Genomic DNA, 115,343 nt, shown 5'->3' on the forward strand with positions numbered 1-115,343 from the left:
TTCCTTGGGTAGGCAGCGTATTTTCCGGGCACAGCCCGCTCGTGTACCTCGGAATCATACTCGTTATTGCATTACAATTTTATTTGTTCAAAAGTGTATCAGGTTTCCGCCTGCGTTCCGTCGGCGAGAATCCCATTGCAGCGCAAAGTATCGGGATTAAAGTGCGCGGTATTCAGTACGGTGCGGTTCTGATGTGCGGTATCCTGTGTGCCCTGGCTGGCGCTCAGTTGTCGCTCGGTCAGGTGACGATGTTTACGGAGGGCATGACCGCAGGTCGCGGCTTCATCGCCTTGGTAGCAACCATGTTGGGTCAAGCGAATCCGCTGGGCGTCATGGGTTCCAGTGTACTGTTCGGCTTCATGGAAGCACTCAGCATTCGCCTGCAGGGCTTCTCCCTGCCGACGCACTTCACCCTGATGCTTCCATATATTGTGACGCTGGTGGCCATGTTCTTTTTCAAAGACCGTACGTATGCACAAGATGCACTGAAAGCGGGCGGAAGCTCGCGCTAATGTAAAAAGAAGGAGGGTTATCATTGCATAACAAGGCTGAACGTCTGAAGAAAACCAAAACTCCTGCGCCCAAAGCGGGTGCTGAGCATGGAGATCGGCTGCCGCCGGGACAGATGCTAACCGAGAAATTCCCGATTTTGCATGAAGGAGAAGTGCCTGAATACGACCTGTCCACATGGGATCTGAAAGTGTTCGGGGAGGTAGAGGAAGAGAAAGTGTTCTCATTTGCCGAGCTTCAGGCCATGCCGCAGGTCAATACGGTGAGCGATATTCACTGTGTGACCCGCTGGTCCAAGTTCGATACCCCATGGGAAGGCATTCGCTTTTCGGATTTCATTAAGCTTTTGGGCGTTAAACCTGAAGCCAGATATGTCATGATCCATGCTGATCACGATTATGAGACTAATGTTCCGCTCGAAGAGTTGATGCATGACGACGTCTTGCTTGCCTTCAAATATAACGGCGAGCCGCTTACACCGAAGCATGGCTATCCGCTGCGCCTGGTGGTGCCGCAGCTGTACTTCTGGAAAAGTGCGAAGTGGATACGCGGTCTGGAGTTTATGACCGAAGATCGCAACGGATTCTGGGAGAGCAACGGGTTTCATCACTTTGCCGATCCGTTCAAGGAACAGCGCTTCTCGGGCGAAGATCTGCCGATCCCCGAAGATGAATGGACGAAAAAGGAGTTTGATTGACGATGTTAATGCCTATTTTGCAGATTCATTCGGAAGATATGCCTGCTTATGCCATTGTCTGCGGCGATCCCGCTCGTGCGGAGAAGATCTCCCGGAAGCTGGAGCAGGCGAGAGAACTGGCGTTCAGCCGGGAATATCGTACATTCGTTGGGCTATATGAAGGGGTGCAGATGGCTGTTGTCAGCCATGGCGTAGGTTCTCCGGGAGCGGCTGTCTGCTTCGAGGAACTGATTCGGGCAGGGGTGACAACCCTGATTCGAGTCGGAACAGCCGGCTCCTATACGGCAGATTATCCTGCGGGCAGCGTCATTGTCAGCACGGCAGCAGTCCGTTCGGACGGATTGACCCGTCAGCTTGTGCCCGATGGTTTCCCTGCAGTAGCAGACATTGGAGTCACCCAGGCACTCATTGAAGCTGCACAAGAAAAGGGTAACGATGCAGATCCGGCAATGAACGCAGGCAAAGTCGGTGTAGGTATTACCGTTACACTGGATGCATTCTTCACAGGGGTGGAGGAGATCCCTCACCGCAAGTATAAACAGGCCGGCGCACTAGCGGCCGAGATGGAAATTGCAGCACTGTACATCGTCAGTACGCTGCGAGGTGCGCGTGCTGGTGCGATTGTGGCCATCGACGGCTTCGCCGACAGCGATCTGGCTGCCGAATATGATCCACATACAGATGCGGTAGCACATGCGGTTGAGCGCGAGATTAACGCTGCTCTGCGTGCACTTGCTGCGCTCGCTCGGCAGGATCAGGCGTAAGCAACGTTCAAAGGAATGTTGAGAATATAACTTTACAAAAAACAATTCAAAAGGACGTCCACTTGGTCATGTAATGTGACTTCGTGGATGTCCTTTTTTGGTTTAGCTGCGCTGTCCAAACAATTGCTGCGCAGTCTCGATGAACAAACGGGAAGCTGGAGAGGCTTCCACCAGAGAAGGGACCGCGAGCTCGATGTGGCGATAAGCCTTCGGTTCGGTAGGGAGTGCCTTCACACCAGGAGGGAGCCAGGACAGAGAGATTGCAGGCAGCATGGCAGTTCCAAGCCCCTGTTCAATCATGTTCAGGCATGTGTTGACGTTATGGACGACAAACCCGAAATGGAGCTCCGTTTCCGCACGTTTGAACAGATCCACGATGGGCACTTCATATCCGCCTTGGCATACAATCATGGGATGCTGATTCAACATCTTCACAGGCAGAATCTCCTGATTGGCAAACGGCTCATCGTCCCGAAACACAGCCAGCATTTCTTCGTTATAGAGCGGCAGTGTTTCATAAGCCTTCTCTACCGGCTCCTGTTCCGTCACAATAATGAGAGCAACATCAATCGCGCGTGAGTTAAGCCATTCCTGAATTTCATGAATGTTTCCCTCATGCAGTTCAAATTCGATGTTAGGGTAGCGATCACGAATGGATCGGATAATCTTGGGCAGCAGATGAGCCGATGACATGGGAAAAGAACCGATGCGTATCGTACCGATTTCGAGCCCCTTTTCTGCCGAAACGACCTGCTGCACCTTATCATATTGCTGTAATATCCGGCGGAAAATGACGAGTATTCGTTGTCCTACATCGGTCAGCACAATGCCGTTCCGCCGGTCCCGTATAATCAGGGTGACGTCCAGTTCATTTTCCAGCGAGGAGATAGCCCGGCTAACCGCGGGCTGTGTCATATTCAGTTCCTGCCCGGCGCGAGTGAAGCTTCCGGTCTCGGCAATTTTTACGAATAATTGTAATTGTGAATTGTTCATAACAAATATGATATGCTCCTTATAATTAACATGCATTTCAATTATTACGCTTGTTATTGTATCATGGAGAAACAGAACGATCAACGGGAGGGCATGGACCCGTTTGACTCTAAATATAGATGGGCTGAGACGATGGCATGAATCAGGTGCCTGATTGTGGATTGGCTCTGAAGCTGTGCCAGATAGGAGAGGTTAATTTATGGCTTTATCACGTGCAAAAGCAGGCTGGGTCCTGGCTTTTCTAGTACTCATGTGGGGAGTAAATTGGCCCCTGACCAAATACGCTTTAAACTATGCACCGCCGCTTTTATTTGCAGGTATGCGCCTGTTGATTGGCGGACTGGTGCTCGGTATCTATGCTTTTCCAAGGTACAAAACGCTGCGGCTTCGGGAAACCTGGCATATCTATGCGATCTCGGCGGTTCTGAATATCATTTTCTTCTATGGATTTCAGACTGTAGGTCTGACGGAAGTACCCGCAGGTTTATTTTCCTCCATCGTATTCCTGCAGCCTGTGCTGCTCGGTATTGGAGCTTGGCTGTGGCTGGGTGAGTCGATGTATGGGATGAAAATCGCCGGACTGGTCCTCGGTTTTGCAGGAGTGGCAACGATCAGTATTGGCGGCATGACTGGCAAAGTATCACCTGAAGGAGTTATGCTCGGACTGTTTAGTGCCGTCAGTTGGGCAATCGGAACCGTATATATGAAGAAAACATCGACGAAGGTGGATGGAATCTGGATGACGGCCATTCCGATTCTGATTGGCGGAGTTGTCCTGACATTGACGGGTACAGCCACAGAGAACTGGGCTGAAGTGCAATGGGTACTTCCATTTATACTGGATATGCTGTTCATTTCGGTCTTTGTCATTGCGTTGGGCTGGCTCGCATTCTTCAAACTGGTCAGCTCGGGAGAAGCGAGTAAAGTGGGATCATTTACATTTCTGATTCCGCTGATTGCACTGTTCTGCAGTGTATTGTTCCTTGGGGAGTCCGTGACGGTTAATTTGATTGCAGGCTTGGTCATGATTATCGCCAGCATTCTGCTCGTAAACATGAAGATGAAGGGCAGCAAAGTGGCCAAAATATAAAACCTTGTGGCGAACCTCTTCGCACCCGGCTGTCATAGCCGGACGAGAGGCTCGTCATTTTTTTGTTTTGCAACAGCGTTAATTGCAATCTATGAAGAGGGAGCGAACGTAGAGTAGCGAATAGTTTCTATTAGATACTTAGCCAATGGATACCTTAGTCAGTGGTGAACTTCGATATGGGGAGGAGATTAAATATGAGTTCAGGTTGGAGTGAATTTCGTGTCATCCCTTTTGAGTACAATGATCAGGTACGGCAGATTGATGAACAGCTGCTTCGGCTGGTCGCACAGAGGAAGCAAATAACAGGAGCGGTTCAGTACCATCCACCTCAGGAAGTAATAGATGAATGGGCAGCGTCTCTGGATTTGAAAGAGGAAGACATCCGTTATGTCCTGCGTAGTGTACAACCAATGCCTCAGAGGCAGTTTTTTCCGCCTGAAGAGCTCTCATTGATAGGTGTTATTCCGATTATGAAGAGAACGATCCAGGATTCCTGCGAGTATCTCATCACGCATTCTATGCAATATGAGACGGAAAGTATTATTCATTTGGAGATTCATTATAAAGGAAATGAAACGGATCGTGTACACGTGGTGCCTCATTTGGCATTAGAAGTGATTAGTGAACAGAACCATATGTCGACGAGACATAGCAGTCGTGGAGGGGGCGGCGAAACACATTTAAGTTTTCGGGTCGTGCCCGCGCTGCCTTCCTCTCTCGAACAGGTTCAATTTTCACTGGTCCCTTCAGTTCCTGAACTGGAACATAAAATGGAAGAAGTTATTTTGGATCAACAGGTGGACTTCGAATAGCCACATGGCGAATGGGAATGAAATAATTGGGTAAGTTATATAAAGGAACATCATTATGATGATGAAATATAAAGGAGGACTCTAAGATGACACAGAATAATCAACCTCAAGACGAGGCGGAAATTCGCAACAAGCTGGACGAAGACGGGGATTCCTTGATGGAGAAAAAGAAAATCATGAACGGTGTGGACATTGAACCACAAGCGGACGATTGGGCAGCTAAGCCATCACCGGTTGCATTTAATGAAAGTAAATCCTCCAAAGAATAAGACGAAACGCATGAGTCGTTTCTGACGAAGCAGATACCACTGTTGGTATCTGCTTTTATTATATTTTGTTGTATAATAATGTAAATTCAAGCAGGAAGGTGTGATTCAAGTGGATTCAATCCAGATTAGAAAGGCAGCGGCCCCCGACTATCCCGGTGTTTCCCTCTTAATGGATGAACTGCATCAAATGCATGCCCAGGCTCGGCCTGATGTGTATCGAGCACTGCAAACCAGAATGGAGAAGCAGGAGTTTGTAACATTGCTAGAGACGGATAAGCGTTATCTGTATGTTGCTGAATCGGTAAGCACGGGGGATATTCTGGGGTATGGTAGTGCGCAGCTCAGTTTGATTCAGGGGGTTGAACTGCTGTTGGATCGCAAGATGCTGTATATTAATGAATTGGTCGTTGGCAGTGATGGGCGGGGTCAAGGAACAGGTAAGAAATTGATGCATGCTCTAATTGAACTGGGCAGGGAGCTTCAGGCAGATAGCGTAGAATTAACAGTATCCACATTTAACACGGGTGCGCAGGCCTTTTATGAACAAATGGGGCTGTCTGTCCGCAGCAGCAGGATGGAATACATACTGTAATGATGACTTGCACAAGGTATAACGTAAAGGTTTTAAAGTGATCTTATGGGTGAAAAAGAAGATATTATTTTTAGGCTTGAATACCCCCATGGGGTATGTTACACTGTGAAAAGAACGAAGAAAAGAGGTGTTCATGATGGATCATCAGAGCCATCCCAAGGAACCCTTGGAACCACCCGTAACGCCGTCCGATGATAATGTACCCGATCAACAAGCAACGGCATGTCATGCTGAAGGCAGTGAAGGGAAGCATGTGCGCAAGAGCCATCACTCGCAGGAGATGAAGAGCAACCTGGTCTCCCGTTTGAACCGAGTAGAAGGCCAGATACGCGGGATCAAGGGATTGATCGAGAAGGACACGTATTGTGATGATGTGCTTACCCAGATTGCAGCTGCACAATCTGCGCTAAATTCCGTGGGCAAGCTGCTGCTTGAAGGCCACATGAAGAGCTGTATCGTCGAACGGATTCAGGCAGGGGAACACGAGGTGGTGGATGAACTGCTGGTTACGGTTAGGAAGTTGATGAAGTAATGATTTGCAGAATGAAATAATCATTTATATATCCCAAGGAGGAATTGGATCATGTCTAACGTTACGCTGAATGTTACTGGAATGTCGTGCAACCACTGTGTCAAATCGGTTGAAGAAGCGGTGAAGAACGTGGGTGCCAAAGGACAGGTTGATCTGGCCGCAGGAACTGTTGCCGTGGAATATGATGAGCAGCAGGTGAATGTAGAGCAAATCAAGGCTGCTATTGAAGATCAGGGGTACGATGTAGTCTAACCTATAATGGCTTAAACGGATTTCTCATTGTCTATGGTCTGAACCAAGGGGCGATAGACATCAGATGCGAGAGATCATCGTTTAAGCCTGATTTTTGGTCTGTTTTATACCCTCTAGGGGTATGTGCATGAATAGTTCATATGAAAGGAGAACCCATCATGGATAAATCATCATCAACGGAACATACACCTGCCGCCGGAACACAGCCAGATGGAGCGCAGACAACGCTGCAGATTACGGGCATGACCTGTGCAGCCTGTTCCACGAGGATCGAGAAGGGATTATCGCGTATGGAAGGTGTTCAGCAGGCCAGTGTCAATCTCGCCATAGAACAAGCAAGCGTTACGTATGACCCCAAGGCTGTAAGTGTCAACGCATTGCGGGATAAGGTGGAGGCGCTCGGCTACGGTACAGTGACGGAATCCATTGATCTGGACATCACAGGCATGACCTGTGCTGCGTGTTCCGCCCGGATTGAGAAGGGCCTTTCCCGCCTGCCGGGTGTATCGCGAGCGAATGTAAACCTGGCACTGGAGACGGGACACGTTGAATTTGCAGCAGGAGCACTGAAACCTTCCGATATTACAGCCAAAATCAAACAGCTGGGATATGGTGCCGAATTGCAGCAGACACAGGAAGAAACCTCATCCGTTCGCGAACGTGAGCTGCAGCGCAAAAAATGGAAATGGATGATCTCCGCCTTATTATCCATACCGCTGCTGTGGGCCATGGTAGGCCACTTCTCATTTACATCATGGATTTGGGTGCCGGATCTGTTCATGAATCCATGGTTCCAGCTGGTACTAGCAGCACCGGTGCAGTTCGTTATTGGGTGGCAATTCTATGTCGGGGCTTACAAGGCGCTGCGTAACGGCAGTGCCAATATGGACGTACTGGTCGCTCTGGGTACAAGCGCGGCATTCTTCTACAGTCTGTATCTGACACTCACGAGTGGAATGATACCTTCAACAGCACCGATGGATCATGGCGGGATGGACACGAGTGCGGGTGCCGCTATGCCTTCGGTTGAGCTGTATTACGAGACTAGTGCGATTCTGATTACGTTGATTTTGCTTGGAAAATGGTTTGAAGCCGTAGCGAAAGGCCGCTCGTCCCAGGCGATCAAAAGCCTGATCGAACTGGCCCCTCGTGAAGCCCGAGTCATCCGGGACGGCCAGGAAGTGCTTGTGCCTGCAGCGTATGTAGCAGTAGGTGACATCGTGTTGGTGAGACCGGGGGACAGTATCCCGGTGGATGGTGTTGTGGAAGAAGGGCAATCCTCGGTGGATGAATCCATGCTCAGTGGCGAAAGCTTGCCTGTCGATAAAAAGCCGGGGGACGCCGTTACGGGTGCTACACTGAATAAAAACGGTGCACTGAGGCTGCGAGCGACACGAGTCGGCTCGGACACCGCATTATCTCAGATCATTAAAGTGGTTGAACAGGCACAGGGGTCCAAAGCACCCATTCAGCGGATTGCGGATGTCATTTCCGGCATCTTTGTCCCCATTGTGGTTGGCGTTGCTGCGCTGACATTCTTGATCTGGTATCTGTTTGCCAGTCCCGGTGACTTCGCAGGATCTCTGGAAAAAGCGATTGCCGTACTGGTCATTGCCTGTCCATGTGCCTTGGGTTTGGCAACACCAACCTCTGTCATGGCTGGATCAGGACGGGCGGCTGAATATGGCATCCTGTTCAAAGGCGGAGAACATCTGGAATCGGCACAGCAGATTCAGACGGTTGTTCTGGACAAAACAGGGACAGTCACTCAAGGAAAACCGGTGCTGACGGATGTGATCTCAGCACAAGATTGGACAGAAGCAGAACTGTTGAAATGGGTTGGAGCGGCAGAACAAAGCTCTGAACATCCGCTAGCGGAAGCTATCGTAGCAGGAATCCGGGACAAAGGGATAGTACTGCCCCAATCAAAGCAGTTTGAGAACATACCAGGATATGGCGTTCGGGCCAGAGTACAAGGACAGGAAATTCTGGTTGGAACACGGCGGCTGCTTGCCGATGCTCATGTGGAGGTATCGGAGGCAACCGCTCGCCAGATGAATGAACTCGAGGAGCTCGGCCGCACAGCGATGCTGATAGCAGTCGATGGCCGCTGGGCAGGTATTGTTGCTGTGGCAGATACAATCAAGGATACATCACGCGAAGCCATTCAACGGCTGCAGGCGATGAACATCGATGTCATCATGATTACGGGAGACAATGAGCGTACGGCACGTGCCGTGGCGGAGCAAGCAGGCATCCAACATGTCCTGGCAGAAGTCCTGCCTGAGGGTAAAGCAGCCGAAGTGAAGAAGCTGCAGGATAGCGGGCTGAAAGTGGCAATGGTTGGTGACGGCATCAATGACGCACCTGCCCTGGCTACAGCAGATATCGGTATGGCCATCGGGACTGGAACAGATGTAGCGATGGAAGCGGCAGATATCACGCTGATGCGTGGTGATCTGAACAGTATAGCGGATGCGATCGAGATGAGCCGGCGCACCATGGGCAATATTAAGCAAAACTTGTTCTGGGCGCTTGGCTATAACGTCATTGGTATTCCAATCGCTGCAGTGGGTTTCCTGGCTCCTTGGCTGGCTGGTGCGGCCATGGCATTCAGTTCCGTATCGGTTGTATTGAATTCGCTGCGTTTGCAACGGTTGAAGCTGGAACGTAAGCCAAAGTAGATTGCAGGCGATAGGCATGCTATTACCTTCAGCCTAACGTGAAATGGAGCGCGGTTCGCTGCGGTGAACCGTGCTTTTTCTTGTCTTTTTATGAAAAAGGAAATGGACTTTATGAAACAAGAATGATGTTTCTGAACATTTCAGAAATCAGTTGACAATAATGACATATGCCATTAAAATTTAAACAATTGTTTGATTCAAACGATCGTTTAAATCAAATGTGAACTAATCAATATTGGAGGACCTTATTCTATGCTACAGGCATTACGCATTTTATTGAAAAAACCGCCAGTGATTGTGGGGATCGTAACAGCACTTATGTTCCAAGTGATCTTCAGTGTCATCTGGATGACCGCATACTCCGGCGTGAACGACCGCACGACTGAATTGACAGTAGCCATTGTGAACGAGGATGGCGAGATGTCCCAAGGTATTGCGGATAGTTTGACTAAGACGCTGCCTTTCCATACGGTATCGGATCTCAGTTCCGCTGATGCATTGGATCAGCTGAATCACCACCAAGTTCACATGGTGCTGAATATTCCGGCTGGCTTTAACGAGCTTCTTCAGACTGCAGGTTCTACAGCTGAGATCAAGTACACCATTAACGAAGCTAATCCGGTGACGATCAAAAGCATGATGCAGGGCGTTTCCCAAAGTGTGACGAACACCATCAATAAACAAGCGACTGCACAAGGCGTACAGACTGTACTGACTGCTGCAGGAGCACCTGCGGATCAGGCGGCCGATGCTGCTGCCAATCTGGCTACCCGGGTTGAAGGCACAACAACTTCGATTAATCCGGTGAACGGCATGAATAATCAGATGGTACCGATGATGATGGTACTGGCTTCTTATGTCGGCGCCATGATCATGGGTATGAATCTGCAAACGGCTATGGGAATGCTGTCAGCAACCCACTCCCGCTTGACCCTGTTTGGTGCGAGAATCGTGATTAACATCGCATCCGCTCTGGTTGTATCCCTTCTGGGTTCATCGCTGATTGTTGCGCTCGGAGGACAGATTGCCCAAGGATTCATCGCCTTCTGGTTGTTCCAGGCTCTGTTCCTTTGCACGTTCATGTTCTTCTCGCAGTTCTTCCTGATCTGCTTCGGACCTGCAGGAAGCCTGTTCAACATCATCTCACTGTCCCTGCAATTGGTATCTTCCGGTGCAATGGTACCCCGTGAGCTGCTTAATGGTTTCTACAGCGGCATCGGACAGTATTTGCCTGCAACGTACGCAGTTCAAGGTATTCTGAGCGTTCAACTTGGTGGACCTGGCGTTCAGTCGGCAGCCGGATCTGTTGCGATTGTTCTGGTCATCGCAGTTGCCCTCTCCCTGGTAGTGACCTTGCTCAAAAAACGTCGTATGCCAGCAGGTGCACCAAGCCCGGCTCAAGTGAACAGCTAATATTACAGATGTAAATGATTCTATAGTATTGGAGCAGGCACCCCGGTGGATCTCAACCGGGGTGCCTGCTGTGTATCAAGGACCAGTTAGAGCTCTGACATGATATGGTCATGCCTTGCGCTTTGAAAGTTAAACTTTCATAATAAATAGATGAAACAGCTGGCTGCAGCCCCGAAAGCTGGAGCATGATATGAACGGACAAGAGGAGCGAACGGAATGACTGAACCGGAATTGGATATCAAAACGAGGATTTTGCTCGCAGCCAAAAAACTTTTTGCGCAGCAGGGGTATGACGGGACAAGCGTTCGTCAAATCTGTGATGAGGCGGGTGCCAATGTGTCACTGGTCTCGTACCATTTTGGCGGAAAAGAAAAGGTGTTTGAAGCGATTTTTGAGCACTTCTTTCCTGATCACATGCTGACTGATTTGGCTGCGGAGTCCATGTCCCCTGTGGAGGGTATCAGCAAAATTGTAGGTGAAGTCGTGAAGTTCACGATGACGGACTGGGAGATGAGCGACATTGTACAGCTTGAAATTACACTGAACACTCATCGCACGGCCACCGTATTTCGGTTCCTGGACCCTGTCTGGACCAAAGTGAATGATTTGCTGCAGGAAGGCAAAGACCAGGGTGTATTCCAGATCGATTCCGTATCTTATGCAATGCTTCAGGTCATGGGTGTAGCTCTGGCACACAAACGTGCCAAAAACTCACGGTTTACGTTTAACTATGAGGACATGGATACAGATAAGCTGGCTGAACAGACGATTGAGTTTGTACTACGAGGATTGGGAGTGAACAGACATGAATGAAACGATTGAATTGATGATGAAACACCGCTCCGTGCGGAAATTCAAGCCGGATCCGGTAAGCGAGGAGAAGCTTGCGACTATCGTGGCTGCCGGGCAGATGGCTTCCTCTTCCAGCAGTGTACAGGCATATAGCGTCGTTGCCGTGACGGAACCGGAACTAAAATCGAAGCTCGCTGCACTCGCAGGCAACCAGGCTTATGTGGAAGAATGCCCTGTTTTCCTCGTGTGGTGTGCAGACTTGTATCGACTGAGTGATGCGGCGAAGCGCCACCAGCCGGAGAAGGAGTCTTATGCGGATTCCACAGAGAATTTTATGGTAGCAACGATCGATGTGGCTCTTGCCTCCCAGAATGCCGCTCTGGCCGCTGAGTCGCTCGGTTTCGGGATTGTATATATCGGCGGTCTGCGTAACAAGATTGAAGAAGTGACTGAACTGCTGGGTCTGCCGGAAGGTGTATACCCTGTCTTCGGCATGTGTGTCGGTATAGCTGATCAGGAAACCGGCATACGTCCGCGTCTGCCGCTGAATGCTGTTCTTCATCGTAATCGCTACGATGCCGAAGAGACGCTTCGGGGTGTGGAAAGTTATGACGAAACCACGAAAGCCTATATGGCCGCCCGTACGAATGGCGAACGTACGACGCCGTGGTCTGAGTTGATGGCCAAACGCCTTACCGAGCCGGCGCGTCTGCAAATGAAATCGTATCTCGAAGGCAGAGGGTTTATGAAACGTTAATGAAGGTCAACGAAAAGGGTCAGCCGGGAAATCCAGCTGACCCTTTTGTCGTCCATCTGTGCTATGCATTAGGGTAAACGGTAGAACCGCTTCGTGTTCTGGTAAAAGAGACGCGCTGCCCGCTCGGTTCCCATGCCCGTAATCTCGCTCCATGCCTGAATCACCTGTCTCGTCATGGCGGGTTGTGTCATTCTTCCCTGAAACGGCCCTTCAAAAGGCCAAGGTCCGTCCGTCTCTGCCATGACCTGTTCAGATGGATATTGTCTTGCCAGCTCACGAATCTCCTCTTCATACTGAATGTCTGGCGTGAAGGAGATGAAGTACCCGTTATCCGCCATTCGCCGCACGGTTTGACGGGAACCCTTGAACCAGTGGAAATGGGCGCGTCTAACCTGATATTGTTCCAGCAAGTCGCATGCGATGTCGGCATCCTCATAAACGGCATGAAGCACGATGGGTTTGTTATGCCGCTTGGCGAGTTGAATAAACCGTTCGAGCAGCTCGATATATCCAGTCTGATCAAAAGCAAGTTCTGCCTGTTCTGCTTCCTGGCGATTATAGTAGGGCAGTCCAACTTCCCCGATGGCTACCGCTTGTCCGATATGCTTTTCAATCCAGTCGAAGAACAGGTTCTGATCCTGCGCCGATGGCAGAGGCTGTTCCGGATGAAAGCCAAAAGCCGGATAGATGAATCGGGGGTTCTGTCTCGCCAGCTCCAGATTATCCTGTGCCGAGGTGATATTCATGGAAACGGCGATGACAGCCTCAACCTGTTGATCCGGAAAAGATTGCAGCATATGCTGCTGTTCCTCCACGGTATATTTGTCAAAATGGATATGAGCATCAATCAGTGGTGCAAAAGCTTGGGAATGCATGAAGTGGCCCCTCCTAGTCATCTTTATCTTTTGAAGGTTGATACGCGAATATCATGAATGCGGATCACTGTTTTGGAAAAAATATAACGAAAAACCCGTGCTATGGAGTTAGCCGGGCTTTTTTCTGTTCTTCTTTCATCCACTCCGAAATCTGCCGTTTGCGTTCGAGGAAAGCCTTCTCTTCCGTTATTTCTTCACGTCTTGGACGATCAAAAGGGACATGTACCTCATGCAGCACGGTCGCAGGTCGGTTGGATAATACATAGATTCGATCGGCAAGCAGCAGCGCCTCTTCGATATTGTGGGTAATAAACAGCACGGATCGGCGGTTTTGTTCCCATATATCGAGCAGCCATCGCTGCATGTCACTGCGTGTCAACGCATCGAGGGCGCTGAAGGGCTCATCCAGCAGCATCAGTTCCTGCGGACTGAGCAGGGCACGCAAAAAGGCTGCCCGCTGCTGCATACCGCCTGATAACATGTGCGGATACGCCTGTTCAAACCCGCCCAGACCGACGCTGGAAAGCCACTTCCGTGCTTCCGCAAGCGCTTCAGCCTTGGGTGGCGTATGTGCTGATACTTCACCGGCAAGCAGCACGTTGTCTTCAATGGTACGCCAAGGAAAGAGAGCGGGATGCTGCGGCATATAGCTGATTTTGCCCCGCTGCCCGGTAACATTCTGTCCGTTCATGAGAACCTGGCCTGTTTGGGGTTTCAACAACCCGCCAATGATATGGAACAACGTACTCTTGCCGCATCCGGAAGGCCCAACGATCGCTACGAATTCGCCCTGTTCTACGGTCAGGGATAATCCGTTCAGGACAGACAGCTTGTTCCGCCGTTCCCGGAAGGAAGCATGGACCTCCTGTACTTCCAGTGCAGGCAGGCTCTGATTGCCCGAATCGGAGGTAGCGGTAAAAGCAGTGCGGAGTGATTCTTCTCGAGTTGAAATTCCGGCGCTTCCGCCTGGTGCAGGTGGTGCCTGTTCGTTATATTTGAGTGTCATCTCACATTCACTTCCTAACCTTGTATAGTGCTTCTGCTGCGAATCAGCGCTTCTGTGGTCGCCAGCGAACGAGCAGCTTCTCCAGCAGGGCAATGAACAGGAAGAGCAGCAGGCTGAGTGCGACAATAATCATGATTGCAACGAATAGACGATCTGTTCGGTAAGCGGACTTCTGAAGCATCATGTAATATCCGATACCTTTGTCGGCTCCGATCCATTCGGCAATAATGGCACCCATGACGCTGTAAGTCGCGGCAATCTTGACGCCGGAGAAGATGGAAGGCAGTGCGTGCGGGAGCTCCAGCTTCCAGAAAATTGGGCCGCGTCTTGCTCCCGCCATGCGCATGTAATTCATCATGGCGGCATCCGTACGTGTCAGTCCATCCATGGCAGCGACGGCAACGGGGAAGAAGCAGACCAGGATGATGGTAATCAGTTTGGGCAGCAGTCCGAATCCGAACCAGATCAGCAGGAGCGGAGCGAGCGCAATCGTAGGTATATTTTGACTAAGGATAAGTAAAGGATACAGGGCAGACTTCAGGAATGGAATCAGATGCAGCACCATGGCGACCAGCAGCCCAACCAGCGTGCCAGCCGCGAAGCCAATTAACGTGAGTTGAATGGTCGCCCATGCATGCATGCCCAGACGTTCTGCTTGGGAAGCGGCTTCGTGCGCGATGTCGGAAGGTGCGGGCAGCATCCATTTCTCAATATGAAACAGGGATACGGCGCCCTGCCATATGGCTATAAAGAGAATAACCGCCACAATGGGCGGCCATACACTTTTGAAGTACGTATGCATTAGCGATATTTCTCCGTCAGGGTATCCATGCTGAAGCCGTTCGGGCTGTGGGCGATTTTGATCTGGGAGATGATGCTTGGACTGCCAGCCTCCACGAGCACCTCATGCATTTTACGGACAACTTCCAGCAGTTCCTCCAGCTCACCCTCCATTGTGGTGTCGAGCGGATTGACCTGATATTTCAAGCCAGATTGTTGAATCACTTCGATAGCCCGATCTACATAAGGATACGAATTTTCGCCATTCGGCGTTTTGGGAATTACTTGAATGCTAAGCAGTGTGCTTGCCATGAGAGATCACGGCTCCTTTCGGTTCAACTTTATTGGGGTAAAAAATCGTTCGTATACGCTTGGGATACATCAACCTGCTCATCAAGCAGTTTCTTGCTAAACATCCAGTCCGTGTAGTTCTGCCACACTTCCTGTTTTTGCTCACCCCAACGCGGAGCGTCATCCTTGTATTTTGGGCTCAGCCATTTCTGACTTGCCACCACAAGGTCCTTATCGAGATCAGGTACAGCCTTGATTAAAATGTCCGCAGCTTCTTCGGGATGATCAATCGCATATTGATACCCTTCAGAAGTAGCCTTCATAAATGCCTTCACCAGTTCTGGGTCGTTCTGAATGGTCTGCTCGTTCGTCACGAGTACAGGCGTGTAATAGTCCAGCGCATCGGAATAATCCTTCACATACAGCATGTCGAGGGGTTCTCCCCGCAGTTCGGCCTCAATGCCGGTCCATGCATAGAAAATCCATGCAAAATCAATGTCCCGTTTCACTGCGGTAAAAAAGTCGGCGTCGCCCATATTGATATTTTTTACTTTGGACACATCGGCGCCTTCGCCTTCCATAATGGATTGCATAACCGCTTCTTCAACGGGTGATCCCCAGCCGCCATAGGATTTGCCTTCGAAATCCTTGGGTGATTTGATGTTTCGGTCCACCGGAGCGGCGAATCCAGACGTATTATGCTGAATGACAGCTGCAATGGAGACGAGTGGAACATCCTGTGTACGGGCCTGTGTTACACTCTCCTGATAACTTACCCCAAAAGGAACTTCATTTGAGGCTACCATCGTATCCGCACCGCCGGCACCCGGCTGCACAATCTCGACATTCAAGCCTTCTGCCTGGTAGAATCCTTGATCCACGGCGGCATACAGCCCGGTGTGGTTCGTATTGGGTGTCCAGTCGAGCACGACCTTAACATCCTTCAATGCTGCGCTGTCACCTTCGCTGCTGTTTTCAGTGGTGCTGCTGCCGTTTTGTCCTGCAGGCGCTGCTTCCTTGCTGCCGCATGCAGCGACGGTGACCAGTGTCACACACAAGAGCAGGAGTCCGATCATTTTACGCCATCTCATCTTGTTTTCTCTCCTTCATATGGTCCGGCCAGTGGCGCGGGGTACTCCTTGGCTTCATATCCAAGCATGGTGCATAAATCCTTCGATTTATACCAGCTATGATCCGGATGACGTACTTTTTGTGTCAAAAAGATACCATCAAAAAAAGCGCCCCGTAATCCGGGACGCGTGCAGGCGTTAGAGAGGTGGCTGCAGCACATGGCTGGGCCAATTCGATATACTCCGATTCCTACGCTGGCATGATCCAGATCAGGTCTAAGGGTTAGTATCTTGATGGGATACACTCTCAGCCGGCCAATTCCGACTCCCCTGGGAAACTATGAAGTTACGGGCATTACTAGGTGTAATTATAGGCCAGAGGCCGGAATGTGTCCAGTCAGGAACTGGATGGAATAGCCAAGCGCCATATACTTGTGAGAATGTATCAAATATCAGAAAGGATAAGATAGATCGGAATCGATCTTTGTTTGAAGGCAGACGGGGAAATGTTATTTACTGTACTTTGATTTTGATCACGTAGCTAACGCTGCCTTCGAACCAACTTGCACTGTACAAATATGTATATATTCCAGGAGTATCAGGTGCTGCAACTGTATGATGAGAATTATCTAGTCTGCTCCATCTGTCTAGTTCATTCCCCTGTTCAATAAATGTAATCTCTTTAGGAGTCTGATCGAAGGTTACGACGAGCGTTGAACCGGCAGGTACATTCATAGGGGTGGCTGGCACATCGATTGCCGCATATTCGTTATATTTCGTATTGTGTTTCCAAGTATACTCGAAATATCTGCAGGAATGGGTAGGGTTGTCCCTTGAACCTGGACTGTGGATTGGGGAAGAGGCTTGTTGCTTAAAGTCACAAGTAAATATTCTCCTAATAGAATTGAAATAAATACGGTATAGCATAATGCCCATATGACAGCAATAACGGCGATCATTTGGATCAGTATTTTCATGGCGAACTCCTTGAATATAGGGTGGGAATAATGCGTGACAGATCACATTATCCCCGCTGGTCCCTCGAATTGAATATTCCTTAAGCGGTATAAGGTCTAGCGCTGGAAAAACTCAATCCATTCCTTCTCTGGTCCATAGATGAAGAAATAGCGATAGCCGTTGGGCAACGTAATGATCTCCCCGTCAATAAACTCGGCCTCTGTAGCCTGGATACGCTTATATTCCGCATCAAGGTCTTCCACGTGGATGGCGAAATGGTGCACCGTTCCTTCGGAAGGCAGCTTATCACTGTATCCCTGAATCAACTCAATCTCCGTTTCATCACTACCATTGAAGCCAAGGAAAGCGAGTTGAATGACACCGTTCGTGTGAGTTACCCGATCTTTCAATTCGAGTCCTACAATCTCCGTATAGAAACGCAGTGTTGTCTCCAGATCACGTACAGCAATGCCGATATGGTCAATACGCTTTTGAAAACCCATCATGAAAACCTCCCAAGTTTTAAAAAAAAGTTTCTTACATATTAAGGGATATGATAGATTCCTAATTCCGAGTTGTCAAATAAGATTTAAATTTAAATTCTTAGAATGTTTACTTATGTGGAGATATTCGCGATCTTTATAATTGGCAGAGTAAACAGAGAGCTTCTCATTATTGACCTGCTGAATGTAATTCATTAATTAATGCCACTATTTTATACTCCAGAAATGAAATAACCTACCGCAAACTATTTCCTGGGCAATCAAGTTGTAGACCATTGAACTGCATAAGTTTCAGTCTACAGCGCGATTATTGAAGCAAAAAGGGCTCCAAAACATATGCTTCGGAGCCACTTTACATTATAGCTACATTATAGAATAGCTAAATTGGTGAATTTATAATTTAATACGAACGCAATACGGTAATCAAAGGGAAGCTGCACGTTGTCTGTTCTGCCACTGATAAGCAACCAGGCTGATCACAAGCAGACCTGCAGTAAATAGCGCAAGCATCCATGTGGATTGATTAACGTCCAGATGATCCAGACTCCAACCGGTAAGCAGAGGCAGAATGGCGCCGCCGACTCCGCCAGATGCAATCAGGATACTGGGTGTAGACTCTTCTGTTCCTGGCAGCATTTTGCTGGCAAAAACAAGAGCAATGGAGAAAACTCCAGAAAACGCCAGTCCAAGCAGGAGAATAGTTAGAAAAGCAGACCAGATCTGGTTGGTAAACGGGAAAATGGCCATAAGCAGCACAGCTGCCAGACAGCTGTACAAAATGTACACGCGATACTGAAACTTTTCAGCGATATATCCGGCGAAGAGTCTTCCAACCGACATCGCGATCCAGAAACAGGTAACACTAAGAGCTGCCCCAGCCTCCTTCATGTTCATTTTTTCAATCAGAATGGCAGGCATGAAATTGGCAAGACTCATCTCCGTTCCGACATAGAGAAAGAAAAATACAACGAATAAGATCATCAGAGCCAGATTACGGCCTCGGTAGGTTGAACTGCTTGTGCCACTGTCTGAAGAAGACACAGCATTAGAAGATTCCCCCGCCTGGATGTGTCCAGCAGCGTCATCTGGCTGGCGCCTGCCGAGTGCATGATCCAGCTCCCCGAATGACATTCTGGCCCAGAAGAGGAATGTCAGTGCTGAACAGACCGCAACGACGAGGAAGGACATGCGCCAGTACCCTGCCGAGATCAGACCGCTGGCGATAAGCGGCATGACCATAGCTCCGATACCGAATAATACTTCAAGCCTGCTCATTGCCACTGCGGTATTTTCTTTGATGGCGGCAATGATGATCGTACCGATTACGGCTTCAATCATGCCGAATCCGAAACCTGCTGCGGGTGCAATGACGAACATAAGGCCCCAGGGAGGCAGCAGCATATAGGATAACTCAGCAATGCATAGCAGAGCTGCAGCGATAAGTAATCCGCCGCGTTTGCCAAAACGACGATTTAACGGAGGAGACAACAGTACACCACCCAGGAATCCGGCAAATTGGGCAAAGATCAGTGTTCCTCCCTGACTGTAATCTTTGCCGTAATGTTCTAGTGCGACAGGCAGGATGGAACCGAGGACTACGTGTGCAAGTCCGATAAGAAAATAGGACAGACAGCCAATCCATAACAATTTTTTCATGGAGAACTCCTTCTATACCTATGTACAATTTAAGGTCAGCTACATCAGCTCATACGTCCGAGTGCAAACAAGTCTATCATAACAGCATGTGTAAGGATTTGGTAGGACTTGCAAAGTGGTTCTTGGTTCGTATATACTGAGACACAACAATTACAGATCGGAACCATGCCGTTGAAGAGCATCCAACTCGGAGGCGTTATCGCCAGGGGAGCGAATCCATCCCCAAGTTAACCGGAACCGCCCGTTATCGCGGACCAAGAGGCTGAAACAGGGTATCCTGATTCGGCAAGTTGGGTGGCACCGCGAGCAGAGCGCTCCTCGTCCCAAGGGATGAGGGCGCTCTTTGCATTTTTTTAGCCAAAGGAGACGGTGACCATGTTGGACATGAAGTGGATTCGGGCCCATGCAGATGAAGTGCAGGCGGCGGCAGACGGGAAGAAAATCAACATTAGCATTCGTGCATTACTGGAGCGGGATGAGGAGCGCAGAGCGCTTTTGCAGGAAACAGAAGAAGGACGCAGAATGCGGAACACCTTATCAGCGGATATCGGAAAATTGATGCAATCCGGGGATCGTGAACAGGCCGAAGGATTAAGAACTCAGGTGAAACAGCTGAATGAGAAGCTGGAACAGGTCGAAGCGAAGCTTGCGGACGTGCAGGAGGAAGTGACTCGGTTGCAATGGCTGGTGCCTAATGTCGTATCACCGGATACGCCGATTGGAGCATCGGACGAGGATAATGTGGAGCTGCGACGTGTGGGGGAAACACCGACATTCGCCTATACAGCCAAGGACCATGTGGAGCTCGGGGAGCTTCATGATCTGATTGATATTCCGCGGGGGGTGAAGATCGGAGGGACACGAAGCTATGTGTTAAAAGGAGCAGGGCTGCTTCTGCACCGGGCGGTACAGCAGCTCGCACTTGATCTGCTGATGCGGCAAGGGTTCACCCCTATGGAAGTGCCTCTAATGGTCAGAGAGGATGCACTTGTGAACACGGGATTTTTTCCGACAGGACGCGATCAGGTCTATGAATTGGAAGGTGAGGGCAAGTGGCTGGTCGGCACCTCCGAGGTACCACTCGTATCGTATTATGCCGATGAGATTGTAGATGTACAGAAGCCGATCAAACTGGCTGCCGTATCCACCTGTTTCCGCAGTGAGGTTGGGTCAGGCGGAAGGGATGTACGAGGTTTGTACCGGGTGCATCAGTTTGCAAAAGTCGAACAGGTCATTCTTTGTGCACCGGATGCGGAGGAATCGGAGCGCATGCTCCAGGAAATTACCGGACATGCAGAGGAATTGCTGCAGCTGCTTGAACTGCCTTATCGGGTGGTGGCGGTATGTACAGGTGACATGTCGCAGAAAACGTATAAACAATACGATATTGAGACATGGATGCCGAGCCGGGGCGCATATGGGGAAACCCATTCGTCGTCAAACCTGCATGACTTTCAGGCACGTCGTTCGAATATTCGCTGCCGCAATGCCGAAGGTCAGCTAGCGTACTGCCATACGCTCAACAACACGGCCGTGGCATCGCCACGTATCCTTATTCCACTTTTGGAGAATCACCAACAGGAGGATGGAAGCATTCGCATTCCGGCAGCTCTCCAGCCTTATATGGGTGGGGCTGAATATTTGATTTTGCCAAGTTAGTTATAAAGCAATTAAGTACAGTGTGCACATAGCATTAAAGCAAACGGAACCCTGATAAGGGTTCCGTTTAATCAAACATATTATTTGTTACCCACAGATATTCTTGCTCAAGCCTAGCTGCAAGCTTGTAATCTTCCTTTAAAGCAACTTCTCTCATATAGGAAAAAATTGTCGAATCTCAATTCTTTTGACCATCCTAGCACTATAAAATTCATTATTATGCATTCAATCTCCGATATAATATAATAGAAGTAAAATATTGGATTATGGGAGATGGAAGATTGCAATGAAAAGAGTAAAACGAACATTTCGAGGAATGCTTGCACTGATCATGGTATGTGCTATCTTGGCTCCATCACACATTCTGGCGGCTACGGGTGACGTGACCTCCATTGAAATTACCAACAGCAGCCCGCAGAAGTTAAGTGTGTCACAGACGGCTGCGCTGAAGGTGATGGCAGAAGTTGAAGGGTTTGATAACAAGCAGGATGTGACTGCAGGGGTTACGTGGTCTACGAGTAATGCAGCAGTTGCAACCATTGTGAAAGGTAAAGTAAAGGGAGTAGCAGCGGGTGAGGCAACGATTCATGCTGAAGTCGATGGGGCCAAGGCGCAGCTCGTTGTCCAGGTTTCCGAGAAAATCAAAAGCATCAAGGCTTCGCCCAAATCCTATAGTTTTGTCAAAGGCAGTGAAAGTGCACTGCCCAAAGTCAGCATTGTACGTGCGAGCGGCAAGGAAGAAGATGTAACATCAGAGATCGTGTGGAGCGTTTCGAATGCAGCAGCTGTCGTGGAAAACGGCAAGATCAAAGGCAATACGCCTGGCCGGGTGCTGTTGCAAGGCAAATACGGCTCGGAAACAGTTAAGGTGCCTGTCGCCATTACTGACATTATTACCAAAGTGGAAGTTACTCCTACTGCAATGCAGTTGAACATCAAGAAATCCAAAGCACTGAAGGTCATTGGTACATATGCCAACGGAAAAACAATTAATCTGTCGAAACAGGTGACCTGGACTTCGTCGAATAATGCAGTGGCAACCGTTAAAAATGGGACGGTCAAAACGTTAACCGAAGGAAATGCAACCTTGACAGGAACCTACCAAGATCAGACAATAAAGACAGAAGTTACGGTTGTTCCATTGCTCAAAAAGTTGATTACAGGTCAGAAGAAGCTGGTGTTATCCCCGCAGGGAAGCACAACGCTAACCGTTATGGCGCAGTATGATACAGGCAAGACAACGGTGGTTACCAACAATGCAGTCTGGAGCAGTACGAAACCGAGCGTAGCTACGGTAACCAATGGTAAAGTGGTGGCTGTGGGTAAAGGCAAAACGAGCATAACCGCCAAGTGGAACAACAAGAAAGTGACGATACCGGTAACGGTAAAATAAAGCTTATTTCAAACAAGCGTGTTACCATAGCTTTTTACATCATAGAGACAGACAGCAGAGGGACGTAGAATATACGTCCCTTTTTAGATACAAAAATACGAAGTCACCGCATTAAGAGGCTTACCTGCGCGGGTCCAGAAACCAAAACGAAGAGGACGTGATCCTTGTGAAAGCTGCAATTATAAGTTCAAATGGGGATATGAAAGACTGGGCTTACTTCAGGTATCTTTTTCTTTCGATCATCTCGGTGCTGACGTTTCAGAAGAGCATTAAGGTTGAGGAAATGAAGCAAAGGGCAAGTGAAATGTACAAAACAGGTTACCATCTGAGAACCAATTGCAGATCATAGAATTGCTGTAAAAAAGGCAACTGCAGGTTAGGTCCGATGGATCGTAAGCATTGGAGAAGGTGATGTTGATCAGAGAAAGACGAATTTATGTTATTGCAGTAGTCATTACTATGGCAGCCGGGCTGGCATCCCGTCGCTATGGGGATATGCTGCCTGTTTTCTTACATGACCATGCTGGAGATGCCTTGTGGGCAGGCATGATCTATTTCGGATTTCGTATGGTTTGGATCAGGCGAAGTAAGGCTTGGGCTTTCCTATTGAGCTTCGTGTTTAGCTGGGGAATAGAATTCTCGCAAATGATTCAAATGCCATGGCTCAATGAGGTGCGTTCAACCATGCTGGGTGCCCTGATTTTGGGACACGGTTTTCTTGTCATAGATCTCGTCAGATATACAGCAGGGATTCTGTGCACGTTCGTGATAGACCATTATTTCCTAAGCAATAGGAGGAGTTCGTATGAACATTGAAAAGTTATTCGCGAAATCGCCAGAATTTGAAACGGAACGGCTGCTGCTCAGACGTCTTACATTAGACGATACCGAGGATTATTATGCATTTGCCTCCGACCCAAGAGTCAGCGAGCAGACTCTGTGGAACTGCCATGAGACGGTGGATGACTCCGTTCAATACATCCAACGGGCCTTGGACAATTATGAGACGAAATCGGTGTATCTATGGGGATTTGTTCGCAAAGACACGGGGCACCTGATTGGCCGCGGGGGGATCTTTCATTTCAATGAGCTTATGCAGAGTGCTTCTTTGGGATATGCCATTGCAAGCAAGGAGTGGAATAAAGGGATTGCTGCTGAAGCGATGCAGCCCATCGTTCATTACTGCTTTCAGGAACTGGACTGCAACCGGCTGGAGGGCAGATGCAATGCTGGCAACATCGGTTCGGCACGGGTCATGGAGAAACTGGGCATGTCGTATGAAGGTCTGCTTCGTAAGCAATTGAAGATTAAAGGCGTGTTCACGGATCAAAAATTGTACTCCCGTATCCGGGATGATCTATAATACTTGCAATGATACACAGGATACATAGAAGAAAATGATATGGAGGCGGCGCAATGATCTACAGCATTATTTCTCAATCAGTATGGGAACAGGTATCCAAGGAGAGCGTGTATGCACCGGATAGTTTGGAAACGGATGGATTCATTCATTGCTCTACCAAAGAGCAGATTCCATGGGTAGCTGCGCAATATTACGCAGGGCGTACGGATCTGCTGCTGCTGGGTATTGATGAAAAAGCATTAAAGCCGGAACTTGTATATGAAGACTTATATGAGCTAAATGAACTGTTTCCCCATATTTATGGAGAGCTTAATCTGGATGCAGTGAAGAAAGTAATCCCTTTTCCGCCGAATGAAGAAGGCGTACTGGTATTTCCTGAATAAAGCAAGCCTTGCACTCACTATGGATATAGAAAGGTGTTGGCCAATTGGATATGAATATGAATCAGGCATTTCTGGAGACAGCCGAGAAGCAATTTCTGTATTATAAGCAGCTTGGAGAGAAGGCCATGGGGCAGCTGGAGACCGAGCAATTATTTCAGGCATGGCATGAGGATACCAACAGCATTGCCGTCATTGTGAAGCATCTGTGGGGCAATATGTTATCCCGCTGGACGGATGTGCTCACAAGCGATGGTGAAAAGCCTTGGCGAGCGCGAGACGCGGAATTCGTCAATGACATCTCCACACGAGAAGAACTGCTAGGCAAGTGGGAGGAAGGCTGGAACTGCCTACTGAGTGCCATTCGTTCTTTTGCACCGGAACAGCTCTCACAGATTATATACATTCGCAATGAAGGTCATACCGTCATGGAGGCTATTACACGGCAATTGGCGCATTATCCGTATCATGTGGGACAAATTATTTACGCAGCCAAAATGCTGAAAGAAACACCATGGAACAGCCTCTCCATTCCAAGGAACGGGTCAGCAGTATACAACGGCAGCAAGTTTGCCAAACCAAAAGAACGCAGACATTTTACCGAGGATGAGTTAGACACGGATTGAATGATCAGCGGCATGATTAACACCTACTATAGAACAAAGAGAGGGACACGATGACACAGTTTGCATTAATACGTCACGGAAGCACAGCATGGAATAAAGAGAAACGGTCTCAGGGACAGACGGACAATCCGCTGGATCAGGAAGGGAGAGAACAGGCCGTTTTGCTTGCGGAATGGCTGAGTTCGGAATCGTGGGATGCCATCTATGCCAGTGATTTGGGGCGTGCACATGAGACGGCGAAGATTATCAGTGAACGGCTGGGTATTCGTGAGATTCATCTGGACCCAAGGCTGCGTGAGATGGGCGGCGGTCAGGTGGAAGGAACAACGGAGGCGGAACGTATAGCCAAATGGGGCCCGGACTGGAGCACTCTAGAGCTGGGACGGGAAGCTGCAGCAGCCGGGACGATGCGTGGCAGTGCTGCAATCGAGGATATATGCAAGGAGCATCCTGATGGGAAAGTGATTGTGGTCAGTCATGGGGCCATTCTGCGTAATACCCTCCGAGGATTGGTACCTGCGCTTGATGTTAGCACGAAGTTGTCCAATACCTCGATTACCCGAATAGAAAAGAAAGCTGGATCCTGGGCCTGCGAATTATACAATTGCAGTGTCCATCTGAAACCTGCAGAGGATTCACTATAGATGAATGCAACTGAGCTCAAAGAGCAATTACAGCTTATACAATCGAAGAATTTTGCGGCCGATGAGGTAGAGCACCCTTACGAACTGGCGCTGCATATGTTACAGCACATCGGAAGTACGGACCCGGTCCTTCGAGATGAACTTATATATGTTACATTTGCCACCTGGATCGGACATGGGATATTTTCAGCAGAACAACTCCGCGTTCTGCTCCATAAAGCAATGGACGATCAGCATCTTTTTTATGGGATTGGAGAGAATGGGACGGACAGTGTATTTACCCGGGCCTTTTCCGTCCTGCTGCTGCCTCCCATCTTAAACATGGATCGTCAGCGGAACTTTCTAATCAAGGCAGATATCGAGGCTATTCATCACCGATTGACCACGTACCTGAAGGAAGAGAAGGATGTCCGCGGATACGTCGATGAAAAAGGTTGGGCTCATGCTCCTGCACATGCATCCGATGCGGTTGAAGACCTTGCTCAATCCCCCTATATGGATGAAACGGCGTTGAGAGAACTGTTGGAATCGCTCGCTGTGAAAATAACGGATTCCAGCGCAGTATACATCCATGATGAGGATCAGCGTATTGCTCATGCGGTAGTGTCAATTGTTAGATGCAAGCTGCTTAATAAATCGGATTTTGCAGCCTGGATTGCTGCACTTGAACAGGCATGCATAGATCAGACCGGCGAAAGAAGCTATGTGGAGATAAGCCGGATTAGCATGAACGTACGTGTCTTTTTGCAGACTCTGTATCTGGTGATACGAAAAGAAGAACAAGATCCATTTCCACTAGTTAGGGAGCTTGTTCTAAACGCTTTGGAAAAAGAGTGAACATGATCAATCCTAACTTACCAACAGGGGGAGATGGCGTGAGCAAAATCAAGTATGAATGGGAAGAGATGCTGTCTCCACTGGGTGAGGCTGGGGTGATGATTCGTTGCGGAGATGCAATATCGGATGAGGTTCATCTCAGAGTGATCTCGGTCTGTACTTGGCTGGAGGAAAATTCCTTTCCGGGCATGGTGGAGTTGGTTCCATCATTCGCGTCGGTTGCACTGTTTTATGATCCAATGGTTGTTGCGGAATCTGCTCGATCGGCTTCAGGGAAAGGAGCAAGTGAATCTTCTCCATATCAACAGGTGTGCAGGATGTTATTGTCCCGGTTAGAGATGCTTGAAGAATCCGTACATAATCCATTCAGAACCATAGTGATCCCCGTGTGCTACGGAGGTCCATTCGGGCCTGATCTGGAGTATGTTGCGAGTGAAAACGAATTGACCCCAGATGAGGTTGTTGCAATTCATACATCCGGGGAATACCTGGTCCACATGATTGGATTTGCACCGGGATTCCCCTACCTTGGCGGATTGCCCAAACGGATTGCTACACCCCGAAGAGCAACTCCGAGGCTGAGAGTAGAAGCCGGGACCGTCGGAATCGGCGGCGAGCAAACCGGAATATACCCGGTAGCTACGCCTGGTGGTTGGCACTGCATCGGACGAACACCTCTGAAGCTGTTTCGTCCTGAACATGATCTGCCGAGCCTGCTTCAGGCAGGGGATCGGGTCCGGTTTGAAGCGATAACGGAGAAGGATTACATAGAGTGGAAGGAGGGCGAAGGATGAAAATGGAGGTCATTCGCCCAGGCCTCTTGTCCACAGTTCAGGATGAGGGAAGGTACGGATATCGACGGCATGGGGTACATCCGGGTGGAGTTATGGATACATTTGCAGCAAGAACAGCCAATATGCTGGTGAATAATCGCCGTAATGCAGCTGTGATGGAAATAACCATGACGGGCCCTGAACTTCGATTTCATGAAAATAGCCTCATCGCTCTATGTGGTGCAGATCTGTCGGCGACCGTGGATGATCAGCCCGTTCCCCTGTGGCGTCCAGTTGCGTTAATGGCGGGAAGTGTATTGAAATTTGGGCGATGTCGATCCAGATTGAGAGCGTATCTGTCCATTGCTGGTGGGATAGCGGTAAATGAAGTCATGGGGAGCCGAAGTACGGACCTGAAAACAGGTATTGGCGGCTTGGAAGGCAGAGCTTTGCGGGCTGGAGATATATTATCTGCTGCGGAGGCTTCTTGGGAAGCACGAGCCATACTCCACCAATTGCTGGAACAAGCGAAGCTGGAGAAGACACACATGAAGGGGCCGATATGGCACCTGTCCAGCAGAGAATGGTCTTTATATCAGAAGGATCCAGTGATCCGTGTGATGTCGGGTGCGGATACCTCCAAGTTTACCAGGGAGAGCCTGGAACGACTGTATAATGAACAATATGTGATTGCTCCTCAGTCGGATCGGATGGGATATCGATTGGAGGGTTCAAGGCTGGAGCTTGAACAACCTATGAGCCGGTTATCGGAAGCCGTAACGTATGGCACAGTTCAGGTGCCAGCAGATGGTCAGCCTATCATCCTGATGGCAGATCATCAAACCATTGGAGGCTATCCCGTGATTGCACAGGTCGCCAGGGTGGATTTGCCGGTATTGGCTCAGGCAAGGCCCGGGACTCGGGTTGCTTTTCAGCCAATTACACATGAAGAAGCACAGCAGTTGTTCCTGGAGCAGGAACGGGGATTACAGCTGAGCGCTGCATTCATCCGCAGAAGATTGACCGAAACGGGGGTTCGCCAATGAAGACGGTAGATATCAATTGTGATCTGGGCGAAAGTTATGGTATATACCGAATGCCGTGGGATGAAGCGGTTTTGCCGCTGATCACTTCGGCCAACATTGCTTGCGGATTTCATGCAGGAGATCCAGCCACGATGCGATCAACGGTGGAAACGGCAATGGAACATCAGGTTGCGATTGGAGCACATCCGGGATTGCCGGATATGCAGGGTTTTGGCAGGAGAAGCATGGATATAACCCCGCAGGAAGCCTATGACATGGTCGTATACCAGATTGGGGCACTGGATGCCTTCGTACGAGCATACGGTGGATGCATGCATCATGTGAAGCCGCACGGCGCGTTATACAATATGGCTGCGGAGAATATGAAGCTTGCTGAAGCCATTGCTCAGGCGGTTTACAACGTAAGGCCAGAACTATACCTCTATGGTCTTGCGGGCAGCGCGCTCATTGAGGCGGCGGATCGTACCGGTCTGCGCAGCGTAAGTGAAGTGTTTGCAGATCGGACTTACGGTTCGGACGGTAAATTGACGCCCCGCAGTCATGCCGGAGCAGTCATTGGGCAGCCAGAACAAGCGCTGGCTCAAGTGCTGCGCATGGTGAATGAAGGTGTCGTTGTGTCCACGGAAGGCATAGCGGTTCCCCTCAAAGCGGAGACCATATGCATACATGGTGATGGGGAGCATGCCCTATCTTTTGCAAGAGAAATCCGCAGATTACTTGAAGCTGAAGGGGTAATTCTATCGGCTGCAGGTCATGCTTGAGATTAGATCGGTACCGAAACCGACCGAGGATAGATACATATGAATGAATTGGAGTCGATAAATAGATGAAACCGATACGGAATTCCGCGAAGGCGGTCATCGTACAGAATGGAAGGCTGCTCGTCATCCGTTTGGATGATCAATATGGTACAGCTTATGTTTTTCCAGGTGGAGGACAGGAGAAGGGTGAAGAACTGAAGGATGCCGTCGCCCGTGAATGTTTGGAGGAGATCGGACAGGCAGTGACTGTGGGAGACTTGCTTCATATCCGGGAATACATCGGGAAGAATCATGAGTTTGCCGAATGGGATGCTGACATTCACCAGGTTGAATTTTATTTTGAATGCAGTCTGAAGGATGTGAATGCCACAGTATTTGAAGGCACCAACCCGGATGACAATCAGGTCGCAGTCGAATGGATCGCCCTTGAGGATCTGGCATCTGTCCGTTTGTATCCCCAAACGATTGGCGAATTGCTGATGAAACGTGAACCATCGCGGATTTATCTTGGGGATATGAACTAATATGAACTAATAACCTTTCCAATATTGTCACGTTTACGAACGGATTCATGGATTCACCATAGGTGGGGTGGGTACACTATAAGTACAGGCTTTTATGTCACAACAACTTATATATAAGCAGGCCGATGCTTACTCGATAACATCAAAAGAAGCCTTTAAGACCGGTACTTAATGAGGTGTCCTGTAAGCCTTTGGCTTAGCTAACTCTGATTTGAAGAGCTGTGGGAGCAGTGATGGGAAGAACGATCCGTAACCCGTAACCGTAACGGCTGCCCATAAGCGCTTCAAAACTACCCCCAACCGGAAGGAGCATGTCCCATGAATAAGACGGAACTCGAACAAAACATTGTAAAGGCATTGGAAAATAACCCTTTTTGCAGCTTCTCAACTGTGGAAAATGGTAAACCTAAATCCCGCTATATGGCGCTTTTCAATGATGGCATGAATATTCACTTGGCGACGAACCGCCGCACGCATAAGGTGGAGGAGCTTGAGAATAACCCTAATGTCAGTCTTTTGCTTGGCTATGAGGCGGGTGGCTCCAAAGAAGTGGTTGAGATCGAAGGAACCTGTGAAGTGACCAAAAATGAAAACCTGCGCGAAGAAGTGTGGAATGATGAACTGAAAGCATGGTTTGACGGACCGAACGATCCGAATTATGTCATTTTGGATATTACACCCGTACGCATTGAATATACAGGCAAGGACCATGAGCATCAGGTGTGGGAACAATAAAGCAACCGAATGAAGTGTTCTTTGGGAGCACTGAATCATCGGATATAACTTGATGAACATATAAACCGTGAGGCCGCAGGGCTTCGCGGTTTTTTGCTGACAGATGAACAGGGTGAAATGGATACATATGTAAGTGCTATGTAATATACGTATTTAACACGTATAGTAAACTATATATTAACAAAAAAAGAGAGAATAATGTCGAAATCCCGCATGATTATGTAAAGTTGAATTCTTATGTGCGGATAATGTAAAAAATAATGCTTTTCAACCATGCTTCATTGCGTTATGATTTGGTATGTAAACGATACGCACAGATATGAATAGATGTTCATGTGAGATAAACTAACCTGAATTCAGCTGGTGAAGACCATGATTTCAGCACGCACAACCCATGAAATCTATGCTATTTCTGCGCCTATTCGTTTGCACACTATGGCATGATTCAATGTACATAACCGGGAGGGGTTATTTTGAAAAAGAACAAAAAAGTATTATCAAGCCTGACTGCCGCTTTGGTTGCATTAAACGTGCTTGCAGTATTTCCGGTACCTGTATCGGCTGCAGATGCTGCCAAAGTAAAATTGCGTATCATGGAAACAACGGACATTCATGACAATCTACTTAACTACGACTACTACTCCGACAAAGAGACCGATCAATATGGACTCGCCAAAACAGCTACACTGATCAAAAAAGCCCGAGAAGAAGCGAAAAACAGCCTGTTGTTCGACAATGGTGACCTGATTCAGGGTAACCCGCTCGGAGACTATGTAGCCAAAATCGACCCACTTCAAAAGGGTGAGACTCACCCTGTATATAAAGCAATGAACCTGCTCGATTATGATGCCGGTAACATCGGAAACCACGAGTTCAACTATGGTCTGGATTTCCTGGACATGACGCTGGAGGGCGCCAACTTCCCTTATATTAATGCGAATGTCTATGTAGATGACGGCGATGACGATGAAACAAACGACAAGAATTACTTCACCCCATATGAAATTCTGGACAAAAAAGTAACGGATGAGAGCGGCAAAGAGCACACGATCAAAGTGGGTGTTATTGGATTCGTGCCGCCGCAAATCATGCAGTGGGACAGTGCTAATCTGGAAGGCAAAGTCATAGCCAAGGATATTATTGCTACAGCCAAGAAATTCATTCCGCAAATGAAGGCTGAAGGTGCAGACATTATCGTTGCCATTCCTCACTCCGGTTTTGAAGATATCCCTCAAACGGATCTGATGGAAAACTCGGTGCTGTACCTGAGCCAGGTAGAGGGCATTAATGCGATTCTGTTTGGACATGCCCACAAGGTGTTCCCAAGTGCTGATTTTGAAGGCAAAAAAGGAGTGGATCTTGAAAAAGGAACCATCAATGGCGTTCCAGCAGTGGAGCCAGGCTTCTGGGGTGATCATCTCGGAATCATTGATCTTGATCTGGAGCTGGTGGATGGCAAGTGGAAAGTGGTAGATTCCGCGACAGAAGCACGTCCAATCTATGACACTGCGAACAAAAAGCCATTGGTTGATGCAGATCAGGAGATCATCGACGCGGTTCATGAAGAGCACGAAGGTACGCTTGACTATGTACGTGGCCCGGTCGGAGAGACAACGGCTCCAATCAACAGCTTCTTCGCTCTGGTACAGGATGATCCATCCATTCAGATCGTGACGAATGCTCAGAAATGGTACGTGGAAAAACACATGCAAGGAACCGAGTATGAAGATATCCCGGTATTGTCTGCAGGAGCTCCATTTAAAGCGGGCGGTCGTTCAGGTGCTTCATACTACACGAATATCCCTGCAGGCACCATCGCAATCAAAAACGTAGCTGATCTGTACGTATATCCGAATACGGTACATGCTGTTATAGTTAACGGTGCTGAAATCAAGGAATGGCTGGAATGGTCTGCAGGCCAGTTCAATCAGATTGACCCGGCTAAGGGTGGACAACAGCAGCTGATCAACATGGATTTCCCGACGTACAACTTTGATGTGATCGATGGTGTAACGTATCAAATTGATGTGACTCAGCCAGCCAAATATGATTCCAAAGCAACCGTGGTGAATGCATCGGCAAGCCGGATCAAGGACCTGAGCTTCAATGGCAAACCGATCGATCCGGAGCAAAAGTTTATCGTGGCAACAAATAACTATCGTGCTTCTTCGTCCAAACTGGCCAATCCGGATGGTAAACGTATCGTTTTGGCAGCACCGGATGAGAACCGTCAAGTCATCATTGACTACATCCGTGATAACAAAACAATCAATCCGGCAGCGGATGGCAACTGGTCACTGGCACCAATTAAGCCTTCTGCAAGTGTAACTGCAGCAGCACTGAACGATCTTGAAGTGGTGTTTGCGTCTTCTCCGGATGCCAAAGCGCTGGTTGAAGCTAACCCGGCAATGTCGTTCATTGGTACGAATGACGAAGGTTTTGCCGAGTATGGCTTGAAATTGACTGGAGAAGCAGCGGTGACTCCTGGACAGGGAACGAAGCCTGCTCCAGCACCAACACCAACACCTGCCCCAACACCAAAACCGGAACCGCAGCCTGAGAAACCAGCAAGCGGCAAAGTGGTATATGTGGTGAAAAAAGGGGACAACCTGTACCGCATCGGCTTGAAATATGGTGTGGACTGGCGCAAGCTTGCCACAGCCAACAAAATTTCAAATGTACATCAATTGAAAGTTGGACAGAAAATCGTAATTCCCGCTTCTTAATATAAAGCGGATAATGAAGGCCGACAGTCAACAGACTGGCGGTCTTTTTTTCTGCAAAAATGTTTAAGACTGTAGCAAAAACGTTCATACCGGAAGTCATCAAAACACTAGAGATTAATTTTATGACCCATGCTATAATATTTACAAACTTTGGGTATATACCATTTAACATTAATTGAAATAGAAACATAAACCGGCAAGGGGGTTCTACATGAATTGCAGTGGCTGCAGTCCAATCTATCCAATTGAGGATCAAGGTACTCTGTATCTGCGTCCCGTTTTCCCCATTTTGCTGGAAATGCTGAGGACGTTGGGTGTGCATGTTGAACATTCGGATGAAGCGATATGGATGACCTATACGAATGCCGAATCTGTACAGAACTGGCTGGAAGCGATACAGAAGCACGAAGCCATCGGCCCGGAATCGATTACAGTACAGGTAACTCCAATTCATGAACAGGCGGATCAGGCAGGCTGGATTAGTCTTCAGATGATGAAATCTCGATTCAAGCATGCAGATCTGGTATCGATTATTTTGAACAATCAATTCAGCAGTCATATGCAGCCTATTGTTGATGCACATGAACAGATTGTCGGATTCGAGTTTCTCCTGCGACCTTCCGAAAATGGCACGCCATTTAGCCCGTATAACTTGTTTGAGGTTGCCCGGGACACGGGCTTGCATTCCTTTTTGGATCGGACCGCAAGAATCACAGCAATCGAAACAAGTGCAGCTTTTTTGCCTCATGGTGTTAAGCGCTTTGTGAATTTTCTGCCCTCCTCTATATACAATCCTGAATTTTGCCTGACTCATACGTTTGAAGCGATTGAGCGCCTGGAACTGGACCCCAAGGATTTTGTGTTTGAAGTTGTGGAAACGGAACAGATCCAGCATATGTCCATTCTCCAGCATATTTTTTCGGTGTATCGTTCCCGTGGAATGTCGGTAGCACTGGATGATGTCGGGGCAGGGTATTCGACCATTGAATTGATGAATCGGCTGGAGCCTGATTTTGTCAAAATTGATCGTAGTCTGATTGATCAGTGTGATCGTGACCCGGTGAAACAACAGCAGATTATCGATATTGTGGAGATGTCACGCCGATTCGGGGGTCGTGTGCTTGCTGAAGGCATCGAACGCATGGAGGAATTTGATTTTTGCCGTTCCATAGGGATCGAGCTGGCTCAGGGATATTACTTTGGTAAACCGTCGGCTAAGCCGCCACAGGGTCCATATCGGCAAACATCTGCCTAGATAATTCCCTTTTTAATATGTACATATAAACAAGTCACTTCCAATTAACGGAGTGGCTTGTTTGACGTGTTATGTAAATATTTGTAATCAAATAAATGTGTACTTAAGCCGATATATAAGATAACCCGATCGAGGTGTGAAGAGAAGGGTTAAGGTCGACATGGAGAGGGTCCTACATACAAACAAAGAACGATTGAACTTTGGAGGGGGAGAAGCAGATGGGGGAGAATCTGGACCAAGGGCAAGCGAAAAAAGCTGCCAAACCAGTCAAACAGAAAGAAAATAAAGCAAAAAAGAAGAACAAGAAAAGGGGCTTTGTCTGGAGTATACGAAATAAATTGCTGATATCCTTCCTGGCCGTATTGCTGGTGCCCAGTTTGGTCATTGGAATGATCACACTGTTGATTGCCGATCGCACGGTAGTAGGTCAACTGATGGATAGTGCCAGACAAAGTGTAAGCACGACGAATACAATTATTGAAACCCATGTCAATGCGAAGATTCATGATATCAATTATTTTGCCGATTCCATTCGGACGGACATGCTTAGTGAGGATAGTGGCCTTTCTGAAGTGGAAGTGAAATTACAGCAGTATGTCGGATTGCATCCTGATGCGTTGAATATATTTGTAGGAACTGAAGATGGGACCATGGTTAGGGGGAAAGAAACAACAGGAAGTGCACAAGGGTCCAACTATGATCCAAGGGAGCGGGAATGGTACAAGCTGGCGATGGCCAACCCGGGCAATCCCGCTGTGTCAGCCGTGTCCAAAAATACGGATGGAGTAACGGTTGTGTTTATCTCAAAAACACTGGAAGATCAATCTGGTGTAGTAGGTTTGTCTTTGGATCTAACGGAACTTAGCGAACAGGCTTCCATTAAGGTGGGCAAGGAAGGGGACGTTATTATCATGGATCCGGAGAGAAATTATATCTCATCACCTGTGGTGGAATCTGGCACGCAAGAAACGTCAGAGGCTTTGGATCCCATGTTTGCAGCTCAAGAGGGATCGTTCGATTACACCTATCATGATGACTCCAAAATGATGATCTTCTCCACTAATGAAGCAACGGGCTGGAAGATTGGCGGAACGATGTTCCAAAGTGAATTGTCTCATGCCAGTCAAGACATTCGGATGGCAACCTTAATTGTCATTCTGGCTGCGACCTTCCTTACGCTAGTATTCATTATCTGGTTTACACGTTCCATGCTGCGTCCAATCCGGCGTCTGCAAGAGTCTGCTCGTGCGGTAAGCAAAGGTGATTTGACGGTTAAGTTGGAAACCGGACGAAAAGATGAAGTTGGTGATCTCGCCAAGTATTTTGAGCGGATGGTAGATAACCTTCGAATGATGATTCTGGGTGTTCAGGAAACGACGGAGCAGGTATCGGCTTCCTCTCAGGAATTGTCGGCGAGCGCGGAGCAAACGACCAAAGCCATTGAGCATTCGACACTCTCCATTCAGGAACTTGCGGAAGGTGCAGAGCAGCAGGTGAAGAGCGTGAAGGAAGGATCGGGGCAGATGAGTCGTATGGCCGAAGATGTCCGCATCATGTCTGAACGTGTGCAATCCATTACGCAGAACATGCGGAATACATCCGGAGCAGCTTACTCCGGTAATGAAGCTGCGGGACAGGCCGTGGATCAGATGAGCAGCATTCAGGAAACGGTGGAACAGCTGGCAGTGGTGGTGCAGTCCTTGAATGCACGTTCCACAGAAATTGGAAACATGGTTAATGTCATCGCCACCATCTCCAAACAGACCAACCTGCTTGCACTGAACGCGTCCATCGAAGCGGCGAGAGCGGGGGATGCTGGTCGCGGATTCGCAGTGGTAGCAGGTGAGGTTCGGAAACTGGCGGAAGAATCCGGCAGCTCTGCAGCACAAATCGGTGAACTCGTTCATAATATCCGTCTGGATATGGATGCCGCCATGGATACCATGACAGCTGCCCAGACCCGGGTAGAGGATGGCATTCAGGCAGTAAATACTTCAGGACAGTCATTCGCCCAGATTCGTGAGGCCGTTGAAGATGCAGCCCATACGCTCGATGATCTGTCTCAAACAACGAAGCAGCTGGAGGAAGGGGCGGCTCGTGTTGCTCAAGCCATGAATGATATTTCTGTCGTAACCCAGGAGAGTGCTGCGAATACGGAATCCGTATCGGCTTCCTCTGAGGAACAGCTGGCATCTGTAGAAGAGATTGCGTCATCATCAGCGCATCTGAATAGTATGGCGGAACAATTGCAAGGCCTGCTGGGCATGTTCAAAATGGTGGAAGATACGCCGAAAAACAAGGACCAGGCATAATCCGGTGTTAATACTTGTTCATGAATAAAATAAAGATAGACAATCCTCCTGTTGCCCTGTATAACTATATCGTTGGTTTTTCTCTTAGATTGCGGTGTATTTATAATAGTAGTAATAGGGTTAAGGTACAGGAGGATTTATGACATACGTAGCTATACTAATCTTTGCAATAACCGTTGCGCTCGTGATCTGGCAGCCTCGTGGACTGGGTATTGGCTGGTCTGCTTCAGGTGGAGCCGTGCTCGCCTTGCTATGTGGTGTCGTCAGTCTGAATGATGCCTCCGATGTGGCATCCATCGTATGGAATGCAACACTGGCATTTGTCGGCATCATTATGATTTCACTGATTCTGGACGAGACCGGGTTCTTCGAATGGGCTGCACTTCATATGGCAAGACTCGCTGGAGGGAATGGACGCAGATTATTCATCTATTCCATTTTGCTCGGAGCTGCAGTGTCTGCTTTATTTGCCAACGATGGTGCGGCGCTTATTCTGACTCCGATTGTTCTCGCCATGGTGCGTGCGCTGAAATTCGATGAACGCATGGTACTTGCATTTGTCATGGCAAGCGGGTTTATTGCTGATACCACGTCACTGCCGCTGATCGTCAGTAACCTGGTGAATATTGTGTCAGCCGATTATTTTGGAATTACGTTTGTGGAGTATGCTGTGCGGATGATTGTTCCCAATATCTTTTCCATTGTAGCGAGTACAGGAATGCTGTATCTGTTTTATCGTAAAAGTATACCCCATCGCTACGACATCTCCGCCGCTCGTGACCCCAAGGAAGCCATTCGCGATCCGCGGATGTTCCGTATTGCCTGGTATATGCTTGCGCTACTTTTGATCGCTTACGTTTCCAGTGAGTTTCTGCCGATCCCGGTATCGGTTATCGTGGGCGCCGTCGCTCTGCTATTTGCCATATTGGCACGTAAGAGTGAAGCAGTTGACCTGAAACGTGTTGTCAAGGAAGCGCCTTGGTCCATTGTGGTCTTCTCGGTAGGCATGTACATCGTTGTATACGGACTGCGTAATGCTGGGTTAACAGATCATCTGAGCCGCTGGCTGGATGCCATAGCAGAGCATGGCCTGCTGGCTGCATCGGTGGGCATGGGATTGATCGCAGCGGTGTTATCATCGGTGATGAACAATCTGCCAACCGTGTTAATTAATGCACTGGCGATCCAGGGTGCACATACCGAAGGCATTGTTAGAGAAGCGTTGATCTATGCCAACGTGATTGGATCTGATCTGGGTCCCAAAATGACGCCAATCGGTTCACTGGCTACATTGTTGTGGCTGCATGTGTTGTCGCGGAAGGGTGTAAAGATTACGTGGGGATATTATTTCAAGGTAGGAGTCATCCTGACGATCCCGACATTGTTGATTACCTTGGCTGGACTGGCCCTGTGGCTGTGGATTTTGAATTAGTAGAAAAGGCTGCTTTTACTCTGGTGCCATGCACTTGAGAAGGCAGTTTTTTTATTTTTCTTCTATATATGAAGTTTAAATATCATTAACAAAAAGTATTTACATTAGACCAGCCTTTTATTGGCTGGTCCTTTTAATTTTCTCACCCCTTCTCCCCAGGCGGTGAATTGAAACGTCTGGAAGCGACCATACAACACCGACGCAGTGGAGGGGACGGAATCGATTCTGAAGAAGCGAAGCGCTCGCCTTTGTCTCCGATTTTTAACATTACATTGGAACGGAGAGGACAGCAATAATCTGTAGAAGCGAAGCGTTCGCGTTTATCACCGGATTTTTACCAAAGGGAAAAATTAATGAAATCCGGGGATAACAGCGATCGGAAGGTTGTTCTGTCAGCGTAGTGGTACTATGTAATTTACGTGAAGCCGAGCCAATACAGCGATCGGAAGAACGATCCGGAACCGGAACGGTCGCTCACGGAGTTGTTTTACCTTCCATATATTTCAAAACACCGCCCATAATTTTAACATTGCGTTTACAAAACATTGATTTTGAGATGACATACCGAAACTACAATGATAAAAGAGTTGATGGTGAACAAACAAATTCACAAAACGCCATCACTACATTGGGGGAGGAAAACAAAACATGTTTAAAAAGTTGCCGTTTATTTTGATGACCTTAACGTTCGTACTGGTACTCGCAGCATGCGGATCCAAAAATGATGCTGGTACAGAGGGCGCCGCAAGCAATGGTTCAGGATCAGGCGAAGCAGCTGCTGAGCTTAGCGGAAACATCCTGGCTGTTGGTTCAACAGCACTGCAACCTCTGGTAGAGCAAGCTGGACAAAAATTTATGGCAGTTGATGAATATAAAAATGTAACAGTGCAAGTGCAAGGTGGCGGTAGTGGTACTGGTCTGACTCAAGTATCCGACGGACAAGCTACAATCGGTAACTCCGACGTATTTGCAGAAGAGAAGCTGGAAGATGAAGCAAAAGCAAAAGAACTGGTTGATCATCAAGTAGCAGTAGTAGCGATCGCACCAGTAAGCAACAAAGATGCAGGTGTTGAAGACCTGACGAAACAACAATTGATCGATATCTTCTCCGGTAAAATCACAAACTGGAAAGATGTTGGTGGTGCTGACCAAGCAATCGTTATCGTTAACCGTCCTAGCAGCTCCGGTACTCGTGCAACATTCGAGAACTTCGCTCTGGGAACGAAAGTAGAAGATATCCAAGGTTCCATTCAAGAAGATTCCTCAGGTACAGTTAAGAAGCTTGTATCCGAGACTCCAGGAGCAATTGGTTACCTGGCACTGTCTTACCTCGATGACAGCTTGCAAGTCCTGAAGTATGAAGGCGTTGAAGCATCCGTTGAGAACGTAGAAGCTGGAACATATCCAGTGTGGGCTTACCAACATATGTACACTAAAGGTGAGCCGGATGCAGCGACAAAAGCATTCCTCGACTACATGCTGAGTGACGAAATTCAACAAACAGACGTAACGGAACTGGGTTACATTCCAGTATCCGGTATGAAAGTAAAACGCGATGCAGCGGGTAACTTGACTCAATAATCTTTGAACTTGCGCATACAGCGAGAGAGGCGGACTAAGGTCCTGCCTCTTTACGCGGTTTTTGAATGAAATAATCCCATATTTTACATTACTCTATTATAGAAGGATGGTTGTTATGGAACAGACCGAAGGGGGAACGGTAATGAACAGCAAGATCAAGTCACGCCGGCCCTTGAGAGAGAAACATTTCTGGGAAGAGTGGACAGGACGGATCTATACGTCGATTTGTGTCGTATTGTTGATCGTTGTCATGTTTTCCATCGTTTATTTTGTGGCGTCCAAGGGTCTCTCAACCTTTTTTAAGGATGGTGTGAGCCTGAGTGAATTCCTGTTCGGCAAAACGTGGAGTCCATCATCAGAACCAGCAGCCTATGGAGCATTACCGTTCATCACCGGTTCCTTCACAACCACCCTGCTGGCCGCTCTGATTGCAAGCCCGCTCAGTTTGTGTGCGGCACTCTTTATGACGGAGATCGTACCGGGTAAAGGGAAAAAGATACTGCAGCCTGCCATTGAATTGTTGTCCGGTATTCCGTCTGTCGTTTACGGTTTTATCGGTCTGAGTGTTATCGTGCCTTTATTGCGCAGCATCTTCGGCGGAGCCGGCATCGGGATTGCAGCCGGATGTCTGGTTCTATCCGTAATGATTCTGCCTACCGTAACAAGCATTATGGCTGATGCTTTGTCTGCTCTGCCCAAAGGTTTGCGTGAATCGTCCTATGCTCTGGGCGCTACACGCTGGCAGACGATCTACCGCGTGATTATTCCAACGGTACTGCCAGCCTTGCTGACAGGGATCGTTCTGGGTATGGCTCGTGCCTTCGGTGAAGCACTCGCTGTACAGATGGTTATCGGTAATGCACCACATGTACCGACATCCTTGCTTGAATCAGCTTCTACATTAACAAGTGTAATCACCCTGAGTATGGGTAACACCACAATGGGTTCGGTTCATAATAATGCACTCTGGAGTATGGCGCTTGTCCTGCTTGTGATGACGTTTGTATTCGTCATTCTGGTTCGTTTGCTCGAAAGGAGAAACCGGGTATGAAAATGAAGGCGAAAACGGTCGATAAAATTGCTACATCCGTCATAGTTGTTTTAGCCTTGTTCATCGTGGTATTGCTGCTCGGTTTGCTGGGATTCATCCTGTTCCGGGGAGTAGGGCAAATCAACTGGCACTTCCTGACGAGTGCGCCGCAGCTGCTCAAAGGGGGCGGCGGGATTGGACCGCAGCTCTTTAACTCCATCTTCCTGTTGATCTTAACGCTTATTATCACCATTCCGCTCGGTTGGGGCGGAGGAATCTATATGGCGGAGTATGCGAAGCCAGGCAAGATTACAAGTTTTATCCGATTGGTTGTTGAGGTATTGTCCTCCTTCCCGTCGATCGTTATCGGTTTGTTTGGTCTCTTGTTGATTGTAAATACGTTCGGTCTTGGCTTCTCCCTGATTTCGGGTGCCATGGCGCTCGCGATATTCAACTTGCCGCTCATGGTGCGGACAACGGAGCAGGCTTTCCGGGCCGTTCCGAAGGAACAGAAGGAAGCGGGCCTGGCACTGGGTTTGTCCAAATGGAAAATCATTACGTCCATCCTGCTGCCTGTCGCGCTGCCAAGCTTGATTACAGGTACAATCCTGGCTTCCGGCCGAATCTTCGGTGAAGCGGCAGCCCTGATGTTTACAGCAGGGATGAGCAGTCCGCCGCTGGACTTCACGGATTGGAATCCGACAAGCCCAAGATCGCCTCTTAACCCATTCCGTCCGGCAGAGACACTTGCCGTTCATATCTGGAAAGTCAACAGTGAAGGCATTGGGCCAGATTCCAAGGAAGTGGCAGCCGGAGCATCTGCGGTGCTTGTTATCCTTGTACTGGCGTTCAATCTGAGTGCACGCTGGATCGGCCGGGTTGTATACCGCCGCATGACAGCTTCGAAATAAGGAGGAACCAACATGGCCATACCTTTTGGTACGGAACAGTTAAGCATATATTATGGGCATTTCCAGGCAGTCAAGCAGATCAGCCTCGCGTTTCCTGAAGCCAGCGTTACAGCACTGATCGGGCCTTCCGGTTGCGGTAAATCCACGTTTTTGCGGTCCCTCAACCGCATGAACGATGAGATTTCCGGTTCCCGCACAGAGGGGCACATCTGGATGGATGGTAAAGACCTGAACGAGCCAGGCACCGACGTGATCAAATTGCGCCAGAAAATCGGCATGGTGTGGCAGAAGCCAAACCCATTTCATAAGTCCATCTACAACAATATCGCGTTTGGCCCCCGCTACCGCGGTATCAAAGGCAAGAAGGCACTGGATGAAATCGTGGAGAAAAGCTTGCGCCGCGCCGCGCTGTGGGATGAAGTAAAGGACAGACTGAATGAGTCGGCCCTGTCTCTCTCTGGTGGACAACAACAGCGTCTGTGTATTGCACGTGCACTGTCGGTTGATCCTCAGATTTTGCTGCTCGATGAGCCGGCATCTGCGCTGGACCCGGTATCAACGGGGAAAGTAGAGGAACTCATTTCCGAGCTTAAGAAGGATCTCCGAATCGTAATCGTAACCCATAATATGCAGCAAGCAGCACGCATCTCGGATTATACAGCGTATTTTTATCTGGGAAACATGATTGAGCACGGGGATACAGAACATATTTTCACCAACCCCGACAACCGTTTGACGCAAGAGTACATTATGGGACGTTTCGGTTAAGGAAAGTGCATGACATTGGATGGAGTATAATATAAAGCAATAAACAGAGAAGAAAGCATAATACCCAAACGACAACGTTTGGGGTTATGCTTTTTATATTATAGTAATGGTAGGGTTTGCCATAATAAAAACAATCATGCTACGATAACCAGAGTTACAAGATGAGTAGAGATTTCCATATTTCTGAAGGTAGAGATGACGAGTTGAAATATCTAGAATTCTGAAGGAGATGTTGATGATAACAACAGACCACGAACGATTCCTGGACAACTTGGTAGCGGATGCGATAACACGCTATCCCTTAAGGAAGCCCTCGGCCTCCTTTATCCGTCACAATGAGAACCTGACATATCATATAATCGACGAAGCAAGCGGACAGAAGTATCTGCTGCGTATACATAAAGCTGCTTATGCAAGCATGACCGGTATTCAACATACACGTCCGGCACTGGAAGCGGAGATGAGTCTCCTTCATGAATTAAAATCATCTACCGGATTACGCGTGCAGAACCCTGTTCGTAATTCGTCGGGGGATTGGGTTACCGTCTGCTTCCTGGAAAACGGGGAGGAAATCTGCTGCACCATGCTGGAATGGATTGAAGGCAGGGACATTCAGCAAGGGGAGCAGCTGACAAGAGAGCAGATTCATACCTTGGGGATACAGATGCAGACACTTCACCACTATGGTCGTATGAAGGATACGTCTGATACAACCGACACCGGACCAGAAGCGAAGGATGGCTGGACAGGCCAAACTGAGGTTCGTCCATCATATGGAAGTATCGAGGAAAATCTGAACATGCTTGGGCAGCTTGAGGAAGGCGTCAGATTGGGCATATTTACACCTGAAGACTTCGCCTTGATACATGAGACATTCAGGAATATCAACAACCATCTGGAAACCTATCCTATTGGCCCAAAAACATGGGGAGTGATTCATGGTGACATCACCCGGGGGAATCTGCTGGTGACGGAACAGGGGATCTCTATGATCGACTTCTGCTTATATGGTTATGGCTATTATCTTTTTGATGCTGCAGGTGCAGCCTTGATCTTCAACGGGAAAGAACGGGATATCTTCCTGTCGGGTTATACCAAACAAACAGCTCCACTCACCGAACAAGAGATCAGGCTGATGGAAGGGTTCATGTTGATATTTACGTTGGGTTATTTTTCCTTCCAGATGGCCAATGAGTCCAGGCATGCATGGATGAAGGAACGGATGCCGAAGCTCTGCAGCAAATATTGCAGACCTTACGTCGAGAACCGCAGTATCTTCTATGAATTATAAGATCGTTATTTCATACAGTAATGAAGACATTACGACATCACGACATCACGACCACATGCGTCAACCAATGTATTTGGGGCGTCCTGAACTCAGGGGGCTCTTTTTGCGTACTTTTTGCTTCTTATCTCAAGAAATCATTTATGAAGAAAGTATAAACTCTGCGGAGAGAAAGATGTATTTCGCTACAATACAGTTATGGGAGGATGAAGCAGCGATGAGAGACAACGTGAACATATTGCTGGTGGAGGATGATCCGGAAATTGCCCGCATTTTGATGGACCATCTTCGGCGTGAGGGATATGGGGTGACATGGGCTTCGAGCGGTCTGGAGAGCTGGGAAGATTTCAGAAAAGGGACATATCAGCTGGTCTTGCTCGACCTGATGCTGCCGGAGATGGACGGGTTCACAGTATGTAAAAATATCCGGCTGATCAGCGACGTTCCGCTGCTCATGATGAGTGCACGCATCGAAGAGGAGAGCAAGGTGAGAGGTCTTGGTCTGGGCGCTGACGATTATATTACCAAGCCGTTCAGCCTGGCGGAGCTTACAGCCCGCATTGAATCCCACCTGAGCAGATATCGCAGATATCAGGGCATCAAGCCGGAACCGACCCATCAAGCGTACAACGACGGCTTGTCGATCAACCCATTGAATCAACAGGTGCAGCTTCACGGGGAAGATGTCGTACTGACGGGCAAGGAGTGGGCTTTGCTCACGCTGCTCGCCTCTCATCCGGGCCGTGCATTCACCAAAGCGGAGCTGTATGAACATGTGTGGAACCAGCCGGCAGCAGGAAGTTCAGGTACGGTTACCGTGCATGTAAAGAGCCTGCGGGCCAAGCTGGGCGATGAGCCTCATCAACCACGCTGGATTCAGACCGTATGGGGCAGCGGATACCGATTTATAGGAGATGTAACGGAATGAAGCTGAAGTATTGGTTGATGGTTGCTTTTCTTATTGTGATGCTGCTTCCTGTCGCTGCGGGTTGGGCACTATTCTCCCTATATAACTACTATAACGACCAGCGCTCTGTAGCGGAATATGTAGAGTTAACCGGACGGCTGGCTCCCATCGAAAAGAGGCTATCCGATCCGGAACTGTACCGTCTGCAATCTTCGGATGCCTATGCTTCGCTCTCCGGGCTGGTTAATGATCAAGTGAACGTTGACCTCTATTTGCCTTCAGGGATCCGGGTGTATACATCCGGCGGGGATACCTGGGCTGCCGGAGCTTATACGGTCAGGGGTTCGGAACTATATCGAGATCTGTACGACATGCAGATTCGCCATCGCACGTTTACGCTGAAAAAGCCGGTTTGGGAAAAGGGCGAATTGATTGGCATCTACGAGATTACCATGCTTCGCGGAGAGTGGCTGGAAGGCATCTCGGTTCGGACAACCTGGGTTGTTGGGTTCGCTGGTGTTTTCTTTATCCTGTTATACGGCACCGTGCTCTGGCTGCTATCCAGAAAGCTCTTCCGTCCGATGAGACAACTGATGGGCCGAATGCATGCATTTGCGCGGGGAGAGATTCCTATGGATGGCGTACCGGCACGTCGGGATGAAATGGGTACGCTGCTGGAGCAATTTGATGCGATGCAGGAGAAAGTCAGGCAGACTCAGGCCGAGGTGGAGAAGGAGCAAAAAGAGAAAGAGCTCATGGTCGCTTCGCTGTCTCATGATCTGAAGACACCATTAATGTCCATCAGTGCCTACGCGGAGGCACTCAGTGTTGAAACTCCGCTGGAACCGTCAGAGAAACGGGACTACCGGGATGTGTTGTTTGGTAATGTGGAACGGATGAAACACATGATTGGTGAACTTGAAATGTATACGGCGCTGGGTTCCAGTGAATTGGAGATGACCATGGTCGAGGTGGAAGGAGAAGAGTTCTTCGATATGCTGCTTGGAAGTTACGGGGGACTCGCCGAGCGTGGACAGATTGATCTTAGAACGGTTGTCCGCACAGACCGCCTTTACCGGCTTCATCCCGAACAGCTGATGCGTCTGACAGATAATTTGATCAACAATGCACTGCGTCATACAAGCAAGAACGGTTTGATGGGTCTGGGGGTGATTGCTTCAGATCAGCCGCTGCCGGAATGGGTTATTCCAACACTTGCGCTGGAGCTGAATCAGTACAGAACGGGATCAACATTGATTCTGGTGCAAAATGAAGGGACTGCTATTCCCAAAGAACAGCTGGATCGTATTTTCGAACCCTATGTTCAACATCAGAATCAGGAAGAGAAGGCGTATGCGGGCAGCTCGGGTCTCGGATTAAGCATAGCCAAACGGATTGCCATCAAGCATGGAGGTGAGATGCGCATGTGGTCGGCTGAAGGATACGGTACGCTGGCTGCATGTCGATTGCCTGAGATGTAACGCCCTTAAACGAACGAGAGAGGATGAACGATAATGATGAAAAAAGGATGGATGATGCTCGGTACAGCGCTACTTGCGGGGTCACTGCTCGGAGGCTGTGCAGAGAAGGATCTGGTTGGTCTGTCAGGAGATGAGATGATCGAGAAGGTCGTCACCGCAGAAACGAAGCCTGCTTCGTACTATGCCGAAGGAGTAATGAAAGTGTGGTCGGATGACAAATTGAGTCACACCATGCACATTAAGGAATGGGTCGACGGAGAGACAGGGCGAAAGCGCACCGAAACAGAGGAGAATGGCAATATCAGCTACGCGGTCAATAACGGAACGGACATTACTATTTACGAAAAAGAGACAGGCACGGCGTATTCGATGAGCGTATCTGCTATGGGACAACAGCCTGAACAGACTCAGAAGCAGATGCTGGTAGATCAGCTGGAACGGTTGCGGGATTCCCATGATGTGGATATGATGGGACAGGAAGAGCTTCACGGACAGGAAGTCATTCACATCAAGCTGATGCCGAAAGAGAATGGCACCTTATCCATCTCCTCCGAATATTGGGTTGACCCCAAAACGTGGATGATTGTTAAAGTCATTAGCACATATGGTGATGAAAAGTCAGAAATGATCTATGATCCGATTCAATATGATCCCGAATTTTCGGAGGATACGTTCGTAATCGACATTCCCGAAGAAGTGGAAGTGAACGATCTGAACGATCTGAGCCAGAGTTCGGAAGTGAGTCTGGAAGAAGCCGAACAAGCGTTGGGCCAACCCTTTTTACAGGATATGAGCGGTGAGCTTGAGCTGTCTCGGATGGAAATGTATTCATCAAGCGGAGAGTTTGGCAGGGATGAAGTGACCTTGTACTACGTCAACAATGACAAGGTTGAAGTGAGTCTGTCTGTATTCAAGGCGCCGGATGAAAATGTGGATAATACACTGCTGCCGGATGAGTCCAAGGTGAAGGTTCGGGATACCGAGGGTTCGTATATGAAGAGCATACGGAACATATCATGGAGTGAGAATGGGCTGCGTTACTCCATCATGGGTGAGAACGAGGAATGGACGAAGGAGAAGCTTCAGGCTTGGGCGAAGGATCTGAAGCTTCCCAATCAACCTTAATTTTGAATGGTAGGAGAGTGTGAGTCACGCGATGAATTACACAGAGCTTAACAACGAAGAACTGCGACGTCTCCACCCCAAAGCCAAACAAGCTACAGCCCTGACGGCCCTTATGGTCAATGGGCTGTTGGCTCTTTTGGCCATTGGGTATCTGATTGTCGCATGGGTTAGAGACTGGGTGCTGTGGCCGGGCTGGATTGGATTAGGGATTTTTATCATTTCACTGATCTGGTACACCTGGATTCTGCCCGGATTGCGACACCGACACTTTAGTTTTCGGGTGGCTGAGGATGAAGTGGAGATCCATTCCGGCTGGTTATGGCATACGGATACGATTGTGCCGATGACGCGTGTACAGCAGGTGGAACTGGAGAGCGGTCCGCTGCTGCGAAAGTATGGACTTGCCAAGGTCAGCATCGTTACTGCCGCAGCCACACTCCATATCGCTGGACTGGAAAGAGAGGAAGCAGAGCAATTGAAGCGCAGTATCGGACATCTGGCGAAGGTGGAAGATCCCGATGAATGAACCCAAGCATCTACATAAGCTGTACATGTTATTTCCCTTTTTTAGCGTAATGAAGTCCATCATTCCCATCCTCGTTCTACTCATCATCAAAGGCGTGAACTGGAGCAAGTTTCCCTGGTATGGTTATATGGCTGCCATTGTTCTATTTACGCTTCCTTTGATTCTGTATGGGTGGTTTCAATGGCGTAAATTCAGCTACACGCTTCAGGATGATCGGATTGTGCTGCGTCAGGGCATATTTGTCCGGGAAGAGAAATCGATCTATTTCAGCCGTATTCACTCCATCCAGACACAGCAGCCTCTGATTCAACGTTTGCTCCGGCTGGCACAGCTCAAGATTGAGACGCCGGGCGGCAGCAAAGAGGCCGATGGTGTATTACCCGCTCTCGCCGTTGCGGAGGCCGAGCGGGTAGAGCAGTGGTTATATCAGAAGCGGAATGAGGCTGTGAAGAAAGCGGAAGCACCTCTCTCAGCAGAACATACTGAAGATCTTAATTCAGATGAAGAGGGAGAATCTCCTGAGCAAGAGGAGGGGCACATCCAGGCATCCCCTCCGCTTATGCAGCCAGAACGGGAGGTTCTGCTGCGGCTGTCAGCCGGCAGGCTGTTTGCCGGAGCGCTGACCACGATGAATCTGCCGCTCGTTGTTGTATTCGGTACAGGGGTTTATTCCTTCGCGGATGACCTGCTCCCTGCGCACTTCTACAGCAGCTTGGTAGAGCGGGCTGGACAACTGCCTGCAATCTGGTGGCTCGGACTGGTTCCTGTCATGTTTCTACTTGCTTGGATCTTATCAGCTGTCCTGTTCACGATTAAGTATGCCGGATTCACGGTGGAGCAGGAAGGCGGTAATATTACGATTGTTTCCGGATTGCTCGACCGAAAGAAGCATGTGTTCTCACCAGGGAAGGTCCAGGCGGTGGAGATCAGGGAGGGACTGCTGCGACAGCCGTTTGGTTATGCCGAGGTGGAGATTTTTGTTTTGACTTCAGAGACGGAGAAAAAAATGATGCTTCATCCGCTGCTGCCGCTCCGCGATGTCAATGAGCTGCTTGCCCGAATTGTACCGCAATTCGTCATGCAGCCACCCGCTAACAGACCCCCGGACCGAGCTCGCTGGTTATTCTTACGCTGGAAACTGCTTGGTGCAGCCCTGCTGGGAACGGCGGGGACGGTGTTTCTGGGCCCGATGGGTGCATTTCTATTTTTGCTTGTTCCCTTATGTGCCGTTTGGGGATACGGATGCTTCAAGGATGAAGGGCTGAGCATTCAGGGCAAGCTGTTAACCATTCGCCACCGGGCCATCTCCCGCAGAACAGCGCTGATGCGCCGTCCTCATGTGGTCACAGTGGATACTGTGGCTACCCGAAGACAGCGAAGCAAGTCCTTGTTATCCGTACGGGCGAGGCTGATGGTGAATCGCAGCGGCTTCAAAGCCATATTTCTGGAATATGGCCAGGCAAATGCCGTAAAGGAATGGTTTCGGCAGGCTTCGGATTTGGCCCAAAAATGATATAGAAAAGTAACTTAGATTAAAACGACTTGAGACTGCCAGATTAACGGCAGTCTTTTTTTTCTGTACGGAAAGCCTTGCGAAACATGATGATCGACGCAGGCATTGTCCATTTTTTTACTGCGAAAAAGGATCAAATAGGAGATAATACAATTATTGGGTTTTAAATCAGTGCATTGAATGATTTAAAGGAATGAATCCGGGAGGGATATGATGGATGAGCAATGATCGAGATCAGGGGAAAGGGAAGGGCGCCGAGTCAGGTGGATGGAGACATGCCGGCTTGCTGCTGGGCGGAGTAGGCATATCCAATCTGGGGGATTTTATCTACATTGTGGCCATTAATTTGATGGTGCTTAACATGACACAGTCCCCGGCGGCAGTTGCAGGCTTGTGGATTATCTCGCCGATTGCATCGGTATGCACCAAGTTCTGGTCAGGCAGTCTGATTGACCGCTACGACCAGCGGCAGCTGATGATTGGGGCGGATGTGGCGAGAGCTGTGCTCGTGGCATTGCTTCCGCTGATGCCCAGTCTATGGATGATGTACGGCATCATGTTTCTTGTCAGCATGTCGTCATCCATATTCGTACCTTCTTCGCAGGTGTACATCACCCGACTGGTTCCTGCTGAGCGGCGCAAGCGATTCAATTCCCTGCAGGCAATGATCAGCTCAGGTGCTTTTATTACAGGCCCAGCCATAGCCGGAGTCATGTTGATTTATCTGTCTCCTGCAGCAGCGATCTATGCCAATGCAGCTTCCTTTGTAGTATCGGCGCTTATCCTGATGTTACTGCCAAGGCTGGGCACGGGAGAGCAGAGCAGCGGTAGGACAAGGCTAACCCCTCGTCTGATCGCCCAGGATTGGCGAGCCGTGATGCTATTCAGTCGCCAAGCAGGATATGTGGTGGGCATCTATGCCTTGTTCCAGATTATTCTTGTTATTGGCATGTCGCTGGATGCACAGGAAGTGGTGTTTATCCGTCAAGTCATGAGCCTGTCCGAGTCACAGTATGGTGCGTTGATGAGTGTTACTGGAGCTGGATACATGGCGGGTTCTCTGCTGGTTTGGTTGTTCGCCAAACATTTGTCCATTCGCCACATGATGGGCGGGGGCGTGCTCTTGGTTGCGCTTGGTTATTTCCTGTTCGCTCGTTCGTTTTCGTTCGAACTTGCCGCATTCGCCTTTATTTTGCTCGGTTTGTGTTCGGCGCCAGCAAACACGGGACTGGTCACCTTTTATCAGAATAATATACCGGTAGACTTGATGGGGCGAATGAGCAGCGTACTTGGACTCATGCTGAGTGCATTGCAGGTCATTTCGATTTTGGTCATGGGTGTAGTTGCCGAAGTGATCTCTCTTCGAACGGTATATACGGTCGTTTCGGCAGTTCTGATGCTGGGTGCCCTTCTGTTATGGCTTACGAGCTGGCTTCCTTCAAGACAGTCAGTTTATAAGGATCACAGCTCTTCCTCAAAATCTCTCCATAGCTAGTCTATATCCTATTGGAAACTGAACGATTCCGTGGAAAGCTGCATATAATAGTAGAGGAATTTTGCCAAGATGATAATGATGCGTTACTTTTGTTGACATTACTTGTGTTGCATATTAATCTGTTATATGAATGATCAATCTTATAAGGACAACGTTTGATATGTGTTCAAGCGAATATATACGATACAGCGGATGAGAACGAGCGGGAGAGACCTCGGCAGGTCATTGGTTTCAGTAGGCTGCCAGGCACCGAAGGAGCAAGCCGCTGCGCACCCGGCGCAGGTGGTTAATCTCTCAGGTAAATGTACCATCGTTGGACGCAACTCTGGAGAGTGCGCGAATGCGCCACCCAAGGGGTATATGATGAGAAGGGTACCCCATGGGGGCGGCCTCTGATCATGAAACTCTCAGGTAACGAGGACAGAGAGAGGGCCTAAGGCCTTCTACTGTCCTTTTTTGATGTCATCATTCAGTAATGAAGGAACATTATGGTGCATGTCTGGATGGATAGGACGATATGGAGGGGTGCAGGATGCGATTTAAAGATGTTTTTTCAATTATTGGTCCGTCGATGACGGGGCCTTCAAGTTCACATACAGCTGGGGCAGCGAGACTGGGAAGAATTGCACGGCAGTGGCTGGGGTGTACGCCTGAACGTGCCAGGCTGACACTGTACGGCTCATTTGCCGATACGTATCAAGGTCACGGTACGGATCTGGCGTTAATTGGTGGTTTGCTTGACTATGTCACTGATGATCCGCGGATACCAGACGCCGAGGAATATGCTGAACAAGCGGGCATGGAGGTTGAGTTCTACACGAGCGGACTGCCTGCTCCACATCCGAATACGGTCAAAATTGAGTTGTGGCACGGTGAGCGTCAATGTTCACTCGTTGGTGCTTCGATTGGCGGTGGCAGCGTGTCGGTGCATACGTTAAATGATTTCCGGGTACAGATCAGCGGGGAATTCCCCACACTCGTTCTGCGTCATGCGGACAAGGCAGGGGTGCTTGCTTCCGTGACGTCTACGATCAGCTCCTCAGGGGTTAACATCGGTTATATGCAGGTAGACCGGAAAGCCCGGGATGGCGAAGCACTAACAGCGATGGAAATGGACGGAGCACCAAGTGGCGAGATGTTGGAACGCTTGCGTTCACTGGATCATGTGCTGGATATTCGCGTCATTGATTTGAAGAGAGGGGTTGATTCGGATGAGGTTTAAGCACTTGCATGAGTTGAATACGATCTGTACGGCTGAATCCAAAACCATTGCCCGGCTAATGATCGAGGAGCAGGTTCAGGAGACCAATACGCCGGAAGCGGACGTTGTGCGGCAGATGTCGGAATATTATCAGGTGATGAAAGAGGCTGTACGCAAAGGACTGACGGAGGACACCACTTCGCGCAGTGGCTTGACTGGCGGAGACGGCAAAAAGATGGCCGAATATATTCGCCAGGGCGAAACCTGCTCGGGTGACGCTTCCGCACTGGCAATGGCCTATGCCTTGTGTGTATCTGAAGTCAACGCATCGATGGGCCGGATTGTGGCAACACCTACAGCAGGTTCTTGCGGAATTATCCCTGGTGTATTCATCAGCTCCCAGGAGCGATTCGGATGGAGTGATGAGCATCTGGTGAACGGCTTATTCTGTGCAGGTGCAATTGGATATGTCATTGCCAATAACTCGTTTATTTCAGGTGCAGAGGGTGGCTGTCAGGCAGAAGTCGGTTCGGCGATCGGCATGGCTGCCGGTGCAATGGTGGAGCTGCGCGGAGGGACGCCGGAGCAGGTCGTTCATGCCGTAGGTCTCGCGTTAAAAAATACACTGGGCCTCATCTGCGATCCGGTCGCAGGGCTTGTTGAAATTCCATGCATCGTCCGCAACGGACTGGGTGCGGTAACGGCACTGGCTGCAGCCGATATGGCGCTGGCCGGGGTAAGAAGTGCCATTCCATCGGATGAAGTCATCGACGTCATGCTGGAAGTGGGAAGTGCGATGCCGAGCAGGCACCGCGAGACAGCGCAGGGCGGGTTAGCCCAGACGCCAACAGGCCGGAAAATGATGGAGAAGCTGGCGAAACCCAAAGCGAAGCGTGCGGAACCTGAAGCTGAGTCCGAACCACAGAACACGAAGGGTAATTCGAAAGAGCAGGCATAGAACGAATCTGATAGGTTAGGATCTATGACGGGAGAAAAACAGAGAAAAGCGTCCGCTGGCCTTTACAGGTCATGCAGGACGCCTTTTTTTTATTTGAAGAGCAAGAGCCTCAGCCTAACTCCGGGCTTTACAGGAGAAAGCTCATGTAATCTACAAGAATGAGGAATAAATATTTACCGTTTATCCTGACTGATATCCGTACTTAACACGGCATAACCGTATGCTGGCAGTTCAACAGCGAGAACATCGCCGTCCCTGGCCGTGCGGTGGTTACCGTCCAACAATTCGGTCCATTCTTCCGCACCCGCCTCGAATTCAATGATCGCCGTTTCCTCCGAACGATTGAACAGAACGAGAATGCGTTCATCTTCACTCTGCCGTTCGAGAATCAGCTGGCTTCCTTCAGGACGAGCTTGCAGGAATCGAACATGACCTTCTGCACGCAGAGCGGGATGGGTATGGCGAAGGGCGATAAGCTGCTGATAAAAGGTGAACAATTCACGGTCCTGCTTCGCCTCGTCCCACTCCATGCATTTCCGGCAGCCCGGATCATGGTCGCCATCCAGCCCGATCTCGTCTCCGTAATATATGCACGGCGTGCCCAGATAAGTGAACTGGAACAATGCTGCCAGTTTCATCTTGCGCTGATCACCTTCACACAGCGTCAGCAGCCTTGGCGTATCATGGCTATCCAGCAGGTTGAACGCTACTTCGCTGGCTTGCAGTGGATAACGTGACAGCTGCCGTCCGATGGAATTCGCGAACGTCTCGGCATTCATTTTATTTTTGACAAAGAAACCATTCACGGCATCGGTAAACGGATAGTTCATGGAAGCGTCGAACTGATCACCTTGCAGCCATGCCGAGGATTCATTCCAGATTTCTCCGAGAATATACGCCTCTGGATTCGCAGCCTTGACCACCCGGCGGAAATCGCGCCAGAATGCATCATCCACTTCGTCCGCAACGTCCAGCCGCCAGCCGTCCATACCCACTTCCTTGATCCAATACTCGGCTACCTTCAGCAGGTAGTCCTTCACCTCCGGATTTTCCGTGTTCAGCTTCGGCATGTGAGGTTCGAATCCAAAGGTCTCATACGTAGGTATGCCATCCTTCACATCCAGCGGGAATTCATGAACATGGAACCAATCCTTGTATTTGGACTTCTCCCCGTTCTCCTGTACGTCCACAAATGGGGCAAACGTCTTCCCGGAATGATTGAACACTGCATCGAGAAGCACTCGGATACCGCGTTCATGACACAGCTTGACCAAACGTTTCACGGTGTCTGCATCACCGAAATGCCGATCTACCCGGAGATAGTCCTCGGTATCATATTTATGATTGGTGGTTGCTTCGAAGATGGGGGTGAAATAAATGGCATTAATGCCTAGCTCACTGAGGTAGTCCAGATGATCCATCACACCCTGGAGGTCACCTCCAAAGAAGTTGGATGGTGTAGGCTCGCCGCCCCATGGTTCAACATTCTCCGGATTCAGTTCCGGATTGCCGTTGGCAAATCGCTCGGGGAAGATCTGATAGAAAATCGCATCCTTGACCCACTCAGGCGGCGTAAAGACTGCACCCTGGTGGATATAGGGGAACTGAAACATCTGCCCCGGATCGTCCGGTTCGTCTTCCTGAAAACCCGTTTCGGACATCCATATCTGCTCGTCTTCGCTTTTGAGCAAAAAGGAATATTTCAGACGATGGTACGGAGGCTTTATTTCACCTTCATAGTAGTCGAACATGGAATCTGAGGTGAACTTGGTTAAAGAGATCTGCTTTTTGGTATTTTCCCATGCGTATTTGTCGCCAGTCATGGCGTATACCTCGGTGAGATCATTCTTTTTGGCACGCAGGCGCAGGCGAACAGTATCTTTATCGTAGGCATATGCCCAGTTCCGTTTGGGTTGATGATAGATGGCTTCCAGCAGCATGTTCAAATTCCTCCCGTCTATTCACTTCATATGTACTTCATGGACATCAGGCATGGCATTTCTGTAGCTGAAGATTAAGGTATAATACTAATGAAAGTAACGGAGTAGTCCCTTTAGATGGTGCTTCGTTCATACATACAGCTTACTCCAATATGTTCAGATATATAATTAACCCAAAGGGTACAGAAAGGAAACGAATCTACGTATGAAAACAAAACTGTTATACATTGAGGACGATACGGAAATCGCGACATGGGTCAGGGCTGACCTGGAGGAACGCGGTTATGAGGTCATATGGCTGGGAAGCGGAGAGGGGGCAGCCGAAGCTGCCGGGGGCTGCTCACTCATTATTTTGGATGTCATGCTGCCCGGACTGGATGGATTTACGGTAGGACAGCGGCTGAAAAAGGAGCATCCTTCCGTGCCCATCGTCATGCTCTCGGCCAGAACCTCCATTGATGACAAGCTGCATGGGCTTGATTTTGCCGATGATTATGTAACCAAGCCGTTTCACCCCGATGAGCTCGCTGCACGCATTGAAGTACAGCTGCGCAAGGCAGGATCTACCGTTTCGTCCGATGCTGCCCTGAAGCTGGATCACCTGTCCATCTATGAGAAGGACAATCGGATCGTCAATGAGGAGACGGGGGAGGAGATCATTTTATCGGGAAAACAATTTCACATCTTCGCTTACCTGCTCAGGCATATGGGCATGATCCGTACGAAAGAACAGATTTATGAAGCTGTTTGGAACGAGCCTTATCTGGATGGGGATAAAACATTAATGGTACATATTCGCCATCTGCGCGAGAAGCTTGAACGGGATCCGGCCAATCCGTCGGTCATTCAAACTGTACGCGGGGTTGGATACCGTGTGAAGAAACCATGATCAGGTCGTTCAGTAAGCAAGAGAATCCGAAAGATGAGAGCGAAGGGAAAAAGAACGAAAAACGAAAGCTCCGATTCGGCCGCTCGCTGATGTCCCGTTACATCATTCTAATTTTATGCGCAGTGCTGTTCGTCCCTGTTGTACTTCCGATCACATCTGTCATTTATGTCGTGGTTGTCAATAACGTGAGCAAGGGCAACGCCGCTCCTTACGGTGACGTTACGCACATAAGCAATCTTTGGTCCAATGAATCGAAGAAGCTGGATCAGGCAACGCCTGCCAAGATCGACGATCGCATGAAGCAGTTACATGCCCAGTATCCCAAATCTTCAGTGTACAGAGTGGATGAGAATGGGAAAACAGCTTTTATACTTGGAGGTGAAGGCGTAGAAGTAGTTGAAACTCCGGCAAATGGCTCAACCCTGACTACTTTGAATTGGCCGCTGAATGATCAGAAAAAGGTAGAAACCCGTATTCCCGCAGTATGGGATGCTTCCTACACGATGGAATTCATGAAGGAGGCCGTCTACCGTGACCCGTTAACCGTCGTTTCATTTGTAGGTGGGGGCAATCAGGACAAAGGAAAAGGCTTCATGGTCATTGAAGTGCCTAGATACCTGCTCCAAAAATCCCAGAGCAACTGGCCGATGGAGCTCCTATATCTTGGTTTGCTGATGACGATTATTTTTCTCTTCTTCATTGTGATGTCCATTCTTTTTTTTGCACGGATTCGCAAACGGCTGATCCGTTTGCAGACAGCCATGATTACGCCAGGTAAGGAAGGCATACCGCTTCCAGTTGATATTCGCAGATCGGACGAGATCGGTCAGCTGGAAGACTCCTTCAATCAGATGGTGTATCAGCTGACCGAAAGCCGTCACAGGGAACGTGAGGAGGAACAGTTCCGCAAACGTCTCATTGCAGGACTTTCCCATGATTTGCGTACGCCACTAACGGTCATTCGTGGGCATATGCATGCTCTTCACAAGGAAGCGCTCAGCGATAAGGGCATCAGTTCATTGTCACGCATGGAGTCCAAGATGGATGATCTAAGCGGTCTTATTGATAACATGTTATCGTACAATCTGCTTGCGAGTGGTAAGTACACGCTGAAGCTGGAAGAGAAGGATGTTTTCCGGATCGTTAGGGAAACGGCCGCGGCATGGTACCCCGTATGGGAGAAAGAGCAGTTCGACATCGATATTGATCTGCCGGATGAGCCGCTGATCTGGCGTGTGGATGAACAGGGCATGCGTCGTATTCTGGATAACCTGTTTCAGAACGTGGTTCGGTATGCGGGAGACGGAAAATACATTGGCATATCCACTGAACGAATTCACGACAGAACAGCTCTGGTTATTCGGGATCAGGGTCCGGGTATGCAGCAAGAGGTGGGGGCGAAAGGTACGGGACTGGGGCTGTCCATTGTGGATCTGCTCGTCCGCGAGATGGGCCTGCGTAAAAAGGTGGATAGCTCACCCGAAGGAGTTCGGATATTTATCTATTGACCTAAGGTCTGACCTAGCACGATTTAAACTAAACTTAAACTTGGGACAACTTTAGTTTTAACCTTGGACGGTTACGATGATATCCGAGGTGATTAAACAGTGAGTGATAACATTATTCAAACGGCTAATTTATGGAAAACATATCGGGATCGTGCGGCGGTTCGCGAATTGGATCTGCATATCAAGAAGGGAGATATCTACGGTTTTCTAGGACCTAACGGCGCGGGTAAAACAACAACTATTCGCATGCTGCTGGGCTTGATCAAACCGACAAAAGGGGTCATTCGTGTCTTCGATAAAGACATTCGCAAGGATCGCATGGATATTTTGCGCCGTGTTGGTTCGCTCGTAGAGTATCCGTCTTATTACGGGCATCTGAATGCAGTCGAAAATCTAGAGGCATTGCGGCGGATCCTGAATGTACCCAAATCCAGAATTGCTGAAGTATTGTCCATAGTCGATCTGACGAGGGATGCAAAGCGTGCGGTTAAAGGATATTCACTTGGAATGAAGCAGAGACTCGGGATTGCAAGTGCCTTGCTGGGTCAGCCGGAACTGTTGATATTGGATGAACCTACGAATGGACTGGATCCAGCTGGCATTCAGGAGATCCGGGAGTTAATTAAACGCATGCCGCTGGAACATGGCATTACAGTATTGGTATCAAGTCACTTGCTCAGTGAGGTGGAGCAGATGGCTAGCCGCGTAGGTATTATTCGTGAAGGCAAAATGGTGCTTCAGGATACCATTGCAAACCTGCACAGCCAGACAGGCAGCTCTATCCGATTGACTGTTTCCGAGCCGGAAGAAGCCATGAAGCTGGCAAGAGAACAAGGGCAATTCGGTCAGCGTCAAGGGTCTGAGCTTACATTCCCATATATGGATAACAGTGCGATTGCCCTGCTTGTGCGCAGATTGGTTGAGCAAGATCACGCCATTTACCGGGTGGAGGAGCACCGACAGTCTCTCGAAGACCTCTTCATGCGGGTCATTGGTGAGGGGGCTATGGTATGACGGGACGTGCACTATCGTCGGACTGGCTCAAAATTCGTGGAAAAGGCATTTGGTTTCTTGTCTTCCTTGCACCCATCGGACTTACCTTAATGCAGGCTCTGAACTTTGGACTCCGTCTGGATTATCTAAAAGGAATATATGGTGATAACCTGTGGAATGGGCTTCTGGAGAATGTGGTTGTTTTTGTACCGTTAGCTTTAATGCTTGGCGCAACGATCCTGAGCTCCATGATTGCGAATGTTGAGCATGAGCAAGGTTCATGGAAGCAGCTTCTGGCAATGCCGATTCCGAGACCAGCAGTATATCTGGCGAAGTTCTTATTGGCATGTATACTGCTTGTGATCTCTTGTCTACTTTTGACTGCCGGAATCGTGATTCTGGGCCTCGTGTTCGGCTTCAATGCCGGAGACATTCCCTGGATTCAAGCATTCAAGCTGGGCCTGCTGCCACTGGCCGGGGCACTTCCTGTACTATCCATTGAATTGTGGCTAACGATGGTTGCCAAAAATCAGGCACTTCCGGTGACCTTGGGCATTGTACTTGCGATCACAGGCATGTTCGCACTTAGTATCTCACCAATGTTCCCGCTCGCATGGGCACAGATGGCATGGAATGGACCGAATCCATTCATGTACGCAGGGATGGGACTGGCTGCGGGTATTCTGATTATGCTGCTTGGAATGATGCATTTCAGCCGGAAGGATGTGGCTTAGCATGAACTTTGCTACGACGTATTTCCGAATCCTGTCCGCTGAACGGCTGAAAATGGGCAAGTCCCCCGTATGGCTTCTGATTCTGCTGAGTCCATTGTTAGCTTTGCTTATTGGGCTTCTCAGTGAGCCATCAGGACAGTGGGAAGTCCTGATGGGAACGATGGTCTTTTTGCATGGGATGCTGCTTATGCCGATCCTGACGGGGGTATTCACTTCATTTGTCTGCCGCTTCGAACATGCTGGTGGGGGGTGGAAGCAAATGCTGGTGCTGCCTCTCACGCGAACAGGCGTTTATGCAGGCAAGTTGACGATTGTCATATTGCTTCTGCTTTGTACCCAATTGCTGCTGCTGATATCCATTCTGATGGCAGGATGGATTCAGGGCCTTACCGAACCTGTACCGTGGTCGTTCATTATCGGCAAATTGCTGCTCGGCTTGTTCGCCTGCCTGCCCCTTGCCGGACTGCAAATGCTGGTTTCCCTGATATGGAGCAGCTTCGCAGCACCCCTTGCTCTGAATTTTGCCTTGACTGTACCGAACATACTGATTGTGAACTCGGCGAAAATCGGCCCATTCTATCCTTGGGCTCAGCCCATGCTGCTGATGACACCAACGGACGGCGGGGGGTTCGGGGCCTACAACGTACCGCTTGGTACGCTCCTTACCGTAGTCGGAGGAAGTGCGGTGCTGTTTATTCTTATTGGCATTCTCTATTTTAGAAAAAAGGAAATTTAAGATGGTGTGATGTTTAAGACTGATCTTCATCAGACCAAGATCCCCCAAGACCGTCAACCGAGTGTGTATTTCGGGTGAGGACGTGGGGGATTTTTTATTACCTCAACCAACCTTCGTGTATGGTGAGTTCACGAACTACTTTTGCGGGTGTTCCGGCAACCAGTGTATTGGCGGGTACATCCTTGGTAACCGTACTTCCCGCGGCAACGACGGCATTTTTTCCTATCGTTACTCCTGGAAGGACTAACACGCCAGTCCCGATCCAGGCGTTGTCATGAATGATAATTTTTTTGGCCATGCTGCTGCCGTCATCCAGAGAGTCAATCCGGTGATAGGCACTATCGAATATGCTTGTCCTTGGTCCAATCATGACGTTATTGCCAATAGAGATCTCGATGTTGGCAGCAATCCCCACCCCGGCGTTAATCATGACATCATCCCCAATGGTTAATCTAGCGCCTTTGACAACCGTCAGCTGTGTCCCCCAGGGTTTTCCTATGATGTTGAGTCGTTTGCCCACATGGAGATCACCGAATTTATTCAGGTATACCTTGCCTCGTATTCGTGGTAGAAGCCTTAGAGAAGGCTGTATCCTTCCAAATAAGGCCATTCCTCTTACCTTTCCATAAGCAACTTTAACTCGATTAGGCAGCATGATCTCCATCCTCTCCATAACTAAGCACGTCCTGATCTATTTCGTACTGGATGAAGTACGTTTGTACTGATGCAGGTACGCTCTTTGTGTATCGATTACAGTGGAAATGATACACAATGTATCTAAGGCGTTGTAACTAATATCCAGATTTTCAAAACACAATTTTGGGAATGGGGACCCCGATTAGAAGTTGATTTAAAGTAAAGAAGGGAAGCTTCCAACTTTTTCAATTTGGAATATTGCAATTTTTATACTAGATTGTAAGCAAAGTGAGACTGGAATCTGGTAGAATAAAAAAAGCTGTTTCTATGCAGCCTTACTTGGTTATTCGTGGGTAGAGGCTTTAAACTCTAAATGACCTTAATGAATTGTTAGAAGAAGATAAAGGCTGAGAAAAGAGGGGTAAGCCTTGGATATTAATAAAACGGAAACCCTGAAGCGGATTATTTCTGAAGGAAGTTCTTACCAATCACTGTTTTTTAATCACCCGGATGCCATATATGTGATGGACATCCATGGAAACTATATCGATGCCAATCCATCTGTAGAGCGTATATCTGGATATACACTCGATGATTTGATGCGTATTCATCCAAGTCAGGTCTGTCCGCCAGAGAGTGAACAGTCGAGGCGGGACTATATTCGTGAGGTGATTACTGGCCGTTCAGTCAGTAACAACATCACGTTTTATCATAAGAATGGTTCTGTAAGAAAAGCCGAGATTACCTACGTACCCATTACAGCAGGAGAAGAGGTTGTGGGCATCTATGGTATTGCCAAAGATATAACGGAGATTGTTGAAGTGGAGCGGAGACTCCAGGAGACGCAAGAAAAATATCAGGTGCTTGCTGAACATGCTCAAGACCTCATTACGACAAGTTCGCTGGATGGTGAGCTGCTCTATGTATCTCCATCTGTGTTTCCTTTGCTTGGGTATCAGCCGGAAGAGGTGACGGGCAAGTCCTTCAAGGATTATTGTTATCCTGGAGATTTCCCTGATCCGCTCGAGCTATCCGAGATTGGCAATGGCTGCAAAATGCGCGTGCGACACAAGAAGGGGCATTACATCTGGATGGAAACTTTGGCTAAGCCTGTAGCTGGAGAGAAGGGAAAAGGCATCCAGATTGTAAGCATAAGCCGGGATATTACCCAGCACAAGGATGCAGACAGACGCCTGAGAGAGAGTCGACAGCGTTACAAATCCTTGTTCGAGCATAATCCGGCTGCGGTGTACTCTTTGAATCTCGAAGGCAAGTACAGTGCGGTGAATCGAAATCTAGTCAAAATGCTGAATATTCCGCGCAGCAAACTCATCGGACAATCGTTTTTGTCCAATCTGGATCCATGTGAGGTAGGGCGCGGCAGAGCTTACTTTGAGCTGGTGAAGCAGGGGAAACCGCAGCATTATGAAACTCGCATTGTGAATTCCTCGGGCAAGAAGTTCGATGCATCCATCATTAATGTGCCTATTATCGTCGACCAGGAATTGGTTGGAGTATACGGAATATTGTCAGACATTACTGAACGCAAGGAGTATATGGAGCGTATTCAGGAGCTTAGCAAGCAGCATGCACTGATTCTGAATTCCGTTACAGAAGGCATATATGGTCTGGATGCGGAAGGGGTCACCATGTTTATGAATCCGGCGGCCGCTTCCATGTTTGGTTATGAAGTGGAAGAATTTATTGGCAATAATGCTCATAACATTATCCATCATTCCCGTGCGGATGGAAGTTATTTTCCAAAAGAAGAGTGTCCAATTCACATGACGGTGATGGATGGAAAAGGACGCTCCGTCAAGGAAGATGTATTCTGGCGCAAGGACGGCAGCAGCTTCTTGGTGGAATACCAGGTTACGCCGATTATTGATCAGGAACAGATCCAGGGCGTAGTCATTGTGTTCAATGATGTAACTGGTGAGCGTGAAATTGTGCGCGCCAAGGAGACGGCTGAGCTTGCAGCGCAGGCCAAGTCGGAATTTTTGTCGATGGTGAGCCATGAGATTCGCACGCCGATGAACGGAATTGTTGGCATGACCGAACTGCTGATTGGAACCGATCTATCGGAAGAGCAGCGGGAATATGCCCAGATTATTCAGGAGAGCGGGGATGCGCTGCTGAATATACTGAATGATATTCTGGATTTCAGCAAGCTGGAGTCCGGTAAAATGGCTCTTGCATACGAACCGTTCTCTCTTCGCAAAATGCTGGAGCAGGTGGCGGAGCTGTTTAAACTCCGGGCAGACGAGAAACAGCTGCAGATCAGGTATCGCCTGAATCCAACCATTCCGGAATTCATGGTTGGGGATGCCATGCGTATCCGTCAGATTCTGGTCAATCTGGTCAGTAATGCACTGAAATTTACGGACAAGGGCAGCATTGATGTCAATGTGGATATTGTTAAGGGCAGAAGGCCAGAAGATAGCGTTCTTGATTTTGCAGTGAAAGATACCGGGATTGGCATTCCTGCGGACAAGCTGGATCAGTTGTTCCAATCCTTCTCTCAGCTGCACCCGGTCATTAATCGCAAGTATGGAGGTACAGGACTCGGTCTTGTCATCTCGAAGCGGCTTGTGGAGATTATGGGTGGTAGTATTAGCGTGGAGAGTGAGGACGGGAAAGGTTCAACGTTCCGTTTTGCAGTACCTGCAACGAGTGTAGATTACGCGTCAGAAGACACAGCACGTCAATACAGTCATGATCGCACACGTCAAGGTGATAAGGTGGCTATGCGTATCCTGGTAGCCGAGGATCACCCGGTGAACCGGAAGATTTTGACCGAGTATCTGGAAAAGCTTGGCTATGAAACAGATGTATGTACCAACGGAGTTGAAGCCATTGAGGCCATCTCGCAGAATTCGTATGATATTGTGTTGATGGATATTCACATGCCGGTCATGGACGGGCTCAAGGCAACTGATCTGGTACACCGTCTGATTCCACAGGATCGTATTCCGGCGATTATTGCAGTGACGGGTAATGCCAAGCGGGAAGACAAGGAAGCCTGTCTCGAGATGGGTATGCGTGATTTCATAAGTAAACCAGTAATGCTCAGTGAATTGAAGCGCGTGCTTCAGCAATGGGGGCCGACAGATCAGCCCCAGTTGGCACCGAATTAAATATAACCCTGAGATGTTAATCCAAACAGGCCAGCGATTTCTCCTAGCAGGAGGTCGCTGGCCTGTTTGATTGTTCATGCTTTTCAATTCTGGAGTGAGTCTATAAGGCGGACGGAACGATTACAATTACGCCAAGGTCAGGCGATTAATGTTGCCTGATAATATCTCACAGGAGCGCTCGAATTTCTCGCGCTCGGAAGCATCCAGATTCAGTTCAATAATTTCCTGAATTCCGTTTCCTCCAATAATGGCTGGAACACCTGCACAGACGCCGCTTTGACCATACTCCCCCTCCAGAATGGCTGAGACGGCAATGATTTTGTGTTCATCATTAAGGATGGAGCGAGTGATATGAGCCAGTGCATTGCCGATACCGAATTGCGTAGAACCTTTGCGTGTGAAGATTTCCCATCCAGCGTCTTTGGTTTTGCGGGCAATGTCGTCGAGATCCAGGTGTTTGAAGCGTTCCTTATGCTGCTCCATAATGTGCATGATCGGTTTGCCTCCAATGGTCACATGGGACCAGGCTACGAACTGGGACTCCCCGTGCTCCCCAAGAGCATATCCGTGCACGCTGCGCGGATCGATGGAAAACACTTCAGATAGCAGCGTTTTGAGACGGGAGGAATCAATGGAGGTCCCTGTGCCAATGACATGCTCACGCGGAAGACCGGATAACTTCCATACCATATAAGTTACTATGTCAACCGGATTGGCTGCGACGACAAAGATGCCGTTGAATCCGCTATTCATGATAGGGAGTACGATGTCCTTGGCAATCGATTCGGCCTCCTCCAGAATATCCAGACGTGTCTGGCCTGCTTTTGGATTGGCTCCTGCAGTCAGGACAATGACATCCATGTTTCCGCAATCTGCATATGTCCCGGCATATACTTTGGTACGATTATGTGTAAAATCCATACAATGCGAGAAATCCAGCGCCTGCGCCACAGCACGGTCATACGTCCGATCCACCATCATGATTTCCCTGCATATCGACTGATTGATCATGGAATATGCACAACTTGAGCCTACAAGACCCGCCCCGATCACCGCTACTTTACCTGATTTGCCTAACACTGTCGTTCAACCCCCATATCCTGATCATGTAATTGTCCTGACTTCAAGCCATATGTTAAGTATAGTCCTATAATTTATGCCGGAATCCGTTTCTACGTTACATAAGATAACACATGGAAAAGCAGTGCAGCAATGATATCCTCTGTCGCGGGAGCGTATTGGAGTAGTGGAGTTAACAAAATTGACATGAATATCCTGTTTTCATAAACCGACGGCGTCTGCACCGGCATAATTCGACGTGACAGGATTCCTCTTCCATGTCGGAATAAGAGAGATTTTTACGAATAACAGACGTGACAAAAGTTCTTATGAATCCCTAGAAACAGAACAAAACCGCCAAAGGGATCGAGCCGGACGTTGACGAATACCTATGGCAAGCTAAACAAAAGCCATTTGTTCATGAGACAGGTTGCCCGATCCGATGACAGTTCCAGAAGGGAACGCTGAAGCCACCATTTCGAATTCAAAAGACTTCATTCCGGGAGGGAATAATGATGATTGAAGAAGCAGGAGCAACGACGGAAACGGCCAAGAGCCTGGGCATAGGAGCCAGTACTCTTCGTAAATATGCGGCAGCACTTGAGGAACAAGGATATCGATTCGAGCGTTCCGCCAACAAGTCCAGATTGTTCAGATCGGACGATATTCAGTGCATTGAACGATTAATGACGGAACTGAGGGAACATAACCTGCCGCTTGCAGATGCCGTGGTGACGGTCCTGTCTCCGAACGTGCCAGAGAGCACGGTAGAGATGACTTCTGAGAAGGAATGTGCAGCAGCCGTGCTGCCTGCCGTATTCCCTGAAGAAACGGAGCCGACTGGCCATCTTCGATCCTATGAAGGTCTGGGTCAGCTTGTGAATGAAGTGACCTTCGGGATGATCGAGCCACAGGATGATCGTGTGCAAATGCTCCAGCAGCGGGTGGATGAACTGGAGTTAACGCTGAAACAGCTTGCTGATACGCATACGGCTCTCCAGGATCAGATGGAGAAGCAGCGTCTATGGATGAATGAGAAGCTGGAAGAAGAACGGGATCGTGAACTGGTCACCAATCTGCGCAGCTTCCAGGGCCGTAAACGCAAACCGAAAGGGACTTCGCTGCGTATGCTCTTTGGCTTGCTGCCCAAGAAACACAAGGAAGCGTGACGGCAGAGGGGTTGCCGTGATTTCGTGCAGACAGCCTGATATAATAGCTCCATAGTACAACAAGAAAACTGGCTGTTACGACTGCTCGAATGTGCCTGTGAAGGGTCGGGTGAAGTTCAGAAGTCGCCGGTGTGGGAGGACAAGTGGAGCTGCAACGAAGCTGGCAAAGATTTGTGAGTCTGTGGACAGACCGTCCTCGGCGGGAAGGTTCTCTGATTTCGGGACGTTACCGAATTCAGGAGCTGCTTGGTATGGGGAGTTATGGACTCACCTATTTGTGTATCGACGAACTGAATGGCGAGGAAGTGGCGTTAAAGGAATCGAAGCCCAGCAAAGGCAGACTTTCTGCCCGGCTGCTGGAACGGGAAGCGGACGTGATGAGCCGGATGGATCACCCGGCCATCCCGAAGCTGCTGCATGCATTCATATATAAGAGGAGAAGCTACATTTCCACAGAGTATATCCGGGGAGAGACATTGGAACAGTGTATATTTGAACAGGGCCGTAAATATACAGAGCAGGAATGCTTGGCACTGGCTCTGCAACTGCTGGAGCCTGTGGCCCACGTTCACGAGCGGGGATATATCCATGGGGATGTGCGCATACCCAACGTTATTTTGCGTGATGAGCGCGTACATTTGATTGACTTCGGTCTGGCACGGCGTATGGGGGAGCCGTTGTTGCCTGAGCTGAAGCGAAGAATGCGGGAACTGCCCACGCCGGAGGATGAGCCGGCTGTACCTGATCAGGATCTGCAGGATCTGGGACACTTTCTTCTGTTTATGCTGTATTCGGCATATGAGCCTGAGAAGGGCAAGGCACCTGCAAGCTGGCAGGAAGAGCTGAACCTAACGCCTGGTTTGCACCACATGCTGGAGAGACTGCTGGGGCTTCGCCCGGGATACACAGAAGGAGCGCCTGAATTACAGGCCGAGATAGAACACTTGCTGGATTCTTATTAAAAGTGAACCGGAAACGCCAATAGGGGATGTTCTGCTGCCGTGAGATACGGCTGGCTGAACATCCCCTATTGGCATATATCATCATTGCAGCACCATATTAACTGGAGCTGTATTTTCTGCTTTTGTAATAACCGGAACCATGGCGGTTATCCCTGTATTTCATATCGGACGATGAATATCGTTTATAGCTTCGTTTGCCTGAGGAGCTGCTGTGGCGTTTATAGGAGCGTCTGTCCGAGGAGCTATAGCGCCTTCGGTGAGATGAAGATTTGGAATCAATGAGTTTACCAATAATTTTTTTGAACATGGATAATCATCCTTTCTTCTTCAACCGTTTTAAGCATATACGTCTCTTTGGTTAGGAGGGTTTCGAGTTTTTTATGGAATGTGGTATTCATTGCTCACGAGGTTGGCGTATAATAGGATGTTGGAGCTTTACCGATTGTACGAATTTTTTATTTTGTGCGTTTCGCGTTACAATAGAAGACAGGATAAGATCATAACGGACAGGAGAAGTTGGAATGATTACGTTAAAAACCAAAGAGCAGATACAAAATATGAAAAAGGCAGGCGAAATTCTCGCCGCGTGCCATAAAGAAATTGCGAAAATGATTCGTCCAGGGATCACCACCCAGGAGATTGACCAGTTCGCAGAAGCTTTTATGAAGAAAAATGGCGCAACACCGGAGCAAAAAGGGTACAACGGGTACCAATATGCGACATGCGCGTCTGTAAATGACGTGATTTGTCATGGCTTTCCGGGAAAATACGTACTGCAAGACGGCGATATCGTTACGATTGACATGGTCGTTAATCTGAATGGCTGGCTGGCCGATTCCGCGTGGTCTTATGCAGTGGGGCAAGTGACACCGGAAGCCCAGCATCTGCTGGATGTCACCAAAACGTCCCTCTACAAAGGCATTGAGCTTGCCGTAGTTGGCAACCGGATCGGTGATATTTCCCATGCTATTCAGACGTATGCTGAAGGGGAGGGCTTGTCTGTCGTACGTGAGTTTATCGGTCATGGCATCGGCGAGAAAATGCATGAAGAACCGCAAGTGCCTCACTATGGTCCACCGCATCGTGGTCCCCGCCTCAAAGAAGGCATGGTCATTACCATAGAGCCCATGTTGAACATCGGAACGTACCGCAGCAAGCTGGATGCGGATGGCTGGACAGCCCGTACGCAGGACGGAAGCCTGTCCGCTCAATACGAGCACACCATCGCCATCACAGCAGATGGTCCTGTAATTTTGACAGCGCAGGAATAGTGAATCAATTATGGCAATAGAATGATATTTGATGTTTTCAAGGCGGCCCACGTTTGTGATCCGCCTGTTTCGGTTTAAACTATTAAGAGTCAGTATTTGACATATGGGCTACGGAGAGCATCGTGGGGATTCTGAATTGCTAACGGTGGCTTCCAGAACAGCTATATCCAAATGCTCGAAAAGATAACATATTGTGCTGGTGGTATAACATATACGATGATAAGGGTTATACGCAGGCCACTGGCAACAAGGAGGTCATGAAGTTGTCTCAAAATGAACAGATCGTACTAGCATCCCGTCCGGAAGGTGCACCATCCAGGGATAATTTCAAATTCATTCATACTCCGCTCCCTGAACCGGAAGCAGGACAGGTTCTGGTGCGTACATTATATTTGTCGGTTGACCCTTATATGCGGGGCCGTATGAAGGATACGAAGTCTTATGCACCTCCGTATGCGCTGAATGAAGTGATCAAAGGTGGAGCAATTGGACAAGTGGTGGACTCGTCAGAACCCAATCTGCGCAAAGGTGACTTCGTCTCCGGCATGTGGGGCTGGCAGCGGTATGCGGCTGTCAACACGGGAGATCTCTCGCTGATCGATACGGAGGAAGCGCCGCTTACAGCCTATCTTGGTGCCCTTGGCCTGACGGGCCTGACGGCTTACTTTGGCATGGAGGATATCGGCAAACCGAAGGATGGCGAAACGGTGGTGGTATCCGGCGCAGCGGGAGCCGTTGGCATGATCGCCGGCCAGATCGGCAAGATTGTCGGAGCAAGAGTGGTTGGAATCGCAGGTTCTGACGAAAAATGTGCCTATCTGAAAGAAAAGCTCGGGTTCGATGTAGTCCTCAACTACAAGCGGGAGAGTGACATGTCCGCAGCGATTGAACGGGTATGTCCAGACGGCGTGGATGTCTATTTCGATAATGTTGGCGGAGACATCTCGGATGCCGTGCTCAGACATATCAATCGAAATGCGCGTATTCCGCTGTGTGGACAGATTTCGTCCTACAATTCGGAGAAGCCGGACATCGGTATGAGACCGCAGACATTGCTTTTGACGAATACCGCGCTGATGAAAGGTTTTCTACTCGGGGACTATGCCAAGTCCTTCAAGGAAGGGCGCGCCAAGTTGGCAAAATGGATGAGGGAAGGCCTCATTCAATATGAGGAGAACATTGTGGAGGGGTTTGATCAGACACCGGAAGCCTTTATGGGACTGTTCTCGGGAGATAACCTGGGTAAACAGCTGGTGAAAGTTGCAGACCCCGAGTAAGATCATGCACTACCCTATGTGCCATGGAAGCAAGGCGAGATAAGCAGAAAAAAGACACGTTCCGCATTCCTATATGCCGAGAACGTGTCTTTTATTTTGACTTCGTCGCTTAAGCTCAAGCCGATGCAGCGACGACTTCTTTGTAGTGTTTATACATATATACTCGCCAGCGCACGATCATGCCGAAGGCCAGAAGGAAGAACAATCCACCTGTTTGCGGAATGGTAACGTACTGCTGAATAACTTCATGCAGGATCAGACGTACCGCCAGCAAACCAAGCAGAATGAAGGCAAAGCTGCGGGAACGGGTCGCGAATATCTCCTCGTTTACCTTTTCAAACCGGGTACTGCGAATGAGAGGATACGAGAAGATGAACCAGCCAACCAAAAATGCAATCAATGCCCACCATAACGGAAAATGTGTCTCTGGTACAACAAACATAAAAAATCCGGTACTCATGCCCAGTGGGGGAATCAGAATTTTGCGTATGGTCACCGGTCTGTGACTGGCTTTCAACCGAATGAAAATGGCAAGCAATGCCATGATGAGCATACCCAGGGTTGCACCGATCTGAAGGTAAGACGGACTGATTTGAGCCACGAAAATATCCCTCTTTCTGGAATAATATATGTTCCGTACATCCGGATCATCAAACAAATCATAGAATTTAATGTTTCTATATATAGATTCTATTATATCACAAACCAAGAAAGCCGATAGAATGCTTAGTGCATCATTTGTCCGAATACGGTATAACGAGATTAACACAGTTTGGTATTGAAAATTTGTATTATTTTACCCATTGCAGGTGCATTTATGCGATCAAGGGCAAATTAGGTAATCAAGCACGATATCGATGCACAAAGAGAGCAAGCAAGACACCCTGGGAGGAAGACACAGCATGAAAAGAAACCACAGGCCGCTAACCTTATGGTTGCTGGCTTGTCTGACAGTGATATCGGTCGGTCTGGTTGTCCCCTGGATCTGGTGGCAATCTCAAGCGCCAGTGCTGCTGAACATCATGATTATAGACAAAACGGCTAATGCACCTTCTCCAGGATATAAGGGCCTGGTTTGGCTGTTGAATCAACAGAAGATTGTACAGAAGACCGGAGAACGATACGTTTATGACGAAAACGAGGATGAGGTTAACCTCCTAATGCATGCTTCTCCAATAACGAAAAAACTTCCGGACGAAGTCACTGAAACGGATCTGATCTATCTGGCTTCATCGAAAACAAACGTTGCATCTCCTGTTAGTCTCAGAACGAAGAAAGTCGAGGAGGACGCAGGGTTAACAGTTTATGATGCCCTTAAAATTCGCGAAGCAGCCAGCAGAGGGGTCGCCGTCGTTGCAGAGTATAATACACAATCCTTATGGACATCGGATAAGGTCAGGGAGCAGCTTCATCCCATTTTGGGCTTGAAGAGCAGCGGGTGGCGGGGGAAATACATATCCAATCTGCAGAGCCGAGTTCAAGTGCCTGAGCAGGTACGTATAGATTATGAGCGTATTGCTGGTCAGGATTGGCCGTACTCCGGAAAGGGCATTCTCCTGGTGCATGAAGATGGCCGGATCATCGTGCTGCGTGGCGGCAAGGATGTTCAGACAGCAGAGATCAAGCTATCTTTTACGGAGAAAGGCAGACAGTGGAGCGGCATTCAGCAGGAGTTCCAATATACCAGCTGGTTCGATGTTGTCGTGCCGGATTCGCCAGAATCGATACTCGCAAGATATAAAACGAGCCTGACTCAAGAAGGACGGCAGAAGCTGATTAATGCCGGTATTCCGGGTGATTTTCCGGCTATCCTTCGTAATGATGGGGATTATCAGTCGTATTATATGACAGGTTCATTCGGAGAGATGGAGCATTACTCATTCTGGCGCAGGATCAAGGGATGGGATGTCATTAAAGAGTGGCTTACACCGAATCAAAGAGAAATACCGGATATGTTTTACTGGAAGGTATACGTACCTGTCATGAAACAGATTCTGAAGGAAGTTGAAGCCGAAGAGCATGTGTGGCCATAGAGAAAGACCTTTCGGAGAGAAACGGCCGAAGGTAGAAAGGGATGCAGTGTAGTGCTGCATCCCTTTTCTGATATTTACGGTGTAGAGTAGTCAGTCCTGGTGCAAATGCTGAAGCCCGTTAAGGAAGGCCTGGACGGTCAGGTGCAGGCTCTCATTGGAATCGAAATCCATGTTGAACCCGCCCTGGGCTTCAATGGATGCGAAGCCATGGCACAGGCTCCTTAACCCGCGCACCGCATGCAGCGCTTCGGCTTCGCTGAGCGGGTAGGGCTGCAATGCATGCAGCAGAATGTCCAGCGTAGCTGTGCTGGCTGCGGCAAGCTCCGGTTCATGGATATCCGGAGCGTGGAACGAGGCTTCGTACAGCCCTGGATGCTGGCGGACAAAGCCGATATAGGCTGCGGCGATGGCCTGAATGGCCTCGTCGCCCGTGCGTTCAGCGGCAGCCGTGGCAAGTGCCTGGCTGAGCTGCAGTACAGACATCAGCGCCAGTTCCTGGCGAAGCCCGGGAAGCCCGCTGATGTGGTTGTACAGCGACGGGGAGCGCACGTCCAGCCGCTGGGCCAATGCGGCCAGCGTCAGCGCCTGGAAGCCGTCGCTGTCGGCAAGCTGGGCCGCGGCACTTAGCAGTGTGCCGCGATCCAGCCCCTGCCGCGGGCTCACAGGTGCCCCCCGGCAGGGCGCAGCCGCTGCTCCGCATCAGCCGCAGCCGCACGCATGGCGGCCGCTGGCTGGCGCAGCATCCGTCCGTGGCCTACCGCCAGCACGGACGGTTCCAGCTCGGCCAGGTGCTTCGCGCTGGACAGAGCCAGTTCCCTGTTCCACGTCGCCAGCGCGGGGAACGGGAAGAGCGGGCGCACGCGGCCGGAGACGGCGAGGCCGCCATGCAGCTGATACGCGTCGCCGGCAATGAGCACTCGGCTGCGCGTATCCATGAAGGCCATATGCCCTGGCGTATGGCCTGGAGAAGCAATGGAGATCAGGGAACCAATGCGATCGCCGTCTTCCAGCAGCCGGTCCGGGCGGGTGCGGATGCCCTTCGGCACACTGCCGCGTACCGGGGTCTGGGGTTCTCCCGGAAGCAAGGCAGCATCTCCTGCCAGCAGCTTAGCATCCCGGCTGGAGATGGAGACTTCTGCTGAAGGAACTGCCTCCTTGAGGCCATCCAGCGCACCAACGTGGTCGCCATGGGCATGGGTCAGAATAATCCGGGTGATCGGTTTACCAAGGGACTCGGCGGCAGCAAGAATCCCCTTCAGACTAAATGGCATCCCCGCATCAATGACGGTTACACCATCTTCTTCTTCCACAAGATAGACGTTCACAGGGAAAAGACGGGGGAGAAAGGAAATCTGGATAACGTCATGTTCACGAGTTAATCTCATTCAATTGGCCTCCTAAAACTAATGGTATTAGTAATATAACTAATGGCATTAGTTTTTGCAAGATGTCTTATAAAATAAAAAAAATCGAGGAAAATCTTCTCTTTACAAAAAAAGCGTTTTCAAATTGAGAAATACCGATTATAATGATGACGTAAGCCCTTTCATATGTCTATCTTTTTGGAGCCATTCGCGATGCGATTGGCTCACTTTTTTGTTCATTTTGTATAGAATCACAGTTACTTTCGTAAAATGACCTTGTTCTGTTTGAGGACGATAAATGCTGCTATTATAGGGAATCCTGGGCCTGGTTGAACGGGGGAGCAGAAGTTGACAAACATAACTGTTATTCTTATAATAACAGTTGAACTTACCTTGTGTTGAAGCACATCGGTGATTGCTGCCGGGAAGGGAGTAAGTGATGAACAGTGAATTTACCATTGCCGTCCATTGTCTGGTTTTTCTGTCCATGAAGGATGAGTGCATGGCGAACAGTGAAGACCTGTCCCATAGCGTCGGTACGCACCCGGCGAGAGTACGCAAGGTTCTTAGTGTGCTGCGGAAGAATGGTTATCTGACCACCAAGGAAGGTGCTCACGGCGGATACCTGCTCAGTCGTCCGAGCGAGGAGATCAAGCTTGGAGAGCTGTACCGTCTGGTTGCTGGCGGCTCACTTGGACCCAATTGGTGTTCCGGAGAGTCCGGTTCCAATTGCATCGTCTCCTCTAATATGCAGGATGTCATGGGGAGCATCTATGATGGCGGTGAGGAAGCGCTGACTTCCTATTTCGACAGTATATCGATTGAGGATGTGAAGCATCGTATCGGAAATGGGGAAGCATGCTCTTCGTCCAAGAATGAATTGTCGTCGAACGGTTAATTGGCATGGACGTTGTCCCGGTGAAATGAGATTCATGGATGTTTCAGGTGATTCCGGGCATAACGTGAACACAGATGGGTGCGATCGTCTGCGCTGATGTTATATTCGGAAGGTGGGTATCTCGTAGAGATCACTTGATATGGCCTTGCGAACATAAATGAAACAACAGAAATGATAAGATATAATAAAAACAACTTTTGGGGAGTGGAATGAATGTCCAGCATTGAAAACAATGAAACACTGCGCGTCATTAACGAACGTCATTCAGTCAAGAAATATGAAGCCGGTTATGTTATGCCAGAGGAGGATCTCACTGCCATCCTGACTGCCGCTTCTGAAGCTCCGTCTGCATGGAACCTGCAGCACTGGAAATTCCTTGTGATTGAATCCGAAGCGGATAAGGCTAAATTGCTGCCGATCGCTTATGGTCAAAGTCAAATCACAGAAAGCTCGGTTACAATCGCTGTACTCGGAGACCTCGAAGCTAACCGCAATGCGGTCATCTATGATCAGGCTGTTGAAGCTGGCTACTTGAAGCCTGAAATTCGCGACGCGTTGGTTGGTCAAATCAACGGTGCTTATCAAAGTCAGCAAACGGCTCGCGACGAAGCGATCCGCAATGCTTCTTTGGCTTCGCAAAACATTATGCTGGCTGCGCGTTCCCTTGGCTATGATACATGCCCAATGGGTGGTTACAACCCGCAGCAACTGATTGAAACATTTAACATTCCTCCTCGTTACATTCCTATCATGCTGATCACAGTAGGTAAAGCGGCACAACCGGCTCGCCCGGCAGGTCGTTTCCCATTGTCTGATGTCGTAGTTAGAGGTTCGTTCTAAGATATATTCGTATTAAAAATAGCCGCATGCCCCTCAGGGAGCATGCGGCTATTTGCTGTAAGAGGCAGGAAGGGTTGGGTAGCTCAGCTACCCATCCTTTCCATCTCTTCAATGCAATTCTTATTTCTCAGGTGTTTCTGGGATTTGCGGAGCATGGAAGCTTTCCATGTATTCGATGGCATTGTACATCATAACTGCCGCTTCTGCGCGAGTAATGGTTTCCTTCGGATTGAAGTTGCCATCCGCATCAAGTGTGTTGATTTTAAGAACCAGCGAGCGTTGAACCGCACCCTGATATTCCGGAGTAAGCTCCTGTTCATCTGTAATTTCTACCGGTTTGATGTTAATCATCGGCAGGCCGCCTTTGGCTTCGATCCCCTTCATCAGGAACAGAGTGAATTGTTCGCGTGTCATTTCTGCAGCCGGATCGATGTCCTTGGGCATCTGAATTCCATTATACTGGGCACGAATGAAGGCATCGCTGTACCATACACCGTCTTTGACGTTGCTGAAGGTATCACTCGGGAGCGGTTGTTTGATAAAACGAATCGCATCCAGGTTCAGATCGAGACCATCGGTAATCAGCTGCACTCCTTGTGCAGTATTTAATTGCTGTTCCGGCTTGAACAAGCTGTCGTTCACTCCCTTGATCAATCCATCCTGATGCAGAGCTTCAATTTTGTCAGCACCTGCAATACCTTGAAGGTCAGTAAAATGGGCTTGAGCAGCGTTAATCGGGCCAGCACTCAGGGAGAGTGTGAGCAGTGCTCCGGCAGTTATAGTGGCTAGTATATTTTTTTTCATGTTGAAATCGCCTCACTTTTCTAGGGGAGTCCCTTTGTATAAAAGCTATTTGCCCCTATAGACGACCCTTGTCTAAAAAAGGTTGCTGCAATTTTCCAACAGATCATTCATTTTGTCTCAAATAACAAGGGAATGCACAACTGCACAGCTAGCCCTTGGATTTGTTGCGATACTCCGTGGGTGAACGTCCCATCATTTTGCTGAACAGTCGTGAGAAATAATAAGGGTCCTTGAACCCCAGCTCAGAGCTGATTTGTTTGACGGTCCAGTCCGTAAAATCAAGATAACGGCAGGAATGCTGGATTTTGAGTCGCAGGAAATAATCTATGGGTGAATGTCCGGTTGCCTGCTTGAACAGTTGTGAATAATGGGGTGCCGATAACTGGGCCTGTGCGGCGAGCTCCTTTAACGTCAATCCGTGCTCCAGGTGTTCCAGCATATACTGGACAGATTGTTCTGCCGCTCGTTTGCTGCTGATCATGCTGGCACCTGTTCCCTGACCATAGGCCAGCATACCGAGCATATAGCCCGTAATCTGCGTTGCGTATATCATGGCTTGCAGGGAGTACCCGGTTTCCAGTGCATCATAGCATTCATGGAACAGTTCCAGCCATTTGGGGGCTTTGGAAGGAGCGATGGCAGAGATTTTATTGGCCAGGAGCAGTTCAATGTAGGTAGAAGCGTGTTCGCCGCGCAGATGAATCCAGTAGATGCTCCAGGGTTCTGCCGCATTAGCCCCGTAAACGTGTGCCATATATGCAGGCAAGATGACCAGGTCACCTGCATGTACAACTTGTGGTTTGCTGCCATCTAATTCGTACCATCCTGTTCCTTGTACGCAATACATGAGAATATGGGAGTCACATCCTTGAGGCCGATCCCGGTAATGATGCTCCGCTTCATGGAAATATCCGATATCCGTAACGTACAGCCCTGAAGTAATATGGTATCGTGCTGCTTCTTCGAGCAGTGGATCAGGCAGTACAACGAGTTTTTGCATAGGGAATCCAGCAGATTTGCGCAGTGTGGTTGTACGGTTGTAAGGTCTCATACTTGTATTATGGTGAGGGAGGATGGGGGAGTCAATGTCGAATATGCAAGCGTTCACAGAAATATCATGATCTTGAGAACGTTGCGTCTGTTCCGGTGAAGCAGAAGCCGGTGAATTGGGTAAGTACATTATAGTGGAACCATTAATCCAGAGCATGAACCGACTCATGAAGAGAGATAGACATGGAATTGGAAAAGAGAAGGAGAGATGAGAGATATGGAACGAACAGCAGCGAATGAAACATTCTTCTATACAGGAACTTATGCATCAGCGGATCAACCAGGGATTGTACTGTGCGCACTGGATGCAGATAAAGGTGAGATGAGAATCGTCAGTCACACTGAGGGTGTGGACAACCCATCCTATCTCGCATTATGCCCAGATGCCAACTGTCTGTACGTTGCGAGTGAAACCGATGAGGGAGAGGTGCTTGTATATCGCAGGGATACGGCAACGAGTGAACTGCATCTGATGGATCGGAAACTGACCAAAGGGGCTTCTCCTTGTTATGTGTCGGTCACCAAGGATGGCAAATGGGTTCTGACTTCGAACTACAGCAGTGGGAGTGTGAATGTATTCCCGGTAGGGGATCAAGGGACGCTTGAAGAGATGAGTGCACTGGTTGAACATACGGGCAGAGGAAAAAACGATGACCGTCAGGAAGGACCTCATGCTCATTCCATACAGCCGGACCCGTCCGGACAGTATGCGGTCGTATGTGACCTTGGGCTCGACCAGATTATTGTTTACCGCATGGAAGAAGGAAGGCTGGTCACACACCGCGAAACGAATCAGCCCCCTGGTTCAGGTCCAAGACATTTGGTTTTCCATCCGAGTGGGAAGTGGGCATATGTCATTAATGAGCTGAACAACACGGTTACCGCATTCATGTATGATGAGCGGAGAGGTGAGTTCAATACGCTGCAGCATATCTCCACACTGCCTGAAGGGCATTCGGGAGAAGGAACAGCTGCAGATATTCGTGTATCCCCTTGCGGCCGTTTCCTGTATGCTTCCAACCGCGGGGATGATAGCATCGTGCTGTATCATATTGATCAGGAATCCGGAAAATTGGAAGCCGTGGAATGGACGTCGACCATCGGTCAGACTCCTCGCAACTTTAATTTGCTGCCAGGCGGCATTCTGCTCGTGGCCAATCAGGATAGCAACAATATTGTTGCATTTCAAATGGATGGGGAAGATGGGCGTCTGACGCACAATGGATTTAAGCTCGAAGTGTCCCGTCCGGTATGTATTACGCCTGTGGTATAAGCTGCAGTGCTGCAAGGAGCAAACTCAAATCCGATTATCTCAAGACCATGCATGGGCCTAATCCAGCATGGTCTTTATTTTTTTAATCATTCAACGTATCGCGAAGAATACAAAATCAAAGTGCTTACGACACTAAATTACTAATTTAGACCTATAGATGGAATTAAATGTTTAATTTAGAATGAAAATATTAAAGCGCTTACATAAAGATGACGCTAAGGGGCAACGGGCTTACCAATTTCATTTGGGGAGGCTATTATTCTATGTTGAATCGATTGTCTTGGAGAAGGACGCTGCGAATTGCCGGAATAGCCCTGCTAGGTTCAGCCATGCTGACGACTGCGTTTGGACTGGGGAACACACCGGTAACCGAGGCGGCGGGTACGCGTCAGATGGAGTTCCTGGACCGTGGGGTGGTTGCGGTAAAGACAGGTACGGGTGTATTTGTCAGCTGGCGTCTTTTGGGTACGGAAGGATCCAATGTTTCGTTCAATGTATATCGGGATGGAACCAAAGTGAACGCATCCCCCATAACCAATAGCACGAACCTTCAGGATGCCAGCGGGACAAGCAGTTCCAAATATACGGTTCGGGCCGTAGTGGGCGGAACCGAGCAGTCGGCTTCGGCAGCTGCGAGTGTATGGGGAAACAACTACCTGTCTGTGCCCCTCAGCATACCGGCGGGCGGGACAACACCGGATGGGGTGGCTTACACGTATAGCGCCAATGATGCCAGTGCAGGCGATCTGGACGGCGACGGGGAGTATGAACTAATCGTGAAGTGGGACCCTTCCAACTCCAAGGATAACTCTCAGAGTGGATATACCGGTGAAGTATTTATCGATGCCTATAAATTGAACGGAACACGTTTATGGCGAATTAGCCTCGGCAAAAATATCCGCGCAGGTGCTCATTATACCCAGTTCATGGTGTATGACCTGGATGGTGACGGCAAGGCCGAGGTTGCGATGAAAACGGCTGATGGAAGCAAGGATGGCACCGGTACGGTCATTGGCGATGCCAGCAAGGATTACCGCAATTCCAGCGGATACGTTCTATCCGGACCGGAATTCCTGACCATCTTCAATGGGCAGACTGGCAAAGCTCTGTCCACAGTGAACTATGAACCGGCACGTGGCAACGTATCCGATTGGGGAGACAATTATGGCAACCGGGTTGATCGCTTCCTCGCAGCGATTGCCTATCTGGATGGAGAACGTCCCAGTCTGGTTATGGCACGTGGATACTACACTCGTACGGTGCTTGTAGCCTACAACTGGCGGAATGGGCAGCTGACGAAGCAGTGGACATTCGATTCGAATACATCCGGCAATTCGGGGTATGCCGGACAGGGGAATCATAATCTGAGCGTAGCGGACGTAGATGGAGACGGCAAGGATGAGATTATCTACGGTGCCATGGCGGTGGATGATAACGGAAAAGGGTTGTACACGACAGGGCTTCATCATGGCGACGCCATGCATCTGAGTGACCTGGACCCCGACCGTGCCGGGCTGGAGGTATTTCAGGTTCATGAGACCCCGTCCAATGCGGGAGTTGAATTCCGTGATGCACGTACAGGGCAGCTGATCTGGGGCATACCTACAACAAAGGATATCGGACGCGGCATGGCAGCGGATATCGACCCGAGATATAAGGGGGCGGAGGTTTGGGCGGACGGTGGTCTGTATACAGCCAAAGGACAGAAAATTGGAACAACCTTGCCTTCATCCACGAATTTTGGCATCTGGTGGGATGGAGATCTGCTGCGGGAACTGCTGGACAGCAACCGAATCGATAAGTGGGACTATGCCAACAGCAAAACGGTTAATTTGCTGACAGCTTCAGGTGTTTCCTCCAATAATGGTACAAAATCCACACCGAATCTGCAGGCTGACCTGTTCGGGGACTGGAGGGAAGAGGTGGTATGGCGAACAAGCGATAGCTCTGCGCTGCGGATCTATACTACAACTGCGGTCACGGACAAACGGATTTATACCTTGATGCATGATCCGGTGTATCGTCTTGGTATCGCATGGCAAAATGTTGCCTATAATCAACCGCCCCACACCGGTTTTTATTTGGGTGAAGGCATGAGCACACCACCGGTACCCAATATTCATTATGCCGGGAAATAAGAGATAAGCATGAGCTGCGGCAACCAGAGCAAGATGCAATGTTAATCCGTTATTCTGCCTGATCTGAGGACAACAGGGGAATCCTGTTGTCCATTTTTCATTCCATGTCAATCGGATAGAAATCCGGAACAAATCGGAAAAAACGTTTGACACGTCAGAGGGCTGCCCTTATGATATGCATATAACTTACTAAACAGGTAGGAATAATGAAAATGATTGCTTTAACTATTGCGTCAGCAGTCATTACAGTCAGAGAAGAGTAACTTGAACAGAATAACGTTCTAACCGTATCGACGGAGGAACACTGCAGCACATCATTTCTGGATGAAGCATACACGGCCTTGGGTCGGCATGACTTTGTGAGGGAGAAGTGTGCGGGTGGTTCCTCCGTCTTTTGTTCTTTTTTCGGTGCGTTCCATACTGTTCAGCCTGCCTGAGGTAGTCATTGCAGAACCATTCTGGGGGGAGTTTTGTTTATGAAAAAGAGAATTCATAAGGGTATTCTGGTTGGTCTGGCATTGGTATTAACAGGGGTACTGGCAGCGTGCGGGTCGGAGAGCAGCGGCTCCAATGCGGCAGGAACATCGGGAGAGCAGGATAGCGGCAAGGAAGCTGCCAAAGCCATCGAGCTGCTGAATGTATCCTATGATCCGACGCGAGAACTGTATGAGCAATATAACAAGGCGTTTGCGGCGTATTGGCAAAAAGAAAAAGGCCAGGAAGTGACGATTAAGCAGTCACACGGCGGTTCCGGTAAACAGAGTCGTTCCGTGATCGATGGCTTGGACGCAGATATCGTTACACTGGCATTGGGATATGATATTGATGCGATCGAGGATAAAGGGCTGATTAATGCCGGCTGGCAGGATAAATACGAGCACAACAGCTCCCCATATACTTCAACCATTGTATTTTTGGTACGCAAAGGCAATCCAAAAGGCATCAAGGACTGGGATGATCTGATCAAAGGGGATACCCAGGTGATTACCCCCAATCCGAAAACGTCCGGTGGAGCAAGATGGAATTACCTGGCGGCATGGGGATATGCACTGAAGAAAAACAACAATGATGAGGAGAAGGCGAAGGAATTCGTTGGTGAACTCTTCAAGCATGCACCTGTACTTGATTCCGGGGCACGTGGCTCTACGACAACATTTGTTGAACGTGGTATCGGTGATGTGCTGCTGGCCTGGGAGAACGAAGCGTTCTTATCGGTAAAAGAGCTGGGTCCGGACAAATTCGATATCGTTGTTCCTTCCGTTAGTATCTTGGCTGAACCACCTGTAGCGATCGTGGATAAAAATGCAGACAAAAAAGGCAGCCGCGAGGTGGCAGATGCTTATCTGAAATATCTGTACAGCGAAGAGGGGCAGACCATTGCCGCGGAAAATTACTATCGCCCGACGCTGGATAGCGTGAAGGAGAAATTCAAAGACCAGTTCCCGGATGTTGAATTGTTTACCCTGAATGATGTATTTGGCACTTGGCGGGATACGCAGGCCAAACATTTCAATGACGGCGGAATCTTTGACCAGATCTACGTTCCAGGCAGTTAATGTTGGATACAAAATAAAGCTCACGACCATGTAAGCGGCCAACCAGCCTACCGGCTGAAGGCAGAGAGGATGAACGTCCATGAGCAAGGTGATGGTGGCCCGGAGACGCACACTGCCGGGCTTCGGATTGACAATGGGGTACAGTGTGTTCTACCTGAGCCTGGTTGTACTTATTCCACTGGCAGCGTTGATCTTTAACTCCACGGGCCTGACCTGGTCCACGTTGATTGAGACAGCAAGTAACCCCCGGGTACTTGCTTCTTTCAAGGTTAGCTTCCTGACTGCAGGAGTTGCTGCCTTGATTAATCTGGTTCTTGGGCTGCTCCTGGCTTGGGTGCTGGTCCGATATGAATTCCCAGGCAAGCGCCTGTTTGATGCGGTCATTGACCTGCCATTCGCCCTGCCTACTGCAGTGGCAGGTGTTGCCCTTACGGCCCTGTATGCCGGGAATGGATGGATAGGGCAGCTTGTGGAGCCTCTGGGTATCAAGCTGGCGTATTCGCAGGCAGGTATTACCCTGGCACTGATGTTTATCGGCATTCCGTTTGTTGTACGTACGGTACAGCCGGTTTTGGAAGAGCTGGAAGCCGAAGTGGAAGAGGCGGCCGCGACGCTCGGAGCAGGGAGATGGCGCATTTTTCGGACGATATTGCTTCCGGACCTGATTCCGCCGCTGCTGACCGGGTTTGCACTTGCTTTTGCCAGAGGCATTGGGGAATATGGATCGGTCGTATTTATCTCGGGTAACATGCCGATGAAAACGGAGATTGCACCCCTGCTGATTATGGCGAAGCTGGAGCAGTTCGATTACGCAGGAGCTACGGCTGTAGCCTTGCTGCTGCTGCTGGTTTCTTTTGTCCTGCTGCTGGTGATTAACTCCCTTCAGCGCTGGAGCAGGAAGGCAGGCCGGGCTTAGGTTACGTAGGCTAACTTATATAAGTTGAATTTGTCATTTACACCATAACGGAGAGGACAGAAAAATCTGGAGAAGCGGAGCGTTCGCCTTTATCCCCGGATTTCTCCCTTTTAGGAGTGGTTCATAAAAAATCTGGGGATAACAGCGATCGGAAGATGTTCTGACCTTGCAGTGGTCCAGTGGAAAATTATTAGTCCAACTTATATAAACCAAAAGGAGGTACATATGATGGCGGGTTCTGTTCCAATAACGCCTGCTCCCCAAGTGCGAACCGGTCCGGGGACAAACCGTGCAACTACGGAAGCTCCATGGGTCAAATGGCTGTTGATCGGACTGGCAAGTCTGGTACTGCTCTGGCTTCTCATTTTGCCACTAATCATTGTAATGATGGAAGCACTGAAGCAAGGGTGGGGTGTCTATATTGCAGCTCTCACCGAACCGGATGCCATGTCTGCCCTGAAGCTGACACTGCTGGTAGCGGCGATTACCGTACCGCTGAATACGATATTTGGTGTAGCTGCAGCCTGGGTCATCACCAAGTTCCAGTTCAAGGGAAAGGGAATCATGATAACGTTAATTGATCTTCCCTTCTCCATCTCGCCAGTTGTGGGCGGGTTGATCTTTGTACTGGTATTTGGCTCCAATGGCTGGTTTGGTCCGTGGCTGGCAGAGCATGATATCAAAATTATTTTTGCCTTGCCTGGTATCATAATTGCAACGCTGTTTATTACCTTTCCTTTTGTAGCACGAGAACTCATTCCATTAATGGAGGATCAGGGTACGAGGGAAGAGGAGGCGGCAGTTACGCTCGGCGCTTCGGGATGGCGCATCTTCTGGAATGTCACGCTGCCCAACATTAAGTGGGGGCTGCTGTACGGCATCATTCTGTGTAATGCCCGTGCGATGGGCGAGTTCGGAGCTGTATCGGTGGTGTCGGGACATATTCGCGGAGAGACGAATACACTGCCGCTGCATGTCGAGATTTTGTACAACGAGTACCAGTTCTCGGCATCGTTCGCAGTCGCTTCCTTATTACTGATCCTGGCTCTGGCAACGCTGCTGCTCAAGAGCTGGCTGGGACACAGAACGGTTTCAGAGAAGTAGTTGGGGGTCCGAATTTCGGCCCTCTTTCCTGCCTTTTTGGAAGTTCTCACGAGTTCAATATAATTGATTTACGTTTCTTGAAAATACAGATTGACAGCTAATGGAAGCCCTGATAATGTATAAACCAAGTATATAGGTTGGATAAGAATGAATTATAAGTCGGACGGATGATCACACGTCAATCATATAGCGGGCAGCAGCCCGGGAAGAGGAGGCGGCTCTATGGCTAAGCCGTTAAAAGTGGATGAGGTATGGATGGATCGAATTGCCGGACAGCTGAATGACATGGAGTTTGGCTCGCTTCACATCGTTGTACATGAAGGTCAGATTGTGCAGATGGAGCGGACTGAACGCAAACGATTTGAGAACACGCCCTCAGGCAGCACCTCCAAATCCGACAGCACTGCACGAAGCAGCTCCCCCCGCTCATTGCGCGGATCGAATGCAAGTGCGAAGGGGTAGAGCTGAGACGGCATCAGGGAGCACTGATTGAGGCATAGATTGGTTTAGTGTGAGTTACCCATAAGTTTTCCGAAGCACACGTACTCTTTCGGAAACTCATGGGTAATTCATGCTTTTAATGCGATAATGTGGCCAAACTATTTGGTGGAGTTTGTCTCCATTTGCCCGTTGTACCATTCATTAGCTTCAATCAGTACCTGCTGCCCGCCTGCTTCCATAAATTCCTTCACGAAGGTATCAAAACTTTCAACAGGCTGATCCCCGGTAATGATGGAGATGTATGCGCTGTCCCTCATATGGATCAACTCAGATGAATATTGAATCAGGGCAGGGGTTGCCACCTCCAGATGATTATAAATACCATTCTCCGTCAATCCCTCAGATGCAGCCCACTGCTCCCGTTTGCCGATGGATGCACCTGGAACAGCCATGCCAATGCTGGAGCCGATCATATTGGTGTAATTCTCCATACGGTTATATGGGGGCAGAATGTGAAACTCCCCTGAAGATGAAGAGCTCCAGTCCCAGTGCTTTCCTGGAAGGCCATATTCCATTTTGATCTGCTCTGCCGGATCGGAGTTTGCACTGACATAATCGAGAATTTCAAGGGTTTTTTCCAGTTTACCAGGCTCATTGACCGCATCGGCCCCGATTGTAATGAAACTCATCAGCAGATTGTAACCTTTGGAGCCACTGAGTCCATCAGGCCCTGTAACAGGAGGACCGAATTCAACGTCTGCAGTTGCGTTCTTCTGTTGGAGTTCATGGACATTAAACATGGCTTCAACGGGAATTTCCTCGTCCTTTTCATTAAGGACGCTATAATCTCCGTCTTGAGTCCAATGATAATAATTGCCCATCGAGGTCATCCCAATTCTGCTATTAATAAACGCATGGGACAAATGTTTATAGCCACCTTTATTTTCACCAGTTATGAATTCAGGATCGATAATCCCATCCTGATACCACTTCTGCAGATAAGCCAAGGCTTTCTTCATCTCAGGTTCCAATGCGCCGATCACGAGTCGGTCATTTTTTTGGTTAAAGTACAGCTGCTCGGTAAAAACGGACTGCCCAAAAGCACCAAAAACGACATTCATGCCCTCTTTGGATAACCCGTATGTATCCTGTTTTCCATTTCCGTCAGGGTCATCTTTGGCGAATGCATACATAACCGTCTCAAACTCCTCTAATGTCGGCGGAACATCGAGACCGAGTTTCTCCAGCCAGTCTTCCCGATATACGACAGGGGTCCGGTAGATGTTAGTCTGATTGATGACCGGGATTCCATATAACGCGCCATTTATTTTTCCGTACTCCAAGTAACGTGAATCATAATCACGGATTCGCTTCACAATATGAGGCGCATGTTCTTCTAGTACGCCCTCGGGAATTTCTGCCAACACCCCCTGCATCTGATATTTAAGCAGATCATGTGGCTGCCTGATCCGAAGAAGATCCGGTATGTTCCCTTGAGCGAGCTTCAAGTCCAGCAGGTCCTCATAGCGTCTGTTCTCCAGGTTCCACACCTCCAGATTCACATCAAAAAGATCCTCGATATAGGTAATCATCTCGGCATCCTCAGGAACGGGAGTATTCTGATGCATGGTCCAGGAAATCGTATATGGCGGCTCTGTATCCTTATCAGACTCATCAGCAGGATTGTGCGGCTGCATTTGAGCGCGTTGTTCCCCCAAGACGGTGCAGCCACTCATACATATGACAAGGATAACGGTGGTGATCAATAGACACAGAGCTCTTGAAAGGTTGAGGTTCATAGCAGCTCCTTCTCATGATTTGATATCTGGATCAATGTCCAAGGTTAGGGGCAACCCTTCGGCTAATTAGTTCATCAGACTGCGCATGAAGTTTTTCGGTGTACAGCCGTGGATTTCCTTGAACTTTTTAATGAAGTAGGCAGAGGTACGGTATCCAACCGTGCTCGCAACCTGCTCAATAGTAAATTCCTGTTGTGCGATGAGTTCGCGTGCGCGTTCCATTCTCTGATTCGTGACATATTCCGAATAGGCCATGCCGGTCTCTTCCTTGAAAATCTTGCTGAGATACTTGGGACTGATATACACTTGTTCCGCGACATGATCCAGCGTGAGATCGCCCGAAATATGCTCGCGAACGTAGGCTTTGACAGCTGATATGGTATCCGGACTCCTGACCTCGCTTCGTCTCTCCATATGTGTGATAAATTCGGTTACCAGATCAGTCATCCATTCCGAATACCGGTTGATATTGTAGAACGAGGAATATTGCTTGTACAAATTCATGGAGCTCGCCTCGGCGGGCTGCCAGCGCACTTGATTGATGCAGTCAGCGTATATGGAAACCATTTTTAATAAAATAATGCGGCTGTATTCGGCTGAATACAGGCCTTCCTTGATGGTCGATACCACATCCTGAATGGCCAGAACCGTACCGTCCATATCACGGGATTGCAATTTCTTCTCAAAATTCATAAGGTACGCGTCCGGAATCTCCAAACTGCTGGTCTCCCTTTGCAGAAGATCAAGGTCTTGAATGGCAGACAGAGCAGGGAAGAAGTAGCTGTATTGAATCAATGCGTTCGCCGCATGATAGCTTGTGTGAATCTTCGTGAAATGCTCTACCCAGCCGCCTAAGGACACTGCAAAATCCAGATCGAACCGGCTTCTCGTCTCAGAATGAATAAAGTTTATAATGTGATCCGAAACAGGCTCTTCGCGTTGATTCGTACAGATGATCACTGCTATTTTGTGATCCTGCAATTCCTCCGCAAGCAGCTTTGTTTCAGCTATTTCTGCTGTCTCCAGCTGCTGAATCATCGTATACAACGTATGCTGCAATTGTCGTGGCTGCAATTCCTTCCACTTCTCGCTGACGGGGTCAATGACGATACAGCGATAGCGGGAATAGGCCATCGACACCCGAACAGATTGCAGTTGTTCCGTAAGTTCCTCAGGTGTAAATCGGTTATTTAACATATTCAGCATAATACTGTGTCTAATCATTTTGTGATTGGCCTGCAGCGTTTCTTCCAGACTATCGACTTTAATGGAAAGGCTGTTGATAGCCGAATCGATGAATCGATATTCATTCTGCTTCAGGCCGCTGGGGCTATCTACCCTGGCCTTGATATTATTCAGGATCCGCTTAAGAGGACTGTAATTGGCTACGGTAAAGCCGAACGACATGGCTATCCCAACCGCTACAGCGATCAAACCCAGAAGCGCAGAAACTTCCTTTAAGCTATCCAGCTTATAATAGAAGCTTTTATTCGGGGTGGTTGTGTAAATTCTCCATCCATTTTCTTCGAATTGCTCATGGGAAACAACATAAGCATCGTGATTAAATATTTGCGTGAAGCTCTCGCCGGAAGAAGGACTGGAGAGCAGAGACTGAAGCAGATTCTCGCTCGTGGAGCTGCCTAACATCGATTTATCAGCGGAAGATATGACGACTCCACGCTGATCCACGATGTATGTATTTTCATAGTCGGCAGGAATCATATTACGAATCAGCTGACTGATCGTCGATTCTTTGATATCAATCGCAACCATGACCTTACTGTCTTGTCCAGAGGACTGAAATGGATAACTGTGAACATAAGAGATTAGAGGAATCGTGCTGCTCTGTTCGGGAGATTCGATATAAGTGTCCTCAGGAACCATACGTGTCTGCATCCATAAGGAGCCTTTGTCACTCTTTTTCATCGCTTCAATCCAATCGTAGGCAGGATCTACGCTCGAAGGAGTGACCTCATGGAGCTGCAGCCCATGTACAGAAGAGATCATGAAATGATTCTCTGTATCGTACACATGAATGGCCTGAATCAGGTCGGAATAATTTTGCACCTGACTTTTGAGAAGCTGCTCGATGTCCAGGATTTTGCTGTGGTTTCCTTGCAGGCTATCAAGCTGAATGCTGACGGGACTGCCCAAGGCAAGAGAAAGATAGACCTGATTCACTTTTTCGATAACGGAGGTCTCAATATAATTAACGGTACTTTGCAGGAGCAGTTGTTTGTTGATCCGAATCTCTTTGCTGTATTGATGGGAGAAGAAGAGATATAAGATAGAGCCGAAAAGAAGCGCAATAACAAGGACGACAGCAAGATAGGAAAAAACCATCCTGGATCTCACAGACTGGAAGAGCTTGCGCATTCGTTTTCCTCCTTCATCACTGGTTTCTAGACAACTTCATCATTATATAATAGCCCCGGGACTAGAAATCATGTTGATCGAAATTTAACAAACACCCCCAGAATAATTTACTTTCCGTTAATCTAAATTTACAAACAACTACACTCTAGATGACGATTCTATTATTCACTCTATTTTCTGAAGAAGACACGTGCCAAAACGTACGAATTTGATATAAAACGGAATTTGTTCTATAGATGCCAGGCTCCCCCGAGTGCTAAAGTTAACCCCAGATCAGACACGGAATGAATGGAGACCATCCTACACATTCGCTGATGAAATCGAAAAATTACGATTATGGGAGCGTGTATTTGCAGGCCATGAGAAAACCACTTAAAAAATCACTGGCATTACTTCTAATGTTGTCTATGGTAAGCCCAACGTTTGCAGATCGGAGCTTTGCAGCCGATCAGAAGATTCAGTTCTCTGATATTAAGGGACACTGGGCGGAAGCGAACATTCAAGCATGGGGTGATGAAGGACTGATTCGGGGCTATTTGGATCGTTCATTCAAACCAAACAACGAGATTACGAGAGCAGAATTTATGAATCTGGTGAATGGTGCTTTTGGATATGCAGGACAAGCTGCAATTAACTTTAATGATGTTTCTGAAGATGCATGGTATTACCAGGCGGTTTCTACAGCTAATGCAGCTGGATATATGGATGGTTATACGGATCAGACGATGAAACCTCAAAATCCGATCACACGTCAGGAAGCGGCCAAAATCATCGCTGGCATTCTGAATTTGGATCTGAATGAGGGAGCTGCAAATGCATTTAGCGATGCTTCGTCCATTGCGGATTGGAGCAAAGGAGCTGTAGGCGGAACTGCAGCAGCAAAAATTATTTCCGGATATTCGGATGGAAGCTTCAAACCACTTCAATCCATCACTCGTGCAGAAGCTGTAAGTGCACTTTTTAATGCCTTGGAAATAGAATCCAATGCAGATGCTAAACCATTCAAGCCAAAGGGAACAGCTAATGTGCTGAATGTGGAAGCCCCTGCCGAAGAAGCTCGTCTGTCTGCAGTCGAACATGGAGCCAATGCGGACGACGGCACTTTGAAAAATATTGCGGCAACGAATCCATTTATTGATATCTTGGACGGTTTCGAACAAGTCTGGTCCATGAACCAATCGGATTGGAGAGATGGTACAGCTGCGACGAAACCGGGAGTGAAGGGAGAGGTTGCAAAGTATGGCGATGGACCGACCCCATATTATGATGGCTTTAAAAATGATCAAAAAACAGCGGTCGCAGACCAGAAAACATTCGCGAACGAGGAAATTCGAAATCAAGCGACTTGGGTCGCTAACATCAAATATGTAGAAGATGTGACGCAAAATCGTACCGATGAAGAGGCGTTAGCTGCCTATTATGATGACCAGAGAGATAAGATCTACAGTATGATGGAGGCTTTTGGCCCACTGGCTAACACATATGTAGACATCGTCAAGCCAACGACAAGCGTCGAAAGAGAGATCATGGACATGGATGTTGTCTTGACAGAAGAAACGGCCGAAGATCAAAGCCAGGGATTGGGAAGTGATTGGGCTAAGACGGAGCTTGCAGACATGGTAGCTTTGGTGGATCTAGTTCGATTCAAAATTCCTTCATCCTCCAACCCTTCGAAATACTTCTACTCTTCCCCAAGACCATGGAGAATGAATTCGAACGGAGAAGTGAAAGAGGTTGTCGATGAGAATGGTTTGGCTGTGTGGGAAACCTTAGGTAAGGGTGAAGTGACAGAAGAGCCTTTGGCTTCAGGAGGAACAAAGACAACGGGAGAAAAGCATTTCCAACAATACGAAAGCAACGTGGAAATTATTCCTGCATTAAGCTATGTAAGAAGAATAGCGGAAGATGGACGAGGTAAGGATGGAGCATTCCCAAGCGGTCATACCAGTGCTTCGTATCTGTCTGTTCTTCCTTTTGCCTATGCTACTCCAGAACGATTCTCTGAATTTTTAACAAGAGCTGCTCAAATGGGTGAAAATCGCATTGTGACCGGGATGCACTCGCCGCTTGATGTCATAGGTGCAAGAATACAAGCTACAGCCATGACAGCATATGCTTTTAATAAGGAAGAAAACCAGGAATTGATGGATAAGGCGTATGATAATGCAGGAGAGGTATTTGGAGCAGCAGCACAGAAAGAAAATATGAGTTTATATGATTATGCACATACCGTAACAGAGGACTACACATTCAAAAGTGCTTATGATGAAAAGAAATGGGAAGATCATGACGCCAATAAAGCCTTCTACAGAGAAAAACTCACATATGGTCTGCCACAAACAGGAATCAAAGGTTTGGCTCCTGAAGTGCCGCAGGGAGCAGAGGCGCTGTTGAAGACACGTCAGCCTTATTTGACCGATGAGCAGCGTAGAGAAGTGTTATATACGACATCCATTGATTCTGGTTATCCGGTTCTGGACGAGTCTAACGGTTGGGGCAGATTGGACTTGGTGACGGCAGCGGATGGCTACGGTGCATTCCTAAACAATGTAACCGTAGATATGGATGCTTCCAAAGGGCGTTTCAATGCAGAGGATTGGTGGAGAAATGATATCTCCGGCAGTGGAATGCTGACGAAAAAGGGAACAGGAACACTTACCATAACAGGAAATAACAGTTACACAGGCGGAACGCTGCTGCAGGCAGGAACGCTGGTGGCTGAATCTGCAACTGCCTTTGGTCTCGGGGATCTGTATGTGGAGAATGGAAAAGTCATCGTTCATGCGGATGGAGCATTAAAATTAAATAGAAACTTTACCATGGACAACGGAACGTTGGAATTGGTAATGGACGATGATAACAGTCAGGTTAATGTTGGTAAAAAGCTGTATCTGGATGGAGGAAGCCTCAATCTGGACTTGTCCAACTATAAGATCGAAGGTTCCAAGGATATTACTTTAATTACGGCTGGCGTAATTAAAGGTGAATTCGACCAAGTCACAGCGGATGGTTATGACGTTCAGGTTACTTACGAAAAGGATCGCATCATTGCACATGTTGCAGCGAAATAAGCTAACGCATTTTATCAAAGCAATACTATTCTTATATGAAAAGGACTGAACTACGTTGTAGTTCAGTCCTTTTTACATCTTGAGCAACACGCAGGATTCAGTCGTGAGAGTTCTGGTTTACCCATTTGATTATCATAGATTATAAGTAGAAAAAGGTAACTATTCGCCCGTGTAGGCACCAGCTTTACGTGCTGCACTCACTTCGTTTTCAGTAGGGGGCTCATTCGTTGGGTCCAGCTCGGTATGACCTACATAAGGGCGATCACTACGTGGGCGAGTTCCAGTAAACCCGAAACCTGAAACGAACAGGACCAGCTGTAATCCCAAGGCATAAGGAGCAGCAGCAGGCCCAATCAGATGGAGCAGCGAGCATAGCACAATCAGCAAGAAGAGTATTTTGTTCACTGTACCTGATGGTTCGCGGCGCAGGCTGGCCCAGAGCAAATAACCATACATTATGGCAATCATTAAGGAAACTGCACGCAACCACGGGAGGAAGCTCTCCCATGAATCTACGGAAACGTCCAACAGTCGGTGACGGAACACAAGATCCGTAACCAGGAAGAGGGTAGCTGCCAGTGCAGCTGGTTCGGCCAGAGGCCGAAAGATTGTCCAGATGGCCTCGCCCCAATGATCTGTTCGGTTATCTTGACCGAGTTCATCTGATAATGCGGTGCACTCTCGTTCTAATGCTCTGTGCATCAGCGCGAGTCTGGCAGGATCATGCTCCTTGATGCAATCGCGAATCTGCTCCTGTAACGTAGAGGAGAGATCAGATGCCGATTTGCAGGCCAGCATGGCCATGAATAGATCCTGTTGTTCATTTTCTGAGAATGAATACTTTTTATGTTCCAGGATGGTGAGTTTTCCCAAGAGGGTTGTGCTTATGTATAATGTATCTCGTATCCTTCGCATTCGCCTTTCGTGGCTGCGGCGAACTTCAGTGGCGGACCATATATATATCGCGAGCAGCAGAGCTATGACTCCAAACAGCACAGCCTCCGCGCCGGGGCGCGATAGTAGCTCTTCGATCCAGGGTTGAAACACACGTTTTCCTCCTTTGCACAAACTTAACGTATCTTGAAACACGCTTCACGTAAGCTTTCTCTCACTATTACACAGGAAGTAGATGAATTCAAGCAGAAAGGGGCACAATTCATGGACCAGATCAGTATTGAACACATTCCACCCACAGCAGCAGAGTATCTTGCCTTGCGACAAACTGCGGGTCTCAGTGCGATGAGCAAGGAGGGAGCAGAAATTGGACTGCCGAACAGTCTTTTTGCCGTATGTTTACGCAATGGAGATGCACTCGTAGGCATGGGCAGGGTTATTGGGGATGGCGGTTGTTTCTTTCAGGTGGTGGATATTGCTGTTCACCCGGATGTTCAAGGCAGGGGATATGGCAAGTTGATTATGAGCGAGATCATGAAATACTTGCGTGAACATGTGCCTGCTCGAGGCTTGGTGAGTCTTCTTGCGGATGTACCTGCAGATCGCCTGTACTCCCAATTTAGTTTCACCTATACCAGCCCGAAATCGGAAGGCATGTGGTGGAGACAGGGAGAGGATTGACGGATATAAATGAAACATCGCCACCATGAAGCCGCCATAGCGGCTTTTTTGCTGTGTAAAAAATGCAGTGGATGCAGAAGATAGGTGCAGCGCCGCTTATTGGAAGTGTGAAATCTTTCGATTTATTAACATTGGTTTACAAGTGGCTCCATCCGGTTTAAGATGGCGTGAGCCGTTTAAGGTATATAACAATAGGATTAAGTATTACAATATAACGGTATGTTGACTAGATGATATCTACTGAAAAGAGGGATAAGATATGAAAGTTGCGATTTTTGGAGCGACTGGAACGATTGGAAAGACGATACTGTGGGAGCTGATGGACCGCGGGCATGAAGTGACTGCGATTGTGCGTGATCCGTCCAAAGTGGAAATGGTTCATGAACGTCTGCGTGTGGAAAAGGGAGATTTGTTGAACCCGGATCAGGTAGCCGATTTTACAGCAGGCCAGGAAGCTGTCGTTAGTGCCTATGGTCCGAAATTCGGAGAAGAAGAGGAGCTGCTGGAAGTTACACGTTCACTGATTGAGGGTGTTCGCCGCGGTAAAGCCAGCCGTCTGGTTGTTGTTGGCGGAGCTGGCAGCTTGCTGACCGATTCCGGCGAGATGCTGATGGATACACCTGGATTTCCGGAGGAAGTTAGAACCCTGGCGAAGGCACATGTGGATGCTTATGGCTTGATCGAGGAATCGGATATCCACTGGACGTATATGAGCCCGGCGGCAACAATTACATCCGGACCGCGGACAGGCCATTTCCGGATCGGGATGAATCGTTTGGTGACCGATGATCTGGGAGAGAGCACGATCTCGGTTGGGGACTTTGCTGCGGCATTGGTGGATGAGCTTGATGATCCGCAGTTTATTGGTTCCCGTTTTACGGTAGCTTATTAAGGGAGAGTTTGCCGGGAGCTAGTAGAACCGAATGATGCCAAACGCAGAATGAGAAGTTACTCACCGGGGAGGGATGAACCTTGTTTATCGTCACCGCTGAACAGATGCGAGCTGTAGATGAGCATACTATCCACAAGCTGGGCATTCCTGCTGCGAGTCTGATGGAGAACGCGGGCAGAGCCATAGCGGAGGAAGTTATCGCTTTGTGCCGGGAAGAGGTTGCGGTCGGTAGGGTGGTTGAACACAAAAGGCGCCGAGAGCAGGGAGAGGCACAGCGGGCACACACCGGGCCAGGTGATCGCCAAGGTTCCGGCGGCGACATCATCGCCGATCCGGCGCTGGTGATGGCGCACCCCGCTGGTCAGCATTGGTACATGCTGATCGGTAAGGGCAATAATGGCGGGGACGGGCTGGTTGCGGCCCGCCATCTGCTTGAAGCGGGGCTCGGCGTGACCTTGATCTACGCCGATGCGCCCGAGTCACTGCGAGGCGAAGCCGCAGTGCAGCGGGATGCCGCGGCGCAGCTCGGCATCCCTGCCCTTGTCCACGGCCGTGAAGCCGTGGACTTCAGCCGGTGCACAGGCATCGTGGATGCACTGCTGGGCACCGGCTCGCAGGGGGCGCCGCGGGGAGCTTACGCGGCGCTGATTGAGGCGGCGAACGACAGCGGTAAGCCGGTCGTGTCCGCCGATGTGCCAAGCGGGCTGAATGCCGACACCGGGGAGGTATACGAGCCCTGCATTCAAGCCCGAGTGACTGTATGCCTTGCGCTGCTAAAGCGCGGACTTGTACAGTATCCGGGCGCGACGGCTGCGGGGCGCATCGTAGTGCGTGCCATCGGCATCCCGGCACGGCTGGCGCCAGAGCACGGTCCTACCGTTCGTCTGTTGACGGAGGAAGTGATGCGCGGTGCCCTGAAGGTGGATACGGATCGTCTGCGGGCACCTGACGGGCACAAGGGTACCTACGGCCACGTACTGCTGGTCGCAGGCAGTCTGCCGATGAGCGGCGCAGGTCTGCTCTCGGCCAAGGCTGCACTGCGCGCTGGCTGCGGACTCGCCACATGGGCACTGCCCGCGGCACTGCTGCCGCATGTCATCGGCAGTGTGCCTGAGCTCATGCTCGCAGCCGCCGCAGATGGCGACAGCGGCGAGTGGAACGCGGCTTCCGCCGAAGCTGTGCTTCGTCTTGCGGAGAGCCGCGACGTGATTGCAACCGGGCCAGGCCTCGGCCGCTTCGAGGGCGACACTGGCTGGCTGCGCCGCCTGTGGCAGCAGACGGATCGCCCGCTCGTCATCGACGCGGACGCCCTCAATATGCTCGCAGACGCGGGCAAAGCCGGGCCTCGCGACTGGGGCCGGCGCAGTGCGGCGACCATTTTGACGCCGCACCCCGGAGAGATGGGCCGCCTGCTGGGCATGCCGACCCCCGAAGTGCAGCGTGACCGAATTGGTCACGCTGCAAGGTACGCCCGCGAGCAGGGCGTGACCCTGGTGCTCAAAGGAGCACGAACGGTCATCGCAACGCCTTCCGGCGAGGCGTACATCAACACCACCGGGCACGCCGGCATGGGAACGGGCGGCGCCGGGGACGTATTGACCGGCATCATCGCCGGTCTGCTCGCTCAAGGACTCAGCGCGGAGCAGGCTGCCGCTTTTGGTGTATATCTGCACGGCCAGGCCGCCGAGCAGGCTGCGCAGCGGCGCGGTGACCCGGCGTCTCTGCTGGCAGGAGACATCATTGACGCCCTGTGATGGTCTTCGCTGAGAGAGCCTTAACCTGCGTGAACTGAATAATAATCTGTGTAAACTCACGCTCATTAAAAAACCTCCACTTCTCTCATACCAAGAGAAGTGGAGGTTTCTTGTTAGACTATTAAGGATGAGGCATTCCATTACTACAAGCGGAAACGCTGCAGCTCCTGATGCATTTCCTCACTGATATCACGCAGCGATTTGACCTTGATGCTGGCCTCTTCAAACGAGCGCTGCTGTTCAGCTGTCGAAGCCGTAATCTCTTCACTGCTTGCTGCCGATTGCTGCGTAATGGCACTGATGTTTTCAATGGCCTGCTGCACCTGTGTACTTAGCTGACTGGATAGCTGCATATCTTCGGCCAGCTGGTTAATACCCGTACTGATCTGTTCTACACTGTCACGAATAGCCGAGAAGGAATCCCGGGTTTGTCCGGTCGCCTTTTCCTGTTCAGCGAAGAGCTGTATACTCTGCATTACAGAACCTTTCACCTTGTCCATGGCGCTTGTGATCTCTCCCACAGCCGCATAGATATGCTGCACGGATTGTGCAGACTGCTCTGCGAGCTTGTTGACTTCCCCTGCAACCACGGCGAAACCGCGACCGGCTTCGCCGGCACGAGCGGCTTCTATTGAAGCGTTCAGGGAGAGCAGCGTGGTCTGCTTGGCGATCTCGGACACATAACCTGTCATCGTGGTAATGCGGGCTGCGCTTTCTTCCAGCTCCTGCACAGTTTGTTCAACCTCAGCCATGGCGATCCGGTTCATTTCAGCGAGGCGAAGCTGCTCCTCAATGGCCGTGTGTCCTTCCTCAACCGTGCTCATCACCTCGTTGCCATGGATCGCCGATTGGGAAGTGGCATGAAGGTTGCTGCCGAACGTGTGCTGCATCTTGTCCACGACCATCACCGTTTCACTCAGATCCTCCGCAATCTTCTGGCTGCCGATGGACAGCTCTTCCGTCGTACGGGAGACCTGCTGCACAATGGCCTGCATGGTGTCGTTGCCGCGGTCAATGTCCTGAGCCATGCCATCCACCCGTTTCCCGGCGGTATCAATCGATTGGATAATATTGCGAATGTTTTCTGTCATAAGACGGAAGGAGCGATTCAGCTCATCCAGTTCATCCTTGCCCCGGGTTTCAGGCAGCTGCTGGGTAAGGTCGCCTGCTGCAATCTGTCCTGCAGCGTTCTTCAGCAATCCAATACGTTTGGCTAGCTTCCGGGATGTATACATGTTGAACAGCATGGCAGCGACGAGCAGGAGGACAGCGCCGCCCAATGCAATTTGCCAGGTCTGCTGAATGTCCTGCTCCAGATTGATCGTGTATTGATCATACCGTTCCTTGGTTATTTCATCGAGCATGTAGATATCATTTTGAATGCCCTGCACACGTGTGCTGTACCGTTTGGCTTCCGAGCTGTCCAAGGCTTGCATGGCTTCAGTTGCCCCCTGATCCAGTGCAGTCAATTTTGTCTGAATGGACCCCATCAATCGAAGCTGTTCATCGGTTTCCAGTAACCCTTCGGTAAGTTCCTGAATCATCGTTTTACCTTCGTCCAACAAGCTGCGTACCGCATTCTGATTGCCGGCTGTCATCGAGAAAGAGAACACATCCAGCGCCTGCTGGGTCTGAATCTGATTGGCTTTAAGCTCACTGACCTTGAGCATGGCAGGCACCAGATTTTGATTTTTGGCGTTGATGCCCAGTAACTGAAAAATGATATAGGCTACCAACACAAGACATAGAAGTAATGAAATTAACGCATTAATAATCAGTTTGCCTTGCAATTTCATAAGCGTATCTCCTCTAATCCGTCGATTTTAGGGTTCAAGCGTAATTTTGGTTTTGCCGGATATGATCTCAGCTTTCCGATCTTCGAAGGTTTGCTGCTGTTCCGCACTGAGTGTGATGTTATGTAATGCGGTCAGGCCTACGGCATCTTCTGCCAGCCCCTCAACCATGTTCTGCTCCGGGAAGGAGTGATTGTTTTTCGTAAACGTGTTAACAGCGTTGTAGATGGAGACATTGACATTTTTCAGCATGGAGGTGAGAACAGCCTTTTCCGCCAGAAAGAATTGATCCGTATCCACACCGATAGCGTATTTACCCAACTTCTGAATTTCGGTTAGTGAGCCTACGCCGGTGAGGCCTGCTGCGACATAAATAACATCGACGTCTTGCTCCTGGATCATCTTCGCTGCCAGCTCCTCGCCAAGCTTCGAATTACCGAAGTCTCCTGCATAAACGACCTGAACTGTAGCATCCGGATTAACGGCCTGCACCCCTTGCTCGAAACCCTGTTGAAAATCGCGGAGAAGAGGAATCTCCATTCCGCCCAAAAAACCTACGTGATTCTCGGTTGTCGCGAAGCCAGCGATCATGCCGGCAAGATAACTGCCTTCTTCACTGCGGAATGACATGGAGGTCACGTTTGGCAATTCGGAGTGTCCGTCGACAATAAGAAACTGCTGCTCCGGATATTGTTGAGCAACCTTTTCCAGATCAGGCAGAAGAGTGTCGCTAAGTCCGATAATCAAGTCCACACCATCCTGAGCGAATTGCTCAAATGCTGTTTCTGCCGTTAGATCTTTTCCGGGCTCTTTATAATCAAACCGAATCGTGTTTTCATTTCTGGCCTGAACCAGTCCTTCAAAAGCAGCATCATTGAATGAACGATCGCCAAGGCCGACTTCAGTAAGGACAATACCTACTTTGGTCCGCTCGTCCGCTGCCGTTTCATTTTCTGTGGAAGAACATGCCCCCAGCATCAAAACCATGACAATCATAATCATGCTCCATAAAGCCCGGGTGACCCTTTTTGTTTTCATGTTATACCCTCGTTTCTATAGATGTGTGATGTGAGAGGTGAGTCTTTTGCCCTATATGTATATCGGCCAGGAGGAGGATGGGGATTATGGTTAATGCTGAAAATTTACGAAATCTTTATCGATTTTTCATGATTTAATCATTCCTGTTACAGAATCTGGCAGGGTTGATTAACATACCGTACCTCCATGCCGATCGTCTAACCCAAAAAAAGCAAAGACAAGATCAGTGAATGATCTCTTCTTTGCCTTTTTGATCTGAATATCTAGTGATGTGAGGACGATAGCGATTCATGAATGATCAGCCATCCTCTATATATCAACGGTTTCTCCTGCCGCCGAAGCAAATGGTCAGCTTACGGTTGCTTCTGTCTACGATACTGCTCACCAAAAATACAGTTTTAAGCTGAGCTGTATTACCATGCAGCCACCGATCCGTCTGTCCGGCTTTCGGTGCCAGCGCATAGTACCCCGCTGGTTGGGTCACGCCATATAATCTGGCCGCGTCCAAACATGGAAGGGTCGAGAGCAACCTGAATATCATGCCCTTTGCGGGCAAGTGCTTGTGCAATATGCTGCGGAAAGCCGGGCTCGACCAGTATCGTTTTGCCTTTTGTCCACTGCCACCTTGGAGAATCCAGTGCTGCCTGTGGATTCAAGTGGAAGTCTACTGTGTTCATGACAACCTGCACGTGGCCCTGAGGCTGCATGAAACCACCCATGACCCCGAATGGGCCAACTGCTTCATCACCGCGCGTAAGGAACCCAGGAATGATTGTATGATAGGTGCGTTTGCCTGGCTCCAGGGCGTTTGCATGAATCGGATCGAGAGAGAAATTGTGGCCCCGATTTTGCAGGGCGATACCTGTTCCCGGTACGACCAGCCCGGAGCCGAAGCCCATATAATTGCTCTGAATGAAGGAAACCATGTTGCCCTCACCGTCAGCCGCAGCGAGGTATACCGTACCGCTTCCCTTTGGATCGCCTGCTTCAGGCATGCGTGCCATGTCCCCAATGAGTTTGCGCCGCTCTTCCGCATACGCTTCGGATAGGAGCTCCTTCACCGTGACGCCCATCTTCCGTTCCTCGGTAATATATTTCTCTCCATCGGCGAATGCGAGTTTCATCGCTTCGAGCTGTCTGTGGTACCCGAGCACGGATTCTTTTTCATCAAAGTTGAATCCTTTGAGCAGATTGAGCGCTGAGAGGGCAATCAGTCCCTGACCGTTTGGCGGGATCTCCCAGACATCGTAGCCACGATAGGAAACCGAGATGGGATCGATCCATTCAGGCTGAAAGGCCGCCAGATCGTCCTTGGTTAGGTAGCCGCCATGCTCTGCCATAAACGAATGAATGCGCTCCGCCAGTTCTCCTTCGTAAAAGTCACGTGCGCTGCTCTCGCCGATTCGGCGAAGTGTATTCGCGTGATCCGGCGAACGCCACATCTCGCCCGCGGCCGGAACACGCCCGCCTGGAGCGAATGTCTCAAACCAAGCACGCAAGGCTGCCCCGTCGCCCTGGCGTGCATAAATGTCCGCTGCCCGTGCCCAGTGGCGGGCCAGCCCAGGCGCAAGCGGGTAACCTTCCTCCGCGTAGCGGATAGCCGGTTCCAGCGCTTCCGCCAGCGTGAGCCGCCCGAAGCGGCGGCTCAGCTCAGCCCAGCCTGCCGGTGCGCCAGGCACCGTCACCGGGATGACCCCAAGCTTCGGCATCTCCGAATGGCCTGCCGCCTTGAGCGCCTCAATGGATATGCCCTGAGGCGCAGGGCCGCTGGCATTCAGGCCGTGCAGCTTGCCCTCGGTCCAGACGAGGGCAAAGGCATCGCCCCCAATGCCATTGGACGTTGGCTCCAGCACGGTGAGCGCAGCAGCCGTTGCGATCGCGGCATCAATGGCGTTGCCGCCCTTTTTTAACACATCCAGACCTGCTTGTGCGGCAAGAGGCTGCGAAGTGGCGACCATGCCTTTGTTGGCATAGACGGGCACACGATAAGAGGGGTACGGTTGATAGAGTGGATCATAGATCATCAGACGGTTCAGCTCCTTGTCCCAAGATGTCTGGTTCCGGTATACCGGATGCTTAACTCCTAACCCACTTCGGAACAAGATCCTGATTCTCCTGCTGAACTTGCCAATTTCAACCTGACATGGACGATAAATCGGTTAAGTAAGTACACCAAATATTTGCTTCATATCTATTGGTTTTCACCACGCCTGACCTTAGGTGGTCACCATATCGCCGCCGTTGATATGAATGCATTCACCGGTTACATACGAAGAATCACGCGATGCGAGATAGACGTAGGCCGCTGCCAGTTCATAGGGCTGGCCTGCACGACCCATCGGTGTTTCGGTTCCAAATACCTGCACATCTTCAGCAGAGAAGCTGGAGGGAATGAGAGGGGTCCAGATTGGACCTGGAGCTACACAATTAACCCGAATTCCCTGAGAAGCCAGTGATTTGGCGAGTACGCGTGTCAGCGAGACAACAGCCCCTTTGGTGGAGGAGTAGTCAATCAGCTGCACATTGCCCTTATAGGCTGTAATGGAAGCCGTGTTGATGATGGAAGCTCCTTTGCACATATGCGGGAGAGCGGCCTGGATCAGAAAAAAATAGGAAAATACATTAGTCTGGAACGTATGGTATAGCTGTTCCTCCGTAATGTCCACAATACTCGGCTGCACATACTGCACCGCATGATTGTTGACCAGAATATCTATTTTCCCGAAAGTTTCCATTGTAGAACGAATGACTGCATCACAGTTTTTCTTCAGCCGAAGGTCGATCTCAATGAGCAGACAGCGCTTGCCCAGCTCTACAATACGATCCCGAGTCCACTCGGCATCCGTCCGTTCATACAGGTAAGCAATGACTATATCGGCACCTTCCTTGGCATAAGCAATGGCTGCGGCTCTGCCGATTCCACTGTCCCCACCTGTAATGATGGCTACTTTGCCATCCAATTTGCAGCTGCCGATATACGCCGGATCCTCGCTAATGGGTTCAGGTACCATGAGTGTTTCCAGACCTGGCTGCCGATCCTGGTGCTGGGGTGGAAATGCCAGTTTTTGCTCTTTGCAGACCGTCTTTTCACCATAAAAAGGGTAGACAGGATTCATTCGCTTTGCATCCTCCTCGAGCATTCATTGATATGCCTAAGCTATGCGTTTGCCCAGAAGAAGGTGCGTTGAGAGAAGAAGTCATTTGTTTTTTGAAGGAGAAATATACCATAATAAGGATGTGAGTAATCTAAATAGTGGAGGTGTCAGGAGCGAGTGAATATCCAGGGAATTAATCATCTTTGCTTTTCCGTATCCAATCTGGAACGATCCATTACCTTTTATGAGCAGGCTCTCGGTGCCCGAATTCAAGTGAAGGGCCGCAAGCTGGCCTATTTTGAACTGGCTGGTCTCTGGATCGCTTTGAATCAGGAGGATGTTATTCGCAATTATACGGAACGAACCTATACACATATTGCCTTCACTGTGAAGGAAGAGGAGTTTGATCAGTCTGTGCAAGAGCTAAAGGCAGCAGGGGCCGATATTCTTCCTGGCAGAGCGCGCGATCCCAGAGATGCAAGGTCTGTTTATTTTACCGATCCCGATGGTCATCTGTTCGAACTGCACACAGGCACCATGAAACAAAGACTGGATTATTATCGTGAAGATAAACCACATATGACTTTTTATACATGAAAATGGATCAGATAATTTATGTAGAGGAATAGGACATGAGTATTGTGTAAACAATGGAATTTCCTGTAATATGGACAAATATACCTTAATTCACCACCGTTAAATACTTTTGTTCATTCCCAAGGAGGTTTGTCATGCTTCAGTTTCCCAAACCGGATGTAGAGCAGTATTTTCAGACGTATCGCATTTCGCACTTTGCCGTATCGGCTGATGAGAAACGTTTGTTTTTTGACAGCAATCTGAACGGTGAGCCGAATATCTGGGCGATGGATCTGCCGGGTGGCTATCCGTATCCCTTGACGTATTTAAACCAGAGCAGTCAGTTTATTAAGCCTGATCCGCTTGGACGCCATATTCTCACAGGGTTTGATCGGGACGGCGATGAGAACTACCATCTATATGCGCTTAAACCGGAGGGTGGCGTGCCGCTGCCCATTGTGCCTGCAGAGCCGAATGACCGCTGTTATTTCTCGGAGTTGTCCGAGGATGGACAGCGACTGTATTACGTGACGAGTGCGGGTAACCCGAATTATCTCAATTCACGTCGACGCGACCTGGAGACAGGCGAGGATGTGCTGTTGTACAGCGGGGAAGAGGCGACGAGCTATTTGGTTGCGATAAGTCCCGACGAGAAGAGTTTCGTCATTGTGAAAATGTATTCCAATACGTATCAGACAGCGCATCTGCACTTGGAAGGGGAGATTATATCCATTCTGCCCGATTCGGAGAGACAGAGCCAGGTATCCGAAATTCTATTTGCAGATGACCATCGTCTTTTGCTCGTCACCAATGATAAGGAAGAATACTCTTATGTGGCTGAATATAGACTGGATACCCGCGAGTTCCGACCTTTGTGCAAAATTGAAGGGGAGGACGTGGAGCTGATTCGCTGGCATAAGGCATCGAAGACATTGTACTTTTGGACGCTTAGAGGCACGGAAAACCGAATGTACGTCCTGGGCAAAGATGCTGCGCAGCCGCGTCGACTCGACATACCTTTGGATACGGTAGAACAGACGCACGTAACCAAAGCGGGTAATGTATACATTCTTGGTCGGGGTGCGATTCAGCCGCATAATATCTACCGTTTGCCTGCGGGGAGTGATTCTTGGGAATCATTAACGGCCAACCGGGTGACGGGGCTTGATCCGGATGATCTGGTCTATCCTGACCTGGTTCGGTACAACTCCTATGATGGGCTGGAAATCGAGGCACTTTTCTTTAAAGCCAAGGCGGAGCAGGCCAACGGTTACACGGTGTTCTGGCCGCATGGTGGACCACAGGCTTCGGAAGCCAAGTTCTTCCGGCCGATGTTCCAGCTGATGCTGGCACAGGGCTATCATATTTTTGCGCCAAACTTCCGTGGAAGCACCGGGTATGGTGCCGAGTTTGTGAAGATGGTAGAGAGGGACTGGGGCGAGGGGCCAAGGCTTGACTGTGTTGCCGGCATAAATTGGCTGTTTGACCAAGGCATCTCCTCACCAGATCGCCTGTTTGTGGTTGGAGGCAGTTATGGCGGGTACATGACGCTGCTGCTTGCAGGTCGCCATCCCGAGCTGTTCCGGGCAGCAGTCGATATCTTTGGGCCAAGCAACCTGTTTACGTTCCTGGAATCCGTCCCTGAGGATTGGAAACCGATGATGGATAACTGGCTCGGTGACCCCGTTCGCGACCGTGAGCGGTTAACGAAGGACTCACCCATCACTTACCTTGACCAGATGGTAAATCCGATGCTGGTCATTCAAGGCGCGAATGATCCAAGGGTTGTGAAGGCCGAATCGGATCAGATCGTGGCGGCGCTTCAGGGTAAGGGTGTAGACGTGGAGTATATCGTATTGGACGATGAGGGTCATGGCTTCTCCCGAAAGACGAATGAGATTCTTGTGTATCGGCGGATGCTGGAGTTTCTGCAGAAGCATGAGGAAGCGCCTGTAACGCAAGCCCAAGCTTAACTTATCGTTTAACAATTTAGATAGCAAGACAGGATAAAAAACGACCGAAGCAGGGGCAGTCCCTGATTTCGGCCGTTTTTTGGTTTATTCTTATTCGCTGCATACAGATCGGCTGCTCTAATCAATCAATTCAAGCACAGAATCGATAAAGTGCTGTGCCCAGACTGCAAAAGGCAGATCTGCCTCCCATGTGACCCGATTGGTTGCTTTGGCTTCTCCCCATACGAGAATACGCTGATACAGCAGATGGATCCCTAAGCGAACGGCGAATTGTTTGCATCGCTCTTCATCGTCAGCGCAGACAAGTTCCCGGTAAGTGTACAGAAAGCGCTTGGCAAGCTCGGGCTGATTTTTATGTATATACATGGCTGTCATTTTAGTCAGATCTGCCGTACCGTCCCCGAAATAGGAGGTGGTAAAATCAAACAGCCCACTAATGCGCCAGTCGGAAGCATGGCTGCCAACCTTCTGGATGACAAAGTTCTCCACCTTGAAGTCTCCCATGACAAAACCCGGAACGGGCATGGACTCAAATGCAGCCTCTGCATGCCTAAGCTGTTCATCCACCCAAGCTATATCTGCATCCGTAATGACAGAGTACCTCTGGGCATCCAGCAGCCAGTGACGGATGGTTCCATACAGCCAGTCGAGATAAGTACCTGCAAAGGGAACAATTCGTTCGGCTATGGGGTCATACTCGCCTGCATCCGGTACTTTCCATCGATGCAGTTCAATCAGGCTATGTGCGAGCATGGAGGCAATCTCTTCTTGCTCATCCTGTCCGAGTGTTGTCTGTAGAGAAGAATCATACAGGTGTTTTCCCGGTAAACGAGGCATGATCGCGTAACTCCAGCCCAGCAAGTCCGTGTTTTTTTGCAGCAGGTAGGGGACGGGTACTGGAATGGCCGTGTGCTTAGCTAACTGCTGGGCGAAAAACTGTTCTTCCTGCAGCTGTCCAACATACAACGGGTTGCCTTTCAGAATATACTCCCCTTGAGATGTACGGACGAGCAGTGTCTGGCCCATGACTCCCTTTTCGGTTTGTTTGTAATCTTCCAGGATTCCCAAGTCGAATTCATGGAGTGCTTCTTGAAGTGAAGAGAATGCAACATCGCCAATTTGGTGGGTAGCAAAATAAATTCGGGTTGTCATAAGGGCCTCCTGCCGGTTTAGTCCTCGTCCTCTTCGTCCAGATCGAATGTTTCCTCATCCACCAGTCCACGAACAAATGCTTCAAAGCTCGGTGCCAGATAAGTGATCTCATAGTCATCTTCCTGGTCCACATGTACAACGCAGGGCTCACCTTGCGGACCGCAGAAACGATAATCCAGCATCACGACATCATGACCGGCAGATGGACAGTCACAGATCACAATGCCCAGATCAGGATATCCCCAGTCCTCAATCATGAAGCGACTTCCCATTTCTCCGGTAAGGGAATAGGACTTGTCATTCCCAATGCCCATCATGCCGGTAATGGCGATATGATTTTCCGCCCAGGATGTCGCTTCTTCCGTAGGAAAAACGGTACGTGCAGGAACTCCACCGTTTTGAGTGTTCAGTATTTGAATATAGGAAGCAGGCAGTTTGTAGCCCAGTTCCTGCTCGGTAGAGATAATTTGGCTTTCATCGAAAGGAGAAGAAACATAGCTGCTCTGTGCATAGTCGGTCTGCTCCCAAAACGTGGAGGGATCATAGGAGCCTGAAGCTGCTCTAAGATGGTTCTGGATTCCGCTTTGTTCCCATTCGGCCAGCTTCTCTAGATGACGCTGCCGGTCCCGCTGCATTTTTACAACTTTGGAACGGGTTGAATTCAAAAATTCGAGTGTCGAATCATCATAGGGCTGGAGCCGGTCAGCCTGTTCAAATGCTTGCAATGCCTGATCGTATAGGGCCATATGGTAAAAGGCATAACCCAGACGGAATTGCCAGAGTGGATCCCATTTTCCTTGCTCTTCAACGGACTTAAGCTGCTGAATGGCTTCACGGTATTGTGCGCTATTGTTATATGCTCTCGCTAGATGACCTGTCAGGTCATAATTCCGATCGGGTACAGGGATCTGTTCAATGCGTTTGATAATGAGACCAAACAGGTCCTGTTCGTGCCAGGTGTTCAATTGATCAAGGAGTTCTCGTTCCATCCTTTAGCCTCATTTCAATAGGAGATTCAAACCTTCTCCATTATATCCCAGAATTTTCATCCATGGGGAGAAGGGTACAAAACGTAACAAAAACACTCCCATCGAGGGAGTGTTTTATGGATATATTGTGTCTTCTGTATGTTATATCTGAACTTACAAATCGTCGAATCCGTTGTCGTCGCCGACTTTACCATAGTTACGGGATTTCGCCTCGAAGAAGTCTGTTTTTGTTGCATTGAGTGCTTCATCAGAGAAAGGCTTGATCCAAGGCATGCAGTTTACATCCACGCCTTCGTAAGCTTTATCCATGCCCATGAGACGCAGACGTTTGTTGGCGATGTATTTGATGTAATCTTCCAACTCGTTCAGGTCAATTCCACGAACATTGCTGAGCGTGTAGTGTGCCCAGTTGGTTTCCAGCTCGACAGCACGATTGATTGTTTTATAGACATAGTCCATGTTCTCAGGTGTGTTCAGTTCAGGGAAGTCAACAAGCAGCTGCTTGAACACTTCAGCGAAGAAGTAGCAGTGCTGATTCTCATCACGCTGAATGTAAGAGATCATCTGGCTGGTTGCCATCATCTTCTGGTCACGAGCCAGATTGTAGAAGAAGGCGAATGTACTGTAGAAGAAAATACCTTCAAGTACTAAGTCGGCTACCATAGCTTGGAAGAATGTCTGTGGAGACGGCTCGTCCCGGAAGCTTTGATAGATATCGGCGATAAATCGGTTGCGGTCGAGCAGTACGGGATCATGTTTCCAATATTCAAAAATCTCTTTTTGCTCCCGATCAGACACGATGGAAGACAGAACGTAGGAATACGATTGGTTATGAACCACTTCCTGTTGTCCGATAATAGCCGAGATCGCTTCAAGCGAAGAATCAGTGAAGTAGCGTTTAACGTCACCTACAAACATCGTCTGCATGGAATCAAGTACAGCCAGCAGGGAAATGTTTATTTTGAATGTACGCTGTTCTTCCGGATCCAGTTGGGCGAATTGGGATGCATCCTTGGACATTGGAATTTCGTCAGCGATCCAGTGGTTGAGCAGCAGTACTTTGTACAGCTTGTACATATGAGGCATGCGAATGTCGTTCCAGTTCAGAATCCCGGAGCATTCACCTTCAATAATTCGAGTCGATTGGTTAGGTGCTTCTGTATTGAAAATTTTCTGTACTTGCATAATCCGTTCACTCCTTAATTCAAACTTTTAGGCATCTATATCAACATCCCTGGGATGCTGTGATCGTAATTTGGGCAAAAAAGTACCAGGGCAGCGCCATTTTGCAATCAAAACAGGATGCCCTGGTGGTCATCGTGAATCTAATAATCTATCGATCAGCTTGCGCAGGAGTCACATTCTTCAATCGTCAATGCACGGCTGCGAACATAATAGGTCGATTTCAGACCCGCTCTCCAGGCATGCAGATGCAGTTCAAGGAACTCCGTTGCTTTGATATCAGGACGGACATACAGGTTGAAGCTTTGTCCCTGATCGACGTGACGTTGACGGGCAGAAGCCATGTTGATGGAAGCATGCTGATCCACCAGGAAGGCCGTTTTATAGTACCAGATGGTTTTGTCCGACAGGTCTGGTGCCGGGTTGGCAATCTTGTACGTTGTTTTCTCTTCATAGGACAACAACTCATAGAGCGGGTCGATACTTGCAGTAGATCCGGCAATGATGGATGTTGAACCATTAGGTGCGATCGCGAACAACCATGCGTTACGTACACCGTTTTGCTGAACTTCAGCCTGCAGCTCTTTCCACTGTTCGGTCGTTACGAATTCGCCTACGCGCTCACCCGTTGTGTAATCACGCTGCTCGAAGTATTTGCCGCTCTCCCAGTCGGAACCTTTGAATTTCGGATAGTGTCCTTTTTCCTTGGACAGTTCCATGCTGGCTTTGACGAGCAGGTAGTTTATTTTTTCGTAAAGGTTATCGTTGTAGGTTACAGCCTCATCGGATTCCCAACGGATGCCCTCAAGAGCAAGCAGGTGGTGAAGTCCGAATGTACCCAAACCTACGGCACGGTATTGGCTGTTGGTATATTGGGCTTGCAGTACTTCAATGTTGTTAATGTCAATGACGTTATCCAGCATGCGAACCTGAATCGGTACCAGACGCTCCAGTACGTTATGAGGTACGGCACGTGCCAAGTGAATGGAGTTCAGGTTACAGACCACGAAGTCGCCAGGCACTTTGGAAATCACGATGCGTGTTTGACCATCTTTGGTTACAAGCTCTTCTTTTTCTACTACCGTTGCAGACTGGTTCTGCATGATTTCGGTACAGAGGTTGGAAGAGTACACCATGCCGTGGGCACTGTTCGGGTTGGAACGGTTAACCGTATCGCGATAGAACATATAAGGCGTACCTGTTTCAAGCTGTGATTTCATCACACGTTTCATAATATCGATGGCTTGTACCGTAATACGGGACAACAGCGGGTGGTTTACCGCTTCTTCATACTTTTGGCGGAATGTGCCTTCGCCAAAGGACTCGTCATAGAAATCTTCCAAGCCGAGTGCGCGGCCGTTTTCGTCTTTCCAGCCCATGACCTTTTTCGTTTCATGCGGGCAGAACAGGCTCCACTCACCGCGGCTGGCTACACGTTCCATGAACAGGTCAGGCAGACATACGCCGTGGAATACGTCATGTGCACGCATCCGCTCGTCACCATTGTTCAGCTTCAGATCCAAGAAGGCCAGAATGTCTTTATGGAAGACGTCCAGGTAAACGGCAATTGCACCTTTGCGTGTTCCCAGTTGATCTACGCTAACTGCTGTATTATTCAATTGGCGAATCCATGGGATTACACCGGAGCTTGTGTTTTTGTGACCACGGATGTCCGAACCACGGGCTCTGACTTTACCGAGGTACACACCGATACCGCCGCCCATTTTGCTAAGTCTAGCTACATCCGTATTGGAATCGAAGATGCCTTCAAGGGAGTCATCCACTGTATCGATGAAGCAGCTGGAGAGTTGGCCAGCCACTTTTTTACCTGCATTGGACATGGTCGGCGTGGCAGCCGTCATATACATGTTGCTCATCGCCCAATAAGCTTCCTTAACCAGGTGCATGCGGTTCTCTGCAGGCTCCTGGTGCATCAGGTACATGGCGATAACCATGTAGCGCTCTTGAGGCAGCTCCATTACTTTGCCGTCAAAGTCGTGTGCGAGATAGCGTTCTGCCAGTGTGAGCAAGCCAATGTAGTCAAAGAGCAAATCGTTGCGGTAATCAATGCATTCCGCCAGTTCGTCAATTTGTTCTTTGGTGTAGCATTCCAATAGTTCTTCACGGTAGATGCCTTTTTTCACAAGGTCTACAAGGAGAGGATGGAATGCACCGTAAGGCTCGTCCGGATAAGATTTGTATCTACGGTTGGTAGCCGCTTTTTTGTAAAGGGAAGTAAGCAGTGAGCGTGCCGCTGCGAATTTCCAGTTCGGCTCCTCTTTGGTTACCAGTTCCAGTGCGCTCATCATAAAAGCGTTACTGATCTCGTCTCCGGTTACTTCGTCACGACGAAGTTTGCTGTTAACCCCGCGTACCAAACGTTCCTTGTCCAGCATGTCCAGTCCTTCCAGGATACGATCGGCATACACCGAGATACGCATATCGTCAAAGGCAAGCTGGCGGTTGTTCGGCTTGATCACAACTTGTGGCATGAATATTCCTCGCTTTCGCATGATTAAGAGATAAATTGGAGAAATTCTTATATAAAGAATTGAGTGTCTTCTTACGGTGAGAAAAAAATAGATACATCCAATAGACTGCGGTGGTGACAGCTTGCGCATGCAAAGACCCCGTAACATAGGAGCAGCTTCAGAACATGATCATATAAAAAGCACTCCCCGCCTGACGGCCTGAAAATGCCCATGAATGCACTGGCTTCCTGACAGTCGCAAATGGTATGTCGACCGTGAGGTGCTATTATGTAAGGTTGTGTCCATATCTAGTTGCGACTGTCATAGAGGCAACCGGGTGCAGTCCAAACAGCCCCGTTAACCTCGGCGTCAGTTCTGTTTCGAGAAAGCGATTTACACCTACAGGGACGTGCCTTTGAAGGTGATTCCATCCTGTTTTTCGCGAGATTGCAGAAGATGACTTTCAAAAGTGGGGAAACGCTTTGTCACTACATTTTGTTGCTGTTATCCTACTCTAACCCAACATCTTGTGTTTGTAAACAGGTTCAGCACACTAAAACGTAATTCCGAGTATACCATTTACGGCATGAATCCGCAAAGGAAAAGGACTGGAAGATTTGAAGATTATTCAAAAAAAATTTTTGTCCAAATGGAATGACGTCTTCACGTCAGTTTGAATTGTGACGCCTTCAACTGGTAAAATAAAAATAGTCAAAATTGCACTAAATATAGCGACAACGGTAATCAACGAAGCTAAGGGAGGCGGAGCAGGATGGCAATAGCAGAAGTGACCGTAATTCCAATTGGAACAGGAACGACCAGTCTAAGCAGTTATGTGGCCGACATGCAGGCCGTATTGGAAAACCAGCGTGGCATTACATATCAGCTGACTTCAATGAGCACTATTATCGAAGGACCGCTGAACGAGGTCTTCACAGCCATAGCGGCTCTGCATGAAGCTCCGTTTCTATCGGGCGCCCAGCGGGTCTCTACATCCGTCAAGATTGACGATCGGCGGGATAAACCGGATGCCTCCAGCATACAGAAGCTGCAATCCGTTCAGGACAAGCTAGCATCCCGTGAGGTACGTCCGAATTAGGGGTTAGGATGGGACCGGGCGAATTCCCTATTCTTCGGACAGGGAATATCCTTTCTCTGCATTAACCAGGTATCTCTTACAGAAGAACAGCACAGGAAAGAGCCTCGCAGGAGACATACCCGGCGAGGCTCTTTATTAAAGTGGATTACTTGATCAAACCAGCTTTTTTCAGATCTCCGCGATTCAATACCAGAGAACCCTGCAATTTTTTGTAACGAATTGTTTTACCCGATGGATCTGCTACCACCTTTTCTTCGTTTTCCTTAAGACCATTCGCATTAACACTCAGAATGGTTTTAAGATTTTTTGATACATTATAGACATCCGCTGAGTCTCCCTTGAGTGCAACGTCATATCCATTGGAGGCAGATAAATCAATTAGAGTAATCCAGTCTGCTTGAGTTTGACTCTTTGCAGAGAATTCGATAGAGCGGGTCGCACTTGCGTAATTTACTTCATAACCAAGAATTTTGGCAGCTTCACGAAGTTGTAGGTATGTATTGCCCTTATACAATAATTGATCGGATGTTACCGATTTGGACTGACCATTAACAATAACTTTGAAGTTCGCCAACGTTGCTTGCACCTTTTGGGAGGTTGCAGCCACAGCCATGGAAGAAGAACCAACTAACATTCCTATAGATAAAGCAAGAATAACTTTTTTCATTTTCACCTTTATCATCAACTCCTATGTAAATGTGTTATACCTGAGAATAATACCCTAATTGGGGATAATTGACACGGGTGAAATATATTATTTTTTTACTTCTTACGAATCATTATGAATGCGATTTATCGCGGGAGTTGTACTTAAAAATAAACATAAATATATAATCGAAATGTAAAATTGGTTCTTACGATTTGTGTTAATGAAGTGTTGATTATGACGAGGGGACTATGTGATTTCGTGTTTATGATAACTAAATGAGGCAGGGAGATGAAAAGAACTCAACCTCCTAGGTTGAGTTCTTATTTGTGCAAGGAATTATTCAGCGATAACCAGTGAAGCTCCAATCAACGTGGAATTGGTAAAACCGCCTCCGACATTTTGGAATGAGTAGTTGGCAATAGGTGCACCGATTACGGTAGCGTAATCTCCATCAAGTAAATCTCCAGTTGTTGCTGGGTATAGTGCTGTAACGTAATTACCGTTATCATCCATAACAAGAACAATTGAAAAAGTTGATCCGAGAGAGTTATCCTCTTCAACCTGAATGACTTGTCCACTGACACTGACGAAATCCTCATAATAGTTAGCCACGTTTTTATTCAGATGTCTGGTTGTAACTTTGGAGTCAACAAGACCTTTTGCCTTTTTGCGAAGATCCGCTGTGCTCGCAGGGAACAAATCGCTATTGCCGGCAATGAAATCATAAGAAGCCTGATCTAATACAGCTGTGTTATCTGTGATAAATGGTGTTAAATCATTGAAGAAATTTGCAGCTGTGCTTTCAGCAACCGTGCTTCCAGCAGACTGTTCCAAAGGAGCAGAGATGCTTAGGGAATTAATGATTTCGTTAACTGTATCCTGATTATAGGAATCTTTGGAATAGGTTATCGTCATGGTGTAGAGTTCACTATTGGTCGGGATCATGTACTGGACGAGAACTATATCGGTGCCGGAAGTGTGTGTATAATTCCCTTCCAAAACACCTGCGTTATATTCCTTGTAGGGCTTATTGGTATAACTAACTTTCTTATAATTGGAAATGCCAATAGATGCACCATTTTGTGTGTAATAGTCTACAACATTATTGGCAAACTCTTCAGGATTAATTGATCCCGATGGGCTGGATTCGATGGTGAAATTAATGTTATCTGCAAATTGTGATGATGTTGACTGGTCTGAAAATGCTGCTTTGACTGCTGCATTCATTTGACTTGTATCTACGCTTTTCCAGTGATCTGGATAAGAAAATGAGAAGCCTTCCCCACTGTATGTAGTGTATTTGGTAGTCTTAGCCTCGGCAGAGACAGTTTCAGTTGCACTTGTACTTGTTGTTTCTGTAGTTTGTGTGTCTGCTGTTTTGGATGTTTCTGAATTACCACAAGCACTAAGCAATGCAGTTAATGCCAGAATCGTAATAAGTTTTTTCATGATCTCTAATATCCCCTAATGTGCTTCTCATCGGATGAGATTTTTTCTTAAGTCATCGTGTGTTTACGGTGCTCCAGAGTTGAGTTCTCGTAGTTACTCATAATAAAGTTGAAAAATTGCAGGGTTTCGTTTTTAAGCTGATCAGGTGCATCAAGAAAACTCTTTAAGAAGGTCTCATGTACAGGATCATCCAGATATGAAATGAATTCTTGATTCAGATTCCTTATCGGAGATGCTAATGACGACTCGGGAGTTAGACCGATAAGATAATCTGCACTGGTGTCCAAAGTCTTTACTAAACAACATAAAGCTTCAGGATCAGGTTTTCTGTGATTGGTTTCATACCGGGACAATTGGACTATGGTGAGATCCGTTTTTTCTGACAATTCCTTCTGTGAATACCCCTTCATTTCTCTTAAATATTTAATGCGCTCACCCAAAGTAGGCATAAAGACTCCTTTCCACATGAATAGTAAAATAATAACATTACTAAGTAAAAGAGAATATAAATTTACCAAAAAGGTAATTTTGGAACAATTGATCAACAGAACAACCTATAAATAATACCATTATGGCAATATTTGTGCATCCATTTTAAATGGATTTATGGAGTTAGCGCCACTATATAAACAATTAAGCTCAAACATGCGCATCCATCCAAAGAACTATGGTTTGTTGAAATATGCACTTTAGAGAACCGGGATCCGTATCTAAGTAGTTGTTAAATGAATTAAGGTGCTTATAAGGCTGTGGACACCAGCCCATTTTTTTCTAGAGCCCGGTCTGGGAAAAGACTTCTGCATATAGTGAACTGTACCTCAAATCAAAGGAGGGTTTTACATGAGTGGAGTTGTAGGTGGATACGGCGGAGCATGGACATCGACTGGTGCCATTTTGGTTCTCTTCATCTTGTTGGTCATCATCACTAAATCTTTCTGGGTATAATAGCATTTATTATCCCCACACACGAATTCTCTGGTAAAGGGGGGTTCTCCATGAGCGAAGTCGGAGGCGTAGGATACGGCGGCTGGACATCGACTGGAGCCATCTTGGTTCTGTTCATTCTCCTCGTCATCATCACTAAATCTTTCTGGGTGTAATATAGCGAACTCTGCCGGTTACCCGGCAGGGTTTTTTTAGGCTGTGGACAAGCTGGACGGGTGCTGGGATAGAAGAAGCATACAGAAACAGATTAAAAAACACAGGTGAATATCCACGCCAGTCCAAGGCGAAAAGTGCCCATTTTATGCAAATGAGGGCCATAGCCCGGTCCAGCCGTAGGCAAAATACATAGCTTAGGGGTGTAGGCAAATGCTAAGGAGGAATGAACAATGAGCGAAGTTAAACCGAATTCACCGAACGGACAGGGACACGTATACGGACATATGGGAGGTCATGAAAACATGCAGGGTTACCCATACACAGGTCACGAAATGTACGGTTACGGATGTGGAACAATGCCGCTTGGATACGGATATGGATACGGGTACGGACACCACGCGAACCAGGCTCCAATGGTGCACGGTTATGGTTACAGCAAAGACTGTGGAACTTCTTATGGTCACGGTGGGGGAAGCTGGGGATCCATGGGTACCATTCTGGTGCTTTTCATCCTGCTCGTCATTATCTCCAAAACCATGTTCATCTAATTGAGAACTTTTCGAAGATCGGATCATTAAATTAAAAAATATGTAATCAGACATGGAAAAGCACCCGGAACCCAATTCCGGGTGCTTGGTTTGTGTATGTTTTCAATCTTCTCAAGAATAAGTGACTTCCAAAACAACAAAAGCCCTACCTCTCTTTTGTCCTTGCGGCTCCGATGACCGCGCCAGTGTGAATGGGAAAATCTTGTGAAACTCTGTTATACCGGGTTAATGTGATTCAGGTTCTTCAATCTCCATAGGTTGGTTGTACATATTCGCTGCGGTCGCAGCATGAAGAAAATATTCCGGGGTTAAAAGAAGATAGAAAATCAGTTGAGGTTTAATTCCAACTTTAAGAGTATACCACAGTCTGTAATTTTTTGCAAGATAAAGGAAGAGTGAAGTGTTTTGCGAGGAAAATTCATGAAAGGTTTTCAGATTTTTTCTTCCCTAAGGTAATCCTCTTCAAATGTTTTTTCGTAGGTTATAATGTTGAGGGAGATCAAGAAAGGGGCCCTCGCATGACTGAATCAATGGAGGACAGCAGGTTAATGCAACAGATCGCAGAGAGGGATGCATCTGCACTGGAGCTTTTATATGACCGCTATGAGCGGGCAGTGTATTCGTTTGCCTACCGGATCGTAGGTGATCCAATGACGGCAGAAGAAACGGTACAGGAACTGTTCCTGCGGGTCTGGAATAACGCAGAACGATACGAGGCCTCCCAGGGGAAGCTAACCACATGGATGTTTGCCATTACGCGAAACATTGCAGTGGATATGCTGAGGCGCAAATCGAAAGGTGCCGCGACAACAGCGTTAGAGAACGAATCTCTGGCAGCGTATGCCGATGAACAAACCAATACGGAACAAGAAGTGGAACGGAAGTGGGAAGGGACCCGAATCAGGGAAGCCTTGTCCCAATTGAATCGCGATCAGCAGCAGGTTATTGAATCTATATATTACGGGGGATTAACGCAGCAGGAAGTATCCAGCCGATTCGGGATACCGCTGGGTACGGTCAAGAGCCGGGTCAGGTTAGCAATGAAGCAGCTTCAGAAGCTGCTAGCCGATACTGAATTGCAGCCAGACGCGGGAAGGGAGGGCATACATCTATGATAGAACGACATGAAGAGTGGTCTGATCTGGCACCGATGTATGTGCTGGGCGGACTGGAAGCCGAGGAAGTGGAAGCATTTGAGGCACATATGGCTACGTGTGAAGCATGCCGCCAGGAAGTGAAGGAATTGCAGGAAGTTATCGGCTTCCTGCCACACGCGGCGGAACCAGTTGCCCCGCCGCCGGGTATGCGGGCACGTGTGCTGGGCAACGTGCTCGGCCACGCGCAGGAGAGCGCCGAGCCGAAGACGGCGGCTGCTCCTGCGGAACCTGAAGCACCCGCGGTGCTTCAGGCAATCCCGGCGCCGCAGCATGCAGATGCGGCGCAGCCCGGGCCAGGCATACCGCCGAACACGGCGGTGCCCACAGCCCG

106 protein-coding genes and 3 riboswitches (2 of these 109 cut by a window edge) are annotated in these 115,343 nt (G+C 48.9%); of the genes, 74 read left to right on the plus strand and 32 right to left on the minus strand.

Annotation, left to right across the window (positions count from 1 at the left end):
* The 3 genes in view from MHB82_RS02025 to MHB82_RS02035 are tightly spaced (at most 23 nt apart) and all read left to right on the plus strand, a layout consistent with a single transcriptional unit that may run on beyond the window.
* Positions 1-512 carry the 3' portion of an ABC transporter permease gene (locus MHB82_RS02025; protein ID WP_095291641.1) on the plus strand. Its footprint begins 412 nt before the window's first position, so the window shows 512 of its 924 coding nt (coding positions 413-924); its start codon lies off the left edge, out of view; its stop codon occupies positions 510-512.
* A gap of 23 nt (positions 513-535) precedes the next feature.
* Positions 536-1,207, plus strand: coding sequence for a sulfite oxidase-like oxidoreductase (locus MHB82_RS02030; protein WP_110756704.1), 672 nt, complete (start codon positions 536-538; stop codon positions 1,205-1,207).
* Between the two features lie 2 nt (positions 1,208-1,209).
* A complete protein-coding gene (locus MHB82_RS02035; protein ID WP_341173686.1) occupies positions 1,210-1,971 on the plus strand; it encodes a nucleoside phosphorylase in 762 nt (253 codons plus the stop codon).
* A 102-nt stretch (positions 1,972-2,073) separates the two neighbouring features.
* Here the strand turns inward: MHB82_RS02035 and MHB82_RS02040 are convergent, their stop codons facing one another.
* Positions 2,074-2,964: a LysR family transcriptional regulator gene (locus tag MHB82_RS02040; protein ID WP_095361601.1), complete on the minus strand. Its 891-nt coding sequence runs from the start codon at positions 2,962-2,964 to the stop codon at positions 2,074-2,076.
* 199 nt (positions 2,965-3,163) lie between these two features.
* On the opposite strand from MHB82_RS02040, the gene MHB82_RS02045 reads away from it, so the two are divergent.
* From MHB82_RS02045 to nfsA, 10 genes are all read left to right on the plus strand, one after another.
* Complete coding sequence (locus MHB82_RS02045) at positions 3,164-4,054, plus strand: DMT family transporter (RefSeq protein ID WP_341173687.1); 891 nt, start codon at positions 3,164-3,166, stop codon at positions 4,052-4,054.
* A 194-nt stretch (positions 4,055-4,248) separates the two neighbouring features.
* Positions 4,249-4,866 (plus strand): hypothetical protein, encoded by a 618-nt coding sequence (locus tag MHB82_RS02050; RefSeq protein ID WP_341173688.1) that lies wholly within the window; start codon positions 4,249-4,251, stop codon positions 4,864-4,866.
* A gap of 86 nt (positions 4,867-4,952) precedes the next feature.
* A complete protein-coding gene (locus MHB82_RS02055) occupies positions 4,953-5,135 on the plus strand; it encodes a hypothetical protein (RefSeq protein ID WP_127539128.1) in 183 nt (60 codons plus the stop codon).
* Positions 5,136-5,244: 109 nt separating this feature from the next.
* On the plus strand, positions 5,245-5,727 hold the full coding sequence (locus MHB82_RS02060; protein ID WP_095361597.1) for a GNAT family N-acetyltransferase: 483 nt from the start codon (positions 5,245-5,247) through the stop codon (positions 5,725-5,727).
* Between the two features lie 136 nt (positions 5,728-5,863).
* Positions 5,864-6,259 carry a metal-sensitive transcriptional regulator gene (locus MHB82_RS02065; protein WP_095361596.1) on the plus strand — a complete coding sequence of 132 codons (396 nt, stop codon included), beginning with the start codon at positions 5,864-5,866 and terminating at the stop codon, positions 6,257-6,259.
* 51 nt (positions 6,260-6,310) lie between these two features.
* Entirely contained in the window at positions 6,311-6,511 is a 201-nt protein-coding gene (locus MHB82_RS02070) for a copper ion binding protein (RefSeq protein WP_095361595.1), read from the plus strand.
* Positions 6,512-6,669: 158 nt separating this feature from the next.
* A complete protein-coding gene (locus tag MHB82_RS02075; protein ID WP_341173689.1) occupies positions 6,670-9,195 on the plus strand; it encodes a heavy metal translocating P-type ATPase in 2,526 nt (841 codons plus the stop codon).
* Between the two features lie 252 nt (positions 9,196-9,447).
* Positions 9,448-10,608, plus strand: a complete 1,161-nt coding sequence (locus MHB82_RS02080; RefSeq protein WP_095361593.1) for a YhgE/Pip domain-containing protein — start codon at positions 9,448-9,450, stop codon at positions 10,606-10,608.
* Between the two features lie 216 nt (positions 10,609-10,824).
* Positions 10,825-11,421, plus strand: coding sequence for a TetR family transcriptional regulator (locus MHB82_RS02085; protein WP_095361592.1), 597 nt, complete (start codon positions 10,825-10,827; stop codon positions 11,419-11,421).
* Positions 11,414-12,157: an oxygen-insensitive NADPH nitroreductase gene (gene nfsA, locus MHB82_RS02090; protein WP_095361591.1), complete on the plus strand. Its 744-nt coding sequence runs from the start codon at positions 11,414-11,416 to the stop codon at positions 12,155-12,157. Before MHB82_RS02085 ends, nfsA begins: the two co-directional genes overlap by 8 nt.
* A gap of 68 nt (positions 12,158-12,225) precedes the next feature.
* On the opposite strand, the gene MHB82_RS02095 is transcribed toward nfsA, so the two are convergent.
* The 9 genes from MHB82_RS02095 to MHB82_RS02135 form a co-directional block, all read right to left on the minus strand.
* Positions 12,226-13,032 (minus strand): TatD family hydrolase, encoded by an 807-nt coding sequence (locus tag MHB82_RS02095; RefSeq protein WP_110756719.1) that lies wholly within the window; start codon positions 13,030-13,032, stop codon positions 12,226-12,228.
* Positions 13,033-13,132: 100 nt separating this feature from the next.
* Positions 13,133-14,038, minus strand: coding sequence for an ABC transporter ATP-binding protein (locus tag MHB82_RS02100; protein ID WP_341173690.1), 906 nt, complete (start codon positions 14,036-14,038; stop codon positions 13,133-13,135).
* A gap of 43 nt (positions 14,039-14,081) precedes the next feature.
* Positions 14,082-14,840, minus strand: coding sequence for an ABC transporter permease (locus tag MHB82_RS02105; protein WP_341173691.1), 759 nt, complete (start codon positions 14,838-14,840; stop codon positions 14,082-14,084).
* Positions 14,840-15,130 (minus strand): MTH1187 family thiamine-binding protein, encoded by a 291-nt coding sequence (locus MHB82_RS02110; RefSeq protein ID WP_095291668.1) that lies wholly within the window; start codon positions 15,128-15,130, stop codon positions 14,840-14,842. Before MHB82_RS02110 ends, MHB82_RS02105 begins: the two co-directional genes overlap by 1 nt.
* 29 nt (positions 15,131-15,159) lie before the next feature.
* Positions 15,160-16,200 (minus strand): ABC transporter substrate-binding protein, encoded by a 1,041-nt coding sequence (locus MHB82_RS02115; protein ID WP_341173692.1) that lies wholly within the window; start codon positions 16,198-16,200, stop codon positions 15,160-15,162.
* Positions 16,197-16,328, minus strand: coding sequence for a hypothetical protein (locus MHB82_RS02120; RefSeq protein ID WP_341173693.1), 132 nt, complete (start codon positions 16,326-16,328; stop codon positions 16,197-16,199). Before MHB82_RS02120 ends, MHB82_RS02115 begins: the two co-directional genes overlap by 4 nt.
* 80 nt (positions 16,329-16,408) lie before the next feature.
* Positions 16,409-16,521: riboswitch (TPP riboswitch) on the minus strand.
* Positions 16,522-16,692: 171 nt separating this feature from the next.
* Positions 16,693-16,914, minus strand: coding sequence for a hypothetical protein (locus MHB82_RS02125; RefSeq protein WP_341173694.1), 222 nt, complete (start codon positions 16,912-16,914; stop codon positions 16,693-16,695).
* Between the two features lie 338 nt (positions 16,915-17,252).
* Positions 17,253-17,639 (minus strand): VOC family protein, encoded by a 387-nt coding sequence (locus MHB82_RS02130; RefSeq protein ID WP_095361587.1) that lies wholly within the window; start codon positions 17,637-17,639, stop codon positions 17,253-17,255.
* Between the two features lie 423 nt (positions 17,640-18,062).
* The gene (locus tag MHB82_RS02135; RefSeq protein WP_341173695.1) at positions 18,063-19,295 is read right to left on the minus strand and encodes an MFS transporter; all 1,233 of its coding nucleotides are present in this window, start codon (positions 19,293-19,295) and stop codon (positions 18,063-18,065) included.
* A 375-nt stretch (positions 19,296-19,670) separates the two neighbouring features.
* On the opposite strand from MHB82_RS02135, the gene serS reads away from it, so the two are divergent.
* From serS to sdaAA, 30 genes are all read left to right on the plus strand, one after another.
* A complete protein-coding gene (serS, locus tag MHB82_RS02140; protein ID WP_095361585.1) occupies positions 19,671-20,954 on the plus strand; it encodes a serine--tRNA ligase in 1,284 nt (427 codons plus the stop codon).
* A 286-nt stretch (positions 20,955-21,240) separates the two neighbouring features.
* The gene (locus MHB82_RS02145; protein WP_095361584.1) at positions 21,241-22,347 is read left to right on the plus strand and encodes an Ig-like domain-containing protein; all 1,107 of its coding nucleotides are present in this window, start codon (positions 21,241-21,243) and stop codon (positions 22,345-22,347) included.
* A 411-nt stretch (positions 22,348-22,758) separates the two neighbouring features.
* Entirely contained in the window at positions 22,759-23,163 is a 405-nt protein-coding gene (locus tag MHB82_RS02150) for a ribosomal maturation YjgA family protein (protein WP_095361582.1), read from the plus strand.
* Complete coding sequence (locus tag MHB82_RS02155) at positions 23,153-23,710, plus strand: GNAT family N-acetyltransferase (protein ID WP_110756735.1); 558 nt, start codon at positions 23,153-23,155, stop codon at positions 23,708-23,710. Before MHB82_RS02150 ends, MHB82_RS02155 begins: the two co-directional genes overlap by 11 nt.
* Positions 23,711-23,763: 53 nt before the next feature.
* Positions 23,764-24,093, plus strand: coding sequence for a DUF952 domain-containing protein (locus tag MHB82_RS02160; protein WP_095361580.1), 330 nt, complete (start codon positions 23,764-23,766; stop codon positions 24,091-24,093).
* Positions 24,094-24,143: 50 nt separating this feature from the next.
* Positions 24,144-24,716, plus strand: a complete 573-nt coding sequence (locus MHB82_RS02165; RefSeq protein WP_110756909.1) for a DUF1572 family protein — start codon at positions 24,144-24,146, stop codon at positions 24,714-24,716.
* A 50-nt stretch (positions 24,717-24,766) separates the two neighbouring features.
* Complete coding sequence (locus MHB82_RS02170) at positions 24,767-25,360, plus strand: histidine phosphatase family protein (protein WP_341173696.1); 594 nt, start codon at positions 24,767-24,769, stop codon at positions 25,358-25,360.
* Positions 25,361-26,197 (plus strand): DUF2785 domain-containing protein, encoded by an 837-nt coding sequence (locus tag MHB82_RS02175; protein WP_341173697.1) that lies wholly within the window; start codon positions 25,361-25,363, stop codon positions 26,195-26,197. It abuts the gene before it with no gap.
* A 68-nt stretch (positions 26,198-26,265) separates the two neighbouring features.
* Complete coding sequence (pxpB, locus tag MHB82_RS02180; RefSeq protein ID WP_341176570.1) at positions 26,266-26,991, plus strand: 5-oxoprolinase subunit PxpB; 726 nt, start codon at positions 26,266-26,268, stop codon at positions 26,989-26,991.
* A complete protein-coding gene (locus MHB82_RS02185) occupies positions 26,988-28,016 on the plus strand; it encodes a 5-oxoprolinase subunit C family protein (protein ID WP_341173698.1) in 1,029 nt (342 codons plus the stop codon). The genes pxpB and MHB82_RS02185 overlap by 4 nt, the downstream gene beginning before the upstream one ends.
* Positions 28,013-28,777, plus strand: coding sequence for a LamB/YcsF family protein (locus MHB82_RS02190; RefSeq protein WP_095361577.1), 765 nt, complete (start codon positions 28,013-28,015; stop codon positions 28,775-28,777). Before MHB82_RS02185 ends, MHB82_RS02190 begins: the two co-directional genes overlap by 4 nt.
* 65 nt (positions 28,778-28,842) lie before the next feature.
* Positions 28,843-29,301, plus strand: coding sequence for an NUDIX domain-containing protein (locus tag MHB82_RS02195; RefSeq protein WP_341173699.1), 459 nt, complete (start codon positions 28,843-28,845; stop codon positions 29,299-29,301).
* Positions 29,302-29,619: 318 nt separating this feature from the next.
* Positions 29,620-30,036 carry a pyridoxamine 5'-phosphate oxidase family protein gene (locus MHB82_RS02200; protein WP_095291705.1) on the plus strand — a complete coding sequence of 139 codons (417 nt, stop codon included), beginning with the start codon at positions 29,620-29,622 and terminating at the stop codon, positions 30,034-30,036.
* Positions 30,037-30,509: 473 nt separating this feature from the next.
* Positions 30,510-32,762 carry a bifunctional 2',3'-cyclic-nucleotide 2'-phosphodiesterase/3'-nucleotidase gene (locus MHB82_RS02205; RefSeq protein ID WP_341173700.1) on the plus strand — a complete coding sequence of 751 codons (2,253 nt, stop codon included), beginning with the start codon at positions 30,510-30,512 and terminating at the stop codon, positions 32,760-32,762.
* A gap of 211 nt (positions 32,763-32,973) precedes the next feature.
* Entirely contained in the window at positions 32,974-34,017 is a 1,044-nt protein-coding gene (locus MHB82_RS02210) for an EAL domain-containing protein (protein ID WP_341173701.1), read from the plus strand.
* Between the two features lie 218 nt (positions 34,018-34,235).
* A complete protein-coding gene (locus MHB82_RS02215; RefSeq protein WP_341173702.1) occupies positions 34,236-36,329 on the plus strand; it encodes a methyl-accepting chemotaxis protein in 2,094 nt (697 codons plus the stop codon).
* Positions 36,330-36,468: 139 nt separating this feature from the next.
* Positions 36,469-37,761 carry an arsenic transporter gene (locus MHB82_RS02220; RefSeq protein WP_341173703.1) on the plus strand — a complete coding sequence of 431 codons (1,293 nt, stop codon included), beginning with the start codon at positions 36,469-36,471 and terminating at the stop codon, positions 37,759-37,761.
* Between the two features lie 648 nt (positions 37,762-38,409).
* Complete coding sequence (locus MHB82_RS02225; protein WP_095361570.1) at positions 38,410-39,342, plus strand: phosphate ABC transporter substrate-binding protein PstS family protein; 933 nt, start codon at positions 38,410-38,412, stop codon at positions 39,340-39,342.
* A 115-nt stretch (positions 39,343-39,457) separates the two neighbouring features.
* Positions 39,458-40,393: a phosphate ABC transporter permease subunit PstC gene (gene pstC, locus MHB82_RS02230; RefSeq protein WP_236146679.1), complete on the plus strand. Its 936-nt coding sequence runs from the start codon at positions 39,458-39,460 to the stop codon at positions 40,391-40,393.
* Positions 40,394-40,395: 2 nt separating this feature from the next.
* Positions 40,396-41,283: a phosphate ABC transporter permease PstA gene (gene pstA, locus MHB82_RS02235; protein WP_095291810.1), complete on the plus strand. Its 888-nt coding sequence runs from the start codon at positions 40,396-40,398 to the stop codon at positions 41,281-41,283.
* A 12-nt stretch (positions 41,284-41,295) separates the two neighbouring features.
* Entirely contained in the window at positions 41,296-42,051 is a 756-nt protein-coding gene (gene pstB / locus MHB82_RS02240; protein WP_095361569.1) for a phosphate ABC transporter ATP-binding protein PstB, read from the plus strand.
* A gap of 235 nt (positions 42,052-42,286) precedes the next feature.
* Positions 42,287-43,342 (plus strand): phosphotransferase enzyme family protein, encoded by a 1,056-nt coding sequence (locus MHB82_RS02245; RefSeq protein WP_341173704.1) that lies wholly within the window; start codon positions 42,287-42,289, stop codon positions 43,340-43,342.
* Positions 43,343-43,556: 214 nt separating this feature from the next.
* The gene (locus MHB82_RS02250) at positions 43,557-44,267 is read left to right on the plus strand and encodes a response regulator transcription factor (protein ID WP_095361567.1); all 711 of its coding nucleotides are present in this window, start codon (positions 43,557-43,559) and stop codon (positions 44,265-44,267) included.
* A complete protein-coding gene (locus MHB82_RS02255; RefSeq protein ID WP_341173705.1) occupies positions 44,264-45,727 on the plus strand; it encodes a sensor histidine kinase in 1,464 nt (487 codons plus the stop codon). Before MHB82_RS02250 ends, MHB82_RS02255 begins: the two co-directional genes overlap by 4 nt.
* A 36-nt stretch (positions 45,728-45,763) precedes the next feature.
* The gene (locus MHB82_RS02260; RefSeq protein WP_341173706.1) at positions 45,764-46,852 is read left to right on the plus strand and encodes a LolA family protein; all 1,089 of its coding nucleotides are present in this window, start codon (positions 45,764-45,766) and stop codon (positions 46,850-46,852) included.
* Positions 46,853-46,883: 31 nt separating this feature from the next.
* A complete protein-coding gene (locus tag MHB82_RS02265; RefSeq protein ID WP_341173707.1) occupies positions 46,884-47,378 on the plus strand; it encodes a PH domain-containing protein in 495 nt (164 codons plus the stop codon).
* Positions 47,371-48,891 (plus strand): PH domain-containing protein, encoded by a 1,521-nt coding sequence (locus MHB82_RS02270; protein ID WP_341173708.1) that lies wholly within the window; start codon positions 47,371-47,373, stop codon positions 48,889-48,891. Before MHB82_RS02265 ends, MHB82_RS02270 begins: the two co-directional genes overlap by 8 nt.
* Before the next feature lie 217 nt (positions 48,892-49,108).
* Complete coding sequence (locus MHB82_RS02275; RefSeq protein ID WP_341173709.1) at positions 49,109-50,386, plus strand: MFS transporter; 1,278 nt, start codon at positions 49,109-49,111, stop codon at positions 50,384-50,386.
* Positions 50,387-50,579: 193 nt separating this feature from the next.
* Positions 50,580-50,705, plus strand: a riboswitch (glycine riboswitch).
* A gap of 4 nt (positions 50,706-50,709) precedes the next feature.
* A riboswitch (glycine riboswitch) is annotated at positions 50,710-50,812 on the plus strand.
* Positions 50,813-50,918: 106 nt separating this feature from the next.
* A complete protein-coding gene (sdaAB, locus tag MHB82_RS02280; RefSeq protein ID WP_341173710.1) occupies positions 50,919-51,608 on the plus strand; it encodes an L-serine ammonia-lyase, iron-sulfur-dependent subunit beta in 690 nt (229 codons plus the stop codon).
* Positions 51,598-52,545: an L-serine ammonia-lyase, iron-sulfur-dependent, subunit alpha gene (gene sdaAA, locus MHB82_RS02285; RefSeq protein ID WP_341173711.1), complete on the plus strand. Its 948-nt coding sequence runs from the start codon at positions 51,598-51,600 to the stop codon at positions 52,543-52,545. The genes sdaAB and sdaAA overlap by 11 nt, the downstream gene beginning before the upstream one ends.
* A 173-nt stretch (positions 52,546-52,718) precedes the next feature.
* Here the strand turns inward: sdaAA and MHB82_RS02290 are convergent, their stop codons facing one another.
* Positions 52,719-54,485 (minus strand): alpha-glycosidase, encoded by a 1,767-nt coding sequence (locus tag MHB82_RS02290; protein WP_341173712.1) that lies wholly within the window; start codon positions 54,483-54,485, stop codon positions 52,719-52,721.
* A gap of 205 nt (positions 54,486-54,690) precedes the next feature.
* Here MHB82_RS02290 and MHB82_RS02295 point away from each other — a divergent pair, with 205 nt between their 5' ends.
* The 5 genes from MHB82_RS02295 to MHB82_RS02315 all read left to right on the plus strand — a co-directional run bounded on the left by MHB82_RS02295 (position 54,691) and on the right by MHB82_RS02315 (position 59,345).
* Positions 54,691-55,374: a response regulator transcription factor gene (locus MHB82_RS02295; protein ID WP_095361558.1), complete on the plus strand. Its 684-nt coding sequence runs from the start codon at positions 54,691-54,693 to the stop codon at positions 55,372-55,374.
* A complete protein-coding gene (locus MHB82_RS02300) occupies positions 55,371-56,882 on the plus strand; it encodes a HAMP domain-containing sensor histidine kinase (RefSeq protein WP_341173713.1) in 1,512 nt (503 codons plus the stop codon). The genes MHB82_RS02295 and MHB82_RS02300 overlap by 4 nt, the downstream gene beginning before the upstream one ends.
* Before the next feature lie 99 nt (positions 56,883-56,981).
* Positions 56,982-57,896 carry an ABC transporter ATP-binding protein gene (locus MHB82_RS02305; RefSeq protein WP_095291735.1) on the plus strand — a complete coding sequence of 305 codons (915 nt, stop codon included), beginning with the start codon at positions 56,982-56,984 and terminating at the stop codon, positions 57,894-57,896.
* The gene (locus MHB82_RS02310; RefSeq protein WP_095361556.1) at positions 57,893-58,609 is read left to right on the plus strand and encodes an ABC transporter permease; all 717 of its coding nucleotides are present in this window, start codon (positions 57,893-57,895) and stop codon (positions 58,607-58,609) included. The genes MHB82_RS02305 and MHB82_RS02310 overlap by 4 nt, the downstream gene beginning before the upstream one ends.
* 1 nt (position 58,610) lies before the next feature.
* Complete coding sequence (locus MHB82_RS02315; protein ID WP_095361555.1) at positions 58,611-59,345, plus strand: ABC transporter permease; 735 nt, start codon at positions 58,611-58,613, stop codon at positions 59,343-59,345.
* A 97-nt stretch (positions 59,346-59,442) separates the two neighbouring features.
* Here the strand turns inward: MHB82_RS02315 and MHB82_RS02320 are convergent, their stop codons facing one another.
* Positions 59,443-60,018: an acyltransferase gene (locus tag MHB82_RS02320; RefSeq protein WP_258377568.1), complete on the minus strand. Its 576-nt coding sequence runs from the start codon at positions 60,016-60,018 to the stop codon at positions 59,443-59,445.
* 391 nt (positions 60,019-60,409) lie between these two features.
* Here MHB82_RS02320 and MHB82_RS02325 point away from each other — a divergent pair, with 391 nt between their 5' ends.
* A complete protein-coding gene (locus MHB82_RS02325) occupies positions 60,410-63,118 on the plus strand; it encodes a PAS domain-containing hybrid sensor histidine kinase/response regulator (protein ID WP_341173714.1) in 2,709 nt (902 codons plus the stop codon).
* Positions 63,119-63,244: 126 nt separating this feature from the next.
* Here the strand turns inward: MHB82_RS02325 and MHB82_RS02330 are convergent, their stop codons facing one another.
* Complete coding sequence (locus MHB82_RS02330; protein WP_095361553.1) at positions 63,245-64,198, minus strand: L-lactate dehydrogenase; 954 nt, start codon at positions 64,196-64,198, stop codon at positions 63,245-63,247.
* Positions 64,199-64,692: 494 nt separating this feature from the next.
* Between MHB82_RS02330 and MHB82_RS02335 the strand changes: the two genes are divergently transcribed.
* The 4 genes from MHB82_RS02335 to MHB82_RS02350 all read left to right on the plus strand — a co-directional run bounded on the left by MHB82_RS02335 (position 64,693) and on the right by MHB82_RS02350 (position 68,856).
* Positions 64,693-65,346 carry a hypothetical protein gene (locus MHB82_RS02335; RefSeq protein WP_095291744.1) on the plus strand — a complete coding sequence of 218 codons (654 nt, stop codon included), beginning with the start codon at positions 64,693-64,695 and terminating at the stop codon, positions 65,344-65,346.
* Between the two features lie 143 nt (positions 65,347-65,489).
* The gene (locus MHB82_RS02340) at positions 65,490-66,308 is read left to right on the plus strand and encodes a serine/threonine protein kinase (protein WP_341173715.1); all 819 of its coding nucleotides are present in this window, start codon (positions 65,490-65,492) and stop codon (positions 66,306-66,308) included.
* Positions 66,309-66,829: 521 nt separating this feature from the next.
* Complete coding sequence (map, locus tag MHB82_RS02345) at positions 66,830-67,579, plus strand: type I methionyl aminopeptidase (protein WP_095291747.1); 750 nt, start codon at positions 66,830-66,832, stop codon at positions 67,577-67,579.
* Between the two features lie 257 nt (positions 67,580-67,836).
* Positions 67,837-68,856, plus strand: a complete 1,020-nt coding sequence (locus MHB82_RS02350) for an NADP-dependent oxidoreductase (RefSeq protein WP_341173716.1) — start codon at positions 67,837-67,839, stop codon at positions 68,854-68,856.
* A gap of 115 nt (positions 68,857-68,971) precedes the next feature.
* On the opposite strand, the gene MHB82_RS02355 is transcribed toward MHB82_RS02350, so the two are convergent.
* Complete coding sequence (locus MHB82_RS02355) at positions 68,972-69,457, minus strand: CcdC family protein (RefSeq protein WP_176476192.1); 486 nt, start codon at positions 69,455-69,457, stop codon at positions 68,972-68,974.
* A gap of 301 nt (positions 69,458-69,758) precedes the next feature.
* On the opposite strand from MHB82_RS02355, the gene MHB82_RS02360 reads away from it, so the two are divergent.
* The gene (locus tag MHB82_RS02360) at positions 69,759-70,889 is read left to right on the plus strand and encodes a hypothetical protein (RefSeq protein ID WP_341173717.1); all 1,131 of its coding nucleotides are present in this window, start codon (positions 69,759-69,761) and stop codon (positions 70,887-70,889) included.
* Positions 70,890-70,979: 90 nt separating this feature from the next.
* On the opposite strand, the gene MHB82_RS02365 is transcribed toward MHB82_RS02360, so the two are convergent.
* Positions 70,980-71,552: a TetR/AcrR family transcriptional regulator gene (locus tag MHB82_RS02365; RefSeq protein ID WP_341173718.1), complete on the minus strand. Its 573-nt coding sequence runs from the start codon at positions 71,550-71,552 to the stop codon at positions 70,980-70,982.
* A complete protein-coding gene (locus MHB82_RS02370; RefSeq protein WP_341173719.1) occupies positions 71,549-72,274 on the minus strand; it encodes an MBL fold metallo-hydrolase in 726 nt (241 codons plus the stop codon). Before MHB82_RS02370 ends, MHB82_RS02365 begins: the two co-directional genes overlap by 4 nt.
* Before the next feature lie 418 nt (positions 72,275-72,692).
* Here MHB82_RS02370 and MHB82_RS02375 point away from each other — a divergent pair, with 418 nt between their 5' ends.
* Positions 72,693-73,151: an Rrf2 family transcriptional regulator gene (locus MHB82_RS02375; RefSeq protein ID WP_095361548.1), complete on the plus strand. Its 459-nt coding sequence runs from the start codon at positions 72,693-72,695 to the stop codon at positions 73,149-73,151.
* 213 nt (positions 73,152-73,364) lie between these two features.
* A complete protein-coding gene (locus MHB82_RS02380) occupies positions 73,365-73,991 on the plus strand; it encodes a nitroreductase family protein (RefSeq protein ID WP_095361547.1) in 627 nt (208 codons plus the stop codon).
* A gap of 120 nt (positions 73,992-74,111) precedes the next feature.
* Here MHB82_RS02380 and MHB82_RS02385 read toward each other — a convergent pair whose 3' ends face one another.
* Together MHB82_RS02385 and MHB82_RS02390 are read right to left on the minus strand one after the other, a co-directional pair.
* The gene (locus MHB82_RS02385) at positions 74,112-74,795 is read right to left on the minus strand and encodes an S-layer homology domain-containing protein (RefSeq protein WP_095361546.1); all 684 of its coding nucleotides are present in this window, start codon (positions 74,793-74,795) and stop codon (positions 74,112-74,114) included.
* Positions 74,796-74,943: 148 nt separating this feature from the next.
* On the minus strand, positions 74,944-75,846 hold the full coding sequence (locus tag MHB82_RS02390) for an AraC family transcriptional regulator (RefSeq protein WP_341173720.1): 903 nt from the start codon (positions 75,844-75,846) through the stop codon (positions 74,944-74,946).
* A gap of 216 nt (positions 75,847-76,062) precedes the next feature.
* Between MHB82_RS02390 and MHB82_RS02395 the strand changes: the two genes are divergently transcribed.
* The 6 genes from MHB82_RS02395 (at position 76,063) to MHB82_RS02420 (ending at position 83,294) form a co-directional block, all read left to right on the plus strand.
* Positions 76,063-77,118: a lactonase family protein gene (locus tag MHB82_RS02395; RefSeq protein WP_341173721.1), complete on the plus strand. Its 1,056-nt coding sequence runs from the start codon at positions 76,063-76,065 to the stop codon at positions 77,116-77,118.
* Between the two features lie 329 nt (positions 77,119-77,447).
* Positions 77,448-79,256: a rhamnogalacturonan lyase gene (locus tag MHB82_RS02400; RefSeq protein WP_220039402.1), complete on the plus strand. Its 1,809-nt coding sequence runs from the start codon at positions 77,448-77,450 to the stop codon at positions 79,254-79,256.
* A 476-nt stretch (positions 79,257-79,732) separates the two neighbouring features.
* Positions 79,733-80,812, plus strand: a complete 1,080-nt coding sequence (locus tag MHB82_RS02405) for a sulfate ABC transporter substrate-binding protein (protein WP_341173722.1) — start codon at positions 79,733-79,735, stop codon at positions 80,810-80,812.
* A gap of 79 nt (positions 80,813-80,891) precedes the next feature.
* The gene (cysT, locus tag MHB82_RS02410) at positions 80,892-81,728 is read left to right on the plus strand and encodes a sulfate ABC transporter permease subunit CysT (RefSeq protein ID WP_127539183.1); all 837 of its coding nucleotides are present in this window, start codon (positions 80,892-80,894) and stop codon (positions 81,726-81,728) included.
* Positions 81,729-81,956: 228 nt separating this feature from the next.
* Positions 81,957-82,832, plus strand: coding sequence for a sulfate ABC transporter permease subunit CysW (gene cysW / locus MHB82_RS02415; RefSeq protein WP_183525581.1), 876 nt, complete (start codon positions 81,957-81,959; stop codon positions 82,830-82,832).
* A gap of 222 nt (positions 82,833-83,054) precedes the next feature.
* Positions 83,055-83,294, plus strand: coding sequence for a YezD family protein (locus tag MHB82_RS02420; RefSeq protein WP_341173723.1), 240 nt, complete (start codon positions 83,055-83,057; stop codon positions 83,292-83,294).
* 137 nt (positions 83,295-83,431) lie between these two features.
* On the opposite strand, the gene MHB82_RS02425 is transcribed toward MHB82_RS02420, so the two are convergent.
* Positions 83,432-84,991: an extracellular solute-binding protein gene (locus MHB82_RS02425; protein WP_341173724.1), complete on the minus strand. Its 1,560-nt coding sequence runs from the start codon at positions 84,989-84,991 to the stop codon at positions 83,432-83,434.
* A gap of 147 nt (positions 84,992-85,138) precedes the next feature.
* Positions 85,139-87,448 carry an AraC family transcriptional regulator gene (locus tag MHB82_RS02430; protein WP_341173725.1) on the minus strand — a complete coding sequence of 770 codons (2,310 nt, stop codon included), beginning with the start codon at positions 87,446-87,448 and terminating at the stop codon, positions 85,139-85,141.
* A 314-nt stretch (positions 87,449-87,762) separates the two neighbouring features.
* Here MHB82_RS02430 and MHB82_RS02435 point away from each other — a divergent pair, with 314 nt between their 5' ends.
* On the plus strand, positions 87,763-90,519 hold the full coding sequence (locus MHB82_RS02435; RefSeq protein WP_341173726.1) for an S-layer homology domain-containing protein: 2,757 nt from the start codon (positions 87,763-87,765) through the stop codon (positions 90,517-90,519).
* A gap of 159 nt (positions 90,520-90,678) precedes the next feature.
* On the opposite strand, the gene MHB82_RS02440 is transcribed toward MHB82_RS02435, so the two are convergent.
* On the minus strand, positions 90,679-91,566 hold the full coding sequence (locus MHB82_RS02440) for a hypothetical protein (RefSeq protein WP_341173727.1): 888 nt from the start codon (positions 91,564-91,566) through the stop codon (positions 90,679-90,681).
* Between the two features lie 111 nt (positions 91,567-91,677).
* Here MHB82_RS02440 and MHB82_RS02445 point away from each other — a divergent pair, with 111 nt between their 5' ends.
* The 3 genes from MHB82_RS02445 (at position 91,678) to MHB82_RS02455 (ending at position 94,740) form a co-directional block, all read left to right on the plus strand.
* The gene (locus tag MHB82_RS02445) at positions 91,678-92,094 is read left to right on the plus strand and encodes a GNAT family N-acetyltransferase (RefSeq protein ID WP_341173728.1); all 417 of its coding nucleotides are present in this window, start codon (positions 91,678-91,680) and stop codon (positions 92,092-92,094) included.
* Between the two features lie 259 nt (positions 92,095-92,353).
* Positions 92,354-92,986 (plus strand): NAD(P)-dependent oxidoreductase, encoded by a 633-nt coding sequence (locus MHB82_RS02450; protein WP_095361535.1) that lies wholly within the window; start codon positions 92,354-92,356, stop codon positions 92,984-92,986.
* An 80-nt stretch (positions 92,987-93,066) separates the two neighbouring features.
* Positions 93,067-94,740 (plus strand): NAD(P)H-hydrate dehydratase, encoded by a 1,674-nt coding sequence (locus MHB82_RS02455; protein WP_341173729.1) that lies wholly within the window; start codon positions 93,067-93,069, stop codon positions 94,738-94,740.
* A gap of 143 nt (positions 94,741-94,883) precedes the next feature.
* Here MHB82_RS02455 and MHB82_RS02460 read toward each other — a convergent pair whose 3' ends face one another.
* From MHB82_RS02460 to MHB82_RS02475, 4 genes are all read right to left on the minus strand, one after another.
* Positions 94,884-96,536: a methyl-accepting chemotaxis protein gene (locus MHB82_RS02460; protein WP_095361533.1), complete on the minus strand. Its 1,653-nt coding sequence runs from the start codon at positions 96,534-96,536 to the stop codon at positions 94,884-94,886.
* A gap of 27 nt (positions 96,537-96,563) precedes the next feature.
* Positions 96,564-97,571 (minus strand): BMP family lipoprotein, encoded by a 1,008-nt coding sequence (locus tag MHB82_RS02465; protein WP_110756824.1) that lies wholly within the window; start codon positions 97,569-97,571, stop codon positions 96,564-96,566.
* A gap of 413 nt (positions 97,572-97,984) precedes the next feature.
* Entirely contained in the window at positions 97,985-99,595 is a 1,611-nt protein-coding gene (locus MHB82_RS02470) for a gamma-glutamyltransferase family protein (protein WP_341176571.1), read from the minus strand.
* Between the two features lie 192 nt (positions 99,596-99,787).
* Positions 99,788-100,687: an SDR family oxidoreductase gene (locus MHB82_RS02475; RefSeq protein ID WP_341173730.1), complete on the minus strand. Its 900-nt coding sequence runs from the start codon at positions 100,685-100,687 to the stop codon at positions 99,788-99,790.
* Positions 100,688-100,843: 156 nt separating this feature from the next.
* Here MHB82_RS02475 and fosB point away from each other — a divergent pair, with 156 nt between their 5' ends.
* Complete coding sequence (gene fosB / locus MHB82_RS02480; RefSeq protein ID WP_341173731.1) at positions 100,844-101,263, plus strand: metallothiol transferase FosB; 420 nt, start codon at positions 100,844-100,846, stop codon at positions 101,261-101,263.
* A 134-nt stretch (positions 101,264-101,397) separates the two neighbouring features.
* Positions 101,398-103,215, plus strand: coding sequence for a S9 family peptidase (locus MHB82_RS02485; protein ID WP_341173732.1), 1,818 nt, complete (start codon positions 101,398-101,400; stop codon positions 103,213-103,215).
* A gap of 117 nt (positions 103,216-103,332) precedes the next feature.
* Here MHB82_RS02485 and MHB82_RS02490 read toward each other — a convergent pair whose 3' ends face one another.
* From MHB82_RS02490 to MHB82_RS02505, 4 genes are all read right to left on the minus strand, one after another.
* Positions 103,333-104,367, minus strand: coding sequence for an aminoglycoside phosphotransferase family protein (locus MHB82_RS02490; protein ID WP_095361528.1), 1,035 nt, complete (start codon positions 104,365-104,367; stop codon positions 103,333-103,335).
* A 17-nt stretch (positions 104,368-104,384) separates the two neighbouring features.
* Positions 104,385-105,356, minus strand: a complete 972-nt coding sequence (locus MHB82_RS02495) for an SMI1/KNR4 family protein (RefSeq protein WP_341173733.1) — start codon at positions 105,354-105,356, stop codon at positions 104,385-104,387.
* A gap of 153 nt (positions 105,357-105,509) precedes the next feature.
* Positions 105,510-106,541 carry a ribonucleotide-diphosphate reductase subunit beta gene (locus MHB82_RS02500; RefSeq protein ID WP_095361526.1) on the minus strand — a complete coding sequence of 344 codons (1,032 nt, stop codon included), beginning with the start codon at positions 106,539-106,541 and terminating at the stop codon, positions 105,510-105,512.
* Positions 106,542-106,696: 155 nt separating this feature from the next.
* Positions 106,697-109,030: a ribonucleoside-diphosphate reductase subunit alpha gene (locus MHB82_RS02505; protein WP_095361525.1), complete on the minus strand. Its 2,334-nt coding sequence runs from the start codon at positions 109,028-109,030 to the stop codon at positions 106,697-106,699.
* Positions 109,031-109,781: 751 nt separating this feature from the next.
* On the opposite strand from MHB82_RS02505, the gene MHB82_RS02510 reads away from it, so the two are divergent.
* Entirely contained in the window at positions 109,782-110,108 is a 327-nt protein-coding gene (locus tag MHB82_RS02510) for an MTH1187 family thiamine-binding protein (RefSeq protein ID WP_095291795.1), read from the plus strand.
* 145 nt (positions 110,109-110,253) lie between these two features.
* Here the strand turns inward: MHB82_RS02510 and MHB82_RS02515 are convergent, their stop codons facing one another.
* From MHB82_RS02515 to MHB82_RS02525, 3 genes are all read right to left on the minus strand, one after another.
* The gene (locus MHB82_RS02515; RefSeq protein WP_249281219.1) at positions 110,254-110,775 is read right to left on the minus strand and encodes a stalk domain-containing protein; all 522 of its coding nucleotides are present in this window, start codon (positions 110,773-110,775) and stop codon (positions 110,254-110,256) included.
* Positions 110,776-111,093: 318 nt separating this feature from the next.
* On the minus strand, positions 111,094-112,206 hold the full coding sequence (locus MHB82_RS02520; RefSeq protein ID WP_341173734.1) for a PsbP-related protein: 1,113 nt from the start codon (positions 112,204-112,206) through the stop codon (positions 111,094-111,096).
* A gap of 47 nt (positions 112,207-112,253) precedes the next feature.
* Positions 112,254-112,655, minus strand: a complete 402-nt coding sequence (locus tag MHB82_RS02525; RefSeq protein ID WP_095361523.1) for a helix-turn-helix domain-containing protein — start codon at positions 112,653-112,655, stop codon at positions 112,254-112,256.
* A 391-nt stretch (positions 112,656-113,046) separates the two neighbouring features.
* Between MHB82_RS02525 and MHB82_RS02530 the strand changes: the two genes are divergently transcribed.
* The 5 genes from MHB82_RS02530 to MHB82_RS02550 form a co-directional block, all read left to right on the plus strand.
* Positions 113,047-113,151 carry a sporulation protein YjcZ gene (locus MHB82_RS02530; RefSeq protein WP_192262833.1) on the plus strand — a complete coding sequence of 35 codons (105 nt, stop codon included), beginning with the start codon at positions 113,047-113,049 and terminating at the stop codon, positions 113,149-113,151.
* 50 nt (positions 113,152-113,201) lie between these two features.
* Complete coding sequence (locus MHB82_RS02535) at positions 113,202-113,306, plus strand: YjcZ family sporulation protein (RefSeq protein WP_212677023.1); 105 nt, start codon at positions 113,202-113,204, stop codon at positions 113,304-113,306.
* 231 nt (positions 113,307-113,537) lie between these two features.
* Complete coding sequence (locus MHB82_RS32070) at positions 113,538-113,855, plus strand: hypothetical protein (protein WP_095361522.1); 318 nt, start codon at positions 113,538-113,540, stop codon at positions 113,853-113,855.
* Between the two features lie 518 nt (positions 113,856-114,373).
* Entirely contained in the window at positions 114,374-114,970 is a 597-nt protein-coding gene (locus tag MHB82_RS02545; RefSeq protein WP_095361521.1) for an RNA polymerase sigma factor, read from the plus strand.
* Positions 114,967-115,343, plus strand: partial view of an anti-sigma factor domain-containing protein gene (locus tag MHB82_RS02550; protein WP_341173735.1) — the start only. Its footprint extends 607 nt past the window's final position; the window shows 377 of its 984 coding nt (coding positions 1-377); the start codon lies at positions 114,967-114,969; its stop codon lies beyond the right edge, outside the window. Before MHB82_RS02545 ends, MHB82_RS02550 begins: the two co-directional genes overlap by 4 nt.

This window comes from Paenibacillus sp. FSL K6-2862 (genome assembly GCF_038005125.1).
In the GTDB taxonomy this organism is placed as follows: domain Bacteria; phylum Bacillota; class Bacilli; order Paenibacillales; family Paenibacillaceae; genus Paenibacillus; species Paenibacillus illinoisensis_A.

Bases quoted from the DNA above. Each gene is read 5' to 3' on its own strand.
- MHB82_RS02035 (WP_341173686.1), top strand. From the start codon at position 1,210: ATGTTAATGCCTATTTTGCAGATTCATTCGGAAGATATGCCTGCTTAT.
- MHB82_RS02040 (WP_095361601.1), bottom strand. From the start codon at position 2,964: ATGAACAATTCACAATTACAATTATTCGTAAAAATTGCCGAGACCGGA.
- MHB82_RS02045 (WP_341173687.1), top strand. From the start codon at position 3,164: ATGGCTTTATCACGTGCAAAAGCAGGCTGGGTCCTGGCTTTTCTAGTA.
- MHB82_RS02050 (WP_341173688.1), top strand. From the start codon at position 4,249: ATGAGTTCAGGTTGGAGTGAATTTCGTGTCATCCCTTTTGAGTACAAT.
- MHB82_RS02055 (WP_127539128.1), top strand. From the start codon at position 4,953: ATGACACAGAATAATCAACCTCAAGACGAGGCGGAAATTCGCAACAAG.
- MHB82_RS02065 (WP_095361596.1), top strand. From the start codon at position 5,864: ATGGATCATCAGAGCCATCCCAAGGAACCCTTGGAACCACCCGTAACG.
- MHB82_RS02070 (WP_095361595.1), top strand. From the start codon at position 6,311: ATGTCTAACGTTACGCTGAATGTTACTGGAATGTCGTGCAACCACTGT.
- MHB82_RS02075 (WP_341173689.1), top strand. From the start codon at position 6,670: ATGGATAAATCATCATCAACGGAACATACACCTGCCGCCGGAACACAG.
- MHB82_RS02080 (WP_095361593.1), top strand. From the start codon at position 9,448: ATGCTACAGGCATTACGCATTTTATTGAAAAAACCGCCAGTGATTGTG.
- MHB82_RS02085 (WP_095361592.1), top strand. From the start codon at position 10,825: ATGACTGAACCGGAATTGGATATCAAAACGAGGATTTTGCTCGCAGCC.
- nfsA (WP_095361591.1), top strand. From the start codon at position 11,414: ATGAATGAAACGATTGAATTGATGATGAAACACCGCTCCGTGCGGAAA.
- MHB82_RS02095 (WP_110756719.1), bottom strand. From the start codon at position 13,032: ATGCATTCCCAAGCTTTTGCACCACTGATTGATGCTCATATCCATTTT.
- MHB82_RS02100 (WP_341173690.1), bottom strand. From the start codon at position 14,038: ATGACACTCAAATATAACGAACAGGCACCACCTGCACCAGGCGGAAGC.
- MHB82_RS02105 (WP_341173691.1), bottom strand. From the start codon at position 14,840: ATGCATACGTACTTCAAAAGTGTATGGCCGCCCATTGTGGCGGTTATT.
- MHB82_RS02110 (WP_095291668.1), bottom strand. From the start codon at position 15,130: ATGGCAAGCACACTGCTTAGCATTCAAGTAATTCCCAAAACGCCGAAT.
- MHB82_RS02115 (WP_341173692.1), bottom strand. From the start codon at position 16,200: ATGAGATGGCGTAAAATGATCGGACTCCTGCTCTTGTGTGTGACACTG.
- MHB82_RS02125 (WP_341173694.1), bottom strand. From the start codon at position 16,914: ATGAATGTACCTGCCGGTTCAACGCTCGTCGTAACCTTCGATCAGACT.
- MHB82_RS02130 (WP_095361587.1), bottom strand. From the start codon at position 17,639: ATGGGTTTTCAAAAGCGTATTGACCATATCGGCATTGCTGTACGTGAT.
- MHB82_RS02135 (WP_341173695.1), bottom strand. From the start codon at position 19,295: ATGAAAAAATTGTTATGGATTGGCTGTCTGTCCTATTTTCTTATCGGA.
- serS (WP_095361585.1), top strand. From the start codon at position 19,671: ATGTTGGACATGAAGTGGATTCGGGCCCATGCAGATGAAGTGCAGGCG.
- MHB82_RS02145 (WP_095361584.1), top strand. From the start codon at position 21,241: ATGAAAAGAGTAAAACGAACATTTCGAGGAATGCTTGCACTGATCATG.
- MHB82_RS02150 (WP_095361582.1), top strand. From the start codon at position 22,759: ATGTTGATCAGAGAAAGACGAATTTATGTTATTGCAGTAGTCATTACT.
- MHB82_RS02155 (WP_110756735.1), top strand. From the start codon at position 23,153: ATGAACATTGAAAAGTTATTCGCGAAATCGCCAGAATTTGAAACGGAA.
- MHB82_RS02160 (WP_095361580.1), top strand. From the start codon at position 23,764: ATGATCTACAGCATTATTTCTCAATCAGTATGGGAACAGGTATCCAAG.
- MHB82_RS02165 (WP_110756909.1), top strand. From the start codon at position 24,144: ATGAATATGAATCAGGCATTTCTGGAGACAGCCGAGAAGCAATTTCTG.
- MHB82_RS02170 (WP_341173696.1), top strand. From the start codon at position 24,767: ATGACACAGTTTGCATTAATACGTCACGGAAGCACAGCATGGAATAAA.
- MHB82_RS02175 (WP_341173697.1), top strand. From the start codon at position 25,361: ATGAATGCAACTGAGCTCAAAGAGCAATTACAGCTTATACAATCGAAG.
- pxpB (WP_341176570.1), top strand. From the start codon at position 26,266: ATGCTGTCTCCACTGGGTGAGGCTGGGGTGATGATTCGTTGCGGAGAT.
- MHB82_RS02185 (WP_341173698.1), top strand. From the start codon at position 26,988: ATGAAAATGGAGGTCATTCGCCCAGGCCTCTTGTCCACAGTTCAGGAT.
- MHB82_RS02190 (WP_095361577.1), top strand. From the start codon at position 28,013: ATGAAGACGGTAGATATCAATTGTGATCTGGGCGAAAGTTATGGTATA.
- MHB82_RS02195 (WP_341173699.1), top strand. From the start codon at position 28,843: ATGAAACCGATACGGAATTCCGCGAAGGCGGTCATCGTACAGAATGGA.
- MHB82_RS02200 (WP_095291705.1), top strand. From the start codon at position 29,620: ATGAATAAGACGGAACTCGAACAAAACATTGTAAAGGCATTGGAAAAT.
- MHB82_RS02210 (WP_341173701.1), top strand. From the start codon at position 32,974: ATGAATTGCAGTGGCTGCAGTCCAATCTATCCAATTGAGGATCAAGGT.
- MHB82_RS02215 (WP_341173702.1), top strand. From the start codon at position 34,236: ATGGGGGAGAATCTGGACCAAGGGCAAGCGAAAAAAGCTGCCAAACCA.
- MHB82_RS02220 (WP_341173703.1), top strand. From the start codon at position 36,469: ATGACATACGTAGCTATACTAATCTTTGCAATAACCGTTGCGCTCGTG.
- MHB82_RS02225 (WP_095361570.1), top strand. From the start codon at position 38,410: ATGTTTAAAAAGTTGCCGTTTATTTTGATGACCTTAACGTTCGTACTG.
- pstC (WP_236146679.1), top strand. From the start codon at position 39,458: ATGGAACAGACCGAAGGGGGAACGGTAATGAACAGCAAGATCAAGTCA.
- pstA (WP_095291810.1), top strand. From the start codon at position 40,396: ATGAAGGCGAAAACGGTCGATAAAATTGCTACATCCGTCATAGTTGTT.
- pstB (WP_095361569.1), top strand. From the start codon at position 41,296: ATGGCCATACCTTTTGGTACGGAACAGTTAAGCATATATTATGGGCAT.
- MHB82_RS02245 (WP_341173704.1), top strand. From the start codon at position 42,287: ATGATAACAACAGACCACGAACGATTCCTGGACAACTTGGTAGCGGAT.
- MHB82_RS02250 (WP_095361567.1), top strand. From the start codon at position 43,557: ATGAGAGACAACGTGAACATATTGCTGGTGGAGGATGATCCGGAAATT.
- MHB82_RS02255 (WP_341173705.1), top strand. From the start codon at position 44,264: ATGAAGCTGAAGTATTGGTTGATGGTTGCTTTTCTTATTGTGATGCTG.
- MHB82_RS02260 (WP_341173706.1), top strand. From the start codon at position 45,764: ATGAAAAAAGGATGGATGATGCTCGGTACAGCGCTACTTGCGGGGTCA.
- MHB82_RS02265 (WP_341173707.1), top strand. From the start codon at position 46,884: ATGAATTACACAGAGCTTAACAACGAAGAACTGCGACGTCTCCACCCC.
- MHB82_RS02270 (WP_341173708.1), top strand. From the start codon at position 47,371: ATGAATGAACCCAAGCATCTACATAAGCTGTACATGTTATTTCCCTTT.
- MHB82_RS02275 (WP_341173709.1), top strand. From the start codon at position 49,109: ATGAGCAATGATCGAGATCAGGGGAAAGGGAAGGGCGCCGAGTCAGGT.
- sdaAB (WP_341173710.1), top strand. From the start codon at position 50,919: ATGCGATTTAAAGATGTTTTTTCAATTATTGGTCCGTCGATGACGGGG.
- sdaAA (WP_341173711.1), top strand. From the start codon at position 51,598: ATGAGGTTTAAGCACTTGCATGAGTTGAATACGATCTGTACGGCTGAA.
- MHB82_RS02290 (WP_341173712.1), bottom strand. From the start codon at position 54,485: ATGCTGCTGGAAGCCATCTATCATCAACCCAAACGGAACTGGGCATAT.
- MHB82_RS02295 (WP_095361558.1), top strand. From the start codon at position 54,691: ATGAAAACAAAACTGTTATACATTGAGGACGATACGGAAATCGCGACA.
- MHB82_RS02300 (WP_341173713.1), top strand. From the start codon at position 55,371: ATGATCAGGTCGTTCAGTAAGCAAGAGAATCCGAAAGATGAGAGCGAA.
- MHB82_RS02310 (WP_095361556.1), top strand. From the start codon at position 57,893: ATGACGGGACGTGCACTATCGTCGGACTGGCTCAAAATTCGTGGAAAA.
- MHB82_RS02315 (WP_095361555.1), top strand. From the start codon at position 58,611: ATGAACTTTGCTACGACGTATTTCCGAATCCTGTCCGCTGAACGGCTG.
- MHB82_RS02320 (WP_258377568.1), bottom strand. From the start codon at position 60,018: ATGGAGAGGATGGAGATCATGCTGCCTAATCGAGTTAAAGTTGCTTAT.
- MHB82_RS02335 (WP_095291744.1), top strand. From the start codon at position 64,693: ATGATTGAAGAAGCAGGAGCAACGACGGAAACGGCCAAGAGCCTGGGC.
- map (WP_095291747.1), top strand. From the start codon at position 66,830: ATGATTACGTTAAAAACCAAAGAGCAGATACAAAATATGAAAAAGGCA.
- MHB82_RS02350 (WP_341173716.1), top strand. From the start codon at position 67,837: ATGAAGTTGTCTCAAAATGAACAGATCGTACTAGCATCCCGTCCGGAA.
- MHB82_RS02360 (WP_341173717.1), top strand. From the start codon at position 69,759: ATGAAAAGAAACCACAGGCCGCTAACCTTATGGTTGCTGGCTTGTCTG.
- MHB82_RS02370 (WP_341173719.1), bottom strand. From the start codon at position 72,274: ATGAGATTAACTCGTGAACATGACGTTATCCAGATTTCCTTTCTCCCC.
- MHB82_RS02375 (WP_095361548.1), top strand. From the start codon at position 72,693: ATGAACAGTGAATTTACCATTGCCGTCCATTGTCTGGTTTTTCTGTCC.
- MHB82_RS02380 (WP_095361547.1), top strand. From the start codon at position 73,365: ATGTCCAGCATTGAAAACAATGAAACACTGCGCGTCATTAACGAACGT.
- MHB82_RS02385 (WP_095361546.1), bottom strand. From the start codon at position 74,795: ATGAAAAAAAATATACTAGCCACTATAACTGCCGGAGCACTGCTCACA.
- MHB82_RS02390 (WP_341173720.1), bottom strand. From the start codon at position 75,846: ATGAGACCTTACAACCGTACAACCACACTGCGCAAATCTGCTGGATTC.
- MHB82_RS02395 (WP_341173721.1), top strand. From the start codon at position 76,063: ATGGAACGAACAGCAGCGAATGAAACATTCTTCTATACAGGAACTTAT.
- MHB82_RS02400 (WP_220039402.1), top strand. From the start codon at position 77,448: ATGCTGACGACTGCGTTTGGACTGGGGAACACACCGGTAACCGAGGCG.
- MHB82_RS02405 (WP_341173722.1), top strand. From the start codon at position 79,733: ATGAAAAAGAGAATTCATAAGGGTATTCTGGTTGGTCTGGCATTGGTA.
- cysT (WP_127539183.1), top strand. From the start codon at position 80,892: ATGAGCAAGGTGATGGTGGCCCGGAGACGCACACTGCCGGGCTTCGGA.
- cysW (WP_183525581.1), top strand. From the start codon at position 81,957: ATGGCGGGTTCTGTTCCAATAACGCCTGCTCCCCAAGTGCGAACCGGT.
- MHB82_RS02420 (WP_341173723.1), top strand. From the start codon at position 83,055: ATGGCTAAGCCGTTAAAAGTGGATGAGGTATGGATGGATCGAATTGCC.
- MHB82_RS02430 (WP_341173725.1), bottom strand. From the start codon at position 87,448: ATGCGCAAGCTCTTCCAGTCTGTGAGATCCAGGATGGTTTTTTCCTAT.
- MHB82_RS02435 (WP_341173726.1), top strand. From the start codon at position 87,763: ATGAAATCGAAAAATTACGATTATGGGAGCGTGTATTTGCAGGCCATG.
- MHB82_RS02445 (WP_341173728.1), top strand. From the start codon at position 91,678: ATGGACCAGATCAGTATTGAACACATTCCACCCACAGCAGCAGAGTAT.
- MHB82_RS02450 (WP_095361535.1), top strand. From the start codon at position 92,354: ATGAAAGTTGCGATTTTTGGAGCGACTGGAACGATTGGAAAGACGATA.
- MHB82_RS02460 (WP_095361533.1), bottom strand. From the start codon at position 96,536: ATGAAATTGCAAGGCAAACTGATTATTAATGCGTTAATTTCATTACTT.
- MHB82_RS02465 (WP_110756824.1), bottom strand. From the start codon at position 97,571: ATGAAAACAAAAAGGGTCACCCGGGCTTTATGGAGCATGATTATGATT.
- MHB82_RS02470 (WP_341176571.1), bottom strand. From the start codon at position 99,595: ATGATCTATGATCCACTCTATCAACCGTACCCCTCTTATCGTGTGCCC.
- MHB82_RS02475 (WP_341173730.1), bottom strand. From the start codon at position 100,687: ATGAATCCTGTCTACCCTTTTTATGGTGAAAAGACGGTCTGCAAAGAG.
- MHB82_RS02485 (WP_341173732.1), top strand. From the start codon at position 101,398: ATGCTTCAGTTTCCCAAACCGGATGTAGAGCAGTATTTTCAGACGTAT.
- MHB82_RS02490 (WP_095361528.1), bottom strand. From the start codon at position 104,367: ATGACAACCCGAATTTATTTTGCTACCCACCAAATTGGCGATGTTGCA.
- MHB82_RS02495 (WP_341173733.1), bottom strand. From the start codon at position 105,356: ATGGAACGAGAACTCCTTGATCAATTGAACACCTGGCACGAACAGGAC.
- MHB82_RS02500 (WP_095361526.1), bottom strand. From the start codon at position 106,541: ATGCAAGTACAGAAAATTTTCAATACAGAAGCACCTAACCAATCGACT.
- MHB82_RS02505 (WP_095361525.1), bottom strand. From the start codon at position 109,030: ATGCCACAAGTTGTGATCAAGCCGAACAACCGCCAGCTTGCCTTTGAC.
- MHB82_RS02510 (WP_095291795.1), top strand. From the start codon at position 109,782: ATGGCAATAGCAGAAGTGACCGTAATTCCAATTGGAACAGGAACGACC.
- MHB82_RS02515 (WP_249281219.1), bottom strand. From the start codon at position 110,775: ATGAAAAAAGTTATTCTTGCTTTATCTATAGGAATGTTAGTTGGTTCT.
- MHB82_RS02520 (WP_341173734.1), bottom strand. From the start codon at position 112,206: ATGAAAAAACTTATTACGATTCTGGCATTAACTGCATTGCTTAGTGCT.
- MHB82_RS02525 (WP_095361523.1), bottom strand. From the start codon at position 112,655: ATGCCTACTTTGGGTGAGCGCATTAAATATTTAAGAGAAATGAAGGGG.
- MHB82_RS02530 (WP_192262833.1), top strand. From the start codon at position 113,047: ATGAGTGGAGTTGTAGGTGGATACGGCGGAGCATGGACATCGACTGGT.
- MHB82_RS02535 (WP_212677023.1), top strand. From the start codon at position 113,202: ATGAGCGAAGTCGGAGGCGTAGGATACGGCGGCTGGACATCGACTGGA.
- MHB82_RS32070 (WP_095361522.1), top strand. From the start codon at position 113,538: ATGAGCGAAGTTAAACCGAATTCACCGAACGGACAGGGACACGTATAC.
- MHB82_RS02545 (WP_095361521.1), top strand. From the start codon at position 114,374: ATGACTGAATCAATGGAGGACAGCAGGTTAATGCAACAGATCGCAGAG.